Below are 115,343 nucleotides of genomic sequence, written 5' to 3' on the forward strand. Positions count from 1 at the left end.
AGATATGCCAACTCCAGAACGATTAGCAATTCTAAAATCAGCATAAAGTGATTGATTATCTGGTGCATTTTTTATACCAACCCATTGTGTTAATCCATTAGCTCTAACTTTAAGGTTATCACCAATACCTGCATAAGTTGGTGATATTACAAAATCATTATCCGCAAGATATTGCGTCCAAACAGGTAAATTTAATTCTTGGCTATAGCTATAAGACATAACCAAAAGAAATATATATAGTGTGATTTTTTTCATATTGTATCTTTTTATTATGCTTATCTATAAAGGGTAAAATGTCCAACAAATTCTTTAACATATTCAGAATCATTAGTTTTTACTACAAACCAATAATCTCCTGTAGGTAACTCTGTACCATTGTATCTTCCATCCCAAACTTCACCAACACGATAGGTTGCTATTTTCCGACCATAGCGATCAAAAATATCGAAGGTTAAATTTGGATAGTTTTCTACACATCCTGGTGACCAAGTGTCAGTTACACCATCTCCATTAGGTGTAAACCAATTAGGAATACAGATATCTTCAAACTCTAATTCTATTTGAGCTGTAGCAATACATCCAGCACTATCAGTAACTGTTACTGTATACAAACCAGATTCAGTAATTGTATAAACATTAACATCACCATAATCTTCACCATTCATAGTAAACTGATAACCACCAGCACCTCCATTAGCAATAGCTGTAAACTCATTCAATTCACTTTCAGTAAGAGTTAAAGTAACAGGTTCATAACTCTCTATATCAAATAGTTCTGTCCTCTGAATACAACCATTGGTATGCCTCACATCTATATAATAACCATTTCCTATTGGTACATTTGTAAAGATGTTACTGGTTTGGTATGTACCACCATCTAACGAATAATCTAAATCTGAAGGATCAGTAATAGAATCATCTACAGTTACGGTAAGAATGTTGCTTTGCTCATTATTTTCACAGATATACTCTAGAGTTAATTCTGGATTAATGATTACAGCTTCCGGGAATGTAATATTCCATGATGATTCACAACCCAATACATCACGTACGTATACGATATGGTCTCCACCGCCCAATCCTGTAAATTCGAATTGTGTTTGTGTTGCAGTTCCTGTTGTATAAGGACCATCATAATTATCTATACTGACACTATATGGTAAACTTCCGCCAGAAATATCTACACTAACTTCTCCGTTACCTTCACCTTCACATACCTCAGGGAATAATGAATCCGCTACAATACTCAGAATTACTGGTACAGGCTCAACAATTGTAAAATCAAAAGTTAAATAACAACCCAATTCGTCCTGAACAATTATTGTATAATCATCTGGCGAAAGATTTTCAAAAACATTATTTTCAAAAAATTGATTTAATTGCGGTGAAATTGCATATTTGATAATGCCAGTTCCACCAGATGCTGTAATTTCTACAGATCCATTATCTGTTCCTGGACATGTAATATTATTCACATTAATAGAAGCATCAAGTGGTGCTAAAGGCTCAATAATAGTTATTATTGCAGTAGTTTCATTACAATCACCACTTTCTACCATAACTCTATAATCATCAGCAACCAAATCCGTAAAATAACCAGGACTATTTTGTGTTGCAGGAATAGTGTTTCCTAAACCATCTTGAAGCGTATACACATAATTTCCAAGTCCACCTTGTGCAGTTGCTGAAATAGAGCCATTATTATCACCTGTACAATTAATTGTAGGATTAGTAGCATCTAAATTGATCACTAAGTCTGGTAATGGATCTATTGTTATTCCGTTTGAAACACTAGATATACAGCCATTAGCATCTCTTACATAATATTCATAAGTGCCAGCAGATACAATAAATGTAGTTGATGATGTAAATGTTCCTAATGTTGTAGTAAATGTACTATCATCACTATATGAATAAGTTCCTGTTCCACCTGTTGCACTTAAGGTTAAAGATGAAGAAACAGTACATGTTTGTGAGGTAGCTAAAACTAAATTTGCCTCTATTGGTGTTGGCTCAGTAATTATGATATCTAATGATGTCATTTCACAATTAAAACCATCCGTAATTGTAATAGAGTAAGTACCAACACCTAAATCGGTAAACGTATTAGATGTTTGCGGCCCAGATGAGCTCACGGTTGGTAAAATAGTATTAAGTGTATACCTATAATTAGTGCCTTGTCCACCAGTAACTGTTGTTACTGTTATACTTGCATCCTGATCACCAAAACACGATAACAAAGTTGTACTTGGAGTAAACGTTGCTGTAATTGGTGTAGGTTCGTCTAATGTTATAGTTTCTGAAATAATACAACCTTCTGCATCTCTAACATTTACAGTATATGTTCCAGCTGATAAATCCGTAAATACATTGTTTGCTGCATACGTAATAGTTGCATCACCAGTCAATTCATACTCATAATCTCCCCAACCACCATTTGCAATAGCAGTAATTGTACCTTGGTTGTTATTACAAGTGACATCAGCAGTTTCAGAAAGTGTGAGTGTTAAGTCTACTGTAGGTGAAGCTATAATTACATTTGCTGTGTTAGAACAAAATGGTATTGCAGTTTCAGTTATTACTACTGAAAAGGTACCAGCTAGCATTCCTGTTACAGTTTCAGGGTTTGTAGATGTGTTTGCATTTATAACTCCAGTAACCGAAGCACCTAAGTTATCAAAGACCTCATATGTGTAAGCTCCTGAATAATTTGTAATATTAATATCGAAAGCTCCACTATTATCACCAAAACAAGTGACCACAGTTGGAGTTAATGTAAATGTTGGAATTACAGCCTCTGGAACAGAAATTGTAACATCTGTTGTACACAATGTTACAGCATCGGTTACCGTTGCAGTATAAATTCCTGATGGTACTCCTGAATATATATTTCCACTTAAACTTATTGATGCTGGATTTGGGGAAATAGTATAAGTATATGAACCCGATCCACCAGATTCGTTAATTGTAATTTCTCCATCATCATTATTACATGAAGGTAATGCCGTAACATCAGCTGTAATATCTATTGGCTCAGAAATATCAACTGAAACTAAGTTTCCACAACCATTAACATCTTGTATTTCTATAGTATGTGTACCAGCAAATAAATTAGATAATGTAAATGGTGCTGTTTGTGTTTGAAATGCTCCTCCATCAATGCTATAACTGTAAGGAGGAATTCCTGCAGTATCAAGCGTTACGTCTATTTCATAATTACCATCAGTTACTTGACATGTATTAGTTAACACAGCAGAAATTAAAGGTGTTGGATCACCAGGTAATACAAGTACTGGACTAGATACAATACATCCATAACCATCTATAGCATGCACATAATAGTTTCCAGCATTCATATTGAATACACTTGTTGAAGCCCAGTTTGTGTCTGATGCTAGTGGAGTAGTAGCTGTTGTTGTAATTTGATATTGGTATGGTGCTGTTCCATCTTGTGCAATAGCACTTATAACTCCAGAATTTGGATTACAATTTGCATTTTGATCTACAGTAGCATCTAAGTTAAGTAGAATTGCAGATTCTGTGATATTAAATGGAGGTGTAACAATACCACAACCAGCATTTGGACCAGAAGTTTCGCTAATTGAAACGTAATAGTTACCAAAAGATAATGGCCCTAAGTCAGAAACCGTTAATGAGCCATTTGCAGGCACAGAACCAGATCCTGTTACACCAGTGCTTACTTGAGATAAAGAATCAAAGATTTCGTAATTTACATTTACAGCACTTGAATAGCTGCTATTAATTGTAAAAGATACATTCCCATCTGCACTACCAGTACAGGTAATATTATTTGCACTAACTGCTGTAGCTGTTAATGTAGAATTTGTTGGTATAGGTGTAGTTGCAGGTTCATAGTAGCTACAAAGTGTAGACGCATCATAAACAATAAATGTGTAAGTAACTCCTGGTGTTAAACCTGTAAATGTTGCAGACTGACTTAAAGGAGCATCTTCTGGTAACCAAGATCCTGGTGGGTTTGGATATACAGAAATTGGTCCTTGATAAATACTGAAGAAAAATGGTCCAGCACTAGATAAAGAAGATCCTACGCTTACAATAGCTTTACCACCTGTTGCACAATCTACTGTTGAAGTAATATTAATATCTAAATCAGTTGGAGGTGACGCAACTAGAACATCTTGAATTAATACAGAACATCCATTTGCATCAACAACGTTTATTTGATATAAACCAAAATCAACAACATCAAAGTTTACAGATGTTGACCCTGTAACATTTATTTCTGAATTATTATACCCATTTGATCCTGTAACAAAATAATTATAGGGTGCTGTTCCACCTGTTACAGAATTTATAATTACTGAGCCTTGAGAAACTCCACCAGCACTACATGTAATATCAACAGTTTGATGATCCACTGCAATAGGATCTGGTTCATCAATAGTAATAGTTTCAGTTGCTGTACAAGAATTTGCATCAGTTAAAGTTACTGTATAAGTTCCGGCTGGTAAATTTGTTACTTGGGTTCCATAATTTGTACCTGTAGTATCATTATTTACATTTATGGTATAAGGTGGTGTACCAACAGTAGTATCTATTGTAATATCTAATCCACTATTTGAATCACCATTACATAGTATCAGTTTTCCTTGAACTACCAAACTAATCTCTGGTAGAGATAATGGATTTACCGTTATAACTGAAGATTCTGCTATACATCCATTAGCGTCTGTGATTTGAATTTGGTACTCGCCAGCAGTAACTGCAGAATATGTAAATGGAGAAACTGTGGCACCTAATGGTGAATAAGAACTACCATTTAAAGACACTGAGTAAGTGTATGGTGCAGTACCAGTAATAGTTCCAGTAATCACGGCATCAGGATTTACTGTACAATCTAAGCCTTCTGATAATACAACATTTACAGTTGGAGTAGGAATAGGGTCGATTGTATAAGATTCAGAATAGATACATTCGTTTTCATCTCTAACTTGGAATGTATAGGTTCCTGGTTCTAATACTGAAAATACATTTGATGTTTGATATGCTGTTGCAGCGACAGTTGGTGCAATAATTTGATATTCTAATACACCAGTTCCTCCAGTTGTAGATGTAATAGTAACATCTGATGTGTTTGATGGACATGTTACTGGTGAATTGTCGAATTCTAAATCTGTCGGTGGGTTTAAAGCATCAATTGTAATTTCATTTGTAATCGAAGTACAATCATTAGTATCTCTAATAGAAATTGTATATGTGCCTTGTGTTAAATCTGAAAATTCGTTACTGGTTTGAAATGTAACTCCATCTATACTATATGTGTAAGGAGCAACCCCACCAGTAACATTAGTTACTGTTATAGTTCCGTTTCCTATACATGTAAATCCTGCAGTTAATTCTGCTGTTCCAGAAATTGCTGTATTTTCATTAATTGTTACAATTTGCGTATTTGTAGTACATACTGATGATCCTGATGTGTATTGAATTACTACATCATAATCTCCTGTTATAAGTCCTGTGAACACAGATGAATTCACAAAAGTTGCTCCACCATCTATGCTATACTCAATGCTATTTCCATTAGGATTTGTCACATTTATAGTTAATGATCCTGTATCTCCTGACCCTCCACACTGAATGTCTTCAGTAGTTATATTAAAATCTGGTTCTGGTATAGCATCTACATTAATTGTTGTATTTGCACTACAGTTGTTAGAATCAACAACAGTAATATTATAGACTCCTGCTGAAGTAACCACTATTTCTGGTACTGACTGAAAAACAGTTGTACTATTTACAAAATAAAAGTAAGGTGGTGTTCCACCTTCTGGATACACTGTAATTTCACCATCAGAACATGTTAGTGGTATTGTAATGGCAGCTGTAACTGTTAGTATAGGAGGTTCAACTATAGTAACATCTTCAGAATATGTACATCCATTTTCAGTTTGCAATGTAACTGTATAAGTTCCAGCATTAAGATTATCAAAAGTGTAATTGTTATCCACAATAGGTCCTACACTATTTACTAAAGTAGCACCATTATATAATTCATATGAGTATTGTGGATCTGCATCATTGGCAGCAATTTGAATCCTTCCCTTTTCACTAAAACATAACGGCTGATTTACCGTAGTTGTAGCAGTAAAATCCCTATCTCTTATTAAGACATCTGGTACAGTAAATATACAAGGGTTAGTTGGCACACCAATTTGTCTAATGTAAACTGTATAAGTTCCAGCAGTATTTACTGAGAAGATATTACTTGGTTGGTAAGTCGTTCCGTCTAAACTATATTCGTAATCTGAAGGGACACCACTAACTGTAATGTTTCCATTTGTAGTACAAATTATATCTGTTGAATTTACAGTTGCATTCAACAAGTTTTCATAAACATTGAAATAGAACTGATTGAAGCAACCACCAGGATAATTGATGGTTAATCTAAATTGACCCGCAGAATCTGCTAAAAAACTTGAGCCAGTTCCAACTTCATTCCAATTACAAGCTGCATCTTCGTTAGCACAATCTGTATCTGTAACTGCAGCACAGCTAGATTCATCGAGGAGTTCCCAAATTATAGATGTTGAATCTGATATATTTGTTTCAATAAACCTTGAATCATCAGCTCCACATAAGAAAATATTAGGTAATAACTTCCCATCGTTAGGGCAAATGACCACTTCATCAGCATAGGGAATTACAGGATTAGTAATATCACCACCGAAAAGTTGAACATTAAACTCTTGCTCTATTGATTGACAAGGAGCAATAGCTGTATTAAACGAATAATATGTACCTTCTGAGTTTACGGTAATGGTTTGTGTAGTTCCTATTACTGGTGTACCTGAAGGGCTTGAAGACCATGAATAAGAATCGTAATCGTTTGCTGCTGTTAATTCTATACTGTTACCACATAGCACAATATCTTCTGTAAAAGTACAATCTAAATCTGCTAAAAAATTAGTAGCTTGAGGTGAGAGTAAACACCCAGTATTACTATTTAAACTTGGGTCATCCGTTATTTGAAACGAAGGGTTTAAAGTACCATTATATGTTGCAAAGGCTTGATTATTAATAATATTTGAACAGGCATCAGCTAATTGATTACATTCATCAACTACTTGTGCTTCAATTCGGATTTCATAAGCTGGGTCTCCCTCTTCAACAAGTGAATTATCAATATCAAAAACTAATTCTCTAGTGACTGGATTATAACTTGCAACAGTAACACCAGCAGGTAGAACTAAATCATTTGGATGATCGTAAATTATATTAATCGGAAGAATATCTCTAATCTGAAAATTTGTAGCATCATCATTTCCTGTATTTTGAAAGCCTATAACATAGTTTAGTGAAGATCCAAGACCAACTAGTTGACCACCAATATCATTTCCAAAATCATCTTCAACGATTTTTGTGAGTACAATATTTGGCTCTATTATCTCTACAGCAAATGCAAAGAAATAAGGAAAATAGGTGTCACCGCTAGTTTCTAATCGAATGGTTCCAGAAGTCGCATCGTTGGAAATAACTGAATTTCCAGGGTTTGGAATTGCTATTACACCTGTATCAAAACCCAATGTATTTTCACTATTTGGAACTCTATTATTAACAGGTAACGCACTTAATTGTGTTACAGAACTATTAAAAAAGTTTCTTTCTGGTCTATCAGCTGTTGATAAACTTACACCATTAAGTCTTAATCTATCACCTAAAATAGGACTATCACCCTCTAGAGTAGCAAAAGCAAAGTTTGCTCTTACTGGCGCTGGTGCTGGTATTGTTCTAAATCCAGAAACAGGTACATCTAACGTAGGATTTCCACCAGGTACACTAATAGCACTGAAACCATCAAAACTTGTAATTGATTTTCCAGGAAGCGTAGGGTCTTCGTAAACAATAAATAATGACCAACCAGCCGATTGGCCGGTACCGTTAAATGGATCGAATGTTGAAGTCTCACCTTCAGCAGATGATACATTAGCAACAGTATATGTACCTAAATCAACACCGCTACCATAACTCGTAACAATAGAAGTAACATCGGCAAAGCAAGCATAAGAAAAACTATCACCACCATCTACAGAACTACCATTAGCATCATATATTACAGTACCAGTTATGTCATTATAGTCTCCAATTGGACCTTTAAATTTTACATCAGTTATTGGCTCGCTGCCAGGGTTTACCGCTCCCCAATATAAACCTGCATAGATGATTCTATAACAATTTGGGTTTGGTATTTCTAAATCGGCACTCGAGGAGCTAAAGGTTGATATATCAGCATCAATATCAATATATCTCATATCTACGTTATGATTATATACTGAGTTATTATTAAATGGATTATTATCAGGGCCAAGGATATTGTTTCCAATTAATACAATATCTCCTTTTAAATCTTGATCAAATCTAGGAACAAAAGGTTGGTAGTTTTGAGCATAAGTATGTACCCCAATACATAACAATATAGCAGTAAATACTAGTCTAGAAAAAGTAGGTTTTTTCATGATATTTATTTTAGTTTTCTTTAAATTTTTCGAGGGCAGTAAAAAGCTTAAAGAAGTGCTTAACTTATATTAATTTTCAATTTTCACGAGGGACATTTTTATGTTATACGGTCTATTTCCTTTAGATTTCATGGCTTCATTAGCCTGTTCAATACTATTAAACTTGTCGTAATAGATATAATATTTACTTGTAGTAATATCGTAGAAGAAATCCATATCTGTTCTACCAGAAGCGATGACTTTAGTTACAAATTCATTTCTTTTGTTAACGTCGCTATGAACTGCTATTATTAAATAATAACCGCTTTCTACGTTATTAATGTTCTTTAAAATCTTAATATTATTTCCTTGATCTTCACCAAAATTAAAGTCTGATGATTTTAAAGCTTCATTACTGATTGCTGTTGTTCTCTTAATATTTTTTAGCATTGATCTGTCTTGGGCATATCTGTCATCTTGATTATCAAAGGCTGCACGTTTAATTCGCCTTCTCTTCTCATATTCAGTTGCTACTTTAATAGATTCTAAACGAGTTTCTAATTTCGTTTTTGTTGCTATTGCTGTTAACTGTTCCGATTGTAAACGTTTAATCTCTTTTTTATAATAAAGCGTAACCTCATCAGCTGTAAAACCAACAACTTTTGATCGCTCATCATATAATCGCTGAAGTTTCTCAATTTTATCATTGCGATCTACGATAACATTATCTAAGTCTAATTTAATAGCATTTAGTTTGTTGTTTTCTTCCTTAACACTTTTAAAAGGTTTAGGTTGAACAGTTATACCTTGATCACTTAAATCATTTTCTTCTTTTAAATCTTTAAGATCCTTGTCTTTAACATTAACAATCTCATCAAATTTCTTTAAAAGATCATTTTGTTCTAATTTAGAATCCTCAGTTGACTTGGCAATATCCTTCATAGTTTTACCAAGTTCGTCTTTTGGATTAGAAATTAATTCGTCTTTAGCTTTCTCATCTGCCAATTCTTTAGCTCTTTGAGCAGCTTCTTCTTTTGCTTTATTTTCTGCTTCCTCTATAACCTTTTGTTGTGCTAACTCTTTGGCTATTGCTTCAGCCTCTTCTTTTGCTTTTTGATCCGCTAATTCTTTTGCTATGACTTCTGCTTCCACATCAGCTTTTTGTTGTGCTAGTTCTTTAGCTCTTTGTACAGCTTCTTCCTTAGCTTTTTGGTCTGCTAATTTCTTGGCTTTTGCTTCTGCAGCTTCTTTAGCAATTTGATCAGCTAATTCTTTAGCTCTAATAGTAGCCTCTTCCTTAGCTTTTTGATCTGCTAATTCTTTTGCCTTAGCTTCTGCTTCTTCTTTGGCTTTTTCTTCTGCAGCTTCTTTAGCACGTTGCTCTATTAATAGTTTTGCACGTTCTGCTGCTCTTTCCTTAGCCATTTTTTCAGCTTCTATCTTAGCTTCTGCCTCAGTTTTTCTTTGAGCTCTTTGTTCTTCTTTAAGTCTTGCTTTTTCTTCAGTTTCCTTTTTAGCAAGTTTTTGAGCTTCTGTATCTAACTTAGCTTTCGCTCTTCTTTCTGCAGCTCTTTCTCTAATACCTGCTAGTTCTTCTTGTGACATTTCAACTACAGCGTTCTTCTTTTTAGTGAATAATCCACTAACTTTTTCATCTCCACTATAGTCATATGTTTTCTTAGGAATAAATCTGTAGGCTAAAGTAATTTCATGAGAAGATCCGAATTCTACTAATTCACCAATAGATTTTTCAATATTGTATTCTAATGCAATCTGTTTTGTTATGTTTAATCCTAAACCAACAGAAACTCCATAAACATTGTTATAACCTACTTGCAACCAAAGGCCCTTAGGAACATTTAGCATAGCTAAACCAGAAATAATGGTTTCATCTTTTCTAAATTCTGATTTCAACATTGCAGTAAACTTTGCGTCATCAAAAAAACCACGACCATTAAAATAGCCTGTATGCATTACATGGGCTTGTATGCCTTGCTTAGGATTATCTTCAATAAGTAGTGAAGACTTGAAATTATAAAGTACTAAGTTGTTAATTGAGACGCCAAAATCTAAAAACTTTGTACCATAATTAATGCCAGGATTTACAGTAAGTAAAAAGTTTGATGGTGCATTTTGTAATGAAGGATCATCAAAATTTGTAATAACATTAGACATGTTAACCCCACTTTTATAGGCACCAACATTAAGTCCAAAAGTTAAGTTGCTATCTGTATTCAATTTTGCATTATACGCGAAGTTTAATAACCCGCCAAATGTGGTTAATACTCCATAATTTTGTTGAAATACAGCTATTCCAGCTCCAATTTTTTCAGTAAAACGACCAGAATAACTTGCCAAATAAGTTTCAGGAGCATTTTCAAATTGCCTCCATTCAGTTTTATTATTTATACTTAAATATTTATGTTGTTCTCTAACAAAACTAAACGTAGGATTAATAGCATAGCGATTAAATACTAAAGAATTTCTTATTGGTAAATCTAAGGCTACAATACCATCATCTTCTTGAGGGAAGACCATCTGCAAAGCGCAGCATATAACTAATATGGTCAAAAGATATCTTTTCATATTATTTCACTATAGTTATAGAGCCTTGTTTTGTTTCAAGGTCTTGGGTTGTTATGATATAATAGTATAGTGTATTAATACTTGTAAGTTCTAATTGGTTTTCTGGCCAATTGTTTAGATAATTTATGGTTTGAAATACCACTTTTCCACGATCATTTAAAATCTGAACTTCTGTATTTGTTCCCATTGTATATTGTTGTGGAATTACCCAAGTGTCGTTTATGCCGTCACCATTTGGACTAATAACATTTGGGATTTTTGGAACATCAGGAAAAGGATCTTGTTGTTCTTCTAACACAAATTCATATGCTTTTGAAGCCACGCACCCAGATGTTTCAGTAATTACAACTTTATAGTCACCAAACTCAGAAACCTCATATGAATCTGTAGTTTCACTAGAAATTAATGTGTTATTATAGTACCATTCAAATTCAGGACTTGTAGCAGATGTTGTAACTGTAACCATTATGCTTTCTCCAGATTCTATAGTATTAATGTCATCTACATTTATAGAACTATCAAATAATTCGCTTACCAGATCTATCGAGCCAGAAGCTGAACAATCTCCAAGATCTACTTGAACAGAAAATGTACCTGATTCATCAGTTTGATACATTTGCCCAGTAGCTTCAGGTATAATGATGCCATCTTTAAACCATATATAATTATTACCGCCAATAGTACTTAATGTTGTCATTCCTTGCTCTGGACAATACGGATTACCCAAACTCGATGCAATTGTAATATCCGCTTCACCAGAGGTAGCTTCTGATATAGTAACACGATTAGAAAATGAATCTGAAGTACAAGAGCCATAATTTGTTTCTACAAAATATGTGCCTTCAACACTTACAGATAAAGTGGAACCTTCTGCTACAAAAACAGATGTTGTTGCACTTGTTTCTTTATACCAATTATATGTTAAACTAGGATAGAGTAGTGGTGAATCATTTGATCCAGATCCTGGATTGTCAATGGCAAGTAAATAACTTCCACCAGTACAAAAAGCACCAGTTGATACTAAATTATTAATAGTAAAAGGTGAATCTTGTAATTTATAATAAGCTGCAAAATCAGCAGATGGAGTACTTGTAGCAACAGGAGAGCTACTTTTTATTCTAATTTTATAATTTTCACCACCTGTAGTTTCAGGTAATGAGAAAGATAAGGTTGCAGGAGACTCGGTTACAGACCCAGCAGCAGATGTATAAACTACAGTTGGCTCAGAGAAATCACCGACAGCATTTGATAATTCTATACTAAACTGATTAGTAGAATTTAATTCAGATTCTGGTGAAAATATAAATGTTGCACTAAAAGTATTAAACGATGCACTAGCACAAGCCTGACTAAATTCAAGGTTTGGTGTACCAATAACTATTTGAGCATTTATATGCCCTTGAAGAACAAAAGCAAATAAGAACAGGTAAATATATAGTTTTACAATAGTAGGTTTATGCATGTAGGTATTATTAAAACTATCTATTTCATAAGTACGTTTAGTTAGGTGTAATACTTATAATATAGATAATATTATGGTAAATTTGGGCTTTTAATCGTCATCATCGTCATCAAATAAATCGTTAGATGCAATAATTTTATTCACTCTTAATCTAAAATCTGGGTATGATTTATTGTCCGATTCTATAAATGTTTCATAATCTGGACCTTTGGAGTATAGATTATCAAATGCTCTGCTGCCATACCAACTCTCTAAATCGTCATTATTGGTATATCCTTCTCTAAAAATATTTCCCTCACAATTATTAAAATATGTTCTAGTGAAAGTTATTTTTTCTAGATTTGGTCCATTAATTTTAATCTTGTCATCCAATATTACTGCGGGATTAAATCCAGAAATCACACTTTTGTCAATTGAAAACGCAGCGTCTTCACCTATATAAATAGCTTCTTGAACTAGACCTACTTTAACATCAGATTCTAAATCATCTGAAACATTAACTAAAGTTAGGTTTTCAGCATTTACATAAGTTGATTTTTTTATAGAGTTTACATTTTCTAAATTATCAAATGAAGAAACATATAAACATCTTGAGCCATCAGCACTAGACACATAAGGTGATCTAATTGCTAGTGAGTTAACTATATTACATTGTGTACCATGATTAAACTCATAATCATTTTCATTAGATCTATAGGAAACCATTTTTGTCATAACTAGGTCACCTCCAAGAATATTAAAAGAGTTTCCTTGACAATAGCTTACCATAATATTGTCTAGAACAGTGTTGAGACCTATTCCTGCTATTGTTAATCCATTGAAGTTGCCATATTCTCTTGTCTTCTTACCAGCATATTCAATTCTTACAAATTTTAAAATGCCAGAACTATCATCTGCATTATCTCCACCATAGCTGATACTTTCAAATGATGATGGACGTAAACCATAATCGATAGCTGCTTTATTTCCGAATAGGTTAGTTGGTGCTCCGCCTAGAATAAATAGCCCACCCCAATCTCCGGGTTTCTTATCGCTTTTGTTAGATGTAAAAACTATGGGATCTGTTTTAGTCCCTTCTGCAATTATTTTACAGCCTCTGCTAATAGTAAGTGATCCTTTAGTTTTAAAATCACCAAATATTATAGTTCCCGGCTCTATTGTTAGTGTTGAGTTATTTGTAACGAACACATCTCCTAGTAAAAGATAAATATTACTTTTTGTTAGTTTGGTATTTTGAGAAATATTACCACTTAATATTTGAGTCGGTTGGTTATAATCTTTTTTGTTTGGTTTAAAATCTGTCCAAGTATTAAGCCAATTGTCATAGCCAATGATTCCTTTTTCTTGCTGGGCAAATGAATTGCTTATAAGCAAAAGAAATATGAGCGCGGTTGTAGTAAATTTTTTCATAGCCGTTGTATTCTTTGTTTAGATTATTTACGTTTTAACTATATAAATTCAAACATAAGGACTTTACCTACGAAATACAAATATTATCGACGTAATGCACATATTTATTAATTGTTTAGTACTTTTCTTACCAAATTAACTAAACTTAGTAGTATTTAGAACTCACTTATTTCTAACTACAAATTAAGAGGTTCTTAAAATTTAGATGAATAAAAAAAACCTTGATCAGAATGTGACCAGGGTTTTTCAAAACAAAACTATATAAACAACTAATTAATCTTTTTTGAAATCTTCGTAAGTATGCAAGGATTTCAATGTTGATTCATAAAACAAAATAGCCGCAATTAAATCCGTAGTATCGGAATAGGGCAATATTTTCTTTTGAAATTCTATTGTACTGTCAAAATAATTATCTGAAGCTTCAATATTCTCTTCTAAAGCTTTTTTATTATCTTTTGTTTCAGGTATTCCCAGAGATTCCATTGTCACTCCAGGCTTAGTTGCAAAAGCTATATTTGGCAGAATATTTACTATAACTTCTATACGCTCTATATATAAAACAAGTAGCTCTCCTTTAGGCATTTTTTCTAAAGTTGATCTATTATGGTATTTAGCGATATTTACTTTACCACTAATTATACTTTGAGATTCTCCTTTTTTCTGAGCAAAACTCATGCTTATTGTTATTAAAAACATAGCCGAAAATAGGGCAAATTTGGTCTTCATGTTCACGTTATTTAATTAATCTAATTGTAACAAATCTAGACAAATTATTGTATAAAACAATTAAAATATTGCTTTTTTAGAAAAATAATTTTAACACTTTAAGTGCATTTATCATGGATAAACTGTGATAATACTGGATTAAAAGCATATTTAATCGATGAAATACATAATGAAATTTTAACATAATTCTATTATAAATCTATACAATAAAATCTAAATATTTCATAGAAATTATAACTATTCAGCCAAACTATGTTACTCAATAATCAACCTTTTTTTAGCTTAATGGGCATGCCATTATTAGTACAACTTTTATCTTCAGATATATAATTTAAACTAAACTTTATATTCTTTAAAATTAAGCCTTTCAAGATTCTAATTTTTAATGCTTTTAATTAAATATCTTTCTAAGATTGATATTATATGTATTTCAACGATAATATTTACATTATCATTCATTTTAACTATAAAAAAAGGTGTTCGCATCTTTTTTTATGATTTAGGTTATAAAACTTAGATTTTTGTTAAGCCCAAAATACTTTAACCTATGAAAAATCTATCCACATTATTCTTTCTTATCTATTTTTACAGTGCTATTCATCCTTTAAATGCACAAGTAAATCAAAGTCCTATTTATGATCGTGCAGAGCATCAGTTAACAAACACTGATACTATTCCTGACTACAGATCTAAAACTAATAAGTTAAAACTAACTGGAACTATATACCAAAGTGATGGTATAACACCAGCTAAAGATGTTATTTTATTTATAGAACAACCAAATGAGGATGGTGATTTTGAATTAAGAAACGAAGGTGACAGCCGTTATGTCTTACACAGAAGTTGGGTAAAGACTGACGCTGATGGTAGGTTTACATTTTATACGTTTGTACCAGGAAATGATAGACGATATAATCAATTACAACAAATATTTCCTCTTATAAAAGAAGCTTCACATCAAGAATATAAATTAGAAACATTCTTATTCGATAATGATCCTTTATTAACTAAGCGTTGTCGTAAAAGAATTTCAAAGAAAAGTGATACTTCTAGAATTTTGAAACTTAAAAAAGAAGAAGAGATTTTAGTAGCACAAAAAGATATAGTCTTAGCTTCAAATACTACTAAGACAAAATAGAATATTGCTAAGAACCGCAAACTTAACAATGAAAGTAGCCAACTCGTATGAGTTGGCTTTTTTACTTTAAGAATTAGTTAAAAACTGTTCCCTTGTAAATTAAGATCATTAATGGCATTAGAAATTTCATAACCTAATCTTAAGCCTTCAATAGCATCTTCTTCAATATGCACGCCTAACGGTACACGAGAATATGCATTTTCTTGAGCCATTTCAGTAAATGAGCTGAAACTACGTGGTGTACTGTTAAATGTTGTAGTTCCAAAATTACTATACGTGTTATCTGTAAAATCTATATTATCGGTCTCAAAAAATGATATAAATACACCTGCAGACACACCAGCAAATGTAGCATGACCAGATGGATAACTTGGAAAGGCAGGATTAACGCCATCAATAAACCTAGATAAGTTTGTCGTAAATCAGCGTCAATATACTCAGTAATATAGTTGCTTGGACGTTCTTTATTATAAGTGTATTTATCATCCCAAGCAGAAACTGCAGCATCATTCAATGCAAATCCTAATCTTAGTAAAAGCTCTAACGCTTTATCATAATCTAAATCGTATTGCTCAATTAATTGATTAGTAATAGAATATTGTCTTCCCGGTGGACTTATCATTAAACCTTCTACGTCATCAGCCCAAAACTCAGCTATCCATAAATCTTCGTTACCATTTGCTGCTGCACCATTGATTTGGTAAACTTTATTCATCTGATTATAATATTCACTTGAAGTATCAGTACTATACTGTAAAGCCGAATCAAAGTCAATACTACTAGTTTTTTCAGGTGTAATAGCAAATGTTCTAATTTCTCTCCAATACGGGAACCATGCATCTTCACCTACATTTGCAGACCATAATCCAGTACCTACTGGCGCAACATAACTATTCGGTTTTTGATCTACAATTTGTTCTTCTGCATCTCTATCGCTTTGACTATAGCTGATTACACGTTGGGCGACATGTCTTCCCCAACGTTCTGAGTTTTCAATTTCAGTTTCCGAAAGCCCTTCTATTAAGGAAACTTCTTTTTCATTCTGAAACGTAGAAATGTTTTGTCTTATTCCGGGTTCAAGACTATGCATAAAATGGTCAATTGCTATAGCATAGGTCGTATTTAATGCAAGGTCTAAATTAACATCATCGTCATATACATTTGTATTTATATTAAAACCATTTAATCGTTGTGTGTTTGTCGTATAGTTATCCATAAAAGGTATAGCTGTTTCGAAGCCTGTTAAATGAATGTATGCTAAAGATCTTGTTACTGTATTTGGTCTCATACCAACCGTATATTGGTCTAGTGTTAACCAAAGTTGTCCCCATTCTGCAATAAGTTGTGTGGTGCTGTTTGTTACTACTATTGTTTCATCAAAATCCTCTGAACTGTCTGAATTATCCGTAAAACTATCGTCATTAGAACAGGATTGGAATGTGATTATTAGAATTGAAAAAATTAATATGGGTTTTAAGTTTATTGATTTCATAATGTTGAATGTTTTAGAAATTCGATACACAATAACATCTAGCTTCAGTGTTAATAATTAATTGAAGTCTTTTCTTTTTCTTTGGCCAAAAAGTAATCTTGAAAAGTGTAGTTGTATTATCAATATAAATTCGTTTTTATTCATAATCTTTAAACTCTATACTAATGTTTACAGAATTATGATTCGTTTATTTATATGTAATACGTTGGCATTGGATTTTTACCCAACCCCTTTAATAAAAAAAATGTAATTAATAAAAATGGATGCGATTTTAAGAATTAAAATACAATCTAAGATGTTCAATATAAGATTCTTGAACCTGTTTTAAAAAAAGAAATTAAGTTGAAGATTTGGAGAAAATTCACTTGACTTCCTGAAGGTACTTAACGAATTATTTTGAAAAGCATTAATAGTATTATCTTGATTGTATAAATTAAGTATGGATAAACCGATAACAGTTTTCGCATCGTTTTTAGCGCTTTTAATTGTGTATGAACAGGAAAATCTAATTGATGCAGGGCATCAAAACGTTCATTTGGTCTAGAGTTAAAGTTAGTATTATCAGTCTGTTGTGAGAATATAACAGGCATACCAGAAAAGTAGCCCCAAGACATTGCAAATTTCCATTTATTTAGGTTCAGTAAGCCTGTTAAATTAATAACATGTCTTTGATTATAAAAGGCATCAGTTTTTTTGTTGTTAAAATCTGTTTCAGTTTTACTTAATGCATAACTTATCCAAGTTTCTAATCTATTCCATTGTTTTTTAATAAAAATGTTAGTCCCAATACTATAAATACTTCCTAAAACATCATCTGCTTTGTTAGTTACATTATCAGTCTTTTTAAGAAACAATTCTAAATCGATAAGCCATTTAGATATAGTAAAAACACCATCTAGCATTGATTGTATTCCTTTTTGTACAGCAATATCTTTATTAGGCAAATACCATAATTGATTGGTAATATTAAAATCGTCAAAATCATTTGAAAACTTCTTCTGAATAAATTGATTTGCAGTTCCGAATGAAGATTTAAAATACAATGTATTATTTATTGCATAACTAGCTGATAATCTAGGGTTAATGTATGTTTTTTTAAAAGGGGAGTAGTAATTATTATGAATCCCTAAGTAAAAAATAAGCCTGTCATTCCAGTTTTTTTGTAAGGATAGGTATGTAGAGTGTACTGATGCACTTTGTGTGCGTTTAGAATCTATATTATTCTGTTCCTGAATTTCATTACTTGTTAATTGATGATCTGTTAAGGTATAACCAGCCTCAAGTATTATACTTGGGTTAACCTCATATAATGCTTCAGTAATTAAACGTGTGTCAGAAATGGTATTATCAAAAGTTTCTTGTCGCGTACGTTGATCCATTATAAATCCTTCACTTACACTCAAAAGGCTCATATTAGATTTACTAATTCGTAATTCGGTTGTAAACTTCTCAGAAAACCTTGCCTTCCATTTGCCTGTAATTCCCCAATTATCAAGTTCTAAATCTCTAAAGTCAACTTCATCGTTGTTAATATTTTGAATTTTAGCAGATAAATTGTTCTGAATATTTATAAAACTTAATGAAACTGAATTATTGTCATCAATTTTATAATTCAACTTACCATTCATATCCGTAAAACCAAAACTAAAGTTAGAATCAGAGTTAATATTTTCAGCAATAGGTTCTAATCGACTTCCTTGAAATATGAGTGTTGATATAGCTTCTAATTTCGGTGAACTAAAACTCGGGTAACTTGTTCTGAAAGCTGCTGTAAAAGCCAGTTTGTCCTCAATAAGCTTGGTTTTAATAGTAGCACCAGCAAATAAGGTATTTATGGCAACATCGTATTTAGTGCTATCAGGTATTTTTGTACTTGTTGTCATATCAATAAGACCACCAACACGACCACCAAATTTTGCAGGTAGCATATTACGTTGGACTTCGATATGGGTTATAACTGAAGTGTTATAGGGTGAAATTGCACCTAAAAAATGACCAGAATGGTATATTGGAATGTCATCTATCTGTATTAGATTCTGATCGTAAGTATTACCTCTAAAATTTAGGTTACCCGATTTACCACTAGGTGAGTGGATCCTAGGTATATTGTTCAAAACTGCAAATACATCACCATCAGTCTCACCCGCTAGTAAGTTTAATGATTGTGTGTTTATTTGTAAACTGTGATCACTAATTTTTGCATCGACACCTTTTGTTAGATAACTACTTAAAACAATTTCGTTTAAGTGAAACGAATTTTTATAAAGTTTCAGGATTTTGGTTTTCAATAAATCTTTAGCCTGTATTCCTTCCGTTTTATAAAAATATAATTGAAAATAAATAGTGTCTAAAGGAAAAACGGATTCTATTTTAAAAACATCTTCTTCAGGATACAAGTTTTCATTCTTTTGCCGATTAATGTTATAAGTTATAGAGTTAACATTTTCATTTGTTTCAATATCAATAATGTTAAATGTTATAGTTTTTCGTATTGGTACAATCACGTAATTATTTGTGGTATTTGCACTAAATTTCAAAGGAATTAAGTTTTCAATTTTTGTAATACTCTCAGCAATTGATGAGCACTCAAAATCTTCCTCTAAAAAAAGATTGTCAAAAAAAGTATGATTATAAGAAAAACTAACCTCGTAAATATGTTCTAATTGTGCAAGCTTATCGGAAAGTCTTAAGCCAGATTTGGTTTGAGCAATACTTGTATTAATAATGCATAACCAACCTATAACACAAATTATTACTTTGTATGAGAATAACCTTTTGGCCATATATCATTCAATAATTACAGTATTGTTCTTGTCTACATTATATTTAATCTCCATAGATGTAAATAATTTTTCTAAAGCCAAGTTAAAATCGTTATGTGTTAGGTTACCTGTAAACTGTTGTTTTTTATATTTATTTGGTAGAGTAATATTGATCTTGTAATATTTCTGTAAATCCTTAATAACTTCAGATAATTCTACTTTATTGTATTTGGTATAACCATTTAGCCAATTTAGGACATTAGTTGTGTGATTGTTGCCAAATAATTTATTGTTTTTTGCAGAATTTGATTGCCCTTTTATTAGTATTTCTTCATCTTCATTATAGTTAACAGCTACTTTACCTTCATAACAGTTTACTTCAAATTTTGAATCGGTAGCATTTACATTAAATTGAGTGCCTAGTACTGTTATACTGCCTCTATTTGTAATAACTTTAAAAGTATTGCCTTTTGTCACATCAAAAAATGCTTGTCCGTTGAGTTGTAATGTTCTATTATTTCCCCAATCTTTTTCGATATAAGATATTTCAGAAAGCGCATCTAATTTAATTTCTGACCCATCTGGTAGTTCAAAGGATTTATTCTCGGCAATTTGGGTAGAAATTGTAGTAGTTGAGTTAGAGAAAGCATTCCAAGAAAAGTAGCCAGCAGTTATTAAAATGAGTGCGCTAGCTGCAATACTTAGCCAACGTAGTCTACTACTGTTTTGTTTTTGCTGAGACTCATGCGATGAAATATTTAGTTTTCTTTATTTTTTAAGATTTTCTAGGCCAGCGTCAATATCAAATTTTTTAACTTTCCAAGTATCAATTTCATCAATAACAACTTTTAAATTATCTAATTCTCCAGACTCTTTTAATGCTTCTTGTTCATCATCATCTAAACGATTATCGAGCCATCTCGTTATAAAATTATCTTTAAGAAAATCATTGTCCACGTTTACCTACTTTTTAATACACTTTCTATACGTTTAAGCATTTAATTTATCCAATCCTAAATGGCACGTTTTTGTAATTCTGTGAGTTCTTTATGCTTTATCAAGGCTTTTGCAATATATTTTTCTACAGCAGTTTGACTGATTTCTAACTTAATTGCAATCTCTTTATATGTTAGTTTTTCGATTCTATTTATTAAAAAAGCTTCACGTTGTTTTTCTGGTAAATCAGAAATAGTAGCTTCTAATTGTTGTTTAAACTATTTGGTTCTTAAATGAAAATAAGGATCTTCATGGTCATGTATACTAAGTGTATTTTTCTCAAATTTCAATGCCACTTTTTTAGATCGTATCTTATCAATAAACAAGTTTTTAGCTATAGTATATAAAAAGCCAACAGCTTTTTCATAAACTACGCTTCTGCATTTTGCCCAGAGTTTAATAAAAGCATCTTGTACAACATCTTCTGCTTGATTTAAATCACCAAATTTATAATACAGATGATTTCTTAAACTTTCGGCATGTGATTTATATAAGTTATTATAGACCTCTTCATCGCAAACAGAAAAAGACTCGCTCATTATTTTCTAATTAATTATTAGTAAATATAAAATAAATTGTCAGAGCAATTTCATTTTATAAAGAACAATGGGAGACTATTCATAATTCAATTTTTTAGTTGTTAAATGGGTTAGCATATTTTTCATCAGTTATGAATTCCTGATCAGTTAAAGTATTTAGAAAATCTACTAGAGCTTGTATGTCTGCATCAGATAAATTTAAACGACGAATATTGTTTCCTTGAAGTAATCTATTATCTAAATTCGGATTATTTTGTACACCATTATTATAATGCTCTATAACTTCTTCTAACGTTGCAAATCTGCCATTATGCATTTATGGTGCTGTTAGACCAATATTTCTCAACGACGGGACTTTAAATTCCCCCAAGTCATTATTATTGTTCGTTATACCACCAATACCAGGATCACTTATTACGACATCTAAACCAATATTTCTTGCGTTATCACCTACAAATGCAACAGTTGCATGGCAGTCGAAACACCTGGTTTGGTTACTCATAAAAAGTTGTTTTCCTCTGTTTTCTGATGCAGTGAAATTTGGGAAATTATTATTACTATTTTGGGCTTGATCTAAGCCTTCGTCAAATTTAGATTCAAAAGATACCATTGAACGTATAAATTGAGAGATAGCAAAAGCTATTCTCTCACTAGTAATGCTTTCATCACCAAATGCATTTTCAAATAAAATTGTATAATAGCCTTCCTGAGCTAATTTTGTTTCTAATTCCTCTAAAGTCATTCCCATTTCAACTAAATCTTGAATTGGCATTAAGGTTTGGTCTTCTAGAGTAGCAGCTCTTTCATCCCAAAAAAAGCGACCATTTTCGTAAAATCTAGCATTTGATAATCCCATTGAGTTTCTTCCTGTTAGACCTCCTTCAAAACCTAAACTAAACTGGTTTGGATCAGAAAACCCATTCTCTTGAATATGACAAGAAGCACATGAAATTGTGTTGTTTAATGACAATTTTTTATCATAAAACAATACTCTACCAAGTGTTGCGCCATTATCCGTAATAGGATTGTTATTTGGTGTATTGTCTTCATTCTGTACGTCATTATTGAGAAAGGAATCGGGCAAATTAATATTAGCATAATTGAAAGGTGTTGCTGGGAGACTTAAATCAGGATAGTCTATTGTACTGATGGCTTGGTCATCATCAACACTAACATCACTATAGTCATCCTCACTACATGAAGTTAAAATTAATATTACTAAGACGTAAATGGGTTTAATATACTTTTTCATAAAACAGTTTTTATAGCTATGCTTAATTGAAAGGGCCAGAAATTATTAGGCCTTACTCTTAATACGTTTATGAAATAGATTTACCCAACCTCAAATTTTGAAAAAATATAAATACAAATATTTAGTGATTTTCAAAAAGAGAATAGTGTATATCATATTAATTCTTTCAGAAAGTCAATTCATCCATATAATGTTACAATTCAGTATTTCAGAATCTAATTATAATGTTTTATAGAATACATTTGCTGTATCAATCAAAATCAGATGTATAGGTTTATGGAACACACTAAACAAAAGACAAGTAAGATTAAGAGAATTTTTAGAATCGTATTACTTGTCGGGACTTTTATTTCCCTATACTTTGTACCATGGATTTTAGTAAAGGCATGGATAATACCATTACCAGATACTGTACAAGAACAGGTAAATCAAACCTTAAGTCATGGCTTTGATGGTGTCATAGTATATGTAGACGTAGCTGGTAAATCACCAGCATTGTATGCAGCTGGATATCATAATAAAAAACAGAAAACACCTGCTAAACCAAGGGCATTATTCAAAATTGCAAGTATAAGCAAGTTATATCATGCTGTAGCGATTACTCAATTAATCAATGACAAACGTCTGTCACTAGATAAAACACTTGCAGAATACTTTCCGGATTTAAAAGGTAGAGTAGAATATGCCGAAAGTATCACCTTGAGACATCTAGTTCAGCATAGAAGTGGTATACCAAATTTTACAAATACACCGAATTTTTGGAATGAACCTAAACGATCTATGGATGCGGCTCTAGATTTGATACTTGATTTACCAGCAAATTTCAAACCTAATGAAGGCTATGAATATTGCAATACGAACTATTTGTTACTTTCTATGCTTATTGAGAAAGTTACAGGTCAAAGTCATTTTCAGTTTATAGAAGCCGTAATATTAAAGCCACTTGGACTTAAAAATACATATGGCTCACTCAAAGATGTTAACTTGGATGATTTAATGAGTGGCTATTATGTTGGAGTAGAAGAAGACATAAAAACAACAGACTATGGCTCTATGATTGCAACAGCAAAAGATGTTGGTATCTTTTTAAGAGCTCTAAATGACGGTTCGTTGCTTAATGACAGTGAAATGGAAATCTATGGGTCTATCTATGAATTTAACCATGGTGGGCTGATTCCCGGATATCAAAGTATGGCAGAATATCATAAAGATATTGATGCCGTTGTAATTCAGTTTATGAATACCACAGATTTTGAAGGCTACCAATGGAATTTATTGCAAATTACTCACAGTCGTGTTGTTAAAATTTTACGCAATACTAAGGATCTGTAAACAAGAACTAAATTCTACTTTTATTTAAATAAATATGCCTTATTGTTAAATGAAAAGGCTTCAATATAAGCAGCCCTTACTGTCATAATATCATTTTAATTTAATCGTCAATATAAGGAGCACCAGAAACTTTTAATAGGGCTTCAAATTTGTCTATGGAATTCTTAATGGCTTTCAATTCGTTTTCAGCTTTTGTAAGCATTGAATTTACAATCTGCATTTGTTTTTTGTTTGTATCTGTTGGTCCATAAGTAGAGCGTTCTAAACTTAAATAAATAGTAAACATCTTATCGCTAACTGATGGTGGATTTTTTTCACCGATTTCTGATTTAGCCTGATTGCCATAGTAATCTGATTTTAAAGTATTGATTTGATCACTTATCCCTTTTAATTCCTTCAAACCATCTTCAGTATTAGCTGAACTATTCATTAACGCTTTGTGCAATACCCTCGTCTTTTTCTCAGCTTTAATTATAGATTTATCAACCATAAATGATGTACGAGATGCAGCTTCAAAACTACGCCAAAAATCTGATGCAACTTCCATTGAAGATCCTTCAAGTGTGCTTTTATAAAGTGGTTTTACATTAAATTCTACAGGTGCATCTAATTGTTTTACACTACCGTTATTAGATAAATACATGGTAACGCTATAAGTTCCTGGAGGTGCTAACATTCCTTTTGGCCCATCGTTATCATTTGCCCCTTTTGTCTCCCCTAATGCAATAGGATTCGGACTAGGATATCGCAAATCCCAAGCTGTTCTATTAACTCCAGATTTAGCCTCTTTAAAGATATTTCGAACGACATCACCAGCTTGGTTCTTAATTACAAAAACTAAATGCGGTTTTTCCTCTAGCTTTTCATTTTCTACGGCTTCCCATCCAGAGAAAGGAATGTCCTGGCCTTTAAGGTTCTTTTCTTTTGCTGTGCGTAAATCTTTTTGCAATTCTGGTGCTTTTTTAAGATAATGCGTAAATACAGCACCAAAGTCTGGATTAGGAGCTACAAAATGAGAATCACCTTGACTTCCTTTATTGGCTTCAAAACTTAATTGAGAGCGTTGTATATACCACCAAGCATCACGCACAGGAAATAACTTTGCTTTTGCATTTAAATTTTCTTGAGATGCTTCTCTTAAAGCAGAATAATCATCGAGTATATAAAACCCACGACCAAAAGATGCTGTTACCAAATCGTTTTCACGTTTTTGTATGGCTAAATCTCTAAACGAAATCGTAGGTACATTTCCTTTTAAAGCCGTCCATTGCTTTCCACCATTAACTGAAAAGAACAATCCAAATTCAGTACCTATAAATAAGAGGTTAGGTGAGACATGATCTTGTACTATTCTCCATACCAAATGATTCGCAGGGATGGATTTCGTTAAAGACTCCCAAGATTTTCCTTTATTAGTACTCTTGTATAAATAAGGCTTAAAATCACCATACTTATGATTATCCAAAGCCACATAAACAGTATTGGCATCATGTAAATCTGCTTTAATGTCATTCACAAAAGCGGTAGATGGTACACCAGGTAATTGATTGACATTAATTTGTCGCCAGTCAGTTCCACCATTTTCTGTCACATTAATTAAACCATCATCAGTACCAACATAAAGAAGACCTTCTTGCTTAGGTGATTCAGAAAGTGATGTGATGGTATTATAATTAGACATGGCATATACATCCCAAGCATTATCCCAAGATTGTTGTTTGCCCATTATAGGTAATGTAATACGCTCTTCATTTTTGGTTAAGTCTTCAGAAATTGGTGTCCAAGAATCACCTCGATTTTCAGATTTCCAAACACGTTGTGATGCAAAGAAAATTGTAGACGGTTGATGTGGACTTACTAAAATTGGTGCATCCCAATTAAAACGTTGAATAGCGTCACCTTCAGCTGGTTGTGGTTGTATATCTACAGCTTCGCCAGTTTTCATATCTAAACGCGACAAAGTACCTTCTTGTCGTTCTGCATATACAATATTCGGATTTCCAGGTTCCGTAGCTGGTTGATGGCCATCCCAATTAAGAATCACAGACCAATCACTATTCTGAATTCCATGAAGATTATCTGTACGTGATGGTCCTCCTTCTGTACTATTATCTTGAGTTCCACCATAGATATTATAAAATGGCTCTGCATCATCAACAGCTAATTTGTAAAACTGAGTTACAGGTAAGTTCTCAATATATTTCCAAGTTTTTGTTAAATCAAAAGATTCATATAATCCACCATCTGTTCCCACAAGTAAATAATTAGGATCATGTTTTCTAAATGCTATGGCATGATTATCACCGTGTTTATTTTTTCTGTTCATTCTGTAGAAGGTTTTTCCACCATCTTCAGAAATTTGCATCGTATTATCCATAAGATATAAGCGATCTTTTTGGTGTGGTGATGCATATAATTCTTGGTAGTAGTGTGGGCCAGTTCCACCAGTAATTGTATTAGATTGTTTAGACCAAGAACTTCCACCATCATCACTGCGATACACACCACCTTTTCTGCGATCTAACTCAATAGCTACATATAATACATTTGGATTATGAGGTGAAATCGCTAAACCAGTTTTGCCCATTGACGTTTTAGGTAGACCTTTAGTCAATTTTTCCCAAGTATCACCAGCATCATCACTGCGGTATAAGGCTGTACCAGGACCATTGCCTATATAAGCTGCAACAGTTCTATGACGTTGCCATGTGGCAGCATACATACGGCTAGGATTTGTTGGGTCGTACACTAACTCAGTGACACCTGTCCAAGCATCATCACCAAGTGTTTTCTTCCATGTTTTACCACCATCTGTAGTTTTGTATAAACCGCGCTGACCACCTTTATTCCAGAGTGGACCTTGTGCAGTTACCCAAACGACATTACTGTTTTCTGGATGTACAATAACTCTCGAAATATGCTGCGTCTCTTTTAGACCCATATTTGTCCATGTTTGCCCTCCATTATCACTGCGATAGACACCATCACCAAAACCGACATGGCGTCCACCAACATCTTCACCAGTACCAACCCAAATGATTTCTGGTCGATTTGGGTCTATAGAAACGGTTCCGATAGAGTAGGAGGCTTCTTTATCGAATAATGGTGTCCATGTGGTACCAGAATTTATGGTTTTCCATACACCACCAGAGCCTACTGCAACATACCAAATGCTTTCATTTTGTGGATGAATCGCAATATCTGCAATACGACCGCTCATAAAGGCAGGGCCAATGCTTCGAAGTTCTAGACCATCAAAAGGATTGGTTTTAGAATCTTTCTCTTGGGCAGAGGTTGTAAAAGTTATTAAAAGTGTAAGAATAAATGTGCACAAAGTGCGGGAAAGCGTCTTCATTTTTTTTATGGTTGGTTAGTCTATAAATTTAATCAAATTATAGTTAATAGTTAAATGAAGTAAGTGTGATTATTTTAAGCATTATTTGATTAGTTAGCTAAAGCAATTTTGAAAAACTGGGTTATATCTTCTTTGTTTTTTTATAAGACCATTCTCTACTAAATTAATGGAAGCTTTTATTTCTGAAATCGAGAAGGCAAGAATCACAAAGACACACAAGTATAAAAGCAATATAAGTACGAAGAGTAAATATTTATAGAATGACAATAATTTTCTAAGTCAATATTAAAAGGCTAGAACAAAAATCTAGCCTTTTTTTAATTACAATTTTCGAACGTTCAACGCTCCTAAAATCCCTATAATTAATGTAATAAGAAGAGTTGGTGAAATTAAATAAAGCCAACTAAAAAATTACGTTTTGAAGTATAGAACTTAGCCTCGTGATATGTCCAATCTACCGCTTCTGCCGTATCGTTATCAAATATTTTAGTGTAAAAACCTAAGCGTAAATTCTCATGAAATTCTGTGAGAGCGTCTAAGAAATCCAGATGATTTAGCATGTCAGTACCTGCTAAATTATTGAAACTTAATTGTGAGTGCATTGTTGGTACAAAAAGCGCAACATTTTTGCTTACCGTATTTCGCATCATAATTTTTTCTTTCATCTCAGAACTGGTTTCTTTCGCTGCTAAATCTCCATTGTGTTGCATGCCATAATACCATATCCAACTAAATCTATCTTCAGGTACTTCGTAATTTTTTTACTGAGGATATTCTTCCTAAAAACCAGTCATTATTACATCCTTTTCTAAGTCCCATTTTTCGCGGTATCCATCTCGTTGTTCTACCATAGCATCTAAGGCTTCAGGGACTTGATAAGCGTTAATAACATAATTATTTACTAAAGCTGGAATTAAAATGGTAAGTATAACCTAAACCGATATCAACGCTAGTACATTAAAACTAGAACTTTTTAATAAAGAAATCATCCAAAAGCATAAAGCACTCCAAAACATTAAATACAAAATACTTTGTATAAAAATAGTCCAGAAATTCTGATCCATTTGCAGTTGTAAAATAGCGCTTGCTAAAAATAATAAGACAATTAAAATTACAAAGACAAAGCCTATTCTAACGATTAGTTTTTTAAACAAAAAGCTTACTTTACTTGAGGTTTGTGCTGCCAATATTCTCCAAGTGCCTGACTCTTTTTCTTCAGAATATAAGTTGAAAGTCATGGCTATCAATATCAATGGAAATAGGTAGATAATAACAAATCCTAAATCTAGATTGCCAGACATTAATAAAGATGGGTTTTCAAAATCTGTATCATATTTCTGTCCTTCTAAACCGCGAATAGTCACAGTTTGTAAAAGTGGGTTAACATCACTCTGACCAATTGAAATAGCACTAATGTTTGAAGGCTTTTTTATCAATGTAAAACGTAAGTAATAAAAAAGCAAGCCTAAATCATCATTGTGGTATTCTACATTACGCTTTATACTTTCGTCTTGAAATTATTGAGCAGCAACTATAGTTTTTTCCTGTTTAACCAAATATTGCTTACCTATTAAAATGCTAATAACACCAATACTCATAAATAATACAAGACTGACTAAAAATATTTTGGTTCTAAAAAATGATTTAAATAATAAACGATAATGAACACCTTGTTAAATAGGTCTTTATATTTAATCGTTATGGTAAATTACTCAAAGAATTAAAAGGGCCTCCATTTTTTTGGGATGGCTATTTTAATAACCAATTATTGCCAGTTAATGACTACTGGTACCTAATCATATTATATTCCGGTAAAAGAGAATTAGGACATCTTACTTTAAAGCGTTGATTAAGTTTTTTGGAATAGTTATGGCTTTACAAGTGGTATTACTTATTAAGCAAAGGATTTAATCTTTCCCAAACTGTATTAGCTACAATAACATGACCTTCTTCAGTTGGGTGTATGCCATCAGATTGATTAAGTTCTGGCTGGCCACCAACATCTTTTAAGATAAATGGGATAAACTCCGTATTGTTTTCCTTGGCTAACTCAGCAAAGATATTTCTGAATTCACTCGTGTAATCCTGTCCCATATTGGGAGGAAGTTCCATACCAGCTAAAATGATAGTCGTGTCTGGTCTTTTTGTTTTTACCGAATCAATAATCGCTTGCAAGTTGGCACGTGTTGCTGTAAGTGGTAAACCACGCAAGCCATCATTGCCACCAAGTTCTAATAAAAATATGTCAATGTCCTGATTTAAGATCCAATCAATACGGCTTTTTCCACCAGCAGACGTTTCACCACTTAAGCCAGAGTTTACCACTGTATAATCCAAATTTAAAGAATCAATTTTTTTCTGGATTAAAGCAGGATAGGCATCATTAGTATCATCTAAGCCATAACCAGCAGTGATACTATCACCAAAACACAGTATTATTTTAGTAGTTGAATTTGTTGTGTTTTCGATAACTTTAGACTCTTCAGTAACTTGTTCTGTATTATCAATTTTAGCACGTTGTTCGTTTCCACAACTTAGCAGAAAAAAAGTGATAAGAAAATAACAAAACTTTAAGAGTTTCTCAGGAATTGTGATTGGTGTATTAAAGGACAAATGTGTATTTTGAGACGCGAACATAAGATGAAATAATGCTGATAAGTATATGACAAAGATATTAAAGATAAACGGTTTAGAGAAGACCTATAAAAGTGGGCAAAAACAACTAACGGTTTTAAAAAATATTACATTCAATGTGGAGAAAGGGCAGACGTTTTCTATTGTTGGCCCATCTGGTAGTGGAAAAACAACCTTACTTGGCTTGTGTGCAGGTTTAGATGAACCTAATTCTGGAAGTGTAGAATTATGTGGTCACAATCTAAAAACCTTAAATGAGGACGAGCGAGCTCAATTACGAAATAAAGAAGTTGGTTTTATATTTCAGAATTTTCAATTATTACCTACACTAACTGCTTTAGAAAATGTGAGTGTACCTTTAGAATTACAAGGAGATACTGATGCAAAAACAAAGAGTTTAGAATTATTAAAAAAAGTAGGTTTAGAAGACCGTTGTCATCATTATCCATCTCAACTTTCTGGAGGTGAACAACAGCGCGTGGCTTTAGCAAGAGCATTTTCTAACACGCCATCAATTTTATTTGCAGATGAACCGACAGGTAATTTAGATGAAGGAACAGGAGAAAAAGTGATCCAATTATTATTCGATTTAAACAAAGAAGCTGGTACAACATTGGTTATTATTTCACATGATTTAGATTTAGCCAATCGCACACAACAGATATTACGACTCAAAGGTGGCCAAATATTAACTAACCAAGCTACATCAGCAATTTGAAAGATAAACAACATAAGCTAAAGCCAAGAATATCTTGGTTGTTTAAAATGGCATGGAGAGACGCTAAGTCTAGTAGGATAAGGTTATTCTTATTTATGTCGTCTATAATATTGGGGATTTCCGCTGTGGTTGCTATCCAGCTATTTAGCGAAAACCTAAGCGATAATATAAAACGGCAATCAAAAAAATTAATGGGTGCCGATTTCATTATAGATACACGGCAGGAGCCTACGGAACGTGCGCAAGAAATTATAGATTCATTAAAGCCAAATGCCAAGGAAGTAACGTTTTTATCCATGATTGCGTTTCCAAAAAACTCAGGAACAAAATTGGTGAGAATCCGTGGAATTCAGGGAAGCTTTCCGTTTTATGGTGAAATGCGAACTGAACCTGTTGGTGGTTCTAATACTTATCAAAATAAAAACGAAGCTCTTGTAGATGCTACTTTAATGCTTCAATATGACATTACACCTGGTGACTCCATTAAGATTGGCCAGAAAACGTTTCAAATTAGTGGAGCTTTAAAATCTATTCCAGGTAGTACAGCAATTTCAACATCTGTAGCTCCATCGGTTGTTATTCCGTATAAATCTATTGAAGTAACTGAGCTTCTCCAGTTTGGAAGCCGAAAAGAATATCAGTTTTTTTATAAAGTTTCAGACACTTTAGATTTAAATGCATTTGAAAAAATAATCGACCCTATGCTCGATATTGAGAATGCGGATTTAGATACACATACCAGTACAAGCCGACGTTTAGGTAGACGTTATGATAATGTTGGTAAATTTTTAAATCTTGCTGCTTTTATAGCCTTACTATTAGGTTGTATTGGAATAGCCAGTTCTATACATATTTATATAAAAGAAAAACTAAAAGCTATTGCTGTATTAAAGTGTTTAGGAGCAAGTCGTACACAAAGTTTTCTTATTTTTTTAATCCAGATTGCTGGTATAGGATTACTTGGTGGCATCATAGGATCTGCAATTGGTGTGGCTTTACAGGGACTATTTCCATATTTGCTTAAAACGTTTTTACCTTTTGAACTAGAAATGACAATTACAGCAAAACCTATAATTATTGGGCTATTGCTTGGCTTGTTTATTTCGGTATTATTTGCACTATTACCATTGTCACATACCTGGTATGTGTCGCCTCTAAAGGTATTAAGAATTAACGAAGAGTCAGAACAACCTCGAAGAGTCAGAACGCTTATTTTTGGTTTCATTTTGGTTTGCCTGTTTTTATTTTCCTTCTTATTAATACAGAATGCCACTTATGCTGTAGCGTTTGTTGGTGGATCACTAGTAACATTCATAATTTTGGCACTTATAGCTAGATTATTCATGAAACTGGTCAAACGTTATTTTCCAAAATCTTGGAAGTTTACAACACGACAAGGCTTATTAAATCTTTATCGACCTAATAATCAAACCATAGTTTTAGTATTAGCCATTGGTTTAGGCACTTTCCTTATTAGCACCCTGTATTTTACAAAAGATATTTTATTAGCAAAAACGGAAGTCGGTGTGACTGCTGAAAATGCTAACATGATTATACTAGATGTGCAAAGCGATCAACGAGATGCTATGGAAGAGCAACTCATACAGAGCAACGTTCCTGTTTTAGACAATATACCTTTGGTGACCATGCGTATGCATAAAATAAAAGACCAATTGGTTAATGACCTAAGGCAAGACACGACAAGACAAGTTAGAGGTTGGATACTGAATCACGAATTTAGAACCACCTATAGAGACCAAATTATTGCTTCTGAAGACATCATAGAAGGTGAGTGGATACCAAGTTTACAACCCAATGACCCAGTAGTTATTTCGATTTCAGATAATTTAGCATTTGATGCTAAAGTAGGTATTGGCGATGAAATCGTATTCAATGTACAAGGCGTATTAATTGAAACCACTGTAGGTAGTATCAGACAGGTGGATTGGGGACGTATGCAACTTAATTTTTCAATCGTTTTTCCTAAAGGTATTTTAGAACAAGCACCACAATTTAGCGTGTTTACCACCAAAGCAGATAATGAACAAATCTCAGCAGATTTGCAACGTACATTAGTAGCACGTTTTCCTAATGTATCTATTATAGACTTAAGGCAAGTATATACTATTGTAGAATCAATCTTAGATAAAGTATCTTGGGTGCTTAATTTTATGGCCTTCTTTAGTATTTTAACAGGACTCATTGTTTTAATAGGTTCTGTAAGAACCAGTAAACGTCAACGAATTAAAGAAAGTGTATTGCTGCGCACACTTGGTGCCAGAAACCCACAAATATTGAAAATATCTGCCTTAGAGTATCTGTTTTTAGGTTTACTTGGTAGCTTAATTGGTATTATGCTAGCACTAGTAAGCAGTTTGTGTTTAGCAATTTTTGTATTTGAAGAGCCATTCATTCCCTCAGTAATACCATTTATAGTGTTTTTGCCATGTATTACGCTTTTAGTTATTGCTATAGGTTTAAGTAATATTAGATCAGTACTTAACAGCTCACCATTACAAGTTTTACGTAGGGAGATACAATAAATTTAAATTATTGAGTTCATGAATATCGATTTATTAAAATAAAAATCACATTAAAGGGCAGAGGAGTGGAGGAAAATGTGTGTGGAATGACAATAATATCATAAATTTAACGTTATAACTGCTTATTTCTATTAAAAAATCCTTAAAAACTTATTTTAAGTCAAATGAACTATAATAGGTTTTTATCTTTTAATGATTTTTCTAATTGCGCATGATTTTCCCAAAATTTATCTTTAATTTTTTGGATTACTTCATCATATTCAGCATGATTTTTTAAATTGTTCATTAATGGGTCTTCTTCAATAAACAACAAAACCCAATATTGATAATTACTTTTGGTTGCAAATAGTTGAAATTGCTCCATAGCAAGATTGGGTTTTCCCTTATGCAAATACATCATGGCTAAACTAATTGACTGGTAAATAGATTTGTCATTTTTACAATATTCGACATAGGCTTTATAATAGTCTTCAGCTTTCTCCTTTAAACCCATTTTATCGTATACCAATCCGATTTTTAGATTTTCTTGTTGATACATCTTTAGGCCATTGCTCTCCTTAATTTTTACAAATTTATCGTAGTAGTAAAATGCACTATCATATTTTTCTTGGAAGTAATAAAACTTGCCCACCTCTTGCAGAAGATCTAGACGTGTCGTATCTTTTTTCCATTCTCTCACTAAGGCATCTGTTGCCATTTCTATATTTTGATGTTGTGCATATTGAATAAATACGTTTAAAAATGGTGCATAGTAATTCTCTGGATTATTATATAAAGACAAATTTATATATTTCTGTGCTTCATCTGTAAAACCATTTTGAACAAAGGCATTACTTAAGGCCAAATACATAAAGCTTTTGCTTATTGAATCGTTCGCTTCAATATCAAGTTGTAAACCTCTTAAAGCGTATTGTAAATATTTACCTGTATTAGGAATTGCTCGCGAATATAAATCGGCAAGCATTTGTACAACGGCAGACGAATTTGGATTATATTCTAAGGCTTTTTCTAAATGAGGAATCGCTAATCGAAACTCATTAACATTGATGTAGTAAAGTGCTTTTGCAATTAGACTTTTAGCAGATTTAGAATCATAAAGCAATGCCTTATCAGCATTGATATTAATAATGTCTGTGTACCGTTTTTCGGCTTGATTTAAGTCCAAAAAATAATATGATATTGCTATCTCAGAATATGCTAGCGCAAATTGAGTGTCTTGTTCAATAGCTTTTTCAAATAAGGCTATGGCAGTTTCCAAGCCCTCTATAGTCTCTTCCTGTATACGTTCAAGTCCTTTTAAGTAATAATCATATGCCAATACGTTTTCTGTTGGTTTTTTATCAATTTGTTGTAGTTCGGCTGGTGTTACTGTTGCTTCGATGGCTTCTGCAATTTTTTTTGCAACTTTAATTTGAACAGAAAAAATGTCTTCCGTTTTATGGTTGTACTGTTCTGCCCATATTGGTGTGTCGCTAGAGACGTCAATTAATTGGATATTCAATAAAATATTATTGTCAATCCGTTGTCCACTTCCTTCAATCACGTAATTGACATCAAGTTCTTCTGCTATTTCTGATATGGTCTTATCTGTATCTCTATATTTTTCTACAGATGTTCTGCTTATCACCCGGAGATCTTCTATCTTTTGCAGATTATTGAGTGTTGACTCCATCAGTCCATTCACAAAATACAAGTTATTAGAATCGCTACTCATATTCTTAAACGGCAATACAGCTATGGATTTCTTGTGGTAAATAGCTTCTTTATCAGCTTTTAGTGTTTCTTTTGGATAAAGCAAGAAAACTGCTATGACCAAGAATGTGGCAATTCCCAATATGATTTGAACTCGGTACTGTTGCAAAAACCCTTTTTCATTAACTTCAATAGCTTCTGCATTGGAATGTTCTACTTGCTCAAATTCTACTTGCTCATCTATTTTTTTTCTAGCTTCACCTGGTGAATACCCATAATAGTCTCTAAAACATTTAATGAAATAGGAATTATTACTAAAGCCAACCTGATAAGCTATTTCAGAAACAGTAAGCTCTGTTTCTTCTAACAAGGTCATTCCTTTTTTAAGCCGAACTTCACGAATAAACTGACTTGCACTACCTTGTGTTTGTTTCTTAATCTTCCGCAACAAGTTAGACCGACTCATATTCATGAGGTCAGCCAACTCAGAAACCCCAAATTGCTCATTAGAGATATGCTCTAAAATAAGCGCTTCAGCTTTCTTGATAAATTTTCCTTGATATGAGATGTTAGACATGTGGTTTCGTACTGTATCAAATGTAGAACTTTATATTTAAATATTTTACTTCTTTAAGTTTGAAATTATTTGGCAACAAAACGTGACTTGCGTCATAATTTATACTTCTGCATCATAATTTTCAACACCTCATCAAACTTGATGCAATAGGCTTTATGCGCATTATCAGTCAACTAGCTTAGTATCGCATCTTTGTAGAAACAAAAATCAAGTTATTAATCATTAAAAAATTAAATCATGAAAACACTTAAAATTACATCAATCAGAACAACCATTCAGATGTTATTCTTAACACTTTTATTAATGAGTTCATGCGCACAATCTAACAAAGAAACGAGTTCAAATGATTCGACCAAAGCAACAAAAACAGTAAACAAACCAAGTATAGATATTCATGGTGCTGTATTAACCGGAAATTTGGGTGCTGTTAAGCAGCATATTGAAGCTGGGACTGATATTAATCAAAAAGAAGCCATGTCTGGATCTACACCTTTAATGTCAGCAGCCACTTTTAATAAACCTGAAATCGCTAAAGCGCTTATCAATGCCAATGCAGATTTGTCTGTAAAAAACAATGATGGTGGTACAGTTTTACACACCGCAGCATTCTTTGGACGTATCGAAGTTGTACAGTTACTAATTGATGCAAAAGCAGATAAAACCGTTCGTAATCATTATGGAGCTACAGCCAGAGAAACAGCGATGGTAGATTTTGCTCAAATGAAACCTATCTATGAAATGCTAATTCAGCAATTACAACCAATGGGCTTTACATTAGACCTTAATGAATTACAAAAAGCACGTCCTGTTGTAGCAATGATGCTACAATAAACAAATAATAAGATGACAAAAGAAAGAAGATACGATATTGATTGGTTAAGAGTCATTGCTATAGGTTTATTACTGATTTATCATATAGCTATTATTTTTCAACCTTGGGCCATGTTTATAGGTTTTATAAGATGTGATGACGCTTTAGTAGGCCTTTGGAAACCAATGACGATGCTAAATGTTTGGCGCATACCTTTACTCTTTTTTGTATCGGGAATGGGCTTATATTTTGCAATGAAAAAAAGAAATTGGAAGCACTTATTAATAGAGCGCTCAAAACGAATTCTATTACCATTTGTATTCGGAATTTTGGCTATCACACCTTTACATTTTTTTGTTTTTCAGAACTACTATAACATGCCGTTAAGTTATTTTCCACACATGGGACATCTATGGTTTTTAGGAAATATTTTTGTCTATGTAGTGTTGTTGTCACCTGTTTTTTTCTATCTAAAGAATAATGAAAATGGGAAATTTAAGAAAGCCATTTCAAAAGTGATGAGCTATGCTTTTGGTCCACTAATCATATCTGGTTTTTTTATGTTGGAAATAGGTTTAGTAAAACCACAACTATTTGAACTTTACGCTCAAACCTGGCATGGATTTTTTATAGGCTTTCTGGCGTTCTTTTTTGGTTTTCTTTTTGTGTATAGCGGTAAAGCATTCTGGCAAACCGTTTCAAAGTGGAAATGGTTATATATCGGTTTAGCGACTGTATTATTTGCTGTTCGATTCACAGGATATGAATCCATATCAAATATGTATATCACAACCCTAGAATCTAATGCTTGGATATTGGGTTTATTCGGAATAGGATATAGCTACCTTAATAAACCAAGTGCCATATTAAGCTATTTGAGTGCAGCTGTTTATCCTGTTTATATTATTCACATGTTTGTGTTATATGTAGGTGCATTACTGATTTTACCTTTAGACCTTCATCCTAGGCTCAAGTTTATCGGAATTACAGCATTTACGTTTATAGTCTGTTTTCTTATTTATGAATTCATCTTAAAAAGAATTGTAATCCTTAGACCTTTATTTGGGTTGAAATGGAAATTTAAAAGCGTAACGAAGAAAAAATTAAAGCGTATTTAGAGTAAAATGCAACACGTTGTTTTCAATTTGATAAACCGTTAAATCATGATAAAATTATTTAGAAAAAATAGAATAAGAATGATTACCAAAAATAAAATTGGAGCCTATTTTGCTTATGCAACTGGAGAAATAATTCTGGTGATTGTCGGAATCCTTATTGCCTTGGCGATTAATGACCGTTCAAATACAGAAAAGAAATTAGAGCTGCGCAATTCATATATAACTCAGCTACATGATGAAGCAGATCGAAACCTTAAAAAGTTAACCCTTCTAGATAAAGAGGCAGCTCAAATGCTCAAAGAGTTAGATACCGTATTCAAAATTCTATTGTATAAAGATTATGATAACCAAAGATTATCGACAAAATCATTCTATTTAATTATGTCTAAAAAGTTTTATCCAGTTATGATAACCTATGAAAATTTAAAATTTTCAGGTGATTTAAAATTATTTGACGATTTAAATTTACGTAATGCTATCTCTGAAACCTACGAAACCTTTAACCCAATAGAAAAACTTGAAACTTCAGAACAACAGACCATTGAGGCCTATTATGAAATTTTTTTGATGCGTAACGTAAAATTTAGGAATATGGGCATTTCTTCAGAGACTTACGAAAAAGACATCTATTTTGAAAATATGGTATTAACGAGAATGACTACGCTTGCACAAAATCGAGAAACATACAGTAGTGCAATTGAATCATTAGAAAGCCTAAAAAACACTTATGATGTATTGCAAAATAAAAATTAAACAATCTAAAAACTATGAACATCATGAAACAAAATAAACCAAAAAAGAAAAGACATCCGTTTTGGAGTTTTTTCTGGCTAACATTTCTTGTCGTTTCTCTTTGGTTCGCATGGTACTCTTTTTATGTGCCTTCAAATGCTATTACTTGGACTAATAATTTTGAATCTGCTCAAAAACTTGCCATCAAAGCTGATAAAAACATCATGATATTCTTTACTGCTGATTGGTGCTCACCATGTCGAATTATGAAGCGTGAAGTTTTTGCTGATAATGAGGTTAAGAAAGCAATGGATTCTAAAATTGTATCACTAGAAATTGATATTGATATTATAAATAATCAAGAACTCGTAAAGCAATATAATATTGGTGCGACACCAACAACAATTTTTATTAATCCTCAAGGAGATGTAATTGATTATGCTGTGGGAAAAGTGGAAAAATCAAAATTCCTTGAAATGCTTGAAAGGCAAAAAGGACTTTCAGAGAAATAAAAAACAGAAATAATAAACATTTAATATAGAATAGTAAACATCAATTTAAACAATCAAAAAACAAACAATTATGAAATCAATTAAAATGAAAACAATCAAAAAACAAATTTTATTAAGAATGGCTTGTGTAGCCTTTGCATTAGTATCTAGTATAACAAATGCACAAAATACAAATCCAGAAATAACAACAGTCAGAGATGGTTTCATCTTCGAATTTGTAGCTGGTGGAGGTATTATCAGTTTAGAAGATAGTGCAGGTATTCAAACTTTTGATAAATCTCAAGGAACCTTCGTCTTTCCAGATTTAAAGTTTGGTTACATGTTAAATAAAAGACTTGCCATTACTGCTTCTTTACCAGGAAATATCTATGAATTTCAGGATAACGACAGGCATTTTGGTGGGTTCATTCCTTCTGTACAATATTGGGTAAAAGATCGATGGTGGATTCATGGAGGTATTGGATTAGCAATAGATTCGCCAGCACTTTATGACATTAAAGACGATGTAAATGATTATTGGAACTTTGGTTGCGCTGTTATGGCAAGTACAGGTTATGAGATTTACAAAAAGAAAAACTTTGCGCTTAATGTTCAGTCTAAATTAGTTCTTGGTCGTGCGTTTTTAGATGGAGATGCGCATAGAGATGCAGTAATCTTTAATATAGGATTAGGATTTAGCTGGTTATAAGCTTTAATGTGATTAATGAACAAAGAACTAAAGCAATATGGAATTTATTCTATGAACTTGTTTATTTCTAGAACTTAATTGTTCAGGTAAAAACAAAAGAGCAATTACCTGTCCACGCAGAAGGACTAAACGTAATTACACTAAATAAATGAGATTTGGAAAATAGAATAAGAACCTATTAGATGAAGAGATTCAATAATAGGTTCTAATTTCCAAATTCGAAATTTTAAACTCTAGACTATTCTCAACTTTGATATAAATAATGACACTTATGAAAACAGCAATTTATAGATCCTATGGCTCACCAGAAGTAATTCAGATCGTTGATAGTGAGAAGCCTTCACCAAAGTCCAATGAAGTTTTAGTGCAAATTAAAGCCTCGTCTGTAACTCGAGCAGATACAATGATGCGAGCAGGAAAACCCAAATTCGGCAGGTTGTTTCTTGGTCTTTTCAAACCAAAGAATACGTCCTTAGGTACCGGTTTTTCAGGAGTTATTGATTCGGCTGGTTCAGAAGTAAATGAATTCCAAATAGGAGATGAAATTTTTGGAGAAAAACTATTTAGTAATGGTACTAATGCAGAATTTCTTTGTATTCCAGAAGACTCAATAATTGCTCTTAAACCTAACAATATATCACATCAAGAGGCTGCGCCTATTAGTGATGGTTTTCTAACCTCTTACAGTTTTTTAAAGGATATTGCTCGCTTACAAAACGGACAACACATACTTGTAAATGGTGCTTCAGGGAGTTTAGGAACTGCTGCTGTTCAAATTGCAAAACTTATGGGTGCTACTATCACGGGTGTTTGTAGCTTTAAGAATATTGATTTGGTCAAATCCTTAGGAGCCGATTTTGTTATCGACTATAAAAAGGAGGACTTTACAAAAAACTCCAATATATACGATTTTATTTACGATTCGGTGGGAAAAACCAATTATAGTAAGTCCAAAAATGCTTTAAAACCTTGTGGAGTATTTATGACACCTGTTTTAAGCTTAAATGTCTTGTGGTATTCAATTATTAACCAAAAAAGAGTGAAATTTTCTGCAACTGGTCTCAGAAAAACAAAAGAATTAAAAAGTTCGCTTAATGAACTAACTGAAAACTTTAAACAAAAAAAAATGAAAACAATTATTGATAAAACATATCATTTAGATAGTATTATCAGTGCTCATACATATCTTGAAACAGACCGTAAAGTAGGTAACATCGTTATCATAAATCAATAAGGATTCATCAATCAAAAATAGAACAGTGTATGTTTTTTAAATCAAAAGAAGGAAAGGAAAAGATATTAAAGCTTTATAATCAAAAGCTTAACCAACTCAATATAGAATATTACGAAAAACTATTAGAAACAAAGTTCGGTGCTACTAATATTATAATTACTGGAGAAACAAAACAGCCACCATTATTACTTATTCATGGTACAGGAGGTTGTGCACCATTAATTTTAGAATCATTCCCAGATTTATCATCTAAATACTGTGTTTATGCCATTGATGTACTTGCTCAACCTAACAAGAGCGGAGAACAAAGGTTAGATATGAAATCTCTTGATTATGGTGAGTGGTTGTTGGAAGTCGTCATAAAATTAAGATTAAAGGACGTCACTTTAGTTGGGTTTTCCTTTGGCGGATTAATTAGTTTAAAGGCGCTCGAATTTAGTGAAATACCTATAAAGGAAGTCTTCTTAATAGCACCTGTTTATATTGTAAACGGTAACCCAATCCTAGGGCTAATGAAGATGTTTCTACCTTTAAAAAAATTCATCAAAACCAATAATCAAAACTATATTAAAAAAGTAATGAATGTACTTTTTACTGAATATGATAATTTTGCTTTACAATTTATGAGTAATACTTTTAAGTATTGCAATATGGATTTTTCACCTTTACCTGTAATCTCAAAAAGAAATGCTCAAAATATAGAAACTCCAATTACAATTTTCGCAGTACAAAAAGATATCATGTTTCCTGGTAGAAGAATGATTAAAAGAGCACGGTCAATATTTCCATCATTAAAGGAAGCGGTTTTATTAAAACAATCGAAACATGTGCCTAATTTAAAAAATTTCAAAATAATTGAAAGTACAATCATAAATGTAATAAGATGACTATAAAAAAACTTGCTTAAGTTAACTGTAGTTATTAAAGATATGTCACGAATAGTCATTTCATATAACCTCCAAAACATTTCAAAATAATGACAAGGATTTTAACCTTACTTACGTCAATTTCATCCCTTTTATATAGCTGTTCAGGTGAGGCACAAATTTATCCAGATAAAGACTGGACAACTAACCAAGACCCTTCGGAAACAGGCTGGGAAGATTGGGAGCGTTCTAATTTTAACCGATATATAATTGATAGTACTAATATTACTGGATTGGTTATTATTCATAAAGGGGAAATTGTACTAGAGTATGGAGATCTAGAGGAAAATAGCTACATAGCATCTTGTAGAAAAAGTGTATTAGCAATGCTCTACGGTAAATATGTGGAAAATGGTCAGATTGATTTAGATAAAACACTCGAGGAATTGAAAATAGAAGACCATTCACCCATACTCGAGATTGAAAAAACTGCAACTATTAAAGATATAATATATGCACGATCAGGCGTTTTTTTACCTGGATCTAATGGAGGTGATTTTAGACGGCTAGCACCCGAAAGAGGGTCAGTAAATCCAGGTGATTATTGGCTATATAGTAACTGGGATTTTAATTTAGCTGGTCATATTTTCGAACAAGAAACGAATCAAGATATCTATGATGATATAGAACAACAATTAGTTAACCCACTGCAAATGCAAGATTGGGATAAATCTCTACAACTAAAAAATGGGAATCTAGATGTCTCAAAATTTCCAGCATACCACATGTGGTTTTCTACAAGAGATATGGCTCGTATAGGATTGTTAATGCTAAGAAATGGAAAATGGAAGGAAGAACAAGTAATACCAGAAGATTGGATAGAAGAAATGACTACTCAAAGAACAACATATAAAGAAGCTCAGAAAAACGCGCCTATTCTAAAAGAAGATGGACTCGATCTTGGCTATGGTTATATGTGGTGGTTAATAGAAAATACTGAAGACTATAGGTTTAAAAACGCCTACTCAGCACAAGGCGCTTTAGGGCAAAATATAACGGTTTATCCTGAAATAGATGTGGTTTTAGCATTTAAGACAAAGAGCGACTATAGGAGACGAAACTCCATTCAAACACAAATGGAAGTCATAAAAAAAGCTGTTGAAATGTATGCACCTGAAGACAACTAATTAAGCCAATTCTGATATAATGAAAATAACACAATTAATCGTTATTCTGTTTTTAACTCTAATTACCGCTTGTGCACAAGAGAGAGAAAATAAAGAAAGTGCTGCACAAAAGGAGAATTTGCCTGTAGAGAAAAATTTAATTGCAGTTTTAGACACTATTTGGCAAACTGAACAAACACCGATACACCTAAGAGATTCATTAATGAGAATCTACGGAGCAGAATCCAACGAATACAAAGAACAGCAATTGATCTATGAAAAGAATCACATCATTAACGAAAAAAAGTCAAGAATATACTAGATAATTATGGTTGGCCAACCCAAAAAATGAGTGGAGAACGAGGAAATTGGACCATTTGCAATGTACTACAACATGCAGATCAAGAAACAAGAGAACATTATATTCCTTTAATGAAGCAAGCTGTGTTAGACAAAAAATTAGAGCCAAGATATTTGGTGCGGGCTGAAGACAGGATTGCTACTGATAAGGGTAAGCTACAGATCTATGGAGGACAAATGAAATACTATCCAGAAACAAAAAGCTTTAATGTATGGCCAGACTTTAACCCTGAGAATATAGACAAAAGACGAGCCGAAATTGGGCTTGAACCAATTGCAGAATTTCTAAAAAATAGATTTGACTTTGATTGGAATCTCAATGAGCAAATACAACGAACAAAAGCATTTAAAACTAAACAGAATAAATAAATTCAGATAATTAGTTATACAATAAAGCAATCACTAACTCATTAATTTAAAATAATAAATACGTTAGTAAATTATGATTGACTAATCTGTCTCATAATGCATTTGCCCTATGTAAACATGGCTTTATTCACAACAACCTATTTAATAAAATATAAACAACATAAGTAAAGGGCAGAGCAGTGGGTTAAAATTTGTGTGAAATGGAATAATAATTACAAAGTACTTTTGTTTATCTTTGCTTTTAAATGAATATTTTAAACATAGCATTACTCTTTTCTAGTGTTGCCTTTTTATTCTATGGTGCTAATTGTTTATTATCAAAGAAAATGAAGGATGAGTTTGTTAGATTTGGTTTAGAAAAGCAAAGAATACTAACAGGATATTTGCAACTATTTGGCGCTTTGGGATTAATATTCGGTTATTTGTTTTTTCCTCTCTTGATATTCATTGCCTCAGTAGGATTAGCGATTCTTATGTTTTTAGGATTTGCAGTGAGGTTAAAAATAAAAGATAGTCTTTTGGAATCATTACCATCCCTAATATTTGGCCTAATCAATCTTTTTATATGTGTAAGTTTTTATTATAAATTTAATTTGTCTTAAGCTTCAAACAAAGGCAATTAATAAACATAATATTAAAAATAAACTTGCTGGAAAAGATTTAAATAGCGGATCTTTTATTTTAAAATGCATAGCTATAGACCCTAATAAAAAAGCTGATAATCCTAATGCTATTGGTTGTTTTAATATTGGAAACCAAATGGCAGCGATTAATAAAATAGCCAATGTTACTTTAAAAAAACCGACTATATTAAACATAGACTTTGATAATCCATACTCCTGAAACTCTTCCAAAATAGTTTTAGCATTTCCGCCACGCCATCTTGTAGCAGCTCTATTTTGTATAAGCCATACATTTAAAATACTTACACCTACAATAACTTGAAAGGCAATAATTAAATAATTCATATTTTGGATTAATTTTTAGTAAACAATTAAATAACACATATATGAAAATAGAATAAAGTCTTATCTATAGTTCATTATAATTTAACTCACTTTTTGATGTCTGGATAATTTTCCTCTTTTGACTTTTTAGCAGAATAGAAAATATTCCATATTGTGAAAGCTATATAAATTGCAAATATTACACCACCAATAAAAAAGAATGCTAAATTCATGTTGTTCGTCTTTGTCTAATTACTAATGCAAATAATAATATTGTTCCAGGCCAATGTGCAGAATATTGTGCTTCTTCAGTTCTTCCCATTATTCCTAGTACAACCGAATACATTAAACATATAAAGGCTAGAATAACTGGATACCATTTCAAGATAAATTTTTTCATTATTGTATGATTATTTTTTGATATTATATTCGTGTTTTTTCTATTTACTTAAGTTAAATTACTAATTCATATTTTTGCAATAATCCTAAAGTAGTGTAATCTAATGCTTTTTTGTGTGTGGCCTCAAGATCTACAAAGGGTGCTTTTCCAGCATGCTCAGCTTCTAGCCATCTGGAGATGCACAAACACCACTTAGAGCCCACTTTTAAACCAGGAAATTGCCAGTGTGGTATTGGTGTGGAAAGATTGTTTCCACGAGATTTCGTATAGTCCAGAAAATCTTTGGTCACAATGGCACATACTACGTGTGTACCAGAATCCTCTTGAATTGTTCTGCAAAACCCATCTCTAAAATATCCTGTGGCTGGATTGACACAACAGGGTTTCAAAAGTGTTCCAAGAACATTAAATTCATTTTCTTTATTAATATTATAATACATAATCTGGTCTTCCCATTAACCTAATCTCAATTCCTTTTTTCTTGTAAGTTAATCGTTTCATCACATCCATTAAGGCTGTATCATTTGTCTTTTTATATATCTCATTGATTGCTAATACAAGTCGTTTAGCTTCTCTCGATGCTACAACTCTGTCGCTTGTTGACATATGGCCCATTTTTGCATTTTCAAAAATCATTGCTTCTTGTAATATATCCATTGTTTTAATTTTTGTTTCAACTTTTATAAATATAGTTAAACAAAAACATATTTGGTGAGTATAATTTAACATTTAGTAAATTTTTAACAGACATAATTTGATTGATAATTATGTATTAGTTGTCTGTCATAAAGATGATTAGAGGTTAATACTCAGATAATGTATTGGTAAACTGACCTCCTGATATTTTGGCAAAACCATAGGTGAGTAGAGTGTAAAATTTTAGAATAAACGATTGCAATTATCCTATTGATGCATATAATTGGATATAATACTTTACTAAAAGCTTGCTTCAATTCATATTTAGCTAATAATTATAAACTGTACATTTTCTAAACGCTAAACAATCTAAAGTATAGCGTAAAGAGCTGTAATTGTTTCCAAAATTATATTCAGTCTTGTTTTATTTGTTTCTTCTTACAACAAGAAAAAAAGATATTATTTATAATTGGTCAGTTATAAAGTTTAAACTCTATTTTACATACTATTTTGGAAATTGATTGAGTATCAATTTTATAAAAACAAAGTTTTTATAATTCCAAAAAAACACACTAAGGATTTTAAAATAAGATATTTTATAAAAGTTTTAGTAATTAATTATTTTAAAAAGAGGTACTTTTAAATGCGCCAATTTTCATTTAAATAAATTTAAATCTATTTTAAAAGTACTTTGATGATAATCGGTTATTATCATGCCAACTAATTTAAATGCAACAACTAACTAACCATCTGATTTTATATTATGAAAAAACTCTCAATTCTATGTTTGGGGCTACTATTTAGTTTCAGTTCAGTATGTGATGCCCAAAAAAAATCAATCAAAGAAAATGAAGAAAAGACACCCTTAGAGAACTTGAATATATCGGGTCTTAAATGGCGTAATGTAGGTCCTGCATTGACTTCAGGTCGTATATCAGACTTTGCCTTTAACCCTAATAATCCTTTCGAATATTATGTGGCAGCATCATCTGGTGGTGTTTGGAAAACTGTTAATTCAGGAGTCACCTATGAACCCATTTTTGATTCACAAGGGTCTTATTCTATTGGTTGTGTTACCATAGATCCAAGTAATCATAATGTGATTTGGGTTGGAACTGGCGAAAATAATAATCAACGTTCTGTAGCTTATGGCGATGGTATTTACAAATCTGAAGATGGTGGTAATTCTTGGAAGCATATGGGACTAAAAACCTCTGAGCATATCGGGAAAATTATAGTGCATCCTAATAACTCAGATGTGGTTTATGTAGCTGCTATAGGACCATTATGGAACAAAGGTGGTGATCGAGGATTGTATAAAACTGAAGATGGTGGTAAAACTTGGAGTTCAATTATAGACGTAGATGAGCACACAGGCGTGAATGATATCGTTATGGATCCAAGAAATCCAGAGGTGCTATATGCTTCTTCATTACAAAGACGACGCCATGTCTATACATATGTAGGTGGAGGGCCAGGTTCTGCGATGCACAAAAGTGTAGATGGTGGTAAAACTTGGACAAAAATTAATAAGGGTTTACCAAGCGAAGAATTAGGTCGTATAGGTTTGGCCATCTCGCCTGCAAATCCAGAGATTATATATGCCATCGTTGAGGCTGCTAACGGAAAAGGTGGATTTTTTGCCTCAACGAATAGAGGATCAAGCTGGGAAAAGCGAAGTTCACATGTCACCAGTGGCAATTATTATCAAGAAATTATTGCTGATCCAGTCGATGCGAATACAGTTTATTCTATGGATACTTGGATGTCAGTAACACATGATGGTGGAAAAAGTTTTAAAAATGTAGGTGAAGACACTAAGCACGTTGATAATCATTGTATGTGGATCAACCCTCAAAATAATAAGCATTTTGTAGTAGGATGTGATGGTGGAATTTATGAAACATTTGATGCTGCTAAAACTTGGGATTTTAAAAAGAATTTACCTGTCACACAATTTTACAAAGTAGCAGTAGATAATGACTCACCATTTTACAATATTTATGGTGGTACCCAAGACAACTTTAGTTTAGGAGGTCCTTCGAGAGTATTAACTAATCATGGCATACGAAATTCAGAATGGTTTATTACTAATGGCGGTGATGGTTTTGAATCACAGATAGATCCAAATAATCCAAATATTGTTTACGCCCAATCACAATACGGTGGTCTGGTTCGTTTTGACAAGAAAAGTGGTGAAACTGTTGGGATCAAGCCTAAGGCTAGAAAAGATGAGGATGCATATCGTTTTAATTGGGATGCGCCTTTAGTAGTGAGTAGACATGTTCCAGGACGTTTGTATTTCTCTGCTGAAAAAGTATTCAGGTCTGACGATTATGGTAATAGTTGGGAGGTGATTAGTGATGATCTTTCGCAACAAATTGATAGAAACAGTTTAAAGGTCTATGATCGTATTGTTAGCATTAATGCCGTTATGAAGAATGGCTCGACCTCACTTTATGGAAGTATTGTAGCTTTTTCTGAGTCACCAATAAATATGAACCTTTTGGCTGCTGGTACTGATGATGGACTTATTCATATTTCTGAAGATGGTGGACAAACATGGAAAAAGATTTCAAATATTCCAGGATCCCCAAACCAGTCGTATATCAATAGTGTATATTTATCAAAGCATGACGAAAATGTTGTTTATGCGGCATTTAACCATCATAAATATGGAGACTTTAAACCTTATGTTTTTAAATCCTCTGATAAAGGATCCACTTGGAAAGCCATACAATCTAACTTACCAGAACGTGGTAGTGTTTATGCAATAGAAGAAGATCATGTTGATAAGAACCTCATATTTACAGGTACTGAATTTGGTGTATTCTTTTCACCGAATCAAGGCACTAATTGGAAGCAGCTAAAAAACGGATTACCAACCATTGCTGTCAGAGATATTGCTATTCAAGAACGTGAAAATGATTTGGTACTTGGGACTTTTGGACGTGGATTTTATGTTATGGATGATTATTCAGTATTACGGACCGTTGAAAACACAGAGCCAAAAGACGAATCGAAAATTTATGATGTAAGAACTGCCTTAATGTGGGAGCAGAGTAGCCCATTAGGATTGCCAGGTAAATCCTTTCAAGGAGATAATTTTTATACAGCTGCTAATCTTGGACCTGAAGCGATTATTACCTATTACTATAATTCAGATTATAAATCCATAAAGGATGAGCGCCAAAAGAAAGAAAAGGAACTAATAAAATCTAGTAAAGACACTCCTTACCCTAGCTATGAAGCCCTTAAAGCGGAAGAAGAAGATAGTAAACCCGAATTAGTATTTACCATTAAAGATGCTAATGGAAAAGTCGTAAATAAGGAGTTTAAATCAGCGAAAAAAGGAATCCAACGTTTTAACTGGAATCTGAGATATACACCTCAAAATCCAATTAATTTAAATAAACCTTCATTCTATAACCCTTTTGCAGGAAATGATGAAGGCACGCTGGTAGCTCCAGGAAATTATACGGTTGAAATGAGTTTGTTAAAGAAGGGTCAGTTACAACCATTAACAGATCCAGTAAGTTTTGAAGTTAAGGCGCTTAATAATGTTGAACTTCCAGCAGAAAATCGTATTGAAAAAGTCGCATTTCAAAAAGCAATATCTCAAATACAAGCTGAGTTTGGTATTGCTCAAAATCTAATGTCTGAATCGAGAAACAAGCTTAAATATATGAAAGAGGCTGTTAAACGTGCAGAGCAACCATTAGGTAATTTAGCTTCGACTTTAAAATCGATAGAAGATCAATTAGATGATATACAATTGGCCATGTATGGCGATCCTGTGAAGCGTCGCTTAGATATAGACCAACCACCATCACCAGCAAACCGTTTAGGGTCTATAGGTTGGGAACAGAAGTATTCTACTGCAACGCCAACGCAAACACATCGCGATAGCTATGCTATAGCTAAAGAACAAGTTAAAGCAATTAAGTCTCAAATGGAAAACATATTTAATAACAGTTTAAAAGCTTTAGAACAACAATTAATTAATGCTGGAGCACCTTATACACCAGGACGAGGCTATAACCATAAAAACTAAACTTACCTATGAGAATCTTAATTATACTTGGCTTTTTATGCCTGACTACTGTTTTAAATGCTCAGAAAAAAGTATTAGAACATGAGGATAAAGACTTATGGAATCGCATACGAAATGTCAATATATCTAATTCTGGTGATCATGTCTTATATGCTTTAGAAAAAGGTGAGAAAGAGCAAACTATTCAACTTTTAAATGACAAAGGAAATCAAATCATGTCTTATGAGCGTAGCAAAGGTGGACAATTTTCTTTTGATTCAAAGTATGCTGTATTTGCTGTAAATGCTTGGAAAGATAGCATTAGAGAAATGAAAAGACGAAAGGTAAAAAAGAAAGATTTACCTAAAGATACTTTAATGATTTATGATATCAATAGTAAGTCATTAAAAAAGATTTCCAATGTAAAATCGTATCGACTTCCAGAAAAATGGTCTGGAGTTGTAGCTTACATGCTTGAAGCTCCAATACCAACAAAGAAGGACACTTCAAAAGTTAAAAAAGATACTACTAAAACCAAGACACCAGATTCTTTAAAGGTGAAAAAGAAAAAACCAAAAAAAGTATCAAAGGACAATGGCTTTCATTTAGTAATTAGAGATTTAAATACTGGTACAGAAGACACACTAAAGTATGTTCTCAAATATGCTATGGCGAAAGAAGGGCGCCACATTGTTTATGCGACATCTGGTGCTATCGATAGTTTAGGTGGTGGAGTATTTCATTACGATATAGACAAAAAGAAGAGAAAATTGCTAATGTCTAGTCATTACAAAACTAAGTACCCACAATTAGGTATTTCAGGGACAGGTCAACGTATCGGATTTGTAATAGATACTGATTCTACTAAAAGTTTAATAAAGAAACCTAAGTTATATTCCTGGAAACTAGGTGATGATTCGGCAAAATTAACTGTGAATTCTGAGGATAATACTTCTAAAATGTTGGTTTCTAGTGATCGTCCTTTACAGTTTTCAAAGAATGAAAGTCGTTTATATTTTGGCCTAAGAATGGCACCAATTGTTCAAGACACCACGCTCCTCGATGAGGAAATAGTTAACGTTGAAGTCTGGACTTATGATGAACCTCGATTATACACAGTTCAAGAATTGGATGTTAAAGATGATAAAAAAAAATCATACATGACTTTATATGATTTTAATTCAGATAAAATGATTCCAATTGGAGATATTGATTATGACTTTGTACGTTATGGAGATGAAGGTAATGGCGATTATGCAGTCATAGGTAATTTTACTCCTTACCAACTTCAAAGTCAATGGACAGCACAGTTGCCAAGTGATTTGCAACGTGTAGATTTAAAAACAGGTGAACGTGTGAAATTAGGAACTAAAGTAAATGGTAAACCTGCCTTAAGTCCAAAGGGCAATTACGTTTACGGTTACAATAGAAAGGATAGTACGTGGTTCACTTATAATCTCAAGACTTTAAAATATAAGACCTTAACGAAAGGACGTCAATTTTATAATGAATTACATGATTATCCAGATGATCCATATGCATACGGTTCTGCAGGATGGACGGAAGAAGATGATAAATTATTGATTTACGATCGTTACGATATTTGGGCTTTTGATCCCGATTCTGGTGAATCAAAGAATTTAACCAATGGTCGATCAAGTAAAATGCGTTATCGTTATTTGAGATTATACAATGAAGAACGCTCTATTTCCAATTCAAAAGCTTGGTTATTAGGCACTTTCAATGAAGATAATAAGTACGGAGGTTTTGCTAGTTATAGTCCCAAAAAAGAAGCATTAAAAGGATTAGTTAAAGGCCCATATAGTTATGGTCGTCCTTGGTTAGCACAAAAGGATAAAAAAGAACGTTTACTATTTACTCGTCAGTCTTTTACGGATTATCCAAATCTATGGTCTTCTAACTTAGACTTTAAATCACCAAAACAAATCACAGATGCGAATCCACAACAAAAAGATTATAATTGGGGAACAGCTGAAATGGTAGAATGGGTATCGCTGGATGGTAAATCACTAAAAGGAATGCTTATAAAACCTGAAAACTTCGATCCTAATAAGAAGTACCCAATGATCGTCAACTTCTATGAGAAGAGTTCTGATGGCTTATACCGTCATCGTTCACCGACTTATGGACGTAGCACTATTAATTATCCATTTTATGCTAGCCGAGGCTATTTGATTTTTAATCCAGATGTATATTATCGGGACGGATATCCTGGTGAAAGTGCTTTTAATTGTGTCATTCCTGGAGTAACAGCTCTAATTGATAAAGGTTTTGTTGATAAAGATAATATTGGTGTACAAGGGCATAGTTGGGGAGGTTATCAAATTGCCTATCTCGTTACTAAAACCGATATTTTTAAAGCCGCAGAATCTGGAGCTCCAGTAGCAAACATGATTAGCGCCTATGGTGGTATACGTTGGTGGACAGGTTTAAGTCGTCAATTTCAATACGAGCATACACAAAGTCGTATTGGTGGTACACCTTGGGAATATCCGCAACGTTATATTGAAAACTCGCCAATTTTTAATATCGATAAGATTAATACACCACTATTAATTATGCACAATGATGCAGATGGCCATGTGCCATGGTACCAAGGAATTGAGTTCTTTGTAAGTTTAAGACGTTTAGGAAAACCTTCATGGTTTTTGAATTACAATGATGAACCTCACTGGCCGTTAAAATGGCAAAATCGAATAGATTTTAATATTAGAATGTCACAGTTCTTTGATCATTATCTCAAAGGGGCACCAAAACCCGTATGGATGGATCGTGGTGTTCCAGCTCTTGAAAAAGGTATTAATCAAGGGTATGATTATGTAGAAGGTGATAAGGACTAATGTTTTAAATAAATTGCAATGAATTATAATGGTATGAAAAAGATAGTCACTAGCGTTTGCTTAATATTTGTAGCAACACTTACTATGATGGCTCAAGATCGTATTACGGGAGAAGCCTTTTCGACACGCTCAGAAGTATTGGGACAAAATGGGATGGTGGCAACAAGTCATCCTATAGCCTCTCAAATTGGCTTAGATGTTCTTAAAAACGGTGGAAATGCCATCGATGCAGCCATCGCAGCAAATGCAGCCTTAGGATTGATGGAGCCTACGGGTTGTGGAATAGGAGGTGATTTGTTTGCTATTGTTTGGGATGCAAAAACTCAAAAATTGTATGGCTTAAATGCAAGTGGTCGTTCACCAAAGGCACTCTCTTTAGATTATTTTGAAAATAAAGGTATGACCAAAATCCCTTCTTTGGGGCCGTTACCAGTTAGTGTGCCAGGTGCCGTTGACGGATGGTTTGAGTTGCACAAAAAATTCGGGTCAAAACCAATGTCTGATATTCTTGCGCCTGCCATAAATTATGCAGAGAAAGGATTTCCATTAACCGAATTGATTGCTTGGTATATGCAACGAAGTGTGCCTTATTATCAATCACAAGGCTATCCAAATATTGAAGATACTTACATTATACAAAATGGAGGTCAGCTTCCTAAAGAAGGAGAAATATACAAAAACCCGTATTTAGCAAATACCTATAGAAAAATTGCAAAAGGTGGTCGAGATGCTTTTTATAACGGACATATAGCCAAAACTATAGCCAATTTTATAAAAGAACAAGGTGGATTTTTGTCTACAAAAGATTTGGCGTCGCATAAATCAGAATGGGTAGAACCTGTTTCCATAAATTATCGTGGATATGATGTTTGGGAGTTACCACCAAATGGACAGGGTATAGCGGCTTTACAAATGTTACAAATTTTGAAAGGCTATGATTTCTCAAATATTGAATTTGGAAGTACTGAACACTTACATTTATTTACTGAAGCTAAGAAATTGGCATTTGAAGATCGCGCAAAATATTATGCCGATATGGATTTCTTCGACGTTCCTCTAGAACAATTATTATCAGATGGCTATGCAGATAATAGAAGAGAGAAAATAGGTAAGCGTGCTGGTCGATATTCTGCTGGTGAAATTTCAGATGGTGATACGATTTATATGACTGTGGCTGATAAAGAAGGCAATATGATCTCGTTGATTCAAAGTAATTATCGAGGTATGGGTTCTGCTATGGTGCCACCAAAATTAGGTTTTATGTTGCAAGATAGAGGGGAGTTGTTTAGTCTAAAGCGTGGTCAAGCCAATACTTATGAACCCGGTAAACGTCCTTTTCATACAATCATACCAGCTTTCATAACTAAAGATGAGAAACCGTTTGTAAGTTTTGGAGTAATGGGAGGTGATTTTCAACCTATGGGTCATACACAGATAGTAATGAATCTAATCGACTTTGGTATGAATTTACAAGAAGCTGGTGATGCACCACGATGGGATCATACTGGTGGAGCAAGTCCATTGGGACAAACAACAACTAATACGGGTACAATACGTACAGAATCTGGTATTAGCTATGAAACCATTAGAGGTCTTATGGACAAAGGACACAACATAGGTACTGCGAGAGGTGTTTATGGCGGCTATCAAGCTATACTATGGGATGCTATAAATAAAGTATACCATGGTGCATCTGAGAGCCGTAAAGATGGACAAGCGGCAGGATACTAAAACAACTAACTTTCAAAAAATATAAACAATGAAATCATTTTTAAAAATCATTATCAAACGATTCGCCTTTATTATTGCACTATTAACATTTGTATTTAGTGTGTCTTGTAAAGAAAGCACTAAAATCGAAGCTGAAGTGCAATCAGAATCAGAAGTCGTTGCTGTTAAAGTAAAAGGTGTCGAAGTTACTTATGCAACAGATTCAACTAACCTAAAAGGGTATATAGCTTACGATGAGAATTCCAAAGTTAAACGCCCTGCCGTATTGATAGTACATGAATGGTGGGGACACAATGACTATGTTCGAGAGCGTGCAGATATGCTTGCTAATCTAGGATATACTGCAATGGCAGTAGATATGTATGGCGATGGTAAGCAAGCCAATCATCCTGATGATGCAGGTAAGTTTGCGATGAGTGTTTTTTCTAATTTGCCAGAGGCCAAGGCACGTTTTAATGCGGCTGTTAGTTTGCTTAAGGAACACGAATCTGTTGATGCTGACAAACTTGCAGCAATTGGGTATTGTTTTGGTGGTAGTGTGGTATTAACAATGGCTAATAGTGGCGCGGATTTAGATGCTGTGGCTGCTTTTCATAGTGGTGTTACGCTTCCAGTAATGCCAAATGAGAATCTTAAAGCACAAGTATTGGTATGTAATGGAGCTGCTGACCCGTTTGTAAATGTAGAGTCAATTACCGTATTTAAAAAGGCTATGGATTCTATTGGTGCTAAATATGAGTATATTTCATATCCAGATGTTAAACACAGTTTTACCTCTAAAACCGCTGATGAAAATGCTAAAAAGTTTAATTTACCATTAGCCTATGACGCAGATGCGGATCAAAAATCTTGGAGTAGTCTTGAGCAATTACTCAAATCTGCTTTTAGCGAGTAACTTTAATGCCTAATTCAGTTTTTAGATGCTCTGCATTAATATTCTTGAGCAGTTCTATTAAATTAGGGTAACAGAATTCGGGTAGTCTTAATTCATCAACAGAATCTACTTTCGTCCAATTTTGAAAAATGATACGATTATCTACAGCTAACTAAAGAATGGATCTTATCAGCTTTTATTAAGTAATAACTAGCAGGGGCAAATAAGAAGAAGCTTGGGAAGGCAACTTATGAAATTGGAATTGATGAACTTATATACCTACCTCTTGTCATTTCGTTGGTTCCAAAATAGTATTTACACCATTTTCTAGGGCATAGAGTGTCTCGATTTCTTCCTCTGTTAGATTTCTATTAAAAATCGACAACTCGTCCATAAGACCTATATAACCTAATCCTAAATAAATATTGGATTTAGACAAATCCCAAGTAAAAGGTGTATCAATATTTTTACGCGTTCCTTTATGCTCACCATTCATGTAGAGTACAGCCTGTCCATTATTCGTATTTAGATTAGAAAAATTAATCAAAATATGGGTCCATTGACCACTTTGAAAAGGTGGATTTTTGACACCAGTAAGGCGTTCATTAAATATAGGATTTTCATTATCTGGTCCATCAGGATTTGGATTCCAAACGTTTCGATCACCAATAACTCCTAATCTAAAATCACGAGAATTTTTTTTGGTGAAATCTACCCAAATTGCAGCATCATTAAAGCTTACATCTGTGATTTGGATAGGATCGCAATAACCGGGTTCTAAATCTGTTTCTGGATCCAAACTTAACCAAAATGAAATCGCTCCACTCCAGTCTGTAGTATTATAAACGATATTTTTTTTACTAGGATAATATATATTTCCTCGACTTCGTTCTGTAAATACAAGACCACTACCATATTTACCTTTACCACTTTGTCTACTTATGTCAGATTTGTGCAGTCCTGCTTTTGCAGAGTCAGTAGCTTTTCTATTAGGAGCCGTATACATTTTTGAATCACCTAAAGCAAAATCAGCATCCACCCCATCATCAAAAGAGGCATATAGAGTAAGTGCTTGTTTTAAATCTAAACGAGTTTGATCTATAGGATTTGAAGAGTCTTCTGTTTCTGTTTTTGTATTCTGCTTACAGGCACACAATGTAACTATAGAAACTAAAGCTAAAACTATTGATTTTCTTAATCTGTTAAAAGTGTACATATTTTGCTATTTAAAATAAATGATTTAAACAAAGTTATTAAAGTATTTGAGTTAACTAGAGCTTATTTCATAGATTCATTTCTTCTTGGTGGATTCATCTATATATTTTTAGAATGGAAACAGCTTTTTAAAATGAGAATTAAGCAATAAAGTATAGTCTTATTTAGTTCTGTACATTTTATATAACGTCAGATTATAGGACATTTTGCAATGTCCTATAATGTTCTTGCGTTATGTAACTTGAGCTTTGGTTAAAAGCGAAAGTTGTTACTACAGTTTCTTCAAAAAATTTATTCTAAAAAGTTTCTTCTGCAATGTTAATGAAACCGCATACGGTTCACGATTTCCTATTTGTTTAATAGAACAGGTACAAGTAAACACTCTTTTTACAAAACAGCGATAGGAGAGTAGTGGAATGTGTTTGGAATTGAATTGGATTTAAAGGTTTCTAATGAGATTCACATTTTTAAATGAAAAAGCCAACTAGCAATGAAGTTGGCTCTTTTATATTGTGTGAATCTTTAAAAATAAATAGTCTAAAAATATTTTTTAATTCGACACAACATAGGATTTGTTATTATTTTTTGTATTTGTTTTAAATTTTAACTGTTTAATTTTATTGTCCATTCTTAATTCAATTTGGTATAACTTGTAAGAGTTTTTTTTATGATGATATTTGATAGTTTGAATATTGCTAGACACATACCATTTTTTATTTTCTTTGAGTATCTGTTTCATTAATGATATAGGCAGTCTCATGTCTGTATATACTTCGTTAGAATTCAGGATTTTACCTTCTGAATCATATGTTGTTAAAATTTTACAATTGTATTTTTTAAAAATCACATCATACGTTGAACTTTTTTTAGAATTAAATCCATCTGCATTTGTGATATCATAATTTGCGACTATATTTTGAATCTTTTTTATATTTTTAGATTCAACGTCGGAAACCACCTCATTAAAATAGTTCATGTTTTTTGTTACATCAAATTCAATTTGAGCGATTAGTGTTAAATTAAAAGAGATAAGTAAAATGGAAGCGCATAGTGTTTTCATAATAGTATAGTTTTAAATTAGTCTGATGTAAAACTAAGAGTCATTAAGAAACTTTATACTAAGTACCAACATACATAAATTACGTATGGGTACGTATTTAGATATTAAAAGTACTTTAATTTAAAAACTTATAAAGAAAAGAATATTTCTTTGTTTTTAGTTATCCAGACTGATAAGGCGTCTGAATCAGAGGGCAAATCTAATTTTGCAATAATATTGGAACGGTGTTTTTGTACCGTTCGTATTGATATGGCTAAGAGGCCACTAATGTCTTTCGACGATTTTTCTTGAGCGATTAGACGAACGATTGTACGTTCAGAAGGAGAGAGGTATTTAATTTTTTCAAGTTCAGGATGAATTTCTGTTTTAAAAATCTCATCAAAAACTTTACTTGCATAAAATTCACCTTTCATTACAGCTTGTATACAATTCTTAATTTCTAAAAATGGTTCATCTTTAAGAAGATAACCTGATACACCCATGTTTCTCGCCTTTAAAATAACTTCTTTTTCTTTATATGAGGTTAAAATAATAAATCGGGTCAATGATCCTCTTGCTTTACATTTTTTAATAACTTCAAACCCTGTTAATAGGGGCATATTAATATCTAGTATAGCAATGGTTGGTTGTTTTGAATCTATAATCCCTAGAGCTTTGGCACCATTAGAAGCGCCTTCTAATACGTTGAATCCATATTCAGTCAATTCATGCATTAACCCTTTTAAAAGCATTGGGTGATCATCTGCAACAAGTATAGAAATATTATGATTCATTTTTTACAGGTATTGTTAAAATAAAATTAGTACCGAAATTTAGTTTACTATCAATAGAAAGTTGTCCTTCTAAGATTTTAATACGTTCAAAAATGGTTTTTAAACCTAAGGTATTTTGTTTCTTACTGTCTTCGACATTAAAACCTTTTCCATTATCAGCAATTAAGGTAATAATCGATTCTTTTTCTTTTTTAATAGTAACTGCTACCGATTTTGCTTTGGCGTGTTTTACAATATTTGTTAAACATTCTTGAATTAAACGATAAAAGTTTAAGCCAGCAGACTCTGTAAAATAGGCATCAATTGAATCTATATCCACGGTAAAAAATAATTTGGTCTGCTCGTCATATTCATCAACTAATTGTTTAATACTTCTAGATAATCCTAATTCTTTTAGCAATGCTGGGTACAAACCTCTAGAGATACTTCGCACCTCTTCAAGGGCATCATTAGTGAGGTTTGTTAACTCTATTTGATCTGTATTTTGAGACTTCCTTTTAATTAAAGTTAATTTTTGACCAACACTATCATGCAATTCTTTAGCAATTCTTGTGCGTTCCTTTTCTTGAGATTGCATAAGATCTTGGGCGAATTTTTCTTGTTGCTTTTTCTCCTTTTTTGCAGTATTTTTAGATTTAGAAATTGTAATTAATAAAAAGATCGACAATAGTCCTAAACCACCAAAAATTAGCCATTGCGTTTTAACGTTATTTTCAGCATCTAAAAGCGCTATGTTACTTTTTTGATTTTCAATAGTTAAACGTTGTTTTTCAGATTCGTATTTTATACGTAAATCATTTATTTTGTTTGTTTTATTAAGAGAGAAAATACTATCCTCCAATATTTGGTATTTTTTATAATTGGCTAGTGCACTTGGGTAGTTTTGTGCTTTTTCGTCTATCAAGTAAAGCACATAGTAGGCATATCGTTCTTGATGTAAGTCAAATCCTTTTGCTAAATCAATAGCTTTTAAGGCGTAAGTTTTTGCCTCAGCTAATTGATTCATATCTAAGTATGTCTCAGCAATATCATTACAAGTATGCGAAGAATCTTTATGTAAACCCAATTCAACTTGAACAGGTAATGACTTCTTTAAATATTCTAGAGAATTTTCATATTGATTTAAAAATCGATACGAAGAGCCAATATTTTGTAATAGTGAAGCGTACATTTCGGGTGATATTTTTGATGTTTTTGGAAGAATTACCTTGTATAGATCTATAGCTTTGTTAAAAAGACTATCATTTTGAAATTTCATGGCTTCTTTTTGGTAAGTAACAGCTACGCACTGTTCGTTCATTATCGTACGATAGTCATCTTTTAATTCAATGAACATAGCTAAGGAGCGTTCAAAACTTTCACGTGCTTTATAAAAATATCCAGTATTCAAATACAGTTTTCCAATTCTTTCAAGTGTTAAGGCTATACCAGGCTTGTAGTTTCTTTCTTCGTCAATTTTTAATGACTTAAAATAGTAGTTTAAGCCTATATCATATTCTGCGATTTTAAAATGATTGAAACCTAATTTATAATAACAGCGCGACACTTGCGCTGTGTCATCTAATGCTCTAAAGATAGTAAGTGCCTTTTTATATATACGAATACTCTCCTTATAAGGGCCTAATTTTTCATAGTATCGAGCCTGGTAAAAATAACCGCAGGCGATTTGGTTTTTATCTTTTAGTTTCTGGGCTTTTTCCAAACCAATATTCACCATAGCTAATGCTTCATCGTAATTTCGGTCCTGAAATAACCGTAATGCTGATTCATAGTCCTTATTATTGGTAGTATCGTATACGAAATTAGTCTGTGCATTTAAACAGAGACATGTACTAAAAACTAAAAGAATGAGATGTCTTATCAAAAGCTAACCTGATTTACAGATATCTATCAAAGATACTCAAATATAAAAAAAGAAATAAAAATATAATTAGCTGGATTCTAAATGCGTTTTTCGCAATTAAAAATCAAATATTTGATGGTACTCATATGTTTATACTTAAACTTTTATAAATAGAATGATAATAATAGACATCATAATTTCGCTAACTCATTATCTTTTTATAAATTAATTTATCAACTGGATAAATCAATATTATAAAATGTACAAATATCCATGTACGACAAAATTTTAATGATTACTAAAACGTAGCTTTTATGTGCGGCTGGCAAGCGGCTGGAAATGGTGTATAAAATAAATTACAATAGTAATTTGATTGTATCAAAACCATAAGCGTTTGACAGCGGACATTTTACATAACGTCAAATTATAGGATCTAATGTTCTGACTTTCCTAAATTGTAAAATATATTATGAGATAAAGTTTCATGACCCAAGTTACTGTTATTGTAATGAAAACGTATGTTTCTGGGTATTTTACATAATATCATTATAGCTGACTAATGGTATGTTCTTCTCAAATAACAAACAATAGCATTTGTCCTATAATGTACTTGCGTTATGTACAACATGGGCTTTGGTTAAAAGCGCATTTAAAATAATAGGTTTCTTTATTTTTTTATTCTTTAATGTTTCTCTGCTTAGTTAATGTAACACTCTTTTTAGTTTGGGTGGAGTAGTGGATAAAATGTGTGTGGAATGGAATAAATATTACTAAACACTTTTGTTTATCTTTAACTGTAAACAATTAAACATTTCGTATCTTTATATTCTAAAATTCAATAGAATAAAACCCCTAGAAATAATAAAAATATGTTCGGAATATTCAAAAAGAAATCAGAAAAAGAAAAATTGCAATCGCAATATGAAAAGCTTTTAAAAGAAGCATACAGCTTGTCTACAACCAATAGGAAAATGAGTGATCAAAAAACTTTTGAAGCTGAAGAAATTATGAAACAGCTTGAAAAATTGAATTAATATCATCTAGTCATTAGACAAAGCTTCCTATAATGCAAACTATAAAAAATGAATATTCTAAATATAGCATTACTATTATCAAGTAGCGCATTTCTGTTCTACGGTATTAATTGTTTACTGTCACAGAAAATGAAGGAAGAGTTTGCTAGATTTGGCTTGGGCAAACAAAGAATTCTAACAGGATATCTACAATTATTAGGTGCGTTTGGATTAATTTTCGGTTATTTCTTTTCACCTCTATTAATATTTGTTGCCTCGACAGGATTAACGCTTCTTATGCTTTCTGGATTTACAGTTAGAATAAAAATAAAAGATAGTATTTTAGAATCATTACCATCTTTAATTTTTACTCTTATAAACTTATATATATCTGTGAAGCATTATAATATAATTACTGAGTAATAATTTTAAACAAACGCAATAAGTAGGCACATTATCAAAAATAAAGCTGCTGGAAAAGATTTAAACAGAGGGTCTTTAATTTTAATATGCATAACTATCGAACCTACTAAAAGAGCCGCTAATCCTAAAGCTGCTGGTTGTTTTAATATTGGAAACCAAATAGCTACTATCAGTAATATAGCAAGTGTTACTTTAAAAAACCCTACAATATAACATAGAGACTTTGATAAACCATAGGCTTTAAACTCCTCTAAAATAGTAGTAGCATTACCTCCGCGCCACCTAGTAGAAGTTTTATTTTGTATAAGCCAAACATTTAATATACTTGCACCTACGATAATTTGAAAAGCAATAATTATAGTATTCATATCTCAAATGGATTAGTTATAACAAATTTAAGCAATCGAAGTAAAAATACTAATTTTGTCTACCTTTAAATAAAAAATAGTAATTGGATAAACAGAGTCATAAAATACATGTGATAGGTGCTGGAATTAGTGGGTTAATAGCTGCAACTGTTCTCGAAAAAAATGGATTTTATCCTGTTATTATTGAAGCTACAGATAGAGTAGGAGGAAGAGTGAAAACAGATATTGTGGATAGTTATCAGCTAGATCATGGTTTTCAAGTATTGCTTACTGCTTATCCTGCGGCTCAAAAATATCTTAATTTAGAATCTTTAGAATTACAAAAATTCTTGCCAGGAGCCTCAATTTTTAAAAATGGAAAACAAGAGATAATAGGCGATCCATTAAGAGATTCCTCTCTATTATTTTCAACATTATTTGCTAGAATAGGAACTTTTAAAGATAAATTAAAAATTCTTAAATTAAACAGTAAATTAAAGAAAAAAACGATATCAGAAATCTTTTCAGATAAAGAACAATCGACACTATCTTATTTGATGGACTTGGGTTTTTCTTTTAGAATGATAGATGACTTTTTTACACCTTTTTTTAGCGGAATTTTTCTTGAAAATAAATTAGAAACATCAAGTAGAATGTTTGAGTTTGTCTATAAAATGTTTGGTGAAGGACATGCCACCTTACCAAAAGGCGGTATAGAAGAGATTCCAAAACAACTTTTAAACAAACTAAAAAATACCACTTTTAAATATAAAACACAGGTTTCTTCTGTTATTGATGGAGAAATAGAACTTTATAAGGGTCAAAAAATAAAAAGTGATTTTACAATTATTACTACTGAACCTAGTAAACTAATTAAAAACTTAAAAAATCAATCAACTGAATGGCAAAGCTGTGATACTTTATATTTTGAAACTGAAAATAGAACTATTAGAAAACCTATAATAGGTCTAATTACTAAACACAACTCATTAATTAATAATATCTTTTACCATACAAGTCTAGAAACCTCATTAAAACCTGATAAAGAATTACTTTCTGTAACTGTAGTTGATAATCAAAATCTTTCTGGTAAAATGCTAATAGATTGTGTGCAAAAAGAATTAAAGCAAAATTGTGGCATAATTACGAGTAAGTTTATTAAGCACTACAGAATACCAATGTCTCTACCTAAGTTAAAGGAGTTACAATATGAAATGACACCTTCAGAAACATGTTTGTCTGAAAGTATTTATTTAGCTGGAGACTTGCAACTAAATGGTTCTTTAAATGCAGCTATGATAGCTGGCGAAAGAGCCGCACAGGGCGTTATTGAAAGTTTAAAAAAGTAATTTTCAACAACAAATGAAATTTCTAATATGTGCAAAATTTAAAATTCTAGGAATTTATAGTAAGGTTTTACCTGAAGTTCATTAATAATTGAACTCACTTTTCGATATCTGGATAATTTTCCTCTTTTGACTTTTTAGCAGAATAGAAAATATTCCAAAATGTAAACGCTATATAAACTGCGAATATTACACCACCAATAAAAAAGAATGCTAAATTCATGTTGTTCGTCTTTGTCTAATTACTAATGCAAATAATAATATTGTCCCTGGCCAATGTGCAGAATATTGAGCTTCTTCAGTCCTTCCCATAATGCCCAGAACAACTGAATACATTAAACAGATAAAAGCTAAAATAACTGGGTACCATTTCAAGATAAATTTTTTCATTTTATGTGATTGTTTTTTAATATTATGTTTATATTTCTATTTGATTGTGCTAAACTTCTGCTTTATATTTTTGCAATAACCCTATGGTGGTATATTCTAATGCCTTTTGATGTGTAGACTCAAGAACTACTAATGGCGCTTTTCCAGCACGCTCAGCTTCCAACCACCTAGAGATACACAAGCACCATTTAGAACCCACTTTTAAACCAGGAAATTGCCAATGCGGTGTTGGTGTAGAAAGATCATTCCCACGAGATTTTGTAAAATCTAAAAATTCTTGAGTCATTATAGCACAAACTACATGAGTCCCTGAATCCTCTTGAATTGTTCTGCAAAACCCGTCTCTAAAATATCCTGTGGCGGGATTATTACAACATAATTCTAAATCTGTTCCAAGAATATTTAATTGATTTTTTTCTGTCATATTCATATTCCAGAATCGGGTCTTCCTTTTAACCTAATCTCAATTCTTTTTTTCTTAACAGTTAGTCGTTTCATTACATCCATTAAGTCTTTATCATTTATCTTTTTGTATATCTCATGTATAGCTAAGACAAGTCTTTTAGCTTGTCTTGAAGCTATTACTCTGTCACTGGTAGACATATGACTCATTATCATTTATCTTTTTGTATATCTCATGTATAGCTAAGACAAGTCTTTTAGCTTGTCTTGAAGCTATTACTCTGTCACTGGTAGACATATGACTCATTTTTGCATTTTCAAAAATCGTTGCTTCTTGTAAAATATCCATTATTATGCTATTTTGTATAAGCTTTAATAAAAATAGTTAAACAAAAAGTATTTGTATTCAAATCACGCACTATTTATTATATTTTTAACAACTTCAATATAACTACCTCATAAAATTTTGACCAAAACAATAGGTGAGTGGAGTCTAAAATATTGGACTATCCAAATACAATTGTAGTTTTTTACCTAGATGATGCGTTGGCAAACTGACCTCATATGATTTTGTTAAAACAATAGGTGAGTGGAGCGTTAGATTTTAGACTATACGATTGCAATTATCCTGAAGATGATTATAATTGGATACAATACTTTACTAAATGATTGTTTCAAATCGTATTTGCTTAAAAATGTACACTGTACATTTTCTTAACAGCAAATAGTCTAAAATGTAGCATAACGAGCCGTAATTGTTTCCAAAATTATATGCAGTCTTGAATTTTTGTTTCTTTTTTTAACAAGAAAAAAAGATATAATCTAAATCTTGGTGAGTTCTAAAGTTTCAAATTCTATTTTACATACTATTTTGGAAATTGATTGAGTATCAATTTATAAAATACAATTACTAGTTCTATTTTACATAATATATAGACCTTTTCTTAGTACTGTTCAAATAGGACATAAGAATATAATAAGTGCTAAGAATTTTGTTTTACTCACGTAGTTAATTATTTGCATAAACTTTAATTGAGTTCGTGAATCTCGTAAAAACTCGATTTCTCAAAATTTTAGCTCTTATGGCAAGCTCTGAGAATCGCCTAGAAAAAAATATGTAGCAAAATATCCATGTACGACAAAATTTTAATGATATCTAAAAACTAGCTTTTATTGTGCGGCTGACAAGAGTTGGATAATTGTGTACAAAATAAATTGCCAGAGCTATTTGATTTTATAAAGCAATGAGCGTTTGACAGCTGACATTTGACATAACGACAAATTATAGGAACAATGCTTTTTTAGATCTGCGAAGCAAACCATTTCTAGTTTAATGCCCAAGTACTGCATATTGTAATGAAAATATAAAGCCTGTGGGATATTTTACATAATATCATTATAGTTGACTAATGGTATGTTCTAGGCAAATAGCCAACAATAGCATTTGTCCTATAATGTACTTGCGTTATGTACAACATGGGCTTTGGTTAAAAGCGCATGTTAAATAATGCTTTTCTTTATTTTTTTCTTCTCTAAAGTTTCTCTACTCAGTTAATGAAACCGCTTTGCGGTTCACGAGCACTTATTTATTAAATAAGTGTGGTGCGAGTAAACACTCTTTTTCAAAAGGGTAGAGTAGTGGGGAAAATGTGTGTGGAATGGCAATTAAACTATTAAAAATTTTCTTTTTAGTAACTCTAAGTACAACATTTGAATTTGCTCAAAACACTGAAACTAATGCTCAAATTTTTTAGAGGTTAGATCTAGTTGTGGACTAACCTTACCAAGGCTTATATGTTTTATTCTAGATTATATAATGATAATGGTAAGGCAGTCACTATTAGGTTTATAACTTCATATTTTTACGTATGTGCTTTCTAATCTTTGGCACTAGGTCGTTCTCATATTTTTTAAACTGCGCTTCAGTTAATATTTTGGATAGCTCATCGTTTTTAGCTGTACTAATTTTTTTCATATCATCCCTTTTGCTAAACATTGAGCCTTCTCTATCTATGAGTGCTCTTAGTTTAGTAGCGTATTTTATGTTTACTTCTGATACTTTTTTTGTTTGTTCTTCAGTGAGTGATAGTTCATCTATCATGATTTTATTTTGATAATCAGCCATATCTTTAACAGTAAAACTGTTTTGACTAAATGATAAGCACGTTAACAATAATGCTACGATAGTAGCAATTTTTTTAGTTTTCATATTTTTTAAATTATTAATTATATTTTCTTTTTTGAAACCATATATCTGAAAGGGAAATATTAAAATTGATAGTGTTAAAGCGTTCTTCTACCAGAATACTATCAGTAGAACCACGATTACCTCTTGAATATGAAAAGTTGAGATATGAACCGCCTTTCCTTCCAAGTGGTAGCCCTAAACCTATGGATGCACCATAATTATCAATATTAACATCGTCCACTTCCAAATATCCAGAGTTATAATTTATACCAGCTCTAAAATGTATGCGTTTCCAATATTTTAAACTTCTAGGATTCACAGTGTATTGTGCACCAAAACCAAAAATATGTTGATTAACATAATCACCGATAGTATCAGACTGATCAGTAGCTGTCCAAAGGTTTGTTGTATAATCTATGGCTAGTTCAAGATTCTCAAGAGTTCTACTAAAGCCAAAACCCAATTTTAAGGGAAGCTGAAAATCGTCAATAGATTCGTTCGTAATATCATCTAGAATAGATACAGCTTCATTTGAGTTCTTAATTGTAATTGAGTTTCTGGACCCATCAAGGTTAACAGGGAAATCCAATATTAGACCAAAGTTATAGTTGTCTAAAAAGTTATAATTAAGTCCCAAACCAAGTTTATAACCTCGGTAATAGTTTTCTTCAGATATAGTTAATGCACTATTTGATGTCAGAATAGACTCCACTTCATCAATACCTCCAAATAGGTATGAGAATTTTGCTCCCAGATTGAGATTATCACTAATTTTTCGAGAATAATCAAGTCTTATTTCATTAATACCACCAGAGCCTATGACGTTTGTAACAAATTCTTCCGTACTACCTTCAATATTACTTCGTATACCTATTAAAGCATAACCAACATCTGTAGCTGGTTTTAAAATTAAACCAATTCCATACTTCCCATTTCCGTTAAATCCTAGTGCAACACTTGAAAAGTTTGAAACAAACCGCCTCTCGTCACTATCATTGCTAGATATATTCTGAAGTTCAGAATAGGTGCCAATATCCAAAACAAAACGATTAGCCTCGATTGAAGCAAAAGCAGATGGATTATACTGGTTAATGTTCGTTAAACTATTTAAAGAGATGCCAGTTTGCCCCATACCACTATTACGGCCAGTATTAGCATTACTATCTACACCAAGACCAAACAATGAATATGGTGAACCTGTTAGGTTATTACCCTGACCATTAACAACATTTACAACTGTAATTAGTAAACAAAAACACGATGTAATACTAAAACTTTTAATCTTCATAGATAGCATAGGTAATTATAAGTCTTGCTTTAAAGTCTGTATTAAAGCCATCGTTAAGTAATATTTTATTCACCGTACTGTTGTATTCGGGAGGTATAATAATTAAGGCATCTTCTGTTTCTGGTAATTCGTTCAATTTTTTATCTACAAAATCAATAACAGGAATAGTATAAATTACATCATTAAACTCTGAGTTAGAATCTTCCAAAACACCAAAAACAAAATCAGCACTATTTGCTACTTGTACTGTTAAATCATTATTCTGATCTACTAAGTAAAGTGATAAAACATCACTAATAGGTTGAATATCTGAATAGCCTGCGTTATTAGGCTTAATCTCTAAAACCGCATCCAGAACGGTTCCGCTAAAACCTAGCTCATTGATTCTTTTTATTGTAGGAAATTCAATTCTTGTAGCATAGCCTGTACCGCTTTGCACATAACCATAATTATTGGTCTCAGTTGAAGAGATAATAGATTCTTGGTTATCAATTTGATTTAAAGCTGAACCACTAACATCACTTGTTATATTATTAAAATAAGATAACCCAAAATTAGAGATAGATAAATCAAAGTGTTGTTCTTCACCTTCTAACTCTTCAGGTATTCTATAAAAAAAACGAAGATAAGTACTTGTACCAACAGGGCTGTAACCTATTATAGAACCAATATCTGTTGAAGATGGCTGTAAGGTTATACCTCTTAATTGTTGAAATAAAGATTCGTCGTCGGTTATTTCGTTATTTTTTATACTTTCAAATAGAACAGTACCAAAACTTTCAAAGGGTAGTGACATGTAGAGTGAATCCCTATTTGGTTCGGGATAGAATTCAAGTGATGCGAGCGGATCAGATTCGTAACTCAGTTCTGAAGTATTGTAGAAACTTGTTTCATCAGTTTCAAATTCCTGCGATATTTTGTGAACATTTATTGTGGCAAGAGCTGTTGTATCATTATAAAAGTACCCTTCGTAATCTAAAACCAAACCGACACTGTCTAATACAGCATCATCATCTATGAAATAAGTTGATGCATTTAATTGTAGATAACTAGATGCCGTTACCGTTCCTAAAAATTCATCTTCATAAGTTCCAACCAATAAACGCTCAAGATTAGATGTAGGAATAGAATCGAACTTCATAGTGGATAATTCTACTTTGAATGTGTCAATAGATAAGACTCTAATATTAGTTTCTGTAAAATCTTGACCTACTGTTAAGCTTGGTATTTCATCTTCTGTTGAAGAGCAAGCGACAGCCAGAAACCCAAGAAGAAGTACAAAAGAACAATAGACTTTATAATGTTGCATAGTTTAAATTTTATACAAATCAAAAGGACTATATCTGGTTTTGAAAGTATATTATACTAACTCTGAAAATGTATCTACCAAACCGTTGATGCTATCGATAAAATATTCTACACCTATTCGTAGATACAATTCTTGGGTTTATCTATGAAAAAATGATGCTTATATAATTTATTTAGTACGTGTTTCAATTCGTAGTATGTTCGTCCTCGATGAGAAAAATTGTTATAGTACTTAGTTTAATTTTTGGTGGGAAATCTATTTATGGTCAAATAGGTAGAATTGGGCGAGATGGCGTTGAATTGGCTCGTTTCGATTACACTATAATACCCAGTATCGGTGATATTGAATTAAAGAGAACTTCGATAGCATTTAACTTTGGAGCTAAAGTAAAAAAAGGGCTCTTAGGATTTGGATCTGGTTATGATAATAGTACACTCTATTTTAAAAGTGCTGATGCGCATAATCTTCACAATAATTTTACAAATCTTCATACGGTTAGGATGAAGATTGTGTATAGAAAACCATTAAAAAATAATTGGGCTTTTAATACGGTGTTTGCACCAATGCTATCATCAAATTTTGCTGGTAGCATAACAACTGAAGACTTTGCTTTTAACTCATTTACAAGTTTTTCTAAAAGATGGTTTAAAAATGAACTGAAATCGTCATTAAATATAGGCTTGGGTTTTGGAACCTTATTTGGAAGTCCGAGATTATTTCCATTAGCATCATATTACTCAGAAATTAATGAAAAATTAAGTTTTAGTATTGGTTTACCACGCACAGAGGTTACGTATAAACTTAACGACTTTAATAGTATTAATTTGAATGTAAAACCAGAAGGGTTATATGCAAATAACTCATCAGACCTTGTATTAGAAGATGGAAAAATCTATGAAAACAGTAAGGTAGTATACAATGCGTTAAAGCTGTCTTTGGGCTATAATATGAAATTTGAAAAAAACTGGATAGCTAGTTTTAATCTCGGCTATATACCAGTAAGCTCGGTGACAATTTTAGATAATAATGATAATGACATTAATGATTTTAACACAGATGATTCTGTATTTGTTAATGTTGGTGTAAGTTTTAATATTAATAAAAAAGTAAAAAAAGATGAATAACAAAAATGTATTTAAAGTGTTTGCACTGGCATTTGTGCTTGTGCTATGTTATAGTTGTGAAGATGACGATGATAACGACGATGATTTAATTGGTAATTGGGCAGAAAGATCAACCTTTAATGAAGAGCCTAGAAGTAGCTCTGTAGCTTTTACAGTTGGTAATAAAGGATATATGGGTACAGGCTATGATGGCGATGATTATTTAAGTGACTTTTGGGCGTATGACATGGATAGTAATTCTTGGCAACAGTTAGCTGAATTTCCTGGTGTACCACGAAGCTCAGCGGTATCGTTTACAATAAATAACAATGGGTATGTAGGTACTGGATTTAACGGAGATTCTAATGATGAGCTTTCAGATTTTTATAAGTATGATATCTCATCTAATAGTTGGACTCAAATTGCCGATTTTGCAGGTACGCCTAGATATGGAGCTGTCGGTTTTGAGTCTGACGTTAACGGATATGTAGGTACAGGCTATGATGGAAATGGCGATAAAAAAGATTTTTGGAGATACAGCCCTACAACTGATACTTGGGAGGAAGTCTTTGGTTTCGGAGGGGCAAAAAGAAGAGATGGAACTACATTTAAAATTGGTACAGATGTATATCTCGTAACTGGTGTAAGTAACGGTTTATATGAAGAAGATTTTTGGGTGTTTGATACTTTGACAGAAACTTGGGAAGATTTGGAAGATATTGACGAAGATGATGATTACGCTATCATTAGAGCTAACGCAGTTGGATTTACATTGAATGGCCTTGGTTATATAGCTTGTGGCGAGATTGGCGGTATATATAATACGGTTTGGGAATATAATCCTAACACTGAAAATTGGGTGGAAAGAACAGAGTTCGAGAGATTGTCTAGAAGAGACGCAATAGCATTTAGTAATAATGAACGTGCTTTTGTTGCTCTAGGAAGAAGCGGAGGTCTCTATTTGGATGATAATATGGAATTCTTTCCAACTCAAGAACAGAACGATGACGATAATTAAGTTGGTTGTAATTATTTTGGCTGTGATAGTTTAAAATTGATTTGATTGATAGCCAAATGATGAAGTCAGGTGACGTTACAATGTTTTAAACAGATCCTGACTTTTTTTAAATTGTTTAAATTATTAATAATGAAAGTAATTATTAAGTATGTTTCTATTTTTATAATTATAGGCATTTCTGTGCTTTTAGTATCTTACCAAATCTTAAAAGAGGAAAATAAAGAAGGCAATCTAAGTAGTCAATATACCTTAAAAGTCATTAATAAAGATGCGCATTGGATATATGAAATATCTCAAAATAATAGCGTTTTAATTAGACAAGAGTATATTCCAGTAGTGCTTGGAAAGCAAAAATTTAGAACCAAAAAAGATGCTGAGACTATCGGTTCCATAGTTTTAAAGCGGTTAATCAATAACAAAGCACCAAGAGTGAGTAAAGAAGATATAATAATAAGCAAAATACAAATTGACAGAATCTAAATATTTTGAATGACTCTCAAAAAAAGTTACAAATCAATATATAAAGAAATTGAGATAGATGTTTTTTTTGGTTCTGTTTTTATTTCCATTAACAAACACCATTATAGAACTAAAAGAATAATATTGTAAATTACGAAATTCACTTTTTTTAGATTTAAAAGACAATTATTATCAAATTTGGAAAAAATTATAAAAAATAGAAGACAGTTTTCGATTCACATATTTATATGGGCAATACTTTATTCAGTTATCCTGTTTTTGTTGTATTCAGAAGGTAAAGAAATTACGCTTAAAATTTGTTTAAGAATTGCGTTTGGAGCTGTGGTTTTCTACACGAACTATAGTTTATTAGTGCCGCATTTATTACTTAAGAAGAAGAAAATACCTTATCTATTAACTGTTGTCGTTCTTTTAATGATAGCCTATTTGGTCATTTCAAATGTATTCGTTTTTGATTTATATGATAGTCGAAATCTGTTAGATAAACGGCCTTCAAAATTTATAATAATTATATTTTTCAATGCAGTGATAATTATTATAGGAACAATAATTAGAGTATACGAACAATGGATAGAAAACGATAGAATTAAAACGAAAATTGAGGTTCAAAAAAATAAAACAGAATTAGAATCCCTTAAAAATCAACTAAACCCTCATTTTTTATTTAACTCTTTAAATAGTATTTATTCTTTAACCGTTAAAAAATCTAATGATGCACCAGAAGCCGTTATTATGCTTTCTGAATTAATGCGATATATGTTATATAAAGCTAATGACAATAAAGTCTTACTTAAAGACGAATTGCAATACATTGAGAATTATATTAAACTTCAACGTATAAGAATAGCAAAAAACGAAAATGTAAAAATGAATATAAGAGGTGCAATTACTACTCAAAAAATTAGTCCTTTACTATTTATATCCTATATCGAAAACGCTTTTAAATATGGAACAGATTTTAAAGGTAATACAGAGGTCGAAATAGATATTGGTGTAAAGGAGGATGAATTACAATTTAAGTGTATTAACATCATAGGAAGTGTAGCCAAAGACCAAGAGAATTCTGGTATAGGAATGCAAAATACCAAAAACCGTTTGGAGTTATTGTATCCTGGTAAGCATTGGTTAACCACAGTGGAAAAAGACAATAAATTTATAGTTGATTTAAAATTAAAATTAGACTAAAATGAGGTGTGTAATTATAGATGATGAGCCATTGGCAGTTGATGTTATTGAAACTTATGTTAATCAAATAGGAGGGATGGAAATTGTTGCCAAATGTAACAATCCATTAGATGCAATAACAATATTGAATAAGCATCAAATAGATTTAGTGTTTTTAGATATAGAAATGCCTAATTTAACAGGATTAGATTTGGTGAAAACAATTGAGAATATTCCGCAATTTATCTTTACAACGGCTTATCCACAGCACGCTTTAGAAGGCTTTGAATTAAATGCAACCGATTATTTGGTAAAACCTATTCCGTTTCAACGCTTTTTAAAAGCAGTTTCTCGAGCCAAAGAAAAGTATGCGTTAGAACAGTCTATTGTGCCACAAGCAAAAACTTCTTCTGAAAAAAATAATATTGACTTTATTTTCGTAAAATCAGAATATGAAAACATTAAGGTTAATGTACAAGATATAGAATATATTGAGGGGTTAAAAGATTATATTAAAATTCATCTTAAAGATCAAGCAAAATCTTTGTTAACACTATCGAGTTTTAAAGCAATTTTAGAAAAACTACCTTCAAATTTTATTCGAACACACCGTTCTTATATTATTAATATTGATTGCATTAGGGCTTTGCAAAAAACTAAAGTTGTTATTAATGATATTCGTATTCCTATTGGAGAAACCTACAAAGAAGTCGTTCTAAAAAGACTTGGAGTGTAAATCTCTTTTAAACTTTAAAAAAAGTATCGATACATATTCCTTGTTTGTCGATACTTTTTTTTTGTAGGTATATCTTTTTTTTATCTGTTTTAAATTGCTCATACTTTTGATTTGAAATATTAACAGTTCTCTAAATTCAAAAATATGGACAGAAAAGTTTTAGCATTATTTTTTATTCTATTTCTGTACAATCACGTGTTGTAGTATTATTGTTATGAGGGGAGAACAGAGTTATAAAGGGAGTTGTAAGCAATTAAAAAAGACAAAAAATATGAGAAGAAAAATCTTAATTTCATTAATAACAGTTTTAACTTTTGTTTTAAATGCCAAAGCACAAGATACTCTTGTGTCGGCTTTTTTTGGACTTGATAATGCACTACCAGGTCTATTGTGTAATCAACCAGGAAGCCTGCTAGATGGTATGCCTGTGAATTTTATATTTCCTATAGATGCGTCCACCTTATCAGAATCTGATTTTGAAGTTGTAGATAGCCTTGGAAATATACTTACCCCTATTTGTGTTTCTTTGGCCCCAGCTAACGAAAACGGAGAAAATCGAACTGTGCTTCTGTTTGGTGAATTTGGTACCGCTGTTACCAACCCACCTGTTGAAGTAAGAGTTGTAGGGGATTTATTTACAACTGATACTTTAACCGGAGAGTCCGCTTGTTCAGAAATCATAAACCTAAACGGAATCACTACCACGAATGTAATTCCGCTTGCTGATGGACCAAGTTTATTCTTTGCCCAAAGAATTGATGGCAATCTGAATGAATGTAATTCAGGAACACAAACGATTCAAGTTGCTTGGAATGGTGGCGTTACACCTTATATAAGTGGTGATACCGAATCTGACTTATTTCAGTACTATGTTGGCTATTCTGACAGTTCTGGAGATCTAATACCGCATGTACCTATTTCGATAGCAGATATAAATGACAACGACAACTTTCACCAACTTTGTTTTTCTACAAGTGATGAAATTGTTAAAATTTCAATGATGGCTAACACCGTCGAAGACCCAAACCAAGACCCAAATTTATACAGCGAAATTGATGTTAGTTCCTGCACTACTTTGACAATTATTGAAGAGAACATTTTCGAAAAATGGTATAAAATTTACCCGAATCCGTTTTCAGATGAAATTTCTGTTGAGAATCTGCTTGGTGACGAATACTTCATCATTTATGACTTTTTAGGGCGAAATATTATGGAAGGAAAATGTTCAGGAACTATAAAAATACCTGAAACAAACTCTGGGATATACTATTTGACCATCCTAAACAATACCAATCAAACAACCTTCAAGTTAATTAAAAGATAATTGCTTGCAACAATGTATATACTGTAAATAATTTAATCAATAAAATGAAGAAAATAATTCTAATAATAGGTATAGCATTTTTATCAAGTTCATGTAGTAAGAAATTATATAATGTTGAAAAGGTCGAAGTTATACCTTTAATTGATGGAGATCAGACAGAATGGCCAGCCAATACAATTCGGTCCAACAATAATATAAATTATGCAATACAACAGGATGAAGATAATTTATATTTAATGGTGAGTTCATTTGATGAGCAGGTTATGAAAAAAATTATGCTTTTAGGTATGACCTATTGGATTAATACAGACGGAAAGCATAGTAAAGACCAAGGTATTTCTTTCCCGGAAGGGATTATAAATTCAGACGCAATAAAACAAAAATTCGCAAGCCTCAAAAGTAACGGTGGTGGTTTTAGAGGAAGAGGAGGTATGGGCTCAATGCCCAATATTGATAAAAATATATTGCCAGATCAGTCTAAGTTATTAGAGAATTTTAAAGGTCAATCGGAGAATATCGGCCTAATAAATTTTAGTAGTTATGACGATGGGCAAATAATAAATTTCAATCGTAATACTTTAGATTTTAAGAGTTTGGGTATTGTGTTTGATACAAAATTGATACCTGGCCAATCATTTACATTTGAGATTGCAATTCCTAAAAGGCTTCTCAAAAAAAGTACAAAGGTTAAAAAAGATACTTGGGGAATAGGTATAGCAACTAATGATCCAAATTTAGAGCTCAACCTACCTGACAGTTCTAGATTGGATAAGATGCCTGCAAGATTTAAAAATAAATTAGGTGTAAGTGGTAAACTTGAAAAAATTAATGAATTAAAAGCTTTATTAAAACCTATTCAATTCTGGGTAGATGTTTCTGCATTAAAAAAATAAACGAATTACCATCTTCTGTTAAAAATATATCTGGTATTCATTTGGAATCCCATTGAATTAAAGTAATATTTTATTAATTAAAATTATTAAAAATGAACTATTTAAAAAATATAATAACACTATTTGTACTCATATTTTCAGCATCAGTTTCTGCACAAAACACCAATGGGAAAGCCTATTACATTGTAAAAAATACGATAAAAATGAACTTAGGGAATCGTCAAATTCCAGAGGCTCAAAAAGCAATGATACAAGAGCGTATCAATAGTATGTCTACAAATAATTTTGTACTCTCTTTTAATAAGAATTCTTCTATATATGTTGAAGAAGAAAAGTTAGAACAAGACCAAGGTAATGGAGTAATAGCACAACGAATGGGAATGCTAAAAATGATACTTAATCAAGGAAGTAATGGCAAACTTTACAAGAATAGTAGCGACAATACGTACAAAAATCAAGTAGACCTTTATGGGAAACTATTCCTAATTCAAGATTCACTTAAAGAGATAGATTGGAAAATTACTGATGATATAAAAACGATTGGAAAGCATACCTGCTTTAAGGCTACGGCTATCTTAAAAAATAGAGGATTACCAACAAATTTTCGCCCAGGAGAGCAAAAAACAGATGACTCAAAAGAAGAAAAAACAATAGAGGATGAAATGATAATAGTAACGGCTTGGTTTACCCTTGATATCCCTGTTTCTCAAGGGCCTGCAATGTATTATGGTTTGCCAGGATTGATTTTAGAAGTTAATGCAGGAAATACTACCATACTATGTTCAAAAATTGAATTAAATAAAGAAGGCGAAACAGTTGATCCGCCTAAAAAAGGAAAAAAGATAAACCAAGAAAAGTATGATGAGCTTGTAAAGAAAAAGGCAAAAGAGATTCGAGAAAATTTTCAAAGAGGTAGAGGAGGCCTTGGTAGAAGAGGTAATTAAAAATAAGTTCAAATGAAAAAAATCTTATATATACTTTGTGTACTATTCTCTTTAAACGCTTTTTCGCAGGAGATTAATGTTTCAGGATCTATAAAAGATAGTATTGGCACACCATTAGAATCTGCAAATGTGGTAGCAATAAATAGTGTAACAAAAAAATTAGCTTCATATTCAGTTGCAAATAATAAAGGTAGATACCAGCTTTCTCTTGAAAAAAATGCTAACTATACTTTAAAAGTTAGTTTTTTAGGATACAAAACCATTACTGAAATTTTGGAAATAACCGAGCAATCTATAGACTTTGAAAAAAACTTTACACTTTACGAGGATAATAGCCAATTAGATGAAGTTCTTTTAACTTATGAAATGCCTATTACAGTTAAAGGTGATACCATAGTATATAATGCTGATTCTTTTAAGAATGGTACAGAAAAGAAATTAGGCGATGTGCTTAAAAAATTACCAGGAGTAGAAATTAATGATGATGGAGAAATTGAGGTTGAAGGCAAACGTGTACAGAAGCTAATGGTAGAAGGGAAAGACTTTTTTGATGGAGATTCTAAATTGGCAGTAGAAAATATACCATCAAATGCCATTGAAAAAGTGCAAGTGCTTAAAAACTTTAATGAAGTCTCGCAATTACAGGGTGTTACAAATAATGACGATAGTATAGCTATTAATATTAAGCTTAAAGAAGGAAAGAAGAATTTTTGGTTTGGTGATGTTACAGCTGGTGGTGGGCCAGATGATAGATATTTGGTTCACCCAAAGCTGTTTTACTATAGCCCAGAAAAGAGTATTAATATAATAACAGACATCAATAATATTGGCGAAATCCCCTTTACACGTAGAGACTATTTTAAGTTTACGGGAGGTTTAAAAAACCTTGGAGGTACTGGAACTACACTGAATATAACTTCAGATAATTTAGGCTTTTCATTACTTCAAAACAACATGGCAAATGAAATTGAAACTAAATTTGGAGCTGTAAATTTCAGCTATGCACCAAGTAAAAGCCTTGATTTAAGTGGTTTCTTTATTTATTCTGGATCAAAAGCTGATATTGAAGAAATAACAACAAGAGATTATATTTTAGATAATCTAACAGAGGAAACTACTACAAGCTCTATTCAAGATAATAAGTTAGGTCTTGGTAAAATAAGTGCATCTTATAAACCGCATAGCAATTTTCAATTAGATTATGATGTGTTTTTAAAACTGTCTGAACAAGAAGAAAGTAGTAGAGTGTCGTCTTCAACAGCAACTGTAAATAATACCATAAATGAGTTAAGAGAGGATAATCCTTTTTCTATTAATCAGAATGCAAACCTATATTATACATTAAACGATAAAAATATTTTCTCAGCCGAAGTTCAACATTTATGGTCTAAAGAAAATCCTTTTTACAATGCCACATTTTTAGGTTTGGGTGAGAATCCAAGTATAGCAGAATTACCATTTTCAACAGTATTCCCTTATGATACAACACAAGAAGATTATGGATTAAATCAAGACAAAACAATTAATACCAACAAGTTTGACGCTAAAGTGAATTATTACAACGTACTAAATAACAAAAGCAATTTAAACTTTGTCATTGGTGGAACTCTTAGTAGACAGAATTTCGATTCTTCAATTTTTCAAACCTTGGATGATGGCAGTTCGAGCAGTTTTACTGGTGACGAATTTAATAATGATGTGACTTCAAATTTTTCTGATATATATGCTGGTGCAAAATATAAGTTTGTTACAGGAAAGTTTACATTCGCACCAGGAGTAAACCTTCATAGCTATACGTATAATAATGAACAACTCGGAGAAAAATATGAAGACACTCAAACGAAACTATTACCAAATTTTTATGCTAATCTGCAATTTAAAAAATCTGAAAGCTTACGATTTAACTATTCTCAAACTGTAGAATATCCTGATATTAATAATGTAGCACAAGGTTATGTGTTTAATAATTATAATTCACTATTTAAAGGGAATAATGAGATTAAAAACGGCCTATACGATATTTTCAGTTTAAACTATAGTAGTTTTAGTTTGTTTAATTATACTAATGTATTGGCATCATTAAGATATACGAAAATGAATGACCCAATTAAAAATAGTCTTATCTATCAAGGCATAAACTCGGTATCTACACCTATTAATTCAACCTTAACAGACGAAAGCCTTAACGGAATATTTCGTTGGGATAAAACCATTGGTAAGTATAAAGTAGGCTTAAGTGCTAATGTCTCTTGGCTCAATAATTTTAATTTGGTAGATGATGAAATAACCGAATCAGAATCATTAACACAGCGTTATAAAGCGAGTGTTTTGACAAATTTTAAAAAAGGACCAAATTTTGAAGTCGGTTACCAACGTGCTATAAGCAATTTTACAAATTCAGGTACTAAAAACACCTTTTATACAGACATGCCTTTTGCAAAGTTAGAGATGGTATTCATTAAAGATTTCTCTTTTACATCAGATTATAGCTTCTATAATTATTCTGATGATCAGCAGACGCTAAACTCTTATTCTTTTTTAAATGCGAATCTCTATTATAGAAAAAAAGACAGTAAATGGGAGTACAGATTAGGTGTTAAGAACATTCTTAATACCCAATCCATAAATCAAAACAGTTATAACGAAGCTTTTTCTACTACGTCAGAGTATTATGTACAACCGCGTTATGGTTTTTTAACCGTAAAATATAATTTATAAAACCCCTTAATGAGGGTTTCGTCTATACATTTTAAGTCTCCGTATAGTAAATTTTAATGGTCTTGTCTTCTATAATATTTTTGAAGTAGTGTAAATAAATAATTTAAAACGATAAAAAATGAAGTCAATTAAAATAGTAGCAATAATGAGTATTCTTGGAATGCTTTTTATGACACAGACATCAAATGCTCAGAGAAGAGTAGTAGTGAAAAAGCCTCATAGAACCGTTGTAAGAACAACAAGTCCTAGAGTTGTTTATAAAAGACCTACACCTGTTGTAAGATCAGTAAGAACATTACCTGCTACGGCGGTTGTTATAAAACGTAATGGAGTTAGATATCACTATTATAATGGTCGTTATTACAGATATAATAGAGGAAGATATGTTATAGTTACAGCTCCAAGAGGCGTAAGAATAAAAGTTTTACCTGTTGGCTATAGAATAATTGTAATCGCAGGAAGACCATACTTTTATTTTCAAGGAGTTTATTATGTATCTGTCAACAATGGTTATAAAGTGGTAGAAGCACCAGATAATATCATAGTTTATGAATTGCCAGAGGAAGCAGAACAAGTTGAAATAGATGGAAAAACATTTTATGAATATGATGCTAAATTGTATAAAGTCGTTACCACTCCAGAGGGTAAAGGTTTTAAAATTGTGGGTGATTTAGAAGAGTAACTAATTCAAAATAAACTCAATAAGAAGATTTTTTGAGCAACAATTAGAAAATAATAAACAATAAAAAATTTAAACAGATGAAAGTATTAAAAAATAGTATCGTAATAGTCGTATTGTTAGTTAGCACAATGTCTTTTGCACAAGACAGAGAACTTACAGAAGAACAAAAAGAGCAAGTTAAAGAACAGTTAGAACAGTATTTTGAAAAATTAGACCTATCCGAAGAGCAGAAACCAAAATTTGAAGAAATTACAAAAAAGTATGCACTTCAAATGAAAACTTTAAAAACTAGTGATAAGGGTAGGTTTGCCAAGTACAAGGAATTTAAATCGATAAAACGTTCTAAAAACAAAGAAATGAAAACATTGCTTTCTGATGAACAATACAAGATTTATAAAAATACCCAAAAAGAAATACAAAAGAAGATGAAAGAGAAACGTAAGAATATAAATTAAAATACTTGAAACGCAGATTTTTAATGTCTCCATAAACAACATGTGACATTGATACCTTATTATAAACTCCTTATTTAGGAGTTTTTTTATTGACCTCATAAAATTTTGGCTAAAACAATAGGTGAGTGGAGCGTAAGATTTTAGGCTATACAAATGCAATTATCCAGTGGATGATTTTATTTGGATACAACACTTTACTAAATGCTCGTTTCAAATCGTATTTAGCTAGAAATGTCTACTAGACATTTTCTTAACGCTAAATAGTCTAAAATGTAGCGTAACGAGCCGTAATTGTTTCCAAAATTATATGCAGTCTTGATTTTTTTGTTTCTTTTTTTATCCAAGAAAAAAAGACATAATCAAAACTTGGTGAGTTGCAAAGTTTCAAATTCTATTTTACATACTATTTTGAAAATTGATTGAGTATCAATTTATAAAATACAATTACTAGTTCTATTTTACATAATATTAATGCAGTTTATTAGAACTGTTCAAATAAGACATAAGAATATAATAAGTGCTAAGAATTTTTATTTTCTAAAATTTTAGCTCTTATGGCAAGCTCTGAGAATCGCCTAGAAAAAAATATGTAGCACAAATATCCATGTACGACAAAATTTTAATGATATCTAAAAACTAGCTTTTATTGTGCGGCTGGCAAGCGGCTGGAAATTGCATATAAAATAAATTACAATAGTAATTTGATTTTATCAACGCAATATGCGTTTGACAGCGGACATTTGACAAAACGACAAATTATAGGACAAATGCTTTTTTAGATCTGCGAAGCAAACCGTTTCTAGTTTAATGCCCAAGTACTGCACACTAAAACCATTAGTACTAAAGCTTCTGGGATATTTTACATAATATCATTATAGTTGACTAATGGTACACTTTGATTAAATAACCAATAATAGCATTTGTCCTATAATTTATATTATGTAAAATAGTATTGTTAATATACTTACCTATTCAACTAATAAATAACACCTAAATATTTTTATTCAAACACTACTATAGAATGCGTTATCCTAATTGTCTATGTTTTTAATTTACATGCATTTCATCGAATAAATTAATATTTTAATCGATTATATAAATCAATAATTATATTTGATTGCCAAATATCCTTTTAAAACTTAACCTAAATGAAACCTACTCATTCGCGACCTCAGTCAAATAAATCTCAAATTCAGTTGATTCATCAGTACTATTCGTATACAGGGTTTTATGAATTTATCTGGATCGCTATAAAAAATGCCTTTCCATTTATTGTTGGTTTTGTTGCGGCTATTATTACCGCAAATCTTTTTATTGATGTAAATCTAACTTTGGCACGCCTTACAGAACTTTTACCAGTTTATGGTGTATTAACTTTCTTCTTTATATCAGAAACTATACTAGGCCTAGTACCTCCAGAGATATTCATTGTCTGGTCCGGTAATATGGCAACTCCATGGAAGTTTTTAAGTATTTTGGCTATTTTGTCTTATGCAGGTGGATTAGCAGCCTATTGGCTTGGTAAATTATTTACCACTATGCCTACATTTCATAACTATTTAGAAGAAAAAATGGCAAAACAACTAAGAAACTCAAAAAAATGGGGTGGTATACTAATAGTAATAGGAGCATTATTGCCAGTTCCATTTGCAGTATCATGTATGACTGCTGGTATTATTAAATACCCTTTTAAAAGTGTTATGTTTTACGGCTTGTTGCGTATTTTACGAATCTTTGCCTATGGCTTCGTTATTTTCAATCTGATTTAACGTCTATTCGATTTAATCAAGGGTATTCTTAATACTACCTAAATTACTACATATTAGATAAATACAGTATATCTAATCACAAATCCTAGTATAATCCTTACTTCCTTTTGTAAGATTGTATTATGAGGTACCTTCTTTACGAAAATTACCTATAAAACCCAAAAGTATGATCAAAGGTTTAACCCTTTTCAGTGTTAAAGTCAAAACCTATTTCTGTGTTGAAGAATTTTATTGTTCCTTTATTTATTTTATTATAATTTTAGTTTTTACACTTAGATTTTTTGTACAATACTACTGCAAATAAAATACGATCAATCATCCATTTATTTGGTCATTTCAGACCATTCGACGACTAAATTAATGCCTACACAGAGAATTTTGATATGGTGCAAATTAGCCAATACCTTTGTGCTGAAACGTTCCTTAGTCTACTAAAACCTAAGTATTATGGATTCAAATTTCTCATTATTCAACCAGATTAATAGTTTATGTTACTGGTTATTATCATCAAGTAACTACAGAACTTCAGTAAATTTAGATGCAGAAAAAGACACGTACAGTGTATGTATTAAACATGAAGGTATAGAACTTTATACCAATTGCATTGAAGGATCCAGTAAAAGAAACCCACGTTTTTTAGAACATGAATTAGATGCTATGGTCTCAGGATTATTACATTTAAAAGAAAATGTAACTCAGAAGTCTGCATAAAACTTTATTTTTCTATTGCAATTATTAACGTGCTAATTTTCTGAGCGCAACCCACTGTTTTAGCATTTCTCTAGAATCTACAGCCGGATATCCTAATACCGTTTTTCCGGCTGCTACGTCATTCATAACTCCAGATCCAGCTCCAACGGTTGCACCAGAATGAATGGTCGTATGGTCCTTTATAGATGCACTACCACCTATAACAACTCCATCTCCTAAAGTTACTGAGCCTGCAAGTCCGCTACTGCCAGCCATAATGCATGAACGTCCTAGCACACAATTATGTGCAATCTGAACCAAGTTATCAATCTTACAGCCATCACCTAGTATAGTAGAACTAAATTTTGCACGATCTACACAAGAGTTAGCCCCAATTTCTACTCCATTCCCAATTACTACATTTCCAATATGTGGAATTTTAACTAAACCTCTACCATCATCACTTGGGCGATAACCAAAGCCATCAGCACCTATACTTACGTTATTATGAAAAATACAATGACTTCCAATAACAGAACGTTCTCTTATAATAGTTCCGGACCAAACTGTAGTATAATCACCAATGCTTGTTTCATCTAAAATTGTCACATTAGGATATAAGGTAACATTTGCACCTATCACAACATCTTTCCCTACATAACAGCCAGCTCCAACTCTACTCCCTTTGCCTATTACTGCTGAGGCATCAATATTAGCTGATGGATGAATTTCATTTTCAAAATGTGGTGTTTCTGGTGTAAATGCATCTAAAAGTTTGGCCATAGCTAAATCCGCATTCTTTACTTTTATCAAGGCTTTATTTTCACCAGGTTCTAAATATATATTATCGTTTACAATTCCCAAAGCAGCTTTAGAGTCTTGCCAAAATTTAGCATATTTTCTATTGCCTATAAAGGTGGCTTGTGTGTTACTTGCCTTCTTTATTTCTTCTAGACCTTCAATTTTTTGATTGGTATCACCTATTATTTCTCCATTTAAGAGTGCATTAATGTCTTGTATTGAAAATGATTTCATTAGTTTTTATAAGTATATTGATTATTTAGATTTACAATATAGTCTTAAAAATAGGAAGTTTAAAACTGCATAGTAAAATTCCTCAACTATTAATCCTCTGGTGGATAACCATGAATTTCTTCAAATTTTTCATCAAAATTTGTACGTAAATAAGAATTTAATTTCTTCTTGTAATCGTCCTTTAACCATTTTAAGAAGTTATGGGTACTTTTACTAATACACTTCGCATAGATTTCTATACGCATATTAATATCATCTTTCAGCATTTTAGCTAATCCTAACGCGTCATAGACATCTTCACTATTCTCAATACAAATTTTTGCATGTTGCTCTATTGAACGTTCTAAGACAACCTTTGATGACTCGCCTTTAGCAACAGCGTCTTTATACGTTTGCCTAATATCAAAATAGGTGTCTTCAGATTTAGAAAATTCACCTTTAATTTCATCGGCTAATTCATGCTTGAAATTAGCTTCAATTACTTCATCACTTTTAATACGATCTGAAAACCAATTAGGCGATTTAAAAATTAATTGCCAATCTAAGTCTGCTCCCCAAGGTCCAAACCGATATAAGTTATTTCCTAAATCGATAGTAATAAACTTAGACTTATTATTAAGAATACGTGAGCCACGACCAATCATTTGGTAATATAAAGTCAAAGATTTTGTAGCTCTATTTAAAATGATGGTATCTATTGTAGGCTCATCAAAACCTGTGGTTAAAATACTTACAGATGTTAAAATTGCATCTGGTGTTTCATGAAACCAATCTAATATTTGCTTACGTTGTTTTTTTGTAGCCGTATTATCTAAATGCATAATTGGCAATCCAGCTTCTCTAAACGCATAATAAACACTTATTGAAGTATTAATACCATTATTAAAAATAAGAGCCTTCTTCCCTAGTGAATGCTTTTTATAAGCATCTACTAATTTTTGAAGCATTGCAGGACTCGAATATAAATCTTCAGAAGATTTAACGGTATAATCACCATTAGATCCGACCTCTAAAGAAGTTAATCCCATATCATAAGCATAGGTTTCTGCTCGTGCTAAGAATTCATTCTCTATTAAATTCTCAATAGTTTCTCCCGTAATAAGTTCGTCATAGTTATCTTTCATAGGTAACTCTTTGTTAGAACTTAAAGGGGTCGCTGTAACACCAAGAATAAAAGACTTTTCGAAAAACTTAAAAAGCTTCGTGAAAGAATTGTAATGCGCTTCATCAATAATTACTAAACCAACATCAGAGATGTCAAGCATATCGTCATTTAGACGGTTATTTAAAGTCTCTACCATGGCTACAAAGCACGAATATTCAGCCTGGTCATCTAAATTTGCTTTACTGTTTACTACTTTATTAGTAACACCAAAACTTGTAAGCATAGAAGATGTTTGATTACATAGCTCCACTCTATGCGTCATTACCAATACTTTTTTATTGTGATTCTTTAGGTATTGACGAACCATTTCAGAAAAAATAACTGTTTTTCCTCCACCAGTAGGTAATTGATATAATAAATGATAATCCTTTGGCGCATTATCAAATTTTTCAAAAATCTGACTTATTGCACCTTGTTGATATTCATATAATTCTTTGTCGGTTTTCTTAGCTTGAACAGCTTGATTTGTTTGAGACATCAAAAAAAATTTAGTACGTTGCAAAATTACGGTTAATTGCTAAATGTTTTATAAAAAACTAATGTATCTCTCTATTTCAATACTAAATAGAAAAAATACCGTTAATAACTTATCTACCATCTTTAATTTTTAAAGCATTAATTTTTTAAATTCGCCATGCTATTAATCATTTATTAAGATTTTATCTATAGATAATATAGATTGAGCTTATTCGATAATTATGAAGTTAGTTACTGTATTACTTGTTATGGTCTTTATGTCCTTTAAAGGCTTTAGTCAAGAAAATAACCTAGAAGATTCATTAAGAATCACAATAGAAGAGCCTATAATAAATTTAAAGAAAGGTACTGTAACCAATGAGGTTGCAATCCCTATTATAAGTCCTCTTGAAAGTAATGAGGATATTGATATTAAATCAGAATTCTGGGAAACAAGTATATACAATCCTTATCAAAACACTTTTACAGAGTTTCCATTTAAAATTACTTTTTCCGATAGTTTATACACCTCTCCTGTTTCTCATAAAAAAGTAATCACATCGCGTTATGGTTGGCGCAGAGGAAGACCACATCAAGGCATAGATATTGATTTAGTCACAGGTGATAGTGTGGTATCAATTTTAGATGGTATTGTTCGTTTTGCAAGATATAGTAGAGGGCATGGTAAAACAGTTGTTGTTAGACATTTTAATGGCTTAGAAACGACCTATGCTCATTTATCATATATAGCAGTAAAACCAAATGATACTATTTCTAAAGGTGGTTATCTTGGAAAAGGCGGAAATACAGGAAATTCTAGAGGGAGTCATTTACATTTAGTTGTAAGTTACCAAGGTGAATATATTCATCCTGAATACCTCTTTGATTTCTCTGAAACTAATAAAATTAGAGCTAAGGAATTATGGGTAACAAGACAATGGACACATGCACAATTACATAGTTCTAGGCGAGTTAGCAAGGTTAATCTTTTAACAACTAAGGAAGCTGCATTACTTAGTTTGAAGAAGCAAAAGAAGGTATATGTTGTAAAAAAGGGAGATACACTTTACGGAATTTCGAGACGAAATAACCTCTCAATTTCTAAAATTTGTAATACCAATGCTATTAAAATATCTACTCCATTAAAAATTGGTCAAAAATTAGTCTTAGAACTCTAAAAAATCACATATTCAAATTAGAAAATTCTGTATTTTGCAGCTTCAATAAATCATAATTCTACTTGAAAGTCTGTATCGCCGAAAAGCCAAGTGTGGCTAGGGAAATTGCATCTGTTTTAGGAGCCACTACAAAGCGTGATGGTTATTATGAAGGCAATGGATATGCAGTAACTTACACCTTTGGCCATCTTTGTACGTTGTACGAACCTGTAGATTATAAGCACTATTGGAAAAGTTGGGATTTAAATAATTTGCCCATGCTACCTGAAAAGTTTCAGGTAAAAGTTTCGGATAATGATGGCATAAAAAAGCAGTTTAGGATTGTAAAAAGTCTATTCGATAAAGCAAACGTTGTAATTAACTGTGGTGATGCTGGACAAGAAGGTGAACTGATTCAACGTTGGGTAATTAATGAAGCAAACTATAAAGGTGAAGTACAACGCTTATGGATTTCATCTTTAACAACTGAAGCCATAAAAGAAGGTTTTAATAATTTAAAATCTTCAAAAGACTACGATAACTTATACTATGCTGGCTTTTCTCGCTCTATTGGTGATTGGTTATTAGGTATTAATGCAACGCGCTTATATACTGTTAAACATGGTGGCTACAAACAAGTATTGTCTGTAGGACGTGTGCAAACGCCTACGCTAGCGATGCTCGTTAATCGCTTTAAAGCCATTGAAAACTTTAAGCCTCAGCCCTATTGGGAATTACAAACATTGTACAGAGATACTTTGTTTAGTTACGAAGAAGGTCGTTTTCTTAAAATGGAAGATGGAGAAGTATTGGCTAATAAAGTAAAGGAACACGAATTTGAAATTGTTTCTATTACAAAAAAGAAGGGCACAGAATATGCACCAAAGCTTTTCGACCTCACAGGATTACAAGTCTATTGCAATACAAAATTTAGTTTTTCAGCAGATGAAACACTAAAAATCGCCCAAAAACTCTATGAAAAAAAGGTTGTAACTTACCCAAGAGTAGATACCACTTTTTTACCAAATGATGTTTATCCTAAAGTAAAAAATATTTTGTCTAAACTTACTGATTATAAAGTACTTATATCATCTTTGTTAAATAAACAAATAAAGAAGCCTACAAAGGTATTTAATGATAAGAAAGTTACGGATCATCATGCCATTATACCTACAGGAATGCAAACTCATTTGCAATATAATGAGCAACAAGTTTATGAAAGTATTGTTAAACGATTTATAGCTGTTTTTTATGACGATTGTAAAGTATCTAATACAACTGTTATAGGAAAAGCAGCTGATGTAAATTTTAAAACTACAGGAAAAGAAATTTTATCTAAAGGTTGGCGCGTCGTATTTGAAACAGAAAAATCAAATAAAAAAGTAGAAACACTATTACCAACATTCATTAAAGGAGAAAAAGGAGCTCATGAGCCTTCGTTTCTAGAGAAACAAACAAAACCGCCAAATCAATTTACAGAGGCCTCTCTCCTACGTGCTATGGAAACAGCAGGAAAGCAAGTAGATGATGATGAGTTAAGGGATTTAATGAAAGAGAATGGTATTGGTCGTCCATCGACACGTGCTAATATTATTGAAACACTTTTTAGACGTAAGTATATTAAACGAAATAAAAAGCAAATCTTGCCAACTATCACAGGCATTCAATTAATTGATACTATAAAGAATGAACTGCTAAAATCTGCAGAACTTACAGGTTCTTGGGAAAAGCAATTAAAGGATATTGAGAAAGGTAAAATCAGTGCAAGTGCTTTTATAAAAGGTATGAAACGCATGGTTGATGCTTTAGTGTACGAAGTTCGAAGCGAAAAAGTAGAAACACGTATTTCTGCTGTAAATAATAAACCTGTTGTAAAAGCGAAATCTAAAGCAAGTACGAAAACTAAAAAACTTATTGGAACAACTTGTCCTAAATGTAAAGCTGGTGAGTTATTAAAAGGCAAAGCTGCATTTGGTTGTAATCTATATGGAAAGTCATGTGATTTTACTTTACCCTTTAGTTTTGGCAATAAAAAGATTTCTGAAAATCAATACTTGCGCTTATTAAGCAAAGGATCAACAGTGAACTTAAAAGGTTTCAAAATTGAAGGCAATGCCATTGAAGGGTTACTGAGGTTTGATGATCATTTTAAATTAAATCTAGAGCCGAAAAAAGCTAAAGAAAAACCAATCCAAGCTGATGATGCTTGTCCCAAATGCAAAACAGGTAAAATACTTAAAGGGAAAGCCGCTTTTGGCTGCAGCAATTATAAAACTGGTTGTGATTTTCGCATTAATTTTTAACTCTAATTATCCTTATCATTACTTACTTTTAAATGACTAACAGTTTCAAAAAGCTCCGTAATTGTATGCTGAAGATGTTTTGGCGTTACCGCTCTAAAATAGTTAAGCAGGTCTTTGCTTGTTGCATATCTATTGGTTTTAGTTTTTAATTTTCCATCAATAGAATTCCAATCTTCAAGAAAATTTCTTAATGCTCTATTTACGTTCTCCTCACCTACTACTTTTTGAAATTGATACATTTGAATTGCTCCTTTAGCATAATATATATAGTCTTGGTTTTCTACGAATTCAAGTGATGGTTCTGTAAAAGCCTCTCTATCTTTACCTTTTTTATAGATGTCTTTTTGAAGTTCTAAGAATTGAAGTAGCTTGTCTTCAGAATAGTGTTCTTTTAAAACCATCATTGCAACATACTGTGATAATGTTTCTAAAATAAAGTGTCTTCCTTTTACATTAGCCGCTTCTACTTGTATTCCAAACCATTGGTGCGCAATTTCATGAGCAGTCACATAAAATGCCATATCCACATCACTTTCATCATCTATATCCAAAATAAAGCCTATGGATTCTGAAAAAGGTATAGTTCCTGGAAATGATTGAGCATATTGTGCATAACGTGGAAATTCCATAATTCGCAGGTGCTCATATTGGTAAGGACTAAAGTTTTCACTGTAATAGTTTAGAGATGCTTTCATGGAAGATAGCATTCTATCTAGATTATAATCATGAGCTTTATGATAGTAAATCTCTAAGTCAACAGGTTTTGAAATTGAATCCTTTTGATATATCCAATGGTCTTTTTTTATTTCATATTCCGCGGAAACTATAGAATAAAAATCTATGATTGGGATTTTCATTTTATAATGAAAATAGTTGCGATTATCATTTGTCCACTGTTTCAATAGTTCTCCAGGAACAAGAGCCGTTTGTTCTTCTGATGTACCGATAATCATTTCAAAATTTAAACCGTCAGAATCACTACCTGATCTCGCTTTTACTAGTTCATTTGTATTTTGTCGGTCCGCTTTATTATATCGTATGGGTAAATTTTGCTCTTTACGTTCGTCTGCATCATTTAACTCATACTTTCTATTATAGCCAATGGTTGGCAAATCCGAATTATTAAAGAATGTTCCGTTTTTATTGATATTCACATTAGAATTCCCTGATTCAAATCCTTTTGTTATAAAACTTTGTTTAAAATACATTTTTACAGAATCTCCCGGTTTTAATACTGAATTCAGATTGAATATTGTGTAATCAAACTTTTTATAGTGATTGTTTTGTGTTGCTCCACCTTCAAAAGAAAGGCTATCTATTGTGATATTTCCTTCTAGAAGTTTTTGAATGTGAACAGATGTTATGTCTTCCCTATTTGTATTTTTCAGAATATAATAGCCTTCTACTGTGTAATCTCTAGTTGAAGGATACAACTCTAATCGCAAATTAACATCTACTAGTTTAGGTTGCGGCACATATTCAAATTGCTTGAGCTCTTTTTCATAGTCTACTCTAAAGGCAGTAGCTTCAGAATTGGTCCAATATTCATTTAAAATATTTGTGTTATAAAAAATAAAGCTTCCCATAGCTAGGAACGCTAAGAATACTATAGAAGTTAATTTTATAAGTGGCTTACTGAAACTGTTTTTACCAGCTTTAATTCGTTTTTTCAAGTTCACAAATCATTTGCAGTGTCTAAAAAGCATATACATTGTATTGAAGGTAATCGCATTTATATTGGTGACCATATTGTACCTGTTGGAAAATTGTATAAGACTAATCTCAATAAGCTATTAAAATAGGTAATACTTAATTATTAATTGACTTTTTTAATGGGTACATAAAAATCCTCCTCTGAATCTGGACTTCCATTTTTATATTTTTCACCCATCACTTGAAAGTGCGGTCTATCATCAATGACATAACCCGATGTTGGCAGCCATTTGGTCATAATTTGCTGATACGTTTTTGAAGCATCCATACCTTTATGTAAAAAGACGGCGTATTCACCTTTAGGAATTATAAAGGCTGTCATTCCTTCAGGAATAGGGTCTAAACTTGAAACTTCAACACAAGCCCAAATATCAATAGATGCTTCAAAATTATTGAAATTAGTATACTCTTGCAGTGCTATAAATTCACCATTTATTGTATTTGTTATGGTTTTTGGATTTGGCATAAAACGTTGCCATAAAGCAACTATGTTTCCAAACTGACCATGATGCATGCTGCTTTTTATTCCATTAAGTTTCTTTTCAGTCTGATGTATAAGTTTAGGATTCATTATTACTTTTTAATTTTTGATATGATTCTGAAAGCTTGCTGATTTAGTGATTTAGATTCACTTTGTGCCAGTACTATAGCTTCTCTAATCAAATCTTTTACCACAGTATTGTTATAGTCATCAGCACTAGATATAGGAATATGACGAATTAATTTCCCTGTACCTTTTAATAATTGCTTTGGGTCGGATAACAAGGTACCTTTATTGAATCCCAAATTTAGATGATTGGTGTATATCGGAATCATACAAAAACTATTGCCTAATTTTTCTGACAATGAATATACTGAAGTTAAAGCGTGTGTGTGATACAGCAGTTCAATTGCTTCTGGATACAAGTCTAAAACAAACAACCTCAACTCAAGATATAAATCTATTAGCTCTTTAGATTTGTATTTAAGAACATTGAGAAAATCGGGATGTACATCGTTGTTTAAACTCATAACTTAAAGGTATAAAAAAACCATCCTAATGAATATTAAGATGGTTATATAATTATAGAAATTAAATAATTATGCTTGTTTTACTTTAACAGCATTCATACCACGTTGTCCTTTTTCTAATTCGAAAGTTACTTTATCATTCTCTGCAATATCATCGATGATACCACTAACGTGAGTAAAGTGCTTTTCATTGGTTTCAATATCAATGATAAATCCAAAACCTTTTGAACTATCATAGAAAGATACTTTACCAGTTCTTACTGGATCGAATTCTTCATCGCTATCCTCTTTTTGTGGAATTCCGATGACGATATTTTCCGCTTTAACCTTCACTTTCATTGTTGGATCTGGTGGAGTATCTGTTAGATTCCCATTATGATCTACATAAGCTAAAGGGATTCCGCCTGAACCATTTTCTTCTTTTGCGAGTTTACGCGCTTCCATTTTCTTACGCTTATCTTCTCTCTTTTTTAATCTCTTTTTTTCTTTTTCGCTTTTACTAAAGGTTTGTTGTGATTTAGCCATTCGTTGTTTTAAAAATTAATATATGCTTGCTTATTAAATTAATACTAACGCATACAATATAATCATCTTAACAATGCATCGTATTAGAAACCAAGAAAAATAACGTAGAATTAATGTTACTTGTGCGGTATATCTTCAATAAACAGATTGCAAAGATAATATATTCTTAGCAAAATTTTAAGAATTTACCCTTTTAAATATTTTTTTGGAATCTTAAATCGTTCACTTTCAATGGTCCAAAACATAGAGAGAATCCAGTATCTATCTCCATCGAAGAAAATTTCATAGCTTGTAATCCCAGTTTTTGATTCAATACTTTTATCTTCAGCTCTAAAGGTATATGTGCTAAAAACTTGTATTACAGAACCAAATTCATTTATGGTGTTGGCGACTTCGCACTCGTAAAACCCTTTTTTATCTAAATAATCTAATTTTTCTATAAATTCATCAGCAGTTTTAAAAACCATTGTTGATGCTTTGGTTTGCTCCTTATTCCAATAGCTATATGTGAAATTTGCTGAAGGATGAAATAGGTTTTTAAATCTCTTAAAGTCTCTCTTCTGTCCTATTGGTCCAGAAATACAATCATAATACGCATTCAATATAGTTTACACACTTGTAAAATCATCTTTATAATTTGATACTTTTTCTTGTGCAAATGAAATATTGATATTGAATAAAAAGGCAATAGACACGATAAATATTAATCTCTGTTTCTTAATAGTTATTGTTTTATTGTTATTCCGTTTTTATTTTTAAATTTCCCTGTAATTAACCAGCCACCAAAATCTTCTGATACTGCCATTATTAATGTGTTCTTTCCTTTGTTTAGATTAAGGTAAACAGCATCAAATAAACCTACTGTACCTAAATACCTATAATCTCTAGACCTCCATTTATTTGTTCCTCCATATATAGGTTTTCCGTTTAAAATTGCTACCACTCTATCACTATACCCAAACTGAAATAATTTAGTTTGTGCCTTATCCGAAACAATCTCAATTTTCGCAAAAACCGTATTATTTTTTGTACCGTCTCGTAATACCATTTTTCTAGAAATATTAGCAGCTACTCCTTCCTCTACTTGTATCTTAGCTACCCACTTTCTAGCTTTAATGAGCTTGTCTAGTTCACTTAAATCATCTAAGCTATTCTCTTCAAACTTATCTGAAACTTCCCATTCTTGGACAAGCTCCTCAATAGGCTGCCGTTCTAATGCCTTAAAGTTATTAAGTTTATAATTATTATTGTCAATTTTAACATTAGCGATATGTATGCCTGAAGCATTGCCACCTCTAAAAATAATTTCACCGTCTTGAGTTGGCAGGTATTGATTCCAAGAAAGGTTTGGAGCTTCCGAATAATCTAGATAAACTTGAGCCTTATCATTATTTACAACAATTTTCACATGTGTCCAATCATCGAATTTATAGGCATAAGGAAAAGAGTATTTTTCACCAAAATAAAGTTGCCAAGGAGTAATACCATTAGTTACTGGAGCTGCTTGATTTGCATCTGGTTTACCTGATAAATGTGGTCTCACAAACCATTGTTCACCATCACGTCCTTTTGCTCTAAAATATACACCAGGAAAACATTGTTCTTCCTTCAAAAAAATATCAAATTCTATGGTGCCATTAGTAAACTTGTAATCTTTTAAGGACATGGAACCTGCCTGTAATTAAATGGATGCTTTGCCTTTATAATTTTCAAATACGTAAGCTCTAGCTGAAATATTCCAACTTAAAGTATCTAATGGAATTGTATTTTGTGTGAAGGTTAATTGTAATGCAAATAAGGTAAATAGAAATACGATTGATTTTTTCATGATGAATTGTTTTAGTTTCTATAAAACTCTTTAAATAAGCTGAAAGTCATGAAAACAATTTCGTTCAAATGAGTTCAATGTTGTACAAGCCATTTTTTTTAAGACTTTTGTAATACTTATGGCTATATATACTGAATACAACCTTGTGCAAAAATGCCTTCAAAAAATTGAAGAGAAATTAGCATGGGGAAACTCTATAAATTAGCATAACAATGTATTCAAAGAATTAAGTGAAACCATACAAAATAAAACAGGTGTTTTATTAAGTGTAACAACATTAAAACGGATTTGGGGTAAAGTGAATTATGACAATGCGCCTAGCATAAGCACACTAAATACTTTATCACAATTTATAGACTATAAAAATTGGAGAGATTTTAAAACTGAGTTTACTACTACTAAAAGTGCATCTACTAGTCTTAAAAAGTCATTTAAAATAGATACTTCAAAAATATTGAAAGCTGGTATAGCACTAGTCGTAGTATTGCTTGTTTTAAATTTTGCTTTTAAAAACTCTGAAGCTGTCATTGATGCTTCTAAAATAGAATTTAAAAGTCATAGTGTCACTAAAGCTATTCCTAATTCTGTCGTTTTTAATTTTGATTTGAATTCTGTGAAATCAGATAGCATATACATTCAACAGTTTTGGGACATTACTAAAACTATTAAGATTAACGTAAATCAAAAGCAAGCTACTAGCATTTACTATTATCCTGGCTATTTTAGAGCAAAATCATTAATTGATGGTAATATTATTAAATAGCACGATTTATTTATTAAGTCTAATGGCTGGTTAGGAACTATAGATTATAAACCTATACCCAAATATATAAGCAATATAAATCGTCTTGGTTTTTCAAAAGAAATTATTAAGGAAATTAAAACAAATGAAAAACCTATAACCTCTACGTTTCATTTTATTGATGAATTCAAAGGACTCTCCGGCGATAATTTTATTTTAAATGCAAGACTGAAGAGTTTATACCAAGAAAAATGGGCCGTGTGTCAAAACGTTTCGATTGTTATAGTTGGAACTAAAAGTGCTTTAATTATTCCATTTTCTCTTATTGGCTGTTCTTCAGAACTTAACGGAATGTTGAGTAACGTCAGTTTAAATGGTAAAACGGAAGATTTATCATCTCTTACAGTAGATTTATCTGAATTTAGGGATGTGAAAATTGAAGTAACAGATAAGATCGTAAACATATTTATTGATAGCAATAATGTTTTTACTAAAGCATATGAAGAATCAATAGGCAACATTGCTGGTATCAGATATAAATTTCTAGGTGTTGGAACAGTAGAACAATTCAGTATTACAAATAAAAAAACCAATAAAGAACTTACATTTTAAGACTTTATTGATTTTTAAAGATTTATGAATCTGAAAATTTTATTCTATGCGTCCTGTCCAAGAAATTGAATTACCAGGACCAGAAGATACCGTTAAAAAAGCATTACCATTGGGTTTAATGTCGATAAATACTTTTCGCTCACCAACACTGAATTCAATTGAAATATGTTGTTTCTCATCATTAAATTCATTCTTATAACCTTCAATCTTACCATCAATAATAAAGGATTTACGATCATTAGTTAAACCAACCATTTCTCCAGAAACGCTAGATTTATTTATATTGATTATTGCATTATCACCTAACTTCTCTCTTCTTTTATTGTTGTAAACAAGATCTCCAACAAATTGGTATGTATGATTTTCTACCAATGCTTTGGAGTTATTATATGTAGATTGAAACTTTTCTTTTTGTGTGGACTTAGATTGTGCACAACTATATGTTGTTGCACTTATGCTAAAAATAGCCACTAATAAAATTATCTTTTTCATACTATTTTGGGTCTAATACTTGTTTTATTCTTTCAATACAATCTCTGTAATGGTATTTAGTTTCCGTGCTTAAAGCCATTTTAGATGCAGCATTTAAAGTTTGCTTTAATCGATTTAATTCACCTCTAACTAATGCTCGTACATCAGACTGATTAACATTAAAATATTGTCTACTACGTCTAGGATCTAAATCTTCAGTCATTAAAAACGTCATTCTATCTAAATAGGCACGTTGCAAGTTACGTCTAAAAACCGAAACATTTGATGCTGACTTAGTCTCTGACCATAATCCCAAACGCACACCTCTTAACATATCTAATGCTGAATAATTATTTGCATCCATAGCTTTATGATCAATAATCCTGCCTAAACGCTCAAAATTTAATAAATTATTTAAATGACGTGTTTGCAAACTTCTAATACGATTAGTGTAACCAGCATAATTTATATTTTTAATAATAGATTTGTCTAATAACCAATTTGGTGTAGCAAATGCATTTTTATGCAACCATATCATAGCCGATTTTTGGTATGCTTTAGCAACAGGGTTATAAACATCACCAAGTTGTGATGGATTCTTAGTGTTTTCTAATACTCCACCAACATGTGTAACTACATGTCCAACATAACGACTCCAAACACCTAACATCTCACGATAAAGCTCAGATAAGTCATCATAGTTATCTGTTTTGTCGCTTGTCCAACTTGGTAAATTTTTAGCAACAATTTTTAAATTTTTAAGGCCGTAAGTACTGGCCAAAATACTATTATTTCCAATGTCTTCAGTTTGTGCTGTTGGATCAAATCGGCTACTTTGCTTGCCAAATTTATATATTGGATCTCCCGCCCTGTCTTTAATCCACCTATTTAATATCCCTTTTTCATCCTCAGCAGAACTAGCTTCAGAAATATATCTATAACCAAATCGCATAATCATCATAAGGTCCTAACTGTCTTACAAAACGAATATTTGTATCACCTGGTTGTGCAATATAATTATAGCGTGCATAATCCATTATTGTTGCAGCAATTCCATTTTTCTGTGTAAAAGGGCCATTTCTATAACTCTCAACGTAGTATGCATAACTTGCACTCATATTGTGAGGTAAACCAAGAGTATGACCAACTTCATGAGCAATGACCATTTTCATCATTTCTTCTATTTCTTCTTTAGGAGTATTTAAGGTTCTTGCAGAAGGGTTTGCTGCACCTGTTTCTAACAAATAACGATTTCTATAGGAACGTAAATGGTTATGGTACCAAATAATGTCACTTTCTATAATTTCACCACTTCGCGGATCTGATACACTTGGGCCTGTTGCATTTCTAGTTGTACTTGCCACATATCTTACTACAGAATATCTAATATCTTCTGGACTAAAGTCTGGATCTTCTTCTTTTGTTGGTGGGTCCTTAGCAATAATTGCATTTTTAAAACCAGCAACCTCAAATGCTTTTTGCCAAAGTTCAATACCTTCTTTCATATACGACCTAAATTTTTCAGGTGTAGCAGGATCTAGATAATAAACAATTGGTTTAATTGGCTCAACCAATTCACCTCTATTATAGGCTTCTACATCTTAAGATAAAAATTTCCTACGTCTTAAGTACGTTTTTCTATCTGCTTTTAATTCTTCACTACTATAATCGTACTTACTTGTTGTAAACCATCCGACACGTTCGTCAAAAAGACGTGGTTGCATTGCTACTTTCGGTAATAAAATCATAGACTGATTCATTTGTACACTAATGGTTTCATCCCCAGTATTTACAGGTGGATTTATAGCATTATATGTAAAATCTTGAATCACTTCAATATTCTCTGGAAAACTCTTCACAGAATTAATAAAACTTCTAGATTTATCTAGAGATCTCACTTTATAAGCTGTTCTTAATCGAGAGCCTAATCCACTAATTGCTTTTACATCCGAACCATAAAATTTAGTAACATCAATAACTACAGAAGAAGAATCTTTTGAAAAGGCTGCAATATCAAAAGCATATAACGTCGGTTCATAATTATTAGCTCTAACAGAAACGTTGATAGGTAAACTGTCTGCTGCAATTGCACTAGAAGACTTTTCCTTTATTAAGATTTTGTTTTTAAAACGCCCCCAATTAATCATTCGTGTATTGGTCTTAGTACCAGCATTTACATATCCACCTCCAAAGTTTGCAGGTAGTTTAGCAAAACGACTCACCAATAACATATCCGTATTAAGATACTTCATAGGGATTTCGAAATAGTATTTCTCGTCAACCAAATGAACATCAAATAGGCCTTCATCAGATTGTGCATCTTTTGTAATAACTTTATCGTAATCTTTAATTTTACCTTTTTTCTTTTTTGGAGCTAGCGGTTTTGCTTGCTCCTTTTTAGCATCTTTCTTTTTCTTACGTCTAGATTGTGCATCTAATGGATTGAAACTTAATACAAAGAAGAGACAGATAAAAATTGAGATTGTTTTTTGCATGACTTAAAATAAGAATGGATAATTAATATTAAAGTTAATTTTTGCTTAAAAATAATTAATAGAATTGTAGTTTTTTAGCATTTCTTAAAAGCTGTTAAAAAGTCATTGTGATTACTTATTTCTAGAGTACTTTTGCACAAATTAGTTATTATGTCAAAATTATTGCCAACATTTAGAATTGTTGCTTTGCTAGAAGGACTTTCATATATCTTGCTATTGTTTATTGCTACACCAATAAAATATCTTGGTGATGATTCTCAATATGTAAAAATGCTTGGTATGCCACATGGTGTCTTATTTATAGCATATGTAGTCATGGCAATAATCATTAGTTCTGATATGAAGTGGACAACTAGAACGATGTGGATTATTTTAATCGCTTCAATAATTCCCTTTGGCACATTTTATATTGATAAAAAATATCTAAAGAAAACGCATGCTCAATAATTTAAGACATTATATATATGATTTGCTGATAGATAAAGGTTGGTCTGTAACATCAGCAAAATATCTTAATATGTTAGCTTTACTAGTTGCCTTATTACTTATTGCATTTATTGTTGATTTTATCTCAAAACGAATTCTTTGGAGATTCTTTTCTGGAGTTGCAAAACAAACTAAAACAAATTTTGATGACATTCTTGTTAAGAACAAGCTCCCAAGAAATATTGCGCATATCATTCCACTAATTATTCTTATTGAGTTTGTTCCACAAGTTTTTTCAGATTTTGTAAATGCAGAAGATATTATAGAGAAGACTTTGAAGGTTATCGCTATTATATTGACGCTTCGTATTATTAAGAGTCTTCTAAATTCAGTAAAAGATTACTTAAAAACCTTACCAAGATATAAAGACAAACCTGTAGACAGTTATATCCAAGTCTTTATGATTTTTGCTTGGCTACTTGGTATATTTTCAATTTTTGCAATCATCACTGGTATTTCATTTTTAAAGTTTGCAACAACTTTAGGTGCAGCTTCTGCTGTAATTCTATTGATTTTTAAGGATACTATTTTAGGATTTGTAGCAAGTATACAAGTCTCTATTAATGATATGGTAAGAATTGGGGATTGGATTACTTTTGAAAAGTATGCTGCAGATGGTGATGTTACTGAGATAAATTTAGCTACAGTCAAAGTGCAAAATTGGGATAAAACAATTACTACTATTCCTACTTATGCTTTGATTTCAGACTCTTTTAAAAACTGGAGAGGCATGAAAGCTTCTGGAGGTAGACGTATTAAACGTTCAGTAATTATTAAGGCATCTTCCATACATTTTCTTACCAAAGATGATGTTGAACGTTTTAAAAAGATTGAATTAGTATCAACCTATTTAGAAAATCGATCTAAAGAGATTGATAAGCATAATAGTGATGCTAATGTTGATAAATCCGTTTTAATCAATGGAAGAAACTTGACCAACTTTGGTGTATTTAGAAAATACCTTCAAACTTATATTGAAAATCATTCTGCCATTAATAAAGATATGACCTTAATGGTGCGACAACTTGCTTCTACTCCACAAGGCATTCCTATGGAAATATATGCTTTTAGTAGTGATCAACGTTGGGAAAATTATGAGTATATCATGGCAGATATATTTGATCATGTTTTAGCCGCTGTTAAATATTTCGATTTACAGATATACGAATTGGCTGTTCCTACGATAGATTAATTATCCTTTAAACGATCACTAACAAACTCTACTTTAGTTTTACCATGAGGTTTTGGTTTACCATCATCTCCAAGATTTACCATAATTATATTATCTACGGTAAGAATAGTTTCTCTTGTCATTTTATTACGGGCTTCGCATTTCATAGTGATAGAAGATTTACCGAATTTGGTAACTTCAATCCCAATCTCAATAATATCTCCTTTTTTAGCTGAAGCCATAAAATTAATTTCTGAGATATACTTAGTTACGATCTTTGAGTTCTCAAGCTGAATGATTGTATAAAGCGCAGCTTCCTCGTCGATCCAAGCTAACAATTGTCCTCCAAATAAAGTACCATTAGGATTTAAGTCTTCGGGTTTTACCCATTTTCTTGTGTGAAATCTCATTAAAGTAAAGTTTATTGTGAATCTGAATCATTATGCGGAACCTTTAAATCAGTTCCTAATTCAGCATTCAGTTGTTTTATAAAATAAGTAGAAAGCAAAGGCGATTCCTTTTCAATATTTTGATGTATAAAAAAGTTGATATCCTTTATACCATTGTCTTTCCAGATTTTTAGGCGTTCAATCCAATCATCTAAACGTGTATAATCACTTTTGTGGTTAGCACCAACATAACGTATAAACGCTCTAGAATTGGTTAATCGCATGTGCATTATGTCTCGTCTACCTGCACTATCTACAATGATATTAGAAATATTATTTTCCTCTAAAAGTTGGTATAAATCCTCTGCAATAGCTTTATCATTATACCAATTAGTGTGCCTAAACTCAACAGCTAAAGGCACTTCTCTTGGCCAGCTTTCAGCAAAGTTGACGACTCGATCAAAATCCTTCGGAGCAAAATTACTATGCATTTGCAAAAACACACAACCCAGTTTTTCTTTTAAGTTAATTGCACTATTCAAATAATTATCTACAACCGGATTGATATCATTTAAACGCTTCCAATGACTCACTTCTTGATTCATCTTTGGGAAAAACTTAAAATTATCTGGAGTTTTATCGTACCACTTAGCAAATTGTTCTGGTGGAAATATTCTATAGAATGATGCATTAAGTTCAATAGAATTAAATTGCCTTGAATAATATTCCAATGCATCTTTTGTACCTCTAGGGTAAAAGCCTTTAAGATCAGCTTTATTCCATTTGGCACAGCCTACAAATGCATTTATCACATAAGATGGATTCTTCTGTAATGTTTTAATAGTATCTGGATGGTCTAGTGGCAAAGTAAAGTCTATTCCTCCTGCATCATCTACACTTCCGAATTTCATGGATTCTTGTTTTACCCAAAGATACTAGTTAATTTTTTCTATCCGAACAGAAGCTTTAGTGTTTTTAATTCTAAAAATCAGTATTGTTAATAAGACCGTTAACAAGATATTTCGTTTAAAAATTTATGCAATGTATTAATGTCTAAATTTAATTTCAAACTAAACTTAACGTAACATCATGGACACAAGATCTAAAGACCTACTTTCTGTTAGACCAACTATTGCATCTGCAAAAATTTATGATTCTATGAGTTCTGAAGAGTTATTTCAGAATAAGACCTTACGCCCAATTATTAAGATGCAACACGATTTGTTTATTGCTGTTTTTAGTAATTATATTTCTAAGCGTAAGAATGTTTTTTATGAATTATCATTGCCAAAACAGTTAATATACATTGAGAATGCTATCCATAAGGATATGAAATTTAGAAACTCTGTAAAAGGAATGGTAATTGGTCAATTTACAGTTCAAGAATATGCATTGTATATTCTGAATTCATCTGCACTTAATAAGCGAATGATGAATATCGTAAAAGAGCGATTAATTAGTAGCGTACAGCTTTTTGTTAGACCAGAAATTCTAAAGGCAGTATAAGTACTTTTAAAGTTGTATAATTTTCTTTTAACATCTATACAATTAAATTATATTAATTTTGAAACGTTCATTTCAAATAAAATGCCAAAAACTGAAGTTTTTAATAGAGATTATGTGCTAAAACAAGCCACTGAAGTATTTCACACTAAGGGTTATAACGCTACCTCAATGCAAGACTTAGTAGATGCAACAGGTCTTAATAGATCTAGTATTTACAATTCTTTTGAAAGTAAACATAACTTGTATGTAGAATGCCTAAAAGGTTATGAGGAAAATTATCAGCGTTACATCTCGAAATTACTATTAGATGCTAACAGTCCTTTTAATGCTATTAAATCAATATTTAATCTTTATTTAAAAGAGATATTGAAAGATACTAAAACTAAAGGTTGTCTTATTGTTAATTGTAAATCTGAAATGGCCAATCAAGATCTTACAATTAATAAATTTTTACTAACAAATCAAAAAGGAACACTTTCTTTATTAGAAGATTTAGTAGATAAAGGTCAATTAGACAGTAGTATTAATACTGAAAAGTCAAAACAAGCCTATGCCTTATACTTATATTCGGCAATGCAAGGTTTTCGTATGACTGGCATTTTAGTAAATGACAAAAAACAATTGCAAAGTCTTATCGATACAACTTTGCAAAATTTAAAGTAAATTTTTTTAATTTTATTTGAAACGTTTGTTTCATATAAAACAAAACATTATGAGCAAATTAAAAGACAAAGTCGCTGTAATTGCTGGCGCAAATAGTGGTATTGGTTTAGCAACTGCAAAACTATACCTTAAGGAAGGAGCAACAGTTGTGCTATCCGGAAGACGTAAAAATGCCTTAAACGAAGTTTCAAAAACATTAGATGGAGATTTTATTACAGTTGTGGCTGATGTTTCAAAAGATGATGATAATAAAAATCTTATAGAACAAGCGACAAATCATTATGGCAAAATAGATATTCTATTTTTGAATGCTGGTATTGCGCCACCTGCTCCTACAGCAGATATTACTGCAGATCATTACAATGAAATATTCGATATTAATGTAAAAGGCCCAATCATAGCAACAAAAGAAGCTTTACCTCATATCAATGATGGTGGTACTATACTATTTACAAATTCCAGTGTACACCAAAAAGGATTTGATGGATTAGATATATACTCTGCTAGTAAAGGTGCTTTAAGCGCTTATGCTAGAGTATTAACTTCTGAAATGAAATCTAGAGGTATTAGAGTAAATTCAATTGCACCTGGACCAATTGACACACCTATTTATGGTAAAATAGGTTTACCACAAGATGTGGTTGAGGAAATGGGTAAAGGATTTACAGAGGCTGTACCATTAGGTCGTTTCGGTACTTCTGAAGAAATTGCTAATGCTGCTTTATTTTTAGCATCAGATGATGCTTCATATATTAATGGTGTAGAATTAGAAGTTGATGGCGGATTAAGTCAGATTTAAATCTCTTCTAAGGACTAAAAACAAAAAAGCCGAACATGTAATGTTCGGCTTTTTAATTATAATAAAGACTCACCATTAAGGTTTGTAGTTAATACATCACTCATGTAATCAAAATAAGGCCTAATAATTTTAAAAGACTTATCAACTTCTTTTAGGAAATCAGTATCTAAAACCTCTTTATCAGTATACTTTTTAGTAAAAATAAATTGTTTTCTTCGTATTAAATCTATAGCAGAATGTTCCTTATCAAAACCTTTAGGAGCAGTTTTTAATTCATCACCTACAAAACCTCCCCAAGTCTCACTAAACGTTTTGTTCTTTAAAATGTCTCGCATTTCAGTATCATCCATTTCAAATTCTTTACGAATTCTAAATAAATCTTCTTTATTTGGCTCCCAAAATCCTGTAGCAATAAACGATTCGTTATTGGGTTGAATATGTAAATAGTAACCACCTCTCAATTCTGGTTTTTTCCTAGTAAAAGAACCTCCAAAATGGGTTTTGTATGGTAGCTTATTTTTCGAAAAGCGAACGTCTCTATAGATTCTAAAGATTTTTATTTTTTCTATCTGATCATGAGTATTCATTAGCTGTCCCAAATGATTATATGCAGATTTAACTTTAGCTTCAATAGCTTTAAATTCTGGTTTATGTTCGTTAAACCAATCTCTGTCATTGTTCTTAGTTAGCTTTTTGAAAAACGTTAGGGTTTCTTTTGGTATGGTTGTACTCATCTTATTATTTAATTTAGATAAAAATATAAAAATCGTCAGTCACTTTATGTTAAAACGAATTAATACTTAGTCTAATTTTAGACATTAAAAAAATCTCAGGTTAAATAGTAACCTGAGATTTTTAATTATTATTATTTTCTTCAAAAATAAATTATTGAAGAGCCTTATTTAATGTTGCACTACAATCATTTTAGATGCGCTTATATCTTTTTTTAGTATCAGAGAGCTTAACTATATAGACACCATTTTCCATAAAAGAAGTATCAATTGTTAATTCACTAACTAAATCTTAATAGTCTTAGTCATAATTAATTTACCATCTAAGCCTATAATATCAACCTTATTAACTGTATTGTTTAAATCTTTTAAAATTAAAGACTCATCAACTGGGTTTGGGTGTAATAAAAATCCACTTAATTCATTATCATCTACTGACGCTGTTGGCACAGTATAAAATCTAATTTCGCTAACAGTATTCCAAGGACTATCAGATCTACCGTAGGCTTTAAATTTAATATATCTAACACCAGTAATAGTACCAAAATCATTAAACTGCAAATACGTATTATCCTGATTGCTAAATATGTTACCTGCAGATGGATAAAGATTTACATAACTACCAGCTGCATCTGGATCTGAATCAGTTGAAACCCAAAGCTGAAATTCATACGATGGTATTTTTGTAACCGTTAAATATTGAATTTCTATTAAATCATAAGCACCACCTAAATCGAAAATAATTTCTTCACCTGTGTTACTTTGTGCTGCCCAATCAGTATCTTCATCGTTATCAATTAGATTAGTTTCATAATTAAATTTTACTGCAGGAGGGTCTACGTGCTAATCAAAGAAATAATGTAGAGTCACACCTGTAATTTCTATATTACTAGTTGCAACTATTTCTTGAGAAAAAGTTAATAAACTTACTAAAAACAACGCCATAGATAAGTACGTTTTTAGCTGTTTACTTTTTTGGAAATGTAATTTTGTTGTCATACGTTTTAATTTTTAAAAATTGGTTAACCAATTTTTATTTTCTAACTATAATATTTTTTTAAATGGTTTAAAAAATTGTTTGGGGTAATTTTTAGAATATGGTATTTCTACAAACAGCAGAATACCAATAACTAAGAATCTTTAAACAATAATTTCTGCTTATTCTAGTTGAATAAAATTATCAAAATACACAATTAAATTAATCATTTTAATGCATAACTATTAAAAAATATACGTTAAGTTTTGATAACTAATTGAATCGAATATGTAAAAAAATGACCTTTCAACATTTAATATTTGCAGTTAAAAATTATAATGTAGAATAGTTTCTAATAAACTTGTGAGTTGTGAGAATTTTTACTATAATGCACTACTTTTAAAACACAACTAATTTCTATGGGTAGACCAGCAACAAGACCAACAAAACTTAAAGACGGTTACTATATTGAGATCCGAAACAAAGGCTCAAAATCAGGAGTAAAACTCTATAGTGGCACTAAATTACAGATGCATCGTGCTATAAAAATGTACGAGCGTTCTAAAGAAGTTATTATTTTAGGCGAATCTGTTAATGGTAAGTTTGTTGATAAAGAGCCAAAATTACATGTAGTAAACTAATTTTACGTACCATATAATTTAAAAAGGATGAAACATTGTTTCATCCTTTTTGGTTTAATAATGTATAGTAAAAAACACACTTTATATTTTTTTATAAATTGAAAGTCATAACTAACTAAATTAAATCAATATTATTATGACAAATTCGATGAACAAACCACCTATTTGGTTTTGAATTGTGAGTGTATTAGCATTATTATGGAATGGTGCTGGTGTAATGGCCTACATAGGTAGAGCATATGCAACAGACGAAATTATAGCTGCATTACCAGAAGAGCAACAAGCTGAGTTCTTAATAGAGCATCCTGCTTGGTACACCGCAGCATTTGCTTTAGCAGTATTTTGTGGAGCTTTAGGCTGTATCGCTATATTAATTAGAAAAAAATAGGCCCATCCATTATTTGTAATTTCTGCTTTAGGCGCAATTGTTCAACATGCCTATCTTTTTAAAAATGTAGAGATGTCTGCAGGAAAAATAGTAATGCCAATCTTGGTTATTGTGGTATGTGTGTTTTTAATATTTTTCGCAAAAACTTCGATGGCAAAAGGCTGGATAAAATAAAATAACCGATCAATTTTAAAAAAGGTATTAGCTACACTGCTGGTACCTTTTTTTATTCGAAATTAACGGAATGTAATATTAAACCAGAAGCAGGAGCAATATAATCCATAACTTCAGTACTATTTTCTTTTAAAGTGTCTTGAATATAATCTAAGTCCACTTCTCCTCTACCTAACTTAATTAAGCAACCAAACATCAATCGTATTTGATTACGCATAAAACCTTTACCTTCAACTTTAAATACATATGACTTCTTAGGAAAAAAATTCGCTGTATAAATAGTATTGTCTACAATTTCAGAAGATAAAATAATTCTAAAATATTCACCTTTATCAGTAGCGCGATAACAATAGGTTTTAAAATTGTGAGATCCTTCAAAGAGTTTTGCACCTTGCTTCATCAACTCTACATCAAGCGGTTCAAGAATTGTAGTTAGTATTGGTGCACAGAATGGGTGATTCTTCTGCCCTTCTGAAAATACATAATGGTATTCTTTTAACTTAGAGTCTTGAATGACATTAAACACTTTATCTACTTCAGTAATAGATAAAGCTCTAATATCTTGAGGTAGATTATGATTGAATAATTCTAAAAATGCATCAAAATCAGTAATAGGTTCATTATAGATAAACAATTCTAAAGCAGCTTCATTTGCAGAAACCATAGCATCAGTTCTACCAGCTCCTAAAGTTTTAAAGCGTATATCTTTAAGAATATACTTTAATGTACGATCTATCATTAAATGAATGGTCTTCACATCTGGTTGTTTTTGCCAGCCATGAAAACGATATCCTAAATATTGGATTTTTATAAGATAATAATAGCGTTTATCAAACATTTATAAATTGATTTACAAAAGACATAACATAATAATATTATTTATTTCTTTCTTTGAGAATATTTACAACGTCATTTAGCTTAAAACCCTTTGCTTGCAACAACATTAAATAATGAAATAAAAGATCAGCACTTTCCTCTAAAAATAATTGATCATTATTGTCTTTTGCCTCAATGACAACTTCTACAGCTTCTTCACCAACTTTTTGAGCCACTTTATTTATACCTTTTGCAAATAAAGAAGCTACATAAGATTTTTCAGAATTAGCATTTTCAATTCTTGATGCTATAATATCTTCTAATTTGGAAATAAAACCATATGATGTATCATTATCTTCATTCCAACAGGTGTCAGTTCCTTTGTGACATGTTGGTCCTTTTGGAGTGGCTTTTACTAATAATGCATCACTATCACAGTCTAACTTTATATCAATTAGACTTAGCACATTTCCGCTCTCTTCCCCTTTAGTCCAAAGACGTTGCTTTGTTCTGCTAAAAAAAGTAACCAACTTTGTTTCTAAAGTCTTATTCAATGCTGCAGTATTCATATAACCTAACATTAAAACTTTGTTAGAATCTACATCTTGTATAATTGCTGGCACAAGTCCATCAGGGCTTTTATTAAAATCTACGTTCATAACTTTATTTTTATAAGATACTAAAACAAGTTCATTACGGCAGCTAAAGCCGCACTTCAATATCTTGCTTTTGTAACTCTTTTTTTAATTCAAATATTTGTATTTCACCAAAATGAAATACACTAGCAGCTAAAGCAGCATCTGCTTTTCCTATTTTAAATGTATCAGCGAAATGCTGAATAGTACCTGCACCACCTGAAGCAATTATAGGAATATTAACTAATTCTGATAATTTTCCTAATGCTATATTAGCAAACCCGGCTTTTGTGCCATCATGATCCATTGATGTAAATAATATTTCGCCTGCTCCTCGTCCCTCTACTTCTTTGGCCCAATCAAATAATTTAATATCAGTCGGAATTGTACCTCCTGCTAAATGTACTAACCATTCACCATCAACTTGTTTTGCATCAATAGCGACTACGACACATTGGCTTCCAAATTTTTCAGATAATTCATTAATTAATTCTGGTCGCTTAACTGCTGATGAATTAATCGATACTTTATCAGCTCCACAATGCAATAATGTATCCACATCTTTTACAGATGAAATTCCACCACCAACTGTAAATGGAATATTAACTTGTTCAGCCACTTTTAAAACCATTTCATGCATGGTTTTACGATTCTCTAACGTTGCAGCGATATCTAGAAACACCAATTCATCTGCACCTAATTCAGCATATTGCTTTGCTAATACTACTGGATCACCTGCATCTCTGAGGTCAATAAAATTCACACCTTTAACAGTTCTACCATTTTTGATATCTAAACAAGAAACAATTCGTTTTGTTAACATAATTAATTATTAATAATGAATTGTTCAATTTCCTTGAGTGAAATTCTATTCTCGTATATAGCTTTACCAATTATGACACCTTCACATTCTAACGCTTTAAGTTTTGGTAATTCCTCAAATTTTGAAATTCCCCCAGAAGCTATAAGTTTTAAAGATTCATTGTTGTGCTCTGATTGACAGTCTGCCAAAATTCTATCATACAATTCAAAGGAAGGGCCTTCTAGCATTCCATCCTTAGATATATCTGTACATATGACATAAGAAATACCTTTAGATTGATAATCTTTTATGAATGGGATGACTTTTAAGTCACTTTCTTCTTGCCATCCTGAAATTGCAATATTTTCATTGTTGCAGTCTGCACCTAGTATTATTTTTTCGGAGCCATATTTAGAAATCCATCTTTCAAAAATATCAGAGTTTTTTACAGCTATGCTTCCACCAGTGATTTGGTTAGCGCCAGAGTTAAATGCAATTTTTAAATCTTCATCAGACTTTAAACCACCACCAAAATCTATGTTAAGATTAGTTTGTGTAGCAATATTCTCTAAAACTTTATAGTTAACAATATGACTCGCTTTGGCACCATCCAAATCTACTACATGTAAATACTGGATACCAGAATCCTCAAATTGTTTAGCAACCTCCAGAGGGTTTTCGTTATATACTTTCTTTGTGCTGTAATCCCCTTTTGTTAATCGAACACATTGACCGTTTATTATATCTATTGCTGGTATTATTCTCATTTTATAACTCTAAAAAATTTTGTAATAAAAGCTCTCCAACCTTGCCACTTTTTTCTGGGTGAAATTGCACTCCAAAGAAATTATCATTCTCTAGAGCAGAAGCATATTCTAATTCGTAATCTGTAGTTGCTATAGCTTCATTGCAATTTTCAGCATAATAACTATGAACCAGATACATATAATCATTCTCATTTATCCCTTTAAATAAATCGGATTTTAAGTTATTAATAGTATTCCAACCCATTTGAGGAACTTTAACGGCATTGGAAAATCGTTTCACATTTACGTCAAAAATTCCAAGTCCTTTTGTACTACCTTCTTCTGTATGATTACACATCAATTGCATACCTAAACATATACCCAGAACAGGTTGATTTAACTGAGGTAATAACTTGTTTAGTCCACTTTCCTTAAGCATCCTCATGGCAGAACTTGCTTCACCTACACCAGGAAAAACTACTTTATTTGAAGCTAAAATTTCATCAGGATTATCAGTTAATACAGCATCATATCCCAATCGTTTAAAGGCGAATTGAATACTTTTAATATTACCTGCTCCATAATCTATTATTGATAATTTCATTAAAGCATACCTTTTGTTGATGGCAAAATCATTTTTTCCACATCTTGTTTTACAGCCATTTTTATTGCTTTTGCAAAGGCTTTAAATATGGCTTCAATTTTATGATGTTCGTTATCACCTTCTACTTTTACATTTAAATTACATTTTGCACCATCAGTAAATGATTTAAAGAAATGATAAAACATTTCTGTAGGCATTTTACCTATCATTTCGCGCTTAAAATCTGCTTCCCAAACTAACCAGTTTCTACCACCAAAGTCAATAGCTACTTGCGCTAAACAGTCATCCATTGGTAATGAAAACCCATAGCGTTCAATACCCAATTTATTCCCCAAAGTTTTAGCAAAGACTTCACCTAAAGCAATGGCTGTGTCTTCGATTGTATGATGCTCATCTACTTCTAAATCTCCATTAACTTTAATATTCAGATCTATTTGGCCATGACGAGCAATTTGATCTAACATATGGTCGAAAAAAGCAATACCTGTATCTATTGTACTTTTTCCTGTTCCATCGAGATTAATATCTATTTTAATCTTAGTTTCATTTGTATTGCGTTTTATATTACCAATACGTTCTGTGGTTTTTAAAAACCTATAAATTACTTCCCAATCATTAGTTTCTAAAGCAATATATTCCACCAACTCTTTATTGCTAACTGTTACTTCCTCAGCTCCAAGATTTGTATTATCATTAATAAAAATACCTTTTGCTCCTAAATTTTTGGCTAATTCAACATCAGTTAAGCGATCTCCTATGACAAAAGAATTTACTAAATCGTAAGTTTCAGAAAAATACTTTGTTAACAAGCCTGTATTGGGTTTGCGCGTTGGTGCATTATCTTTTGCAAATGTCCTATCAATGAATTGTTCTTTAAATACAACTCCTTCAGTTTCAAAAGATTTTAAAACAAAATTATGAACTGGCCAAAAAGTATCTTCTGGATATACCTTAGTACCTAATCCATCTTGATTAGTAATCATTACGATTTCAAAATTCAACTCTTGAGCTATCTTACTTAAATATTGAAACACTTTTGGATAAAATTCTAATTTTTCAAATGAATCTATTTGCTCATCTGCTGGCTCTTTAATTAGAGTTCCGTCTCTGTCTATAAATAATACAGGCTTCATTATAATTGGTTTAATATCTTAATTAATGTTTTATTTTCTTCTTCAGTTCCTACAGTAAACCTCAAACAATTTTCACATAATGGTTGTGTCGTTCTGTTCCTAACGACAATGCCTTTTTCTATCAATTGTGTATAACGTTTATTTGCATCATCTACTTTAGCCAAAACAAAATTAGCATCAGAAGGAAATATGGTTTCCACAAATGAAATATTTGAAAGCTCTGAACTAAGTTGATGACGTTCTTTTAAAACCATATTAATCTCTTGATTTACGTCATCAATACTATTTAAGCGCTCTAGCGCTTTATCTTGAGTTAATTGATTTACATTATATGGTGGCTTTATTTTATTTAAAACCGAAATAATATATTCTGAAGCAAAACAAATTCCTAGTCTAATGCCTGCTAATCCGTAAGCCTTAGATAAGGTTTGTGTGACTATAAGATTTGGAAAATCATTTAAACGACTTAACCAACTCTCGTGATTTGAAAAATCAATGTAAGCCTCGTCTATCACTACAATTCCATTAAACCCCTTAATTAATTCTTCAACTTTATCTGCATTAAAACTATTAGCCGTTGGATTATTAGGTGAGCATATAAACAATAGCTTAGAATCTTCATTTTGAGTAGATAAAATTTCTGACACTTTTGGTTCAAAGCTTTTATCTAACTGAACTGATTTAATTTCAATTGCATTTAAATCTGCCAAAACACTATACATGCCATATGTTGGTGGCAAGGTGATAACATTATCTTGATTAGGTTCGCAGAACGCCCTGAATACTAAATCTAATACTTCATCACTTCCATTACCCAATAAAATCTGAGATTTAGATACATTTTTAATTTTTGTAATTCTCTCCTTAACTTTTGATTGCTTTGGATCTGGATAACGATTAACGCTTGTTTGGAAAGGATTTTCATTAGCATCTATGAATACCATGTTAGCAGTTGCATCTTTGTATTCATCGCGTGCAGAAGAATATGCCTTTATCGTTTTTATATTATCACGTAAAAGATTCTCTATATTCATGACTCTAAATCTTTTAAACGTAGTGTTACAGCATTTTTGTGAGCTTGAAGCCCTTCTGCTTCTGCCATTAATTCTATAGCATTACCAATATTCTGAATCCCTTCCTTTGAAATTTCTTGAAAGGTTATACTCTTTTGAAAGCTATCTAAATTTACTCCAGAATACGCTTTTGCAAACCCATTAGTTGGTAAAGTGTGATTGGTGCCAGAAGCATAATCACCTGCACTTTCTGGCGTATAATTACCAATGAATACAGAACCCGCATTTCTTATATTATATGTAAAAAAGTCTTTGTCTTTAACTGCTAGAATTAAATGTTCAGGGGCATACACATTTATAATACTAAGCATAGAGTGCATATCATCAAGGTAAATTAATTTTGAATTCGCTATAGCCTTTTCAGCAATCGCTTTACGTGGTAATTCTGTAATTTGATTACTGATTTCTTGGTTAACTTCACCTAATAACACCTTAGAATTAGTAATCAGAATAACTTGGCTATCAACACCATGCTCTGCTTGACTTAATAAATCTGAAGCTACATAACTTGCATTTGCACTTTCGTCTGCAACGACCATTAATTCGCTTGGACCTGCTGGCATATCTATTGCTACTCCATATTTAGTAGCAAGTTGCTTAGCTACAGTAACAAATTGATTTCCGGGACCAAAAATTTTATAAACTTGAGGAATTGATTCTGTACCGAATGTTAAGCCAGCAATAGCTTGTATGCCACCTACTCTAAATATTTTTCTTATTCCACATAAATGTGCCGTATATAAAATCTCATCAGCTACTTGACCTTCTTTGTTAGGTGGCGTGCATAATATTAATTCACTACATCCTACAATTTTTGCTGGAACAGCTAACATCAAAATTGTAGAAAACAAAGGAGCAGTTCCACCAGGAATATATAAACCAACTTTATCTATGGCGCGTTTTTCTTGCCAACATATTACACCTTCTGCAGTCTCAACAGATAATTTATCAGTTTTTTGTGCAGCATGGAACTTGTAAATATTTGATTTGGCCAATTTAATGGCTTCAATTAATTCTGCAGACAATTTAGATTCTGCCGCCATAATATCATCAAATGGTACTTCGATGGACTCAATAGCAACATTATCAAACTTTGAGGTGTAACTGGCTATAGCCTCATCTCCTTGTATCATGACATCATTAAAAATATCATTAACTATAGACTCAATATCATCAACGGTCTGCGTTGGCCTTTTTAAAAGTTCTAACCAATCGTCTTGTTTTGGGTTTTCAATTATTTTCATATTATAATACCATATTTTCTATAGGGCATACCAAAATTCCTTCGGCTCCATTAATTTTTAACTCATCTATCATATTCCAGAAATCATTTTTATTTAAAACAGAATGTACAGAACTCCAGCCCTCTTTAGCTAAAGGCATAATTGTTGGACTATTCATTCCTGGAAGAATCTTAGTAATCGCTTCTAATTTATCATTTGGTGCATTGAGCAAAATATATTTACTCTCTCTACCACGTAATACAGAACGCAATCTAAATTGAAGCTTATTTATTAACTCTTGATTTGCCTCAGAAATCTTTGGTGATGTTGCTAAAACTGCTTCCGATTTTAAGAGCACTTCTATCTCTTTTAGTCCATTTTTAAACAATGTGCTTCCACTAGAAACAATATCGCAAATCGCGTCTGCCAAGCCAATATTAGGTGCAATCTCTACAGAACCAGTAATAATATGTAGGTTAGCTTCTATTCCAGCTTTTTCAAGAAATTGGTTTACAGTATTTGGATATGATGTCGCAATTCGTTTATCAGCTAAATCATTTAGCGACTTTGCTTCTGAAGATTTAGGAACTGCTATAGATACTTTACATTTTGAAAAACCTAAGCGTTCTATAATAGGTAAATCACTTCCTTTTTCAATTAATACATTTTCTCCAATTATGGCAGCATCTACTACTCCATCTCTTAAATACTGAGGGATGTCACCATTTCTTAAATAGAATAACTCTAAAGGAAAGTTGCGAGCAGAAGCCTTTAATTGATCCTTTCCATTATCTACAGAAATACCAATTTCTTTTAAAATTTTCATTGAATCATCATGAAGACGACCCGATTTTTGTACTGCAATTTTAATTTTATTCATGTTATAAATTTGAATAGTTTGAAAAAACGATGCGCTTTTTACAAACAAAAAACCCATCTGAAATTCTCAAACGGGTTTTAAAATATATTTTTATTTTTTATTCAATACACTTTCAACTCGCCTGAACGATTGTATGAAAATGATGATGTGTTTGAATAAAAATCATATTACTTTTTTGTTGGAACAAAGGTTAGTAAAATATTATTATAATTCCAAATAATAATTTGATTAAAATCAATTTTTAAGAAATTATTAATATTTGGTTATAAAATTATTGGTTTCCTAAAATGATTGGCATTCCACTATCACCCGAACCAATAACTATTACCTTACTATTTGATGATTCGGACAACTTTACAGTCGCTTCAATACCTTTATCTTGCAAAATCTTATCTGTTAAAGAGGCGCTTAATATGCGGTTTGCGTCTGCCTTACCTTGAGCTTCAATAATAACTTTTTCAGCTTCTTTTTTTGCTGTTACTAATCTAAATTCATACTCTAATGACTCTTGCTCTTGTTTTAACTTACGCTCAATCGCGTCCTTTATAGTCGTTGGTAACTTTACGTTTTCAACTAAAACACGTTTTACATTAACAAACTGCCCTTCTAATTCTACTCTAACTTGTTCTAAAATTTCTAATTCTATAATATCTCTTTTACTAGAGTATAATTGTTCTGGAGTATAACGACCTACTACACTTTTTGCAGCCGCATTAATTGCTGGGCTTAACAATTCTCTAATATAATCCTCGCCTTTAGTTTTTATTAATTTACCTAAGTTTTTGTATTCTGGCTCAAACCAAATCGTACCACTTACAGTAATATCTAACCCATTAACCGAAAGTACATTCATATTATCAGATATCGATTGCTGTCTTACTTTCTGAACGATCATATTATTCCAAGGTGCTACAATATGAAAACCTTCCCCATAAGTACGTTCTGTATTAATACCATCACCTAATGGTTCAAACAATACTCCACCTTCACCTGGACCTATAGTCACTAAGGATTTAGTTATTAATATTACAATTACTACTACTCCAAAAAGAATCGGTAATCCAATTTTTGGTAATTTTTCCATCTTATTTAATTTTAAATTAATCCGTTATACTTTCTAATAAACCACTCGATAAAAAGACTCAATGTTATTAATCCGAGTAAATATTTCCAGTCTATCAAAGGTACGATATTTTTGGTGCTCTTTTGAATTGTTGCGTAGCGATTGTCAGAAAGTAAATTAGAGATTAAGTCTTCTGTTTGATTTGCAAAATATGCTTGTCCATTGCTACGTTCAGCAATTGCGCTTAGCTTTTCAATATTTGCGTTTAGGAACTGTTGTTCCACATTATATTCTAAAACTTGAAAGCTTCCTGATGCAGCTATAGCCTCAGA

General features: G+C 31.9%; 107 protein-coding genes and 3 pseudogenes (2 of these 110 only partly in view). 48 read left to right on the forward strand and 62 right to left on the reverse strand.

The features are described 5' to 3' along the window. The 6 genes from WPG_RS14995 to WPG_RS15020 form a co-directional block, all read right to left on the reverse strand. On the reverse strand, positions 1 to 255 hold the start of the coding sequence (locus tag WPG_RS14995) for a type IX secretion system membrane protein PorP/SprF (protein ID WP_045474160.1). 729 nt of this gene lie to the left of the window's left edge; the window shows 255 of its 984 coding nt (coding positions 1-255); its start codon is at positions 253 to 255; its stop codon lies off the left edge, out of view. A 20-nt stretch (positions 256 to 275) separates the two neighbouring features. Continuing rightward, on the reverse strand, positions 276 to 8,495 hold the full coding sequence (locus WPG_RS15000) for a T9SS type B sorting domain-containing protein (protein WP_045474162.1): 8,220 nt from the start codon (positions 8,493 to 8,495) through the stop codon (positions 276 to 278). 69 nt (positions 8,496 to 8,564) lie between these two features. Beyond that, a complete protein-coding gene (locus tag WPG_RS15005; RefSeq protein ID WP_084221600.1) occupies positions 8,565 to 11,060 on the reverse strand; it encodes a PorP/SprF family type IX secretion system membrane protein in 2,496 nt (831 codons plus the stop codon). 1 nt (position 11,061) lies between these two features. Then, complete coding sequence (locus WPG_RS15010) at positions 11,062 to 12,522, reverse strand: gliding motility-associated C-terminal domain-containing protein (protein ID WP_045474166.1); 1,461 nt, start codon at positions 12,520 to 12,522, stop codon at positions 11,062 to 11,064. Between the two features lie 90 nt (positions 12,523 to 12,612). Then, on the reverse strand, positions 12,613 to 13,932 hold the full coding sequence (locus WPG_RS15015) for a hypothetical protein (RefSeq protein ID WP_045474168.1): 1,320 nt from the start codon (positions 13,930 to 13,932) through the stop codon (positions 12,613 to 12,615). A gap of 273 nt (positions 13,933 to 14,205) precedes the next feature. Further along, positions 14,206 to 14,658: a hypothetical protein gene (locus WPG_RS15020; RefSeq protein WP_045474170.1), complete on the reverse strand. Its 453-nt coding sequence runs from the start codon at positions 14,656 to 14,658 to the stop codon at positions 14,206 to 14,208. Between the two features lie 547 nt (positions 14,659 to 15,205). Here WPG_RS15020 and WPG_RS15025 point away from each other — a divergent pair. Continuing rightward, positions 15,206 to 15,796: a hypothetical protein gene (locus WPG_RS15025; protein ID WP_045474172.1), complete on the forward strand. Its 591-nt coding sequence runs from the start codon at positions 15,206 to 15,208 to the stop codon at positions 15,794 to 15,796. 77 nt (positions 15,797 to 15,873) lie between these two features. Here the strand turns inward: WPG_RS15025 and WPG_RS15030 are convergent, their stop codons facing one another. The 9 genes and pseudogenes from WPG_RS15030 to WPG_RS15060 all read right to left on the reverse strand — a co-directional run bounded on the left by WPG_RS15030 (position 15,874) and on the right by WPG_RS15060 (position 22,837). Then, the gene (locus WPG_RS15030; protein ID WP_045474174.1) at positions 15,874 to 16,134 is read right to left on the reverse strand and encodes a hypothetical protein; all 261 of its coding nucleotides are present in this window, start codon (positions 16,132 to 16,134) and stop codon (positions 15,874 to 15,876) included. Next, the gene (locus tag WPG_RS15035) at positions 16,089 to 17,288 is read right to left on the reverse strand and encodes a hypothetical protein (protein ID WP_045474176.1); all 1,200 of its coding nucleotides are present in this window, start codon (positions 17,286 to 17,288) and stop codon (positions 16,089 to 16,091) included. The genes WPG_RS15030 and WPG_RS15035 overlap by 46 nt, the downstream gene beginning before the upstream one ends. 383 nt (positions 17,289 to 17,671) lie before the next feature. Continuing rightward, positions 17,672 to 20,071: a TonB-dependent receptor plug domain-containing protein gene (locus tag WPG_RS15040; protein WP_045474178.1), complete on the reverse strand. Its 2,400-nt coding sequence runs from the start codon at positions 20,069 to 20,071 to the stop codon at positions 17,672 to 17,674. 3 nt (positions 20,072 to 20,074) lie between these two features. After that, on the reverse strand, positions 20,075 to 20,806 hold the full coding sequence (locus tag WPG_RS18260) for a FecR family protein (protein WP_171817209.1): 732 nt from the start codon (positions 20,804 to 20,806) through the stop codon (positions 20,075 to 20,077). Positions 20,807 to 20,818: 12 nt separating this feature from the next. Next, a complete protein-coding gene (locus tag WPG_RS15050) occupies positions 20,819 to 21,007 on the reverse strand; it encodes a hypothetical protein (RefSeq protein ID WP_045474180.1) in 189 nt (62 codons plus the stop codon). A gap of 56 nt (positions 21,008 to 21,063) precedes the next feature. Continuing rightward, positions 21,064 to 21,246, reverse strand: a pseudogene (locus WPG_RS19020) (sigma factor-like helix-turn-helix DNA-binding protein); the annotation flags it as partial. Positions 21,247 to 21,264: 18 nt separating this feature from the next. Continuing rightward, positions 21,265 to 21,585, reverse strand: coding sequence for an RNA polymerase sigma factor (locus WPG_RS17620; protein WP_052471297.1), 321 nt, complete (start codon positions 21,583 to 21,585; stop codon positions 21,265 to 21,267). Between the two features lie 94 nt (positions 21,586 to 21,679). Continuing rightward, positions 21,680 to 21,901 carry a hypothetical protein gene (locus tag WPG_RS18440; protein ID WP_197539924.1) on the reverse strand — a complete coding sequence of 74 codons (222 nt, stop codon included), beginning with the start codon at positions 21,899 to 21,901 and terminating at the stop codon, positions 21,680 to 21,682. After that, complete coding sequence (locus tag WPG_RS15060; RefSeq protein ID WP_197539925.1) at positions 21,902 to 22,837, reverse strand: cytochrome-c peroxidase; 936 nt, start codon at positions 22,835 to 22,837, stop codon at positions 21,902 to 21,904. 276 nt (positions 22,838 to 23,113) lie between these two features. On the opposite strand from WPG_RS15060, the gene WPG_RS15065 reads away from it, so the two are divergent. Further along, entirely contained in the window at positions 23,114 to 24,169 is a 1,056-nt protein-coding gene (locus WPG_RS15065) for a serine hydrolase domain-containing protein (RefSeq protein ID WP_045474182.1), read from the forward strand. Positions 24,170 to 24,269: 100 nt separating this feature from the next. On the opposite strand, the gene WPG_RS15070 is transcribed toward WPG_RS15065, so the two are convergent. The 3 genes and pseudogenes from WPG_RS15070 to WPG_RS17960 form a co-directional block, all read right to left on the reverse strand. Continuing rightward, on the reverse strand, positions 24,270 to 27,524 hold the full coding sequence (locus WPG_RS15070) for a WD40/YVTN/BNR-like repeat-containing protein (RefSeq protein WP_045474184.1): 3,255 nt from the start codon (positions 27,522 to 27,524) through the stop codon (positions 24,270 to 24,272). A gap of 389 nt (positions 27,525 to 27,913) precedes the next feature. Continuing rightward, positions 27,914 to 28,255 (reverse strand): annotated as a pseudogene (locus tag WPG_RS17955) (DUF3526 domain-containing protein); the annotation flags it as partial. Between the two features lie 201 nt (positions 28,256 to 28,456). Continuing rightward, a complete protein-coding gene (locus WPG_RS17960; RefSeq protein WP_084221603.1) occupies positions 28,457 to 28,960 on the reverse strand; it encodes an ABC transporter permease subunit in 504 nt (167 codons plus the stop codon). A gap of 251 nt (positions 28,961 to 29,211) precedes the next feature. Here WPG_RS17960 and WPG_RS19025 point away from each other — a divergent pair, with 251 nt between their 5' ends. After that, positions 29,212 to 29,373 (forward strand): T9SS type B sorting domain-containing protein, encoded by a 162-nt coding sequence (locus WPG_RS19025; RefSeq protein WP_084221604.1) that lies wholly within the window; start codon positions 29,212 to 29,214, stop codon positions 29,371 to 29,373. Between the two features lie 38 nt (positions 29,374 to 29,411). On the opposite strand, the gene WPG_RS15080 is transcribed toward WPG_RS19025, so the two are convergent. Beyond that, positions 29,412 to 30,161, reverse strand: a complete 750-nt coding sequence (locus WPG_RS15080) for an arylesterase (RefSeq protein ID WP_045474186.1) — start codon at positions 30,159 to 30,161, stop codon at positions 29,412 to 29,414. Between the two features lie 25 nt (positions 30,162 to 30,186). Between WPG_RS15080 and WPG_RS15085 the strand changes: the two genes are divergently transcribed. Beyond that, complete coding sequence (locus WPG_RS15085; protein WP_045474188.1) at positions 30,187 to 30,876, forward strand: ABC transporter ATP-binding protein; 690 nt, start codon at positions 30,187 to 30,189, stop codon at positions 30,874 to 30,876. 47 nt (positions 30,877 to 30,923) lie between these two features. Next, entirely contained in the window at positions 30,924 to 33,419 is a 2,496-nt protein-coding gene (locus tag WPG_RS15090; protein ID WP_045475652.1) for an ABC transporter permease, read from the forward strand. 169 nt (positions 33,420 to 33,588) lie between these two features. Here WPG_RS15090 and WPG_RS15095 read toward each other — a convergent pair whose 3' ends face one another. After that, a complete protein-coding gene (locus WPG_RS15095) occupies positions 33,589 to 35,688 on the reverse strand; it encodes a helix-turn-helix domain-containing protein (RefSeq protein WP_045474190.1) in 2,100 nt (699 codons plus the stop codon). Positions 35,689 to 35,925: 237 nt separating this feature from the next. Here WPG_RS15095 and WPG_RS15100 point away from each other — a divergent pair, with 237 nt between their 5' ends. The 11 genes from WPG_RS15100 to WPG_RS15145 all read left to right on the forward strand — a co-directional run bounded on the left by WPG_RS15100 (position 35,926) and on the right by WPG_RS15145 (position 44,146). After that, positions 35,926 to 36,519, forward strand: a complete 594-nt coding sequence (locus WPG_RS15100) for an ankyrin repeat domain-containing protein (RefSeq protein ID WP_045474192.1) — start codon at positions 35,926 to 35,928, stop codon at positions 36,517 to 36,519. A 12-nt stretch (positions 36,520 to 36,531) separates the two neighbouring features. Further along, positions 36,532 to 37,617: an acyltransferase family protein gene (locus tag WPG_RS15105; RefSeq protein ID WP_045474194.1), complete on the forward strand. Its 1,086-nt coding sequence runs from the start codon at positions 36,532 to 36,534 to the stop codon at positions 37,615 to 37,617. A gap of 45 nt (positions 37,618 to 37,662) precedes the next feature. Then, entirely contained in the window at positions 37,663 to 38,370 is a 708-nt protein-coding gene (locus tag WPG_RS15110; protein WP_045474196.1) for a hypothetical protein, read from the forward strand. 23 nt (positions 38,371 to 38,393) lie between these two features. Further along, entirely contained in the window at positions 38,394 to 38,861 is a 468-nt protein-coding gene (locus WPG_RS15115; RefSeq protein ID WP_231850203.1) for a thioredoxin family protein, read from the forward strand. A 70-nt stretch (positions 38,862 to 38,931) separates the two neighbouring features. After that, positions 38,932 to 39,549, forward strand: coding sequence for a hypothetical protein (locus WPG_RS15120; protein ID WP_231850204.1), 618 nt, complete (start codon positions 38,932 to 38,934; stop codon positions 39,547 to 39,549). 271 nt (positions 39,550 to 39,820) lie between these two features. Continuing rightward, positions 39,821 to 40,783, forward strand: coding sequence for an NAD(P)-dependent alcohol dehydrogenase (locus WPG_RS15125; protein WP_045475658.1), 963 nt, complete (start codon positions 39,821 to 39,823; stop codon positions 40,781 to 40,783). Between the two features lie 29 nt (positions 40,784 to 40,812). Then, entirely contained in the window at positions 40,813 to 41,670 is an 858-nt protein-coding gene (locus WPG_RS15130) for an alpha/beta hydrolase (protein ID WP_045474200.1), read from the forward strand. An 89-nt stretch (positions 41,671 to 41,759) separates the two neighbouring features. Continuing rightward, on the forward strand, positions 41,760 to 42,836 hold the full coding sequence (locus tag WPG_RS15135) for a serine hydrolase domain-containing protein (protein WP_052471298.1): 1,077 nt from the start codon (positions 41,760 to 41,762) through the stop codon (positions 42,834 to 42,836). Between the two features lie 19 nt (positions 42,837 to 42,855). Further along, positions 42,856 to 43,137, forward strand: a complete 282-nt coding sequence (locus WPG_RS18695) for a hypothetical protein (protein ID WP_231850205.1) — start codon at positions 42,856 to 42,858, stop codon at positions 43,135 to 43,137. 26 nt (positions 43,138 to 43,163) lie between these two features. Beyond that, complete coding sequence (locus WPG_RS18700; RefSeq protein ID WP_231850206.1) at positions 43,164 to 43,544, forward strand: DUF6624 domain-containing protein; 381 nt, start codon at positions 43,164 to 43,166, stop codon at positions 43,542 to 43,544. 245 nt (positions 43,545 to 43,789) lie between these two features. Beyond that, positions 43,790 to 44,146 carry a DoxX family protein gene (locus WPG_RS15145; protein WP_045474202.1) on the forward strand — a complete coding sequence of 119 codons (357 nt, stop codon included), beginning with the start codon at positions 43,790 to 43,792 and terminating at the stop codon, positions 44,144 to 44,146. 3 nt (positions 44,147 to 44,149) lie between these two features. Here WPG_RS15145 and WPG_RS15150 read toward each other — a convergent pair whose 3' ends face one another. The 5 genes from WPG_RS15150 to WPG_RS15160 all read right to left on the reverse strand — a co-directional run bounded on the left by WPG_RS15150 (position 44,150) and on the right by WPG_RS15160 (position 45,548). After that, positions 44,150 to 44,512 (reverse strand): DoxX family protein, encoded by a 363-nt coding sequence (locus WPG_RS15150; RefSeq protein ID WP_045474204.1) that lies wholly within the window; start codon positions 44,510 to 44,512, stop codon positions 44,150 to 44,152. Between the two features lie 86 nt (positions 44,513 to 44,598). Then, on the reverse strand, positions 44,599 to 44,724 hold the full coding sequence (locus WPG_RS18790) for a hypothetical protein (protein ID WP_262507854.1): 126 nt from the start codon (positions 44,722 to 44,724) through the stop codon (positions 44,599 to 44,601). Then, complete coding sequence (locus tag WPG_RS18265; RefSeq protein ID WP_171817194.1) at positions 44,721 to 44,891, reverse strand: hypothetical protein; 171 nt, start codon at positions 44,889 to 44,891, stop codon at positions 44,721 to 44,723. Before WPG_RS18265 ends, WPG_RS18790 begins: the two co-directional genes overlap by 4 nt. A 53-nt stretch (positions 44,892 to 44,944) precedes the next feature. Beyond that, on the reverse strand, positions 44,945 to 45,331 hold the full coding sequence (locus tag WPG_RS15155) for a DUF2237 family protein (RefSeq protein ID WP_045474207.1): 387 nt from the start codon (positions 45,329 to 45,331) through the stop codon (positions 44,945 to 44,947). Continuing rightward, the gene (locus tag WPG_RS15160; protein WP_045475665.1) at positions 45,321 to 45,548 is read right to left on the reverse strand and encodes a hypothetical protein; all 228 of its coding nucleotides are present in this window, start codon (positions 45,546 to 45,548) and stop codon (positions 45,321 to 45,323) included. Before WPG_RS15160 ends, WPG_RS15155 begins: the two co-directional genes overlap by 11 nt. Positions 45,549 to 46,290: 742 nt before the next feature. On the opposite strand from WPG_RS15160, the gene WPG_RS15165 reads away from it, so the two are divergent. The 4 genes from WPG_RS15165 to WPG_RS15180 are packed head-to-tail and all read left to right on the forward strand — an operon-like array spanning position 46,291 to position 55,047. After that, positions 46,291 to 49,581 carry a glycosyl hydrolase gene (locus tag WPG_RS15165; RefSeq protein ID WP_045474209.1) on the forward strand — a complete coding sequence of 1,097 codons (3,291 nt, stop codon included), beginning with the start codon at positions 46,291 to 46,293 and terminating at the stop codon, positions 49,579 to 49,581. Between the two features lie 8 nt (positions 49,582 to 49,589). Continuing rightward, positions 49,590 to 52,421 (forward strand): prolyl oligopeptidase family serine peptidase, encoded by a 2,832-nt coding sequence (locus WPG_RS15170; RefSeq protein WP_045474211.1) that lies wholly within the window; start codon positions 49,590 to 49,592, stop codon positions 52,419 to 52,421. 33 nt (positions 52,422 to 52,454) lie between these two features. Then, the gene (ggt, locus tag WPG_RS15175) at positions 52,455 to 54,152 is read left to right on the forward strand and encodes a gamma-glutamyltransferase (protein ID WP_045475668.1); all 1,698 of its coding nucleotides are present in this window, start codon (positions 52,455 to 52,457) and stop codon (positions 54,150 to 54,152) included. A gap of 28 nt (positions 54,153 to 54,180) precedes the next feature. Then, positions 54,181 to 55,047 carry a dienelactone hydrolase family protein gene (locus WPG_RS15180; protein ID WP_084221605.1) on the forward strand — a complete coding sequence of 289 codons (867 nt, stop codon included), beginning with the start codon at positions 54,181 to 54,183 and terminating at the stop codon, positions 55,045 to 55,047. A gap of 268 nt (positions 55,048 to 55,315) precedes the next feature. On the opposite strand, the gene WPG_RS15185 is transcribed toward WPG_RS15180, so the two are convergent. The 4 genes from WPG_RS15185 to WPG_RS15200 form a co-directional block, all read right to left on the reverse strand. After that, complete coding sequence (locus tag WPG_RS15185) at positions 55,316 to 56,242, reverse strand: LamG-like jellyroll fold domain-containing protein (protein ID WP_052471299.1); 927 nt, start codon at positions 56,240 to 56,242, stop codon at positions 55,316 to 55,318. Positions 56,243 to 56,791: 549 nt separating this feature from the next. Beyond that, the gene (locus WPG_RS15190) at positions 56,792 to 57,301 is read right to left on the reverse strand and encodes a hypothetical protein (RefSeq protein ID WP_045474213.1); all 510 of its coding nucleotides are present in this window, start codon (positions 57,299 to 57,301) and stop codon (positions 56,792 to 56,794) included. 128 nt (positions 57,302 to 57,429) lie between these two features. Further along, positions 57,430 to 58,074, reverse strand: coding sequence for a response regulator (locus WPG_RS15195; RefSeq protein WP_045474215.1), 645 nt, complete (start codon positions 58,072 to 58,074; stop codon positions 57,430 to 57,432). Then, on the reverse strand, positions 58,064 to 59,938 hold the full coding sequence (locus WPG_RS15200) for a sensor histidine kinase (RefSeq protein ID WP_144374493.1): 1,875 nt from the start codon (positions 59,936 to 59,938) through the stop codon (positions 58,064 to 58,066). Before WPG_RS15200 ends, WPG_RS15195 begins: the two co-directional genes overlap by 11 nt. A gap of 848 nt (positions 59,939 to 60,786) precedes the next feature. Here WPG_RS15200 and WPG_RS18095 point away from each other — a divergent pair. Next, positions 60,787 to 60,951 (forward strand): Lacal_2735 family protein, encoded by a 165-nt coding sequence (locus tag WPG_RS18095; RefSeq protein WP_045474219.1) that lies wholly within the window; start codon positions 60,787 to 60,789, stop codon positions 60,949 to 60,951. Positions 60,952 to 60,999: 48 nt separating this feature from the next. Then, positions 61,000 to 61,353 (forward strand): DoxX family protein, encoded by a 354-nt coding sequence (locus WPG_RS15210; RefSeq protein WP_045474221.1) that lies wholly within the window; start codon positions 61,000 to 61,002, stop codon positions 61,351 to 61,353. A 5-nt stretch (positions 61,354 to 61,358) separates the two neighbouring features. Here the strand turns inward: WPG_RS15210 and WPG_RS15215 are convergent, their stop codons facing one another. After that, complete coding sequence (locus WPG_RS15215) at positions 61,359 to 61,721, reverse strand: DoxX family protein (RefSeq protein ID WP_045474223.1); 363 nt, start codon at positions 61,719 to 61,721, stop codon at positions 61,359 to 61,361. Between the two features lie 83 nt (positions 61,722 to 61,804). Here WPG_RS15215 and WPG_RS15220 point away from each other — a divergent pair, with 83 nt between their 5' ends. Continuing rightward, positions 61,805 to 63,049, forward strand: coding sequence for an FAD-dependent oxidoreductase (locus WPG_RS15220; protein ID WP_045474225.1), 1,245 nt, complete (start codon positions 61,805 to 61,807; stop codon positions 63,047 to 63,049). A gap of 94 nt (positions 63,050 to 63,143) precedes the next feature. On the opposite strand, the gene WPG_RS18795 is transcribed toward WPG_RS15220, so the two are convergent. From WPG_RS18795 to WPG_RS15245, 6 genes are all read right to left on the reverse strand, one after another. Next, the gene (locus WPG_RS18795) at positions 63,144 to 63,269 is read right to left on the reverse strand and encodes a hypothetical protein (RefSeq protein ID WP_262507855.1); all 126 of its coding nucleotides are present in this window, start codon (positions 63,267 to 63,269) and stop codon (positions 63,144 to 63,146) included. 216 nt (positions 63,270 to 63,485) lie between these two features. Further along, positions 63,486 to 63,866, reverse strand: a complete 381-nt coding sequence (locus WPG_RS15225; RefSeq protein ID WP_084221606.1) for a DUF2237 family protein — start codon at positions 63,864 to 63,866, stop codon at positions 63,486 to 63,488. Continuing rightward, entirely contained in the window at positions 63,863 to 64,048 is a 186-nt protein-coding gene (locus WPG_RS15230) for a hypothetical protein (RefSeq protein ID WP_231850207.1), read from the reverse strand. Before WPG_RS15230 ends, WPG_RS15225 begins: the two co-directional genes overlap by 4 nt. 1,636 nt (positions 64,049 to 65,684) lie before the next feature. Then, complete coding sequence (locus WPG_RS15235; RefSeq protein ID WP_045474230.1) at positions 65,685 to 66,047, reverse strand: hypothetical protein; 363 nt, start codon at positions 66,045 to 66,047, stop codon at positions 65,685 to 65,687. 13 nt (positions 66,048 to 66,060) lie between these two features. Continuing rightward, on the reverse strand, positions 66,061 to 67,314 hold the full coding sequence (locus WPG_RS15240; protein WP_052471300.1) for a hypothetical protein: 1,254 nt from the start codon (positions 67,312 to 67,314) through the stop codon (positions 66,061 to 66,063). Next, on the reverse strand, positions 67,304 to 68,623 hold the full coding sequence (locus WPG_RS15245; protein WP_045474235.1) for a DUF4270 family protein: 1,320 nt from the start codon (positions 68,621 to 68,623) through the stop codon (positions 67,304 to 67,306). The genes WPG_RS15240 and WPG_RS15245 overlap by 11 nt, the downstream gene beginning before the upstream one ends. A 209-nt stretch (positions 68,624 to 68,832) precedes the next feature. Here WPG_RS15245 and WPG_RS15250 point away from each other — a divergent pair, with 209 nt between their 5' ends. From WPG_RS15250 to WPG_RS15310, 13 genes are all read left to right on the forward strand, one after another. Continuing rightward, positions 68,833 to 69,747: a DUF6268 family outer membrane beta-barrel protein gene (locus tag WPG_RS15250; protein ID WP_045474237.1), complete on the forward strand. Its 915-nt coding sequence runs from the start codon at positions 68,833 to 68,835 to the stop codon at positions 69,745 to 69,747. Then, a complete protein-coding gene (locus tag WPG_RS15255; RefSeq protein ID WP_045474239.1) occupies positions 69,740 to 70,744 on the forward strand; it encodes a Kelch repeat-containing protein in 1,005 nt (334 codons plus the stop codon). The genes WPG_RS15250 and WPG_RS15255 overlap by 8 nt, the downstream gene beginning before the upstream one ends. A gap of 129 nt (positions 70,745 to 70,873) precedes the next feature. After that, positions 70,874 to 71,224, forward strand: coding sequence for a DUF4907 domain-containing protein (locus WPG_RS15260; RefSeq protein ID WP_045474242.1), 351 nt, complete (start codon positions 70,874 to 70,876; stop codon positions 71,222 to 71,224). Between the two features lie 177 nt (positions 71,225 to 71,401). Further along, positions 71,402 to 72,409, forward strand: coding sequence for a sensor histidine kinase (locus tag WPG_RS15265; RefSeq protein ID WP_144374494.1), 1,008 nt, complete (start codon positions 71,402 to 71,404; stop codon positions 72,407 to 72,409). Position 72,410: 1 nt separating this feature from the next. After that, positions 72,411 to 73,124, forward strand: a complete 714-nt coding sequence (locus tag WPG_RS15270; protein ID WP_045474245.1) for a LytR/AlgR family response regulator transcription factor — start codon at positions 72,411 to 72,413, stop codon at positions 73,122 to 73,124. Positions 73,125 to 73,395: 271 nt separating this feature from the next. Further along, complete coding sequence (locus WPG_RS17625; protein ID WP_171817195.1) at positions 73,396 to 74,448, forward strand: T9SS type A sorting domain-containing protein; 1,053 nt, start codon at positions 73,396 to 73,398, stop codon at positions 74,446 to 74,448. Between the two features lie 44 nt (positions 74,449 to 74,492). Beyond that, positions 74,493 to 75,341: a hypothetical protein gene (locus tag WPG_RS15280; protein WP_045474247.1), complete on the forward strand. Its 849-nt coding sequence runs from the start codon at positions 74,493 to 74,495 to the stop codon at positions 75,339 to 75,341. A 92-nt stretch (positions 75,342 to 75,433) separates the two neighbouring features. Then, positions 75,434 to 76,285: a GLPGLI family protein gene (locus WPG_RS15285; RefSeq protein WP_045474249.1), complete on the forward strand. Its 852-nt coding sequence runs from the start codon at positions 75,434 to 75,436 to the stop codon at positions 76,283 to 76,285. A gap of 12 nt (positions 76,286 to 76,297) precedes the next feature. Further along, the gene (locus tag WPG_RS15290; RefSeq protein WP_045474251.1) at positions 76,298 to 79,003 is read left to right on the forward strand and encodes a carboxypeptidase-like regulatory domain-containing protein; all 2,706 of its coding nucleotides are present in this window, start codon (positions 76,298 to 76,300) and stop codon (positions 79,001 to 79,003) included. A 118-nt stretch (positions 79,004 to 79,121) separates the two neighbouring features. After that, complete coding sequence (locus WPG_RS15295) at positions 79,122 to 79,685, forward strand: DUF6515 family protein (RefSeq protein ID WP_052471303.1); 564 nt, start codon at positions 79,122 to 79,124, stop codon at positions 79,683 to 79,685. A 77-nt stretch (positions 79,686 to 79,762) separates the two neighbouring features. Next, positions 79,763 to 80,140, forward strand: a complete 378-nt coding sequence (locus WPG_RS15300) for a hypothetical protein (RefSeq protein ID WP_045474253.1) — start codon at positions 79,763 to 79,765, stop codon at positions 80,138 to 80,140. Positions 80,141 to 81,288: 1,148 nt separating this feature from the next. Further along, positions 81,289 to 81,909, forward strand: a complete 621-nt coding sequence (locus WPG_RS15305; protein WP_045474255.1) for a YqaA family protein — start codon at positions 81,289 to 81,291, stop codon at positions 81,907 to 81,909. 447 nt (positions 81,910 to 82,356) lie between these two features. Continuing rightward, positions 82,357 to 82,620 (forward strand): hypothetical protein, encoded by a 264-nt coding sequence (locus tag WPG_RS15310; protein WP_045474257.1) that lies wholly within the window; start codon positions 82,357 to 82,359, stop codon positions 82,618 to 82,620. 24 nt (positions 82,621 to 82,644) lie between these two features. Here the strand turns inward: WPG_RS15310 and lpxD are convergent, their stop codons facing one another. After that, positions 82,645 to 83,634, reverse strand: coding sequence for a UDP-3-O-(3-hydroxymyristoyl)glucosamine N-acyltransferase (gene lpxD, locus WPG_RS15315; RefSeq protein WP_045474259.1), 990 nt, complete (start codon positions 83,632 to 83,634; stop codon positions 82,645 to 82,647). 89 nt (positions 83,635 to 83,723) lie between these two features. Next, positions 83,724 to 85,277 carry a DEAD/DEAH box helicase gene (locus WPG_RS15320; protein WP_045474261.1) on the reverse strand — a complete coding sequence of 518 codons (1,554 nt, stop codon included), beginning with the start codon at positions 85,275 to 85,277 and terminating at the stop codon, positions 83,724 to 83,726. A gap of 220 nt (positions 85,278 to 85,497) precedes the next feature. Between WPG_RS15320 and WPG_RS15325 the strand changes: the two genes are divergently transcribed. Together WPG_RS15325 and WPG_RS15330 are read left to right on the forward strand one after the other, a co-directional pair. Continuing rightward, on the forward strand, positions 85,498 to 86,433 hold the full coding sequence (locus WPG_RS15325; protein ID WP_045474262.1) for a M23 family metallopeptidase: 936 nt from the start codon (positions 85,498 to 85,500) through the stop codon (positions 86,431 to 86,433). Positions 86,434 to 86,495: 62 nt separating this feature from the next. Then, positions 86,496 to 88,715, forward strand: a complete 2,220-nt coding sequence (locus WPG_RS15330; protein WP_045474264.1) for a DNA topoisomerase 3 — start codon at positions 86,496 to 86,498, stop codon at positions 88,713 to 88,715. Positions 88,716 to 88,717: 2 nt separating this feature from the next. Here WPG_RS15330 and WPG_RS15335 read toward each other — a convergent pair whose 3' ends face one another. Beyond that, a complete protein-coding gene (locus WPG_RS15335) occupies positions 88,718 to 90,388 on the reverse strand; it encodes a M1 family aminopeptidase (RefSeq protein WP_231850208.1) in 1,671 nt (556 codons plus the stop codon). An 18-nt stretch (positions 90,389 to 90,406) separates the two neighbouring features. Here WPG_RS15335 and WPG_RS17970 point away from each other — a divergent pair, with 18 nt between their 5' ends. Further along, positions 90,407 to 90,517 carry a hypothetical protein gene (locus tag WPG_RS17970; RefSeq protein ID WP_231850209.1) on the forward strand — a complete coding sequence of 37 codons (111 nt, stop codon included), beginning with the start codon at positions 90,407 to 90,409 and terminating at the stop codon, positions 90,515 to 90,517. 14 nt (positions 90,518 to 90,531) lie between these two features. Here WPG_RS17970 and WPG_RS15340 read toward each other — a convergent pair whose 3' ends face one another. The 6 genes from WPG_RS15340 to WPG_RS18270 form a co-directional block, all read right to left on the reverse strand. Beyond that, the gene (locus WPG_RS15340) at positions 90,532 to 90,999 is read right to left on the reverse strand and encodes a GyrI-like domain-containing protein (protein WP_045474266.1); all 468 of its coding nucleotides are present in this window, start codon (positions 90,997 to 90,999) and stop codon (positions 90,532 to 90,534) included. A 2-nt stretch (positions 91,000 to 91,001) separates the two neighbouring features. Continuing rightward, entirely contained in the window at positions 91,002 to 91,439 is a 438-nt protein-coding gene (locus WPG_RS15345) for a DUF1801 domain-containing protein (protein WP_045474269.1), read from the reverse strand. Between the two features lie 69 nt (positions 91,440 to 91,508). Further along, positions 91,509 to 91,964, reverse strand: a complete 456-nt coding sequence (locus WPG_RS15350) for a cold-shock protein (protein ID WP_045474272.1) — start codon at positions 91,962 to 91,964, stop codon at positions 91,509 to 91,511. Between the two features lie 185 nt (positions 91,965 to 92,149). Continuing rightward, positions 92,150 to 92,566, reverse strand: a complete 417-nt coding sequence (locus WPG_RS15355; RefSeq protein ID WP_045474274.1) for a hypothetical protein — start codon at positions 92,564 to 92,566, stop codon at positions 92,150 to 92,152. Between the two features lie 122 nt (positions 92,567 to 92,688). Continuing rightward, positions 92,689 to 93,630 carry a hypothetical protein gene (locus WPG_RS15360; protein ID WP_045474277.1) on the reverse strand — a complete coding sequence of 314 codons (942 nt, stop codon included), beginning with the start codon at positions 93,628 to 93,630 and terminating at the stop codon, positions 92,689 to 92,691. 15 nt (positions 93,631 to 93,645) lie between these two features. Next, the gene (locus WPG_RS18270; RefSeq protein WP_171817196.1) at positions 93,646 to 93,792 is read right to left on the reverse strand and encodes a hypothetical protein; all 147 of its coding nucleotides are present in this window, start codon (positions 93,790 to 93,792) and stop codon (positions 93,646 to 93,648) included. Between the two features lie 298 nt (positions 93,793 to 94,090). Between WPG_RS18270 and WPG_RS15365 the strand changes: the two genes are divergently transcribed. Further along, positions 94,091 to 94,555: a hypothetical protein gene (locus tag WPG_RS15365; protein ID WP_045474279.1), complete on the forward strand. Its 465-nt coding sequence runs from the start codon at positions 94,091 to 94,093 to the stop codon at positions 94,553 to 94,555. 237 nt (positions 94,556 to 94,792) lie between these two features. Continuing rightward, positions 94,793 to 95,146: a hypothetical protein gene (locus WPG_RS15370; RefSeq protein ID WP_045474281.1), complete on the forward strand. Its 354-nt coding sequence runs from the start codon at positions 94,793 to 94,795 to the stop codon at positions 95,144 to 95,146. Between the two features lie 39 nt (positions 95,147 to 95,185). Here the strand turns inward: WPG_RS15370 and WPG_RS15375 are convergent, their stop codons facing one another. Together WPG_RS15375 and WPG_RS15380 are read right to left on the reverse strand one after the other, a co-directional pair. Continuing rightward, positions 95,186 to 95,638, reverse strand: coding sequence for a DUF4251 domain-containing protein (locus WPG_RS15375; RefSeq protein WP_045474282.1), 453 nt, complete (start codon positions 95,636 to 95,638; stop codon positions 95,186 to 95,188). Position 95,639: 1 nt separating this feature from the next. Next, positions 95,640 to 98,112 (reverse strand): annotated as a pseudogene (locus WPG_RS15380) (zinc-dependent metalloprotease). A gap of 150 nt (positions 98,113 to 98,262) precedes the next feature. On the opposite strand from WPG_RS15380, the gene WPG_RS15385 reads away from it, so the two are divergent. Next, positions 98,263 to 98,559, forward strand: a complete 297-nt coding sequence (locus WPG_RS15385) for a DUF3817 domain-containing protein (protein WP_045474284.1) — start codon at positions 98,263 to 98,265, stop codon at positions 98,557 to 98,559. Next, positions 98,549 to 99,790, forward strand: a complete 1,242-nt coding sequence (locus WPG_RS15390; RefSeq protein WP_045474286.1) for a mechanosensitive ion channel family protein — start codon at positions 98,549 to 98,551, stop codon at positions 99,788 to 99,790. The genes WPG_RS15385 and WPG_RS15390 overlap by 11 nt, the downstream gene beginning before the upstream one ends. Here the strand turns inward: WPG_RS15390 and WPG_RS15395 are convergent. Further along, positions 99,787 to 100,179, reverse strand: coding sequence for an acyl-CoA thioesterase (locus tag WPG_RS15395; RefSeq protein WP_045474287.1), 393 nt, complete (start codon positions 100,177 to 100,179; stop codon positions 99,787 to 99,789). The genes WPG_RS15390 and WPG_RS15395 overlap by 4 nt on opposite strands. Positions 100,180 to 100,190: 11 nt before the next feature. Further along, positions 100,191 to 101,069: a DUF72 domain-containing protein gene (locus tag WPG_RS15400; protein ID WP_045474289.1), complete on the reverse strand. Its 879-nt coding sequence runs from the start codon at positions 101,067 to 101,069 to the stop codon at positions 100,191 to 100,193. A gap of 178 nt (positions 101,070 to 101,247) precedes the next feature. On the opposite strand from WPG_RS15400, the gene WPG_RS15405 reads away from it, so the two are divergent. The 3 genes from WPG_RS15405 to WPG_RS15415 all read left to right on the forward strand — a co-directional run bounded on the left by WPG_RS15405 (position 101,248) and on the right by WPG_RS15415 (position 103,126). Further along, positions 101,248 to 101,664, forward strand: a complete 417-nt coding sequence (locus WPG_RS15405) for a hypothetical protein (RefSeq protein WP_045474291.1) — start codon at positions 101,248 to 101,250, stop codon at positions 101,662 to 101,664. A gap of 81 nt (positions 101,665 to 101,745) precedes the next feature. Further along, on the forward strand, positions 101,746 to 102,327 hold the full coding sequence (locus WPG_RS15410; protein ID WP_045474293.1) for a TetR/AcrR family transcriptional regulator: 582 nt from the start codon (positions 101,746 to 101,748) through the stop codon (positions 102,325 to 102,327). Positions 102,328 to 102,376: 49 nt separating this feature from the next. Continuing rightward, entirely contained in the window at positions 102,377 to 103,126 is a 750-nt protein-coding gene (locus WPG_RS15415) for an SDR family NAD(P)-dependent oxidoreductase (protein ID WP_045474295.1), read from the forward strand. A gap of 56 nt (positions 103,127 to 103,182) precedes the next feature. Here the strand turns inward: WPG_RS15415 and WPG_RS15420 are convergent, their stop codons facing one another. Together WPG_RS15420 and WPG_RS18100 are read right to left on the reverse strand one after the other, a co-directional pair. Further along, positions 103,183 to 103,860 carry a DUF2461 domain-containing protein gene (locus WPG_RS15420; RefSeq protein WP_045474297.1) on the reverse strand — a complete coding sequence of 226 codons (678 nt, stop codon included), beginning with the start codon at positions 103,858 to 103,860 and terminating at the stop codon, positions 103,183 to 103,185. A gap of 282 nt (positions 103,861 to 104,142) precedes the next feature. Continuing rightward, positions 104,143 to 104,655 (reverse strand): discoidin domain-containing protein, encoded by a 513-nt coding sequence (locus tag WPG_RS18100; protein ID WP_144374495.1) that lies wholly within the window; start codon positions 104,653 to 104,655, stop codon positions 104,143 to 104,145. A 597-nt stretch (positions 104,656 to 105,252) separates the two neighbouring features. On the opposite strand from WPG_RS18100, the gene WPG_RS15430 reads away from it, so the two are divergent. Continuing rightward, positions 105,253 to 105,474 (forward strand): hypothetical protein, encoded by a 222-nt coding sequence (locus WPG_RS15430; RefSeq protein ID WP_045474301.1) that lies wholly within the window; start codon positions 105,253 to 105,255, stop codon positions 105,472 to 105,474. Positions 105,475 to 105,652: 178 nt separating this feature from the next. Then, the gene (locus tag WPG_RS18705) at positions 105,653 to 105,862 is read left to right on the forward strand and encodes a hypothetical protein (RefSeq protein ID WP_052471304.1); all 210 of its coding nucleotides are present in this window, start codon (positions 105,653 to 105,655) and stop codon (positions 105,860 to 105,862) included. 226 nt (positions 105,863 to 106,088) lie between these two features. Here the strand turns inward: WPG_RS18705 and WPG_RS15440 are convergent, their stop codons facing one another. The 11 genes from WPG_RS15440 to WPG_RS15490 all read right to left on the reverse strand — a co-directional run. Beyond that, complete coding sequence (locus WPG_RS15440; RefSeq protein WP_045474303.1) at positions 106,089 to 106,874, reverse strand: tRNA pseudouridine synthase A; 786 nt, start codon at positions 106,872 to 106,874, stop codon at positions 106,089 to 106,091. A gap of 37 nt (positions 106,875 to 106,911) precedes the next feature. After that, positions 106,912 to 107,511, reverse strand: a complete 600-nt coding sequence (gene hisIE, locus WPG_RS15445) for a bifunctional phosphoribosyl-AMP cyclohydrolase/phosphoribosyl-ATP diphosphatase HisIE (protein WP_045474305.1) — start codon at positions 107,509 to 107,511, stop codon at positions 106,912 to 106,914. Positions 107,512 to 107,554: 43 nt separating this feature from the next. Then, on the reverse strand, positions 107,555 to 108,310 hold the full coding sequence (gene hisF, locus WPG_RS15450) for an imidazole glycerol phosphate synthase subunit HisF (RefSeq protein ID WP_045474307.1): 756 nt from the start codon (positions 108,308 to 108,310) through the stop codon (positions 107,555 to 107,557). Between the two features lie 2 nt (positions 108,311 to 108,312). Beyond that, complete coding sequence (gene hisA, locus WPG_RS15455) at positions 108,313 to 109,056, reverse strand: 1-(5-phosphoribosyl)-5-[(5-phosphoribosylamino)methylideneamino]imidazole-4-carboxamide isomerase (protein ID WP_045474309.1); 744 nt, start codon at positions 109,054 to 109,056, stop codon at positions 108,313 to 108,315. 1 nt (position 109,057) lies between these two features. Next, entirely contained in the window at positions 109,058 to 109,639 is a 582-nt protein-coding gene (gene hisH / locus WPG_RS15460) for an imidazole glycerol phosphate synthase subunit HisH (protein WP_045474311.1), read from the reverse strand. Next, on the reverse strand, positions 109,639 to 110,772 hold the full coding sequence (gene hisB / locus WPG_RS15465) for a bifunctional histidinol-phosphatase/imidazoleglycerol-phosphate dehydratase HisB (protein WP_045474313.1): 1,134 nt from the start codon (positions 110,770 to 110,772) through the stop codon (positions 109,639 to 109,641). The genes hisH and hisB overlap by 1 nt, the downstream gene beginning before the upstream one ends. Continuing rightward, a complete protein-coding gene (gene hisC, locus WPG_RS15470; RefSeq protein ID WP_045474315.1) occupies positions 110,772 to 111,806 on the reverse strand; it encodes a histidinol-phosphate transaminase in 1,035 nt (344 codons plus the stop codon). The genes hisB and hisC overlap by 1 nt, the downstream gene beginning before the upstream one ends. After that, positions 111,803 to 113,089, reverse strand: coding sequence for a histidinol dehydrogenase (gene hisD, locus WPG_RS15475; RefSeq protein WP_045474317.1), 1,287 nt, complete (start codon positions 113,087 to 113,089; stop codon positions 111,803 to 111,805). The genes hisC and hisD overlap by 4 nt, the downstream gene beginning before the upstream one ends. A gap of 1 nt (position 113,090) precedes the next feature. Further along, entirely contained in the window at positions 113,091 to 113,948 is an 858-nt protein-coding gene (gene hisG / locus WPG_RS15480) for an ATP phosphoribosyltransferase (protein WP_045475693.1), read from the reverse strand. Positions 113,949 to 114,219: 271 nt separating this feature from the next. Further along, a complete protein-coding gene (locus WPG_RS15485; RefSeq protein WP_045474319.1) occupies positions 114,220 to 115,032 on the reverse strand; it encodes a prohibitin family protein in 813 nt (270 codons plus the stop codon). A gap of 11 nt (positions 115,033 to 115,043) precedes the next feature. Continuing rightward, positions 115,044 to 115,343, reverse strand: the 3' end of a protein-coding gene (locus WPG_RS15490) for a hypothetical protein (RefSeq protein ID WP_045474321.1). Its footprint extends 1,734 nt past the window's final position; the window shows 300 of its 2,034 coding nt (coding positions 1,735-2,034); the start codon falls outside the window, past its right edge; its stop codon occupies positions 115,044 to 115,046.

Source organism: Winogradskyella sp. PG-2 (genome assembly GCF_000828715.1).
Classification (GTDB): Bacteria; Bacteroidota; Bacteroidia; order Flavobacteriales; family Flavobacteriaceae; genus Winogradskyella.

Bases quoted from the DNA above. Each gene is read 5' to 3' on its own strand.
- WPG_RS15000 (WP_045474162.1), bottom strand. From the start codon at position 8,495: ATGAAAAAACCTACTTTTTCTAGACTAGTATTTACTGCTATATTGTTA.
- WPG_RS15005 (WP_084221600.1), bottom strand. From the start codon at position 11,060: ATGAAAAGATATCTTTTGACCATATTAGTTATATGCTGCGCTTTGCAG.
- WPG_RS15010 (WP_045474166.1), bottom strand. From the start codon at position 12,522: ATGCATAAACCTACTATTGTAAAACTATATATTTACCTGTTCTTATTT.
- WPG_RS15015 (WP_045474168.1), bottom strand. From the start codon at position 13,932: ATGAAAAAATTTACTACAACCGCGCTCATATTTCTTTTGCTTATAAGC.
- WPG_RS15020 (WP_045474170.1), bottom strand. From the start codon at position 14,658: ATGAAGACCAAATTTGCCCTATTTTCGGCTATGTTTTTAATAACAATA.
- WPG_RS15025 (WP_045474172.1), top strand. From the start codon at position 15,206: ATGAAAAATCTATCCACATTATTCTTTCTTATCTATTTTTACAGTGCT.
- WPG_RS15035 (WP_045474176.1), bottom strand. From the start codon at position 17,288: ATGAAATCAATAAACTTAAAACCCATATTAATTTTTTCAATTCTAATA.
- WPG_RS15040 (WP_045474178.1), bottom strand. From the start codon at position 20,071: ATGGCCAAAAGGTTATTCTCATACAAAGTAATAATTTGTGTTATAGGT.
- WPG_RS17620 (WP_052471297.1), bottom strand. From the start codon at position 21,585: ATGAGCGAGTCTTTTTCTGTTTGCGATGAAGAGGTCTATAATAACTTA.
- WPG_RS18440 (WP_197539924.1), bottom strand. From the start codon at position 21,901: ATGCATAATGGCAGATTTGCAACGTTAGAAGAAGTTATAGAGCATTAT.
- WPG_RS15060 (WP_197539925.1), bottom strand. From the start codon at position 22,837: ATGAAAAAGTATATTAAACCCATTTACGTCTTAGTAATATTAATTTTA.
- WPG_RS15065 (WP_045474182.1), top strand. From the start codon at position 23,114: ATGGAACACACTAAACAAAAGACAAGTAAGATTAAGAGAATTTTTAGA.
- WPG_RS15070 (WP_045474184.1), bottom strand. From the start codon at position 27,524: ATGAAGACGCTTTCCCGCACTTTGTGCACATTTATTCTTACACTTTTA.
- WPG_RS15080 (WP_045474186.1), bottom strand. From the start codon at position 30,161: ATGTTCGCGTCTCAAAATACACATTTGTCCTTTAATACACCAATCACA.
- WPG_RS15085 (WP_045474188.1), top strand. From the start codon at position 30,187: ATGACAAAGATATTAAAGATAAACGGTTTAGAGAAGACCTATAAAAGT.
- WPG_RS15090 (WP_045475652.1), top strand. From the start codon at position 30,924: ATGGCATGGAGAGACGCTAAGTCTAGTAGGATAAGGTTATTCTTATTT.
- WPG_RS15095 (WP_045474190.1), bottom strand. From the start codon at position 35,688: ATGTCTAACATCTCATATCAAGGAAAATTTATCAAGAAAGCTGAAGCG.
- WPG_RS15100 (WP_045474192.1), top strand. From the start codon at position 35,926: ATGAAAACACTTAAAATTACATCAATCAGAACAACCATTCAGATGTTA.
- WPG_RS15105 (WP_045474194.1), top strand. From the start codon at position 36,532: ATGACAAAAGAAAGAAGATACGATATTGATTGGTTAAGAGTCATTGCT.
- WPG_RS15110 (WP_045474196.1), top strand. From the start codon at position 37,663: ATGATAAAATTATTTAGAAAAAATAGAATAAGAATGATTACCAAAAAT.
- WPG_RS15115 (WP_231850203.1), top strand. From the start codon at position 38,394: ATGAAACAAAATAAACCAAAAAAGAAAAGACATCCGTTTTGGAGTTTT.
- WPG_RS15120 (WP_231850204.1), top strand. From the start codon at position 38,932: ATGAAATCAATTAAAATGAAAACAATCAAAAAACAAATTTTATTAAGA.
- WPG_RS15125 (WP_045475658.1), top strand. From the start codon at position 39,821: ATGAAAACAGCAATTTATAGATCCTATGGCTCACCAGAAGTAATTCAG.
- WPG_RS15130 (WP_045474200.1), top strand. From the start codon at position 40,813: ATGTTTTTTAAATCAAAAGAAGGAAAGGAAAAGATATTAAAGCTTTAT.
- WPG_RS15135 (WP_052471298.1), top strand. From the start codon at position 41,760: ATGACAAGGATTTTAACCTTACTTACGTCAATTTCATCCCTTTTATAT.
- WPG_RS18695 (WP_231850205.1), top strand. From the start codon at position 42,856: ATGAAAATAACACAATTAATCGTTATTCTGTTTTTAACTCTAATTACC.
- WPG_RS18700 (WP_231850206.1), top strand. From the start codon at position 43,164: ATGAGTGGAGAACGAGGAAATTGGACCATTTGCAATGTACTACAACAT.
- WPG_RS15145 (WP_045474202.1), top strand. From the start codon at position 43,790: ATGAATATTTTAAACATAGCATTACTCTTTTCTAGTGTTGCCTTTTTA.
- WPG_RS15150 (WP_045474204.1), bottom strand. From the start codon at position 44,512: ATGAATTATTTAATTATTGCCTTTCAAGTTATTGTAGGTGTAAGTATT.
- WPG_RS18790 (WP_262507854.1), bottom strand. From the start codon at position 44,724: ATGAATTTAGCATTCTTTTTTATTGGTGGTGTAATATTTGCAATTTAT.
- WPG_RS18265 (WP_171817194.1), bottom strand. From the start codon at position 44,891: ATGAAAAAATTTATCTTGAAATGGTATCCAGTTATTCTAGCCTTTATA.
- WPG_RS15155 (WP_045474207.1), bottom strand. From the start codon at position 45,331: ATGTATTATAATATTAATAAAGAAAATGAATTTAATGTTCTTGGAACA.
- WPG_RS15160 (WP_045475665.1), bottom strand. From the start codon at position 45,548: ATGGATATATTACAAGAAGCAATGATTTTTGAAAATGCAAAAATGGGC.
- WPG_RS15165 (WP_045474209.1), top strand. From the start codon at position 46,291: ATGAAAAAACTCTCAATTCTATGTTTGGGGCTACTATTTAGTTTCAGT.
- WPG_RS15170 (WP_045474211.1), top strand. From the start codon at position 49,590: ATGAGAATCTTAATTATACTTGGCTTTTTATGCCTGACTACTGTTTTA.
- ggt (WP_045475668.1), top strand. From the start codon at position 52,455: ATGAAAAAGATAGTCACTAGCGTTTGCTTAATATTTGTAGCAACACTT.
- WPG_RS15180 (WP_084221605.1), top strand. From the start codon at position 54,181: ATGAAATCATTTTTAAAAATCATTATCAAACGATTCGCCTTTATTATT.
- WPG_RS15185 (WP_052471299.1), bottom strand. From the start codon at position 56,242: ATGTACACTTTTAACAGATTAAGAAAATCAATAGTTTTAGCTTTAGTT.
- WPG_RS15190 (WP_045474213.1), bottom strand. From the start codon at position 57,301: ATGAAAACACTATGCGCTTCCATTTTACTTATCTCTTTTAATTTAACA.
- WPG_RS15195 (WP_045474215.1), bottom strand. From the start codon at position 58,074: ATGAATCATAATATTTCTATACTTGTTGCAGATGATCACCCAATGCTT.
- WPG_RS18095 (WP_045474219.1), top strand. From the start codon at position 60,787: ATGTTCGGAATATTCAAAAAGAAATCAGAAAAAGAAAAATTGCAATCG.
- WPG_RS15210 (WP_045474221.1), top strand. From the start codon at position 61,000: ATGAATATTCTAAATATAGCATTACTATTATCAAGTAGCGCATTTCTG.
- WPG_RS15215 (WP_045474223.1), bottom strand. From the start codon at position 61,721: ATGAATACTATAATTATTGCTTTTCAAATTATCGTAGGTGCAAGTATA.
- WPG_RS18795 (WP_262507855.1), bottom strand. From the start codon at position 63,269: ATGAATTTAGCATTCTTTTTTATTGGTGGTGTAATATTCGCAGTTTAT.
- WPG_RS15225 (WP_084221606.1), bottom strand. From the start codon at position 63,866: ATGAATATGACAGAAAAAAATCAATTAAATATTCTTGGAACAGATTTA.
- WPG_RS15230 (WP_231850207.1), bottom strand. From the start codon at position 64,048: ATGAGTCATATGTCTACCAGTGACAGAGTAATAGCTTCAAGACAAGCT.
- WPG_RS15235 (WP_045474230.1), bottom strand. From the start codon at position 66,047: ATGAAAACTAAAAAAATTGCTACTATCGTAGCATTATTGTTAACGTGC.
- WPG_RS15240 (WP_052471300.1), bottom strand. From the start codon at position 67,314: ATGAAGATTAAAAGTTTTAGTATTACATCGTGTTTTTGTTTACTAATT.
- WPG_RS15245 (WP_045474235.1), bottom strand. From the start codon at position 68,623: ATGCAACATTATAAAGTCTATTGTTCTTTTGTACTTCTTCTTGGGTTT.
- WPG_RS15250 (WP_045474237.1), top strand. From the start codon at position 68,833: ATGAGAAAAATTGTTATAGTACTTAGTTTAATTTTTGGTGGGAAATCT.
- WPG_RS15255 (WP_045474239.1), top strand. From the start codon at position 69,740: ATGAATAACAAAAATGTATTTAAAGTGTTTGCACTGGCATTTGTGCTT.
- WPG_RS15260 (WP_045474242.1), top strand. From the start codon at position 70,874: ATGAAAGTAATTATTAAGTATGTTTCTATTTTTATAATTATAGGCATT.
- WPG_RS15270 (WP_045474245.1), top strand. From the start codon at position 72,411: ATGAGGTGTGTAATTATAGATGATGAGCCATTGGCAGTTGATGTTATT.
- WPG_RS17625 (WP_171817195.1), top strand. From the start codon at position 73,396: ATGAGAAGAAAAATCTTAATTTCATTAATAACAGTTTTAACTTTTGTT.
- WPG_RS15280 (WP_045474247.1), top strand. From the start codon at position 74,493: ATGAAGAAAATAATTCTAATAATAGGTATAGCATTTTTATCAAGTTCA.
- WPG_RS15285 (WP_045474249.1), top strand. From the start codon at position 75,434: ATGAACTATTTAAAAAATATAATAACACTATTTGTACTCATATTTTCA.
- WPG_RS15290 (WP_045474251.1), top strand. From the start codon at position 76,298: ATGAAAAAAATCTTATATATACTTTGTGTACTATTCTCTTTAAACGCT.
- WPG_RS15295 (WP_052471303.1), top strand. From the start codon at position 79,122: ATGAAGTCAATTAAAATAGTAGCAATAATGAGTATTCTTGGAATGCTT.
- WPG_RS15300 (WP_045474253.1), top strand. From the start codon at position 79,763: ATGAAAGTATTAAAAAATAGTATCGTAATAGTCGTATTGTTAGTTAGC.
- WPG_RS15305 (WP_045474255.1), top strand. From the start codon at position 81,289: ATGAAACCTACTCATTCGCGACCTCAGTCAAATAAATCTCAAATTCAG.
- WPG_RS15310 (WP_045474257.1), top strand. From the start codon at position 82,357: ATGGATTCAAATTTCTCATTATTCAACCAGATTAATAGTTTATGTTAC.
- lpxD (WP_045474259.1), bottom strand. From the start codon at position 83,634: ATGAAATCATTTTCAATACAAGACATTAATGCACTCTTAAATGGAGAA.
- WPG_RS15320 (WP_045474261.1), bottom strand. From the start codon at position 85,277: ATGTCTCAAACAAATCAAGCTGTTCAAGCTAAGAAAACCGACAAAGAA.
- WPG_RS15325 (WP_045474262.1), top strand. From the start codon at position 85,498: ATGAAGTTAGTTACTGTATTACTTGTTATGGTCTTTATGTCCTTTAAA.
- WPG_RS15340 (WP_045474266.1), bottom strand. From the start codon at position 90,999: ATGAATCCTAAACTTATACATCAGACTGAAAAGAAACTTAATGGAATA.
- WPG_RS15345 (WP_045474269.1), bottom strand. From the start codon at position 91,439: ATGAGTTTAAACAACGATGTACATCCCGATTTTCTCAATGTTCTTAAA.
- WPG_RS15350 (WP_045474272.1), bottom strand. From the start codon at position 91,964: ATGGCTAAATCACAACAAACCTTTAGTAAAAGCGAAAAAGAAAAAAAG.
- WPG_RS15360 (WP_045474277.1), bottom strand. From the start codon at position 93,630: ATGTCCTTAAAAGATTACAAGTTTACTAATGGCACCATAGAATTTGAT.
- WPG_RS18270 (WP_171817196.1), bottom strand. From the start codon at position 93,792: ATGAAAAAATCAATCGTATTTCTATTTACCTTATTTGCATTACAATTA.
- WPG_RS15375 (WP_045474282.1), bottom strand. From the start codon at position 95,638: ATGAAAAAGATAATTTTATTAGTGGCTATTTTTAGCATAAGTGCAACA.
- WPG_RS15385 (WP_045474284.1), top strand. From the start codon at position 98,263: ATGTCAAAATTATTGCCAACATTTAGAATTGTTGCTTTGCTAGAAGGA.
- WPG_RS15390 (WP_045474286.1), top strand. From the start codon at position 98,549: ATGCTCAATAATTTAAGACATTATATATATGATTTGCTGATAGATAAA.
- WPG_RS15395 (WP_045474287.1), bottom strand. From the start codon at position 100,179: ATGAGATTTCACACAAGAAAATGGGTAAAACCCGAAGACTTAAATCCT.
- WPG_RS15400 (WP_045474289.1), bottom strand. From the start codon at position 101,069: ATGAAATTCGGAAGTGTAGATGATGCAGGAGGAATAGACTTTACTTTG.
- WPG_RS15405 (WP_045474291.1), top strand. From the start codon at position 101,248: ATGGACACAAGATCTAAAGACCTACTTTCTGTTAGACCAACTATTGCA.
- WPG_RS15410 (WP_045474293.1), top strand. From the start codon at position 101,746: ATGCCAAAAACTGAAGTTTTTAATAGAGATTATGTGCTAAAACAAGCC.
- WPG_RS15415 (WP_045474295.1), top strand. From the start codon at position 102,377: ATGAGCAAATTAAAAGACAAAGTCGCTGTAATTGCTGGCGCAAATAGT.
- WPG_RS15420 (WP_045474297.1), bottom strand. From the start codon at position 103,860: ATGAGTACAACCATACCAAAAGAAACCCTAACGTTTTTCAAAAAGCTA.
- WPG_RS15430 (WP_045474301.1), top strand. From the start codon at position 105,253: ATGGGTAGACCAGCAACAAGACCAACAAAACTTAAAGACGGTTACTAT.
- WPG_RS15440 (WP_045474303.1), bottom strand. From the start codon at position 106,874: ATGTTTGATAAACGCTATTATTATCTTATAAAAATCCAATATTTAGGA.
- hisIE (WP_045474305.1), bottom strand. From the start codon at position 107,511: ATGAACGTAGATTTTAATAAAAGCCCTGATGGACTTGTGCCAGCAATT.
- hisF (WP_045474307.1), bottom strand. From the start codon at position 108,310: ATGTTAACAAAACGAATTGTTTCTTGTTTAGATATCAAAAATGGTAGA.
- hisA (WP_045474309.1), bottom strand. From the start codon at position 109,056: ATGAGAATAATACCAGCAATAGATATAATAAACGGTCAATGTGTTCGA.
- hisH (WP_045474311.1), bottom strand. From the start codon at position 109,639: ATGAAATTATCAATAATAGATTATGGAGCAGGTAATATTAAAAGTATT.
- hisB (WP_045474313.1), bottom strand. From the start codon at position 110,772: ATGAAGCCTGTATTATTTATAGACAGAGACGGAACTCTAATTAAAGAG.
- hisC (WP_045474315.1), bottom strand. From the start codon at position 111,806: ATGAATATAGAGAATCTTTTACGTGATAATATAAAAACGATAAAGGCA.
- hisD (WP_045474317.1), bottom strand. From the start codon at position 113,089: ATGAAAATAATTGAAAACCCAAAACAAGACGATTGGTTAGAACTTTTA.
- hisG (WP_045475693.1), bottom strand. From the start codon at position 113,948: ATGAATAAAATTAAAATTGCAGTACAAAAATCGGGTCGTCTTCATGAT.
- WPG_RS15485 (WP_045474319.1), bottom strand. From the start codon at position 115,032: ATGGAAAAATTACCAAAAATTGGATTACCGATTCTTTTTGGAGTAGTA.